This is a genomic window from Actinomyces sp. S6-Spd3 (genome assembly GCF_000758755.1).
GTDB lineage: Bacteria > Actinomycetota > Actinomycetes > Actinomycetales > Actinomycetaceae > Pauljensenia.
Genome location: NZ_JRMV01000196.1, coordinates 57,672 through 145,164, shown reverse-complemented (window position 1 = coordinate 145,164; position 87,493 = coordinate 57,672). Strand labels below are relative to the sequence as shown.

Below are 87,493 nucleotides of genomic sequence, written 5' to 3'. Positions count from 1 at the left end.
CGGGCGACGCGAGACGCTACTTGCTCGCGCCGCCCGCCAAACGGGCCGAATGGGTCTTCTGTTTCCAGCAGTTGCCCTTATGGCGGTGTTCCTCGTAGGTCCCATTGCATATTCGGTGTATGGGTCTTTGACCAATGCCGCCCTCTCGGGCTACAAAGCAGCAAATCCTGAATTTGTCGGCCTCGAGAACTACGCGGATCTGCTGTCCAGTGGAGCATTCTGGAAAGCGGTCCTGCTGACGATCATCTTCGTTGTCGCCTCGGCGGTGATCGGCCAAAATATCTTGGGACTAGCCCTTGCCATGCTCATGAGCAAAGCCCCCAAGATTCTCTCCACCCTGGTTGGCGGCGTCGTTGTCATCGCGTGGGTCATGCCGGAGATCGTCGCAGCCTTCGCGCTCTACGCCTTCTTCTCCACCGACGGAACGCTAAATACGCTGCTGAGCTACATCGGCCTCGGCGGAACAACCTGGCTGTTGACCTTCCCCATGTTCTCCGTGATCATGGCGAATATCTGGCGCGGAACAGCTTTCTCGATGATGGTCTACTCCGCTGCGCTGGCCGAAGTTCCGCCTGAGATTCAAGAAGCCGCGAAGGTTGACGGCGCACGGGGCTGGCAGCGATTCTGCTTCGTGACCCTGCCGATGATCAAGGGCTCTATCTCGACAAACCTCCTGTTGACGACCCTTCAGACCCTGGGCGTCTTCACCCTTCTCTGGGTTATGACAGGCGGTGGCCCGGGCACTCAATCCACGACCCTCCCGGTCATGGCTTACCAAGAAGCCTTTAAGAACTCTCTGATTGGCTACGGAACGGCTATCGCGACCGTGACCATTGTTCTGGGTGCACTCTTTGCGCTGGTCTACATTCGCGCTCTCAAGCCGGAGGTGGACTGATGGCTACCCAGCGCAAAGAAATCCCCTCCGTCGCGAACCCGCGAGAAAAGACCGTCCGTCTGATTTCAAGCACCATCCTTGCCCTGATCGGCATCTCCTTTGTCGTTCCACTGGCATGGGTTCTCTTCGCATCTTTCAATCCGACCGCCACGGTGTCCTTAAGCATCCCCGAGCACTTCACGACCTCGAATTACTCGGATATTGCGACATTTGATCGCACATGGCTGCCGCTGTGGAACTCTGCGATTCTCTCCTTCGGCACGGCAATTTTGACCGTGTTCGTTGGCGCACTCGCGGCCTATCCGCTTTCTCGCTACAAGAGTCGTTTCGCGCGCGGATTCATGTACACGATTCTTTTTGGGACCTGCCTTCCCATCACGGCGCTCATGGTTCCTGTGTATTCGCTCTTCGTCAGCATGGATTTGATCGATTCAATCCCGGGGATTATTTGCTTCATGACCGCAACCTCCCTGCCAATGGCAGTGTGGATGCTCAAAAACTTCATGGACTCCGTCCCCGTATCTCTCGAAGAAGCCGCCTGGGTCGACGGCGCCAGCGCGCTCAAGGCACTGCGCACCATCGTCCTACCGCTGATGAAGCCAGGCCTCTTGGTGGTCTTCATCTTCATCTTCACCGCGACCTGGGGGAACTTCTTCGTCCCCTTCATCCTCACGACTGACCCGGACATTCAGCCCGCAGCCGTTGCCATCTACCAATTCTTTGGGACGCACGGCGCGGTCGTCTACGGAAAACTGGCCGCATTCGCAGTGATCTACTCCAGCCCGGCGTTGATCCTCTACGCGATCATGCAAAAGGTCTCGGGAGGAAGCTTCGCCTTGGCTGGAGCCGTGAAGGGATAGGCCTCCCCTCCAAGGCCTCCCTTCTTCCTCACTCCCGAGGAAGTGTGATGCGCCTGGTTGTCGAATCTTCGGCAACCAGGCCATCGCTGATCAGTGCCTCAATGACCCGAGGTGCCTGCTCGGGATCCGCACCTTCCAAGCGTGCCGCAGCCACCGCCTCGTCAATGGAAAGTCCATCGGGAGAAATGCGTAGCGCCGCCATTACCCGCCCACGCGCTTGCCGGTCCGTTCCCTTCCACCTTTGCCCACGAGGCCGCACTTCGGCGGGCGGGAAACCCGCGTTTGCCCAAGCGCAGTCCTCGCGCAGTGGACAATCCTGGCACTTGGGGGAGCGCTGCGTGCACACGAGCGCCCCAAACTCCATGATCGCCACATTCCAACGAGCGCAATCCGCACCATTTTCGGGCAACCAATCAAGCGCGGCTGCGAACTCGGCGCGAGAAGGTGCACTGCGCCGAGCGAACTCCACCCCGTCACGTACTCGCGCAAAAACTCGGCGAATATTCGTATCCAAGACGGGAATCTGCTCGTGGAATTGGAAGGAAGCAAGAGCACTCGCGGTATAGGGACCGATCCCGGGCAAAGCCAACAAGGCCTCGTAGCTATCGGGAACGGACCCACCGAAGTCGCGCACAATAACCTGCGCACACTCGCGAAGCCGCAGTGCCCGCGAGGGATAACCCAGGTGTGCCCACTCGACCAAAGCCTCGGCAGGGGAAGCGGCAGCGAAATCCGCAGGAGTCGGCCACAGCCTCATCCACCGCTCCCAAATTGGCTGCACGCGCGGGATCGGGGTTTGCTGGCTCATCACCTCAAAGACCAAGGTTCCCCACGGTGAGACGTCGCTCGCGCGCATGGGGAGCTCGCGGCGATGGAGCTCGTACCACGCGAGGATCGGGGCGCGAAGCATCTCGTAATTTGGGGTTGGCACAAGAGGTAGCTTAGCCGTCAGCCAACGCGCCCGCCGAGGCACAATAGGCAGCCGAAACTGTGCGAGAATGGCACCATGCTGCTCAGTGATCGCGATATTTCGGCAAGCCTCGATAGCGGACGAATCCAACTGGATCCGCTGGACCGCTCTCTGATTCAACCCGCAAGTATTGACGTGCGCTTGGATCGGCTTTTTCGGCTTTTTGACAACCATCGCTACTCGGTGATCGACCCCGCGGCCGACCAGTCTGACCTCACCCACAGTGTCGATGTGGGGCCGGATGATCCCTTCGTTCTTCACCCCGGCGAATTCGTGCTGGGCGCGACCTACGAATTGGTCACCCTGGGCGACGATATTGCGGCGCGCTTGGAAGGTAAGTCTTCGCTTGGACGCCTTGGCCTTCTCACCCACTCGACCGCTGGCTTCATTGACCCCGGTTTCTCGGGCCACGTGACCTTGGAGCTGTCGAATACTGCGACCATGCCGATCCTTCTCTACCCGGGAATGAAGATCGGTCAGCTGTGCTTCTTCGACCTGTCTTCTCCCGCCGAGCACCCCTACGGAAGTGAGGGTCTCGGCTCGCACTACCAGGGACAGCGCGGCCCCACGCCCTCGCGCACCCACCTGCGCTTCACTCGTACCCGTATCGAGCGCTAATCGTGGGACAGGAAGCTTCATTGCCGCCTCGTCGCCGGTCATTTCGCGAACGAATGGATGCGGTCCCCGCTGGGGAAGCGCATGATTCCGCGCGTGGCGGTGGAGAATCCGCGCTGAGTCAGACTGCTTCGCATCCTTTGACGCAGACCTCGATGACTTCAGTGGGAGGGCTGCGTGCTTTTGATACCGCCCTGCGAGTGAACGACACCGGCGAGATCCGCATCGATGATCACGTGGCACGCGTATCTATGGGCGCTTCGGCGGGCGAGCGGGAGATTTTGCCGCTGCCTCTTGAGCTTGCTCAGGATCACCACCTTTTCTGCGTGGGTGCTTCCGTCGAGGACGATGAGCTTGAGGCGCTTGCCGTTTCCGCTTGGGACGAGGCCCATTGGGTGGCTCCCGGACGCCTGCACCTGCGCGGGGGAGTGGAATTGTCCGGCCCCTGGTCTCTCCCCGTCAATGTCCGAGGCGAACTTGGCTTGGGTGCGGATCTGACCAGCGCGTGGGTTTTGGAGTGTGAGCCGATGCGAGGCGCGCGTGTTCCCGAGGAATTGCGCGGCAGTGATCGCTGGGCTGAGGCTTTCCCCGAGGGACTGCCCTTCGGTACTGAGTACCAGGTTTTGCTTGTGCTGGAGCGGATGGCTCGTCGCCTTGCGGGTGCGCTGCGCATCGCGGGCAGTGGCCGCATTATTCAACCCGATCCGGATTCCGCGGTGTCCTTGGCGATCTATACTCCGCGCTGGCTGGGTCCTGCTCAGCTTGCCAAGGCCTTGTCCGCTGCCTTCCCCGAGGTCATCGATTCGCGTGAGCTCATTGGCCAGGATGCGCCTCCTCAGACGCGTCGAGAAGCCGCAGCAGAGAGGGAGCTTCGTTCGGTGGCCCCCGAACTTAGTGATGAATTGCGCGAGGCGCTGGCTCGTGACCGTGAGCGTGCGGAGGCCGCGGAGCAGGTAGTTGATGGATATGCGCTGCTGGCTCCCATTGCCAATCAGTCGATGATGATGATCGAGGCGCACCAGGTTGAGCGTGCTCCTCACGTACTGCGATGGGAACAGTGGGCGCAGGGGGCAGTTATTGAGTATCGACTGCGGTGGCTCCCGAAGGGGCAGGTTCAGATTCCTGAGGTGATCGTCACACGCAGTGAGCGCTTGGAACGGATGCGATCGATCCGCGATATTGAATCCGCCGCAACTATTATCCATGCGATTACAGGCGGAGCCGTGGTTGATGAGGATGATTTCTTAGTATCACTTGATGATAGTATTAGTGCTGATCACAGCTAGTTCGTCTGAAAAAAACCTATGAAATTCGTGCTCAGGTGCTGTATTCTTTAAGAGTATTTATTCACTCGTGAATTATGGAGTTTTGACTGTGTCAAACCTACGCACGAAACGCGCTGTGTCAGCGCTTGCAGCACTGACATTAGCGGTTGGTGGAATCGGGGCTGTTGAGGTTCTTTCCGATCACGCCCCCGCCGCGGTTGCAGCAAGCTGCCCCGCGCCCACAACCAATATCACGTCCAACATGACGATCAGTGATCCTGAGCTGACCGATCAAAACGGCACCCCGAAGACAAGTTTCACTGTCGCAGCGACCGTTGGTTTCAAGGTGAAGTGGTCGACCAGCTCGAAGGTTCACGCGGGCGAGTACTTCCAGTACAAGGTTTCGACTCAGTCAGCTAAGCCGATCATGCCCTTCAACTTCGACGTGAAGTCGTCGACGGGCACAGTCATTGGCTGTGGCACCTGGGATCAGGATGGTAACGTCAAGGTCGTCTTCAATGATGCGGCCGAAGGCGCAGCCTCTTGGGACGGTTGGGTGATCACCACCGCACAGCTGACCCTGTCCAAAAATGAGGTTGGTAAGAAGCAGCCTTTCAAGCTGACCGAGACGAAGTCGGTTGACGTCGACATTCAACCGGGCATCGGCGTTGGTGTGGACTTCCGCAAGGACGGCTGGCTCTTCAACGTGTACAACAGGAACCGCACGCTTGCGTGGCGTATCACGGTTCCCGGTGGCGACACCGGTCTGAAAAATGTCAGCGTTGTTGACAACTCCGAAGACACGAAGTGGGACTTCAACTGCGATGACCTTGAACCGCTGTTGAAGAACAACGAAGCCAATCTCAAGCTCGTCGACTCGGTCGCTAACGGCTACGACGGGCCAGATGTGTCCGGCGGAGCAATTCGTCAGAACGCGACCATCAGCTGCTCGGCGAACAAGCTGGAAATCAAGCTTCCCGAGGTTCCCGCAAATAAGTTCGCGATCATTGTTCTGTACGGTCACACCCCCGAGGTTGTTTCCGGCCACTACTGGAACACCGCGACTATCACTGCGAATGACATGGAAACCCGCATGGTCTCTGCTCAGGACGTCGTCCTGGGTGCAGATGCAGGTGCAGCGGCACGTCAGGTCTTCTCCATTGCGAAGAAGGTCGATGATTCTGCCGCAGCGCTGACCGAGAACCCGGACTTCACTTTCGAGGTCACCCTGAAGGGCCCCGGTGTTGACAGGACTGAAACGGTCACTGTTAAGAAGGGACAGACCTACACCTACCCGGACAAGCTGCCTATCGGAACGAAGGTCAGCATCAAGGAAAAGAACCTTCCCGATGCAAGTGTTCTGTGGGATAACGCGACCTCCGGTGTCTTTGACCAGTCCGAGGGCGTGACCTTGGGTGCAGACAAGAAGACTGCAACCCTGACGATTAATCCTGAAAAGGATTACACCGCAACGGTGACGAACGTGACCAAGCCGAAGCCGACGCCTTCGCCGACTCCGTCCACCACGACACCGACGCCTTCGCCGACACCTTCGACAACGACGCCTGCACCGACTCCGTCGACGACTACTCCGGTTCCGACCCCGAGCACCACCACTCCGGTTCCGACCCCGTCTACGACTACCCCGACTCCTGCAGTGAGCACGACGCCCACACCTTCGCCGTCCACTTCGACGACGCCGAGCCCCTCAACGTCGACCACTGCCTCGGTGCCTCCGGCACCCTCAGAGTCGAATCCTCCCGCGGTTCCGCCGAGCACTCCCGATAAGCCGAAGAATCCCAAGTCTCCTCTGGCAAAGACCGGCGCAGACAGTGGAATCCTCCTGGGAGCTGGCCTAGCCGCTCTCCTTGCCGGTGGTGCGGCAGTCGCATCGCGTCGCAGGATGGGCTGACCATCTAGCGAGCTGATGCTCTAAAGCACTGGTCCCGGTGGCGAGAATTCGCCACCGGGACTGTGTTTTATCCGGGTAAAGAGTGTGCTGATGCTCCTTCAAGCCTTTAGAGGCTTATAAGCGCAAGACTTGGCTCCTCCTACCTATGCCACATAGAAGAAAGCCGTCAGAAGGGTATAGCAAACCCGTCTGACGGCGTTTCCGTATGTCTTAAAGCGGAAGAGCTCGGCTACTTTCGCGATTGCGAAGAAGGGGACGTCCAGTAATCTTCGTCATCCCAATGATCATCATCTGCAGACTGGTCATCTTCGGCGTAATCCGCGTAGCGCGCGTACAGATCATCTTCGTCTGTCTGCTGCTCTTCGCTATGCGCCTCGTGCCCGGCTGCAAGCTCCCTTTGGAGTGCATCCAGGTCGGTGTCAGGGCTGAAATACTTCAGCTTTCGTGCGACTTTCGTCTGCTTGGCCTTTTGACGGCCGCGCCCCATGGCGTCGACCCCCTCTACGTCGGTCGGGTCCGCACAAGCGGTGCCCTAGGTGTTCAAAATGTTTCGTGGGAACATCATACCTAAAAACGATGCCCGATCCCCACCTGAAGTGCTAGGTGGAGCCAAAATTACGCGCTCAGCGCTAGAAGTTCGCGCGAGACCTCTTGATGCGCGAAACGACTCGCCACGCGACAAGACCGACAATTGCAGCCGTGGAGCAGGCAACAATTCCCAGAGTCTTGAGAGCTTCAGGATCGCCTTCGCGAGCTTGCTCGGTGATCAAACGGGCGCGGATTTTAAGCTCTTCGACCTTGAGGCGAGCCTTATTCTTGGCCTGCTCGATCTGGTAGGAAGGCTGAAGCTGGCCAACAAGCTGATCGACGGTCTGCGTCAGCTCTTCGCGGGTTGCCCGCAGCTGCGCCTCGATTTCTGCGGCGCTGGGGGCGGGAATCTGTGCCTGCTGATCATTGCTCATCTTTGTGAGCTCCCTTCTTCAAGGCATCCATGCTTTCCTTCAAGCCATCTTGAGGATGGGGAACATGTGCGCGCGACTTCTTGAGCTTTGAAATTCCAACAAACGCAAGGACCAAGACGAAGAAGAAAATTCCGCCACATACGATCAAGGATGCTGCCCATGCGGGAAGAACTAAGGCCAGAGCCAGCTCAATGCTGTGGAAGATCCAGCCCAGACCGTAGAGCGCAAGAACGCCAGCAACGGCCAATGCGCCGATTCCTGCCTTTGTGTAGTTCAGGAACGTCATTGCCTGAGTCTTTGCCAGTGCAATTTCTCCGCGAATCAACGAAGAGATCTGCCCCGTCATGCGGCCAAAAAGCTCGCCAATGCTGGGAGGCTGAGACCCGGAGGGAGCCTGCCCAAATGAGGGATGGTCGTTGCTCATACCTGCATCGCTTCCTATGAAGATGGGCACCGAAGTGCAGTCACCCTCTCATTTTGACACGAATTAGCCGCGAGTAGGACTCAAAGTCGCGAGTTAGTCACCCTCAGCCGTTGAATCCTCGTTATCGGGGATGACCGATCCGGGTAGCTCGCCCAAAATCTTTTGCGCATGCTCAATCAGCGCCCGCTCTTGCGGGCTTGTCTCCGCGGCAGTGGGCAGGTCCTCGTTGAGCTGTTCCTTGAGCTCATCGCCCAGTGAGGCGCGTGCCTGCTCGATGCGATGGAAGCGGCGTGCTTGCTCGATTGCAGCTAACGCGATCTCCGCAGTCTCCGGGTTTTCTTCCCACTGCGAGGGAAGGGGAGTGGGCAAGGGGGAGTCCGCTGTTCGTATGACCCGCGTGGTCAGCGGGTGCCAATTCGGCGTCACCGTGGCCTGGTTGTTCATTACCGAGGTGGAAGCATCGTCTTCCCCGTCCTCCGCGGTGTCGGAAACGGAAGTTTCGTCACCTTCCGAGGCCGCGGGCGTGACATTGCTGGAAGAACTTTCCTCTGCACGTGCTTCGGAATCGTCGTCGGCTTCGTCTTCAGTGGGTGCCTCCGCCTCGTCGGCGAGGGCGTCTTCCTCCGAAGCGGGGACGGGCGAATCAGAAGTAACGGGCTCACCTGCTCGGGGAATGGGGCCGAGATAGGCACTGGGATTCTCGTTAATGGCATCGCAGGCCATGCGAATGAAGTGTGCATCAAGGCCAGCAGCGTCGGCGACGATCGTGCTATTGGCAACGATGAGCACACGCTGAGCCAAGGCCGCGGCCTCGGGGCTGTCGGTGAAGAAGACGACGCATGCGCCACTGGCGCGAAGAAGTTCGCACGCCTCGGAGAAGTCCTCAAAGGAGGGCGCATCTTCGGTCTGGATAGGGAAATCGCTAACGACAACCAAAACGGCACGGTAGATCAGTGCGCGGAGGACCTGGAACTTCAAGAGATCGGTGGCGCTGACATCGCGTGCGACTCGATCAAGATCAACGCCAAGCCGCGCGGCCCGCCGGCGGATTTCACCCGGATCGACGATCTCTCCCATTGCGGCGCAGGGAACAACAAGGTTCTGGGACAGCGTCAGGGAGGGAATCAAAACCTCGTCCGGGGAAATGAGAACGCTGCGGCTGCGCGCTGGCATCCACACCGAGCCCGCGTCGAGTGGGCGAAGCCCGGCCACAGCAAGGGCAATTGAGCGCCTACGCACTGCCTGTGGGTCAAAAACGGCGACCGTCGATCCGGTGCGCAACGCAAGATCCGTGTCTTCCAGGTAGTGCGCCTTGCTGACCGAGTCGATAACGCTGGCGCTGCGAGCGAAGTACATGACTCTTCCGCCGACACTGCCAGATGCCGTGCTCCTGCGTGTTCGCCACCAGCGACGCTTGGGTCGCGAGGCAACAAAGGCAGCGCGTTCTTCATCGGTGGGGGCGTGAGTTGTCATAGTGCAATTGTGCCAATAGCAGTGCTTAGTTGCGGCGTGCGCGCGCCGAAAAATGGCAGTTTACTGCGGAAGAAGAGAGACGAAGATTTCGTCAATGCGTTCTTGGATGAATGGGGTAAGGGTGGCGTGGATTCGTTGGCGCGGCATGCTTGCCAGGGGTTCCAAGGCGATGATGTAGCGCATTGTCACGACTCCGTAGAGCATCGATAAGAGGAGCTCAAGCATTTCCCCGAGGCGGCGCGCATCGGCGGGATCTGCGGCCAAGAAGTGGCTCACTTGCTCAAGGACATCGCTGCGCATGTAGGTGCGGAAACGCTGTGATGTTGAGGTGTCGGTGGTGAGAGCGCGCATGAGGGCGGTGAGCGTTTCTGAGGTCAGTTTGTGCTCATACAGATCGAGGACGTAATCCACGAGGCGTCGCGCCGCATCTTTGGGTCCTGGCATGAGGAGTGCGATGATTTCCGAGGCCGGATCGAGGGGGAGGTCCATGCAGGCGCGGAAGAGCTTTTGCTTGGTGTTGAAGTAGTAGGTGATCAAAGCGGGATCACAGCCCGCACTGCGGGCAACTGAGCGCATCGTCGTGTGGTCATAGCCCTGAGTAACGAACTCGCCGCGCGCCGCTTCGATAATGCGTTTTTTGATTTCTCCGCGGGAGGCTGATGGCCCTCGATGGATTTTAGAAAGAGGAGATGTTTCTTTATTCAATTCAGAAGTTTCAACATCTGATGAAACTTCTGAGGGCTCCTTCAGGGAATCCGAAGGCTCTTTTCGCTGTTTTTCTGCCTTTGTCGCCCGTGATTGAGTCATGCCTTCAGTCTAATTTCAACAGTTTGGAAATTAGAAATCTGCGTCATAGTTTCGCAGTATGGATACGCAGATCATTGAAGGCTCACGTCTACACGCCGAAAGCACGCCCGAACACCCGTGCCAGCTCGGTATTGATGTGGGCTCAACGACGGTCAAAGCCGTTGTCTTGGACGGCAACCGCATCCTCTTCTCCGACTATCGCCGCCACAACGCTGATGTTCGCGCCGAACTCGGACACCTCCTCGAAGACATCGAGGACATCTACCCGGGACTGGTCGTCCAAGCTGCGATCACCGGTTCGGGCGGCCTGACGACAGCCCGAGCAATGGGCATCCCCTTCGTTCAGGAAGTCATCGCCGGAACGGAATCCACCCAGCGGCTCCACCCAGAAGTCGACGTCGTCATCGAATTGGGCGGTGAAGACGCAAAACTCACCTACCTTCACCCCACACCCGAGCAGCGTATGAACGGAACCTGCGCGGGTGGAACCGGAGCATTCATCGACCAGATGGCCACACTGCTCCACACCGACGCCTCGGGACTGAACGCGCTGGCCGAAGCGCACACTCAGCTCTACCCGATCGCCTCGCGATGCGGTGTCTTTGCGAAATCGGATATCCAGCCACTGATCAACCAGGGCGCCGCGCACGAGGACCTCGCGGCCTCGATCTTCAGCGCGGTCGCAACCCAAACCATCGCAGGTCTGGCTTGCGGTCGCCCCATCCGCGGAAATGTCATGTTCCTTGGCGGCCCGCTGCACTTCCTCCCTCAACTCCGCGAGGCCTACAAAACCCTGCTCCCCAAGGCAGAGTCCTTCATCACCCCGGAAAACGCGCAACTTTACGTCGCTATCGGGGCTGCGCTCTTGGCCTCGAAAGAGGCAAAGAAACGAGGTGAAGAACAGGGAAGCCCGCTTGCTGACCTCATCGACCGCCTCGCCACCGCGCACGTCGAAGCGGAATCCGCGCGCATGCGCCCCCTCTTCGCAACCCCGGAAGAAAAAGAAGAATTCGTCCAGCGCCACGCGCAAGAAGTCATCCCCAAGGCCGACCTCTCGCAGGCCCACGGGCGCTGCTGGCTCGGAATTGATGCTGGTTCAACCACCATCAAAGCCGTCGTCATTGACGAAGATGACAGGATCGTCTTCACCCACTATGCCTCGAACGAAGGCGACCCCGTCGCTGCGGCCGTCAACATCGTCCGCCGCGTTCGCTCGGAACTGCCCGAAGGGACCGTGATTGGTCGATCCTGCGCAACCGGATACGGCGAAGGTCTGGTCACCGCGGCCCTGACCATGGACGAGGGCGAAATCGAAACAATGGCGCACTATCGCGCCGCGGAATTCATCCAGCCCGGTGTCACCTCGGTCATCGACATCGGCGGCCAAGACATGAAATACCTGCGGATCAAAGACCACGCAGTCGATTCAATTTCCGTCAACGAGGCCTGCTCCTCAGGTTGCGGGTCCTTCCTGCAAACCTTCGCGCAGACCATGGGAACCGACGTGCGAAACTTCGCGCAGATGGCAATGGAATCGAGCAGCCCCGTCGACTTGGGAACGCGCTGCACGGTCTTCATGAATTCATCGGTCAAGCAGGCGCAAAAAGAAGGCGCGGATGTGCGCGATATCAGCGCCGGTCTGTCCTACTCGGTCGTGCGTAATGCCCTGTACAAGGTCATCAAGCTCAAGGACCCCTCGGATCTGGGCGAACGCGTCGTTGTCCAGGGTGGAACCTTCCTCAACGACTCGGTTCTTCGCGCATTCGAGCTGCTCACCGGCCGCGAGGTTGTTCGCCCCGATATCGCCGGACTCATGGGCGCTTACGGTGCGGCGCTTACGGCCCGCATGCACGATAGTGGCGAAGGTGAGTCGACGCTCGCGCGCGTGGAAGACCTCGAAGACTTCCAAGTCGAGACCACACGCAAGACCTGCCGCCTGTGCCAAAACCACTGCCAGATGACGATCTCGACCTTCTCCAACGGAGAAAGGCATGTATCGGGGAACCGTTGTGAACGCGGGGCAAGTCTCGAAAAGGTTCCACGCAAGTCGGACCTCCCCAACCTCTATGACTGGAAGTACAAGAGGATCTTCGGGTACCGACGCCTCACCGAAGCCAAGGCATTCCGCGGTGACATTGGTATTCCGCGAGTTCTGGGCATGTACGAGAACTACCCCTTCTGGTTCACGATGCTCACCGAGCTCGGTTTCCGCGTCATGATCTCCGGGCGAAGCAACCACGAGCTATTCGAACAGGGAATGGAATCGATCCCTTCCGAAAACGTGTGCTACCCGGCCAAGCTTGTCCACGGACACATTGAATCCCTGCTGGACAAGGGAATCACAACGATTTGGTACCCCTGCGTTGATTTCGAGCAAAAGCTCACCGACGCGGATAACAACTTCAACTGCCCGGTCGTTGCAACCTACCCCGAAGTCATCCGCAACAATATGGAACGCCTGAATGAGCCGGGCGTGAAGTTCATCAGCCCCTTCATCAACTTCGGCAATCGCGACTACCTGCCCGCTCACCTCGTGCGTACCTTCGCGCAGTATGGCTACGACATCAGCGTCGAAGAAATGACCCGCGCGCTGGACAAGGCGTGGGAAGAAGACGCAGCGGTCAAGGCTGAAATTAAGGAAAAGGGTCGTGAAGCGCTCGAGTGGATGCGTGAACACGGAGTGCGTGGAATTGTCTTGGCGGGCCGTCCCTACCACCTCGATCCTGAAATCAACCACGGTATCCCCGAGGTCATCATTGGCCTGGGAATGGCCGTCCTCACCGAGGACTCCATCATCGACCAGCGCTTGGAGCGCCCCCTTCGCGTGCGCGACCAGTGGTCCTACCATTCGCGCCTGTACGAGGCCGCCGCTCGCGTGGGCGATGAGCCTGACCTTGAGATGGTCCAGCTCAACTCCTTCGGCTGCGGCGTTGACGCGATCACCGCCGACCAGGTCCAAGAAATCCTTGAGGGACGCGGCGACGTGCACACGGTCCTCAAGATCGACGAAGTATCGAACCTGGGTGCCGCGAAGATCCGCCTGCGTTCCCTGGAAGCGGCGGTTGCAGAGCGAGGAACCATGGCCTCGGGAACGATCGATACCGCGGTGCACGAGGACCCGGCTTCGGTTGCCGCGCGCGAAGAATCCGAGCAGGTCAAGGCCGGACACATTGAAGCGCGGGCCGTCTTCACCGAGGAAATGCGCGATGCGGGATACGAAATTCTTGCCCCGCAGATGTCGCCTATCCACTTCCGTTTCCTGGAGCCGCTCTTCAGGCGCGCGGGGCTCAATGTTCGAGTCCTTGAGCACACGAGCCGTCAGACCATGGAAACGGGCCTGAAGTACGTCAACAATGACTCCTGCTACCCCGCAATCGTCGTCATCGGTCAGCTCATTGACGAATTCGTGTCGGGGCGCGCGGATCCCGATAAGACCGCAGTCGGCATCACGCAGACGGGCGGAATGTGCCGCGCAACGAACTACGCTGCACTGCTGCGTAAGGGCCTGCGCGATGCGGGATATCCGCAGGTCCCGGTCATTGCGCTTTCCGTTCAGGGATTGGAAGACAACCCCGGTTTCAAGATTGGAATTCGCCATATCCACAAGGCGATTCAGTCCTTCGTCATCGGCGACGCGATCCAGTCCATGCTTCTTCGCGTGCGTCCCTACGAGGCCGTGCCCGGAAGCGCGATGGAGCTGTACCGTCGCTGGGATCAGATCGTGCGCGAGTGGGTCGTCAGTGATCGCTCTGAGACCTTGGGACGCGTCGGTCCGACGGGTCTGCTGACGGGGCGCCTGCGCTATTCGACACTGATCAAGCGCTGCGTTGCAGAGTTTGACGCCCTGGAATTGCGTGATATTCCGCGTAAACCTCGCGTTGGGCTGGTGGGAGAGATCCTCGTGAAGTTCCACCCCGATGCGAATAACCACGCGGTTGACGTCATCGAGGCTGAGGGCTGTGAGGCTGAGCTTCCCGGACTCATGCAGTTCTTCCACAATTCGGTTGCGACCGCGGAGTGGGATTATGAGAATCTGGGTATCGACGGCAAACAGCGCAAGATCTTGCCCATGGCTCTGTGGCTCCTCAAGAAGTATGAGGTTCCGGTCCATCGCGCTTTCGAAGAGACGAATGGGAAGTTCGAACCTCACCGCGACATCGAAGAGATGATCTCGCGCTCGGAGGACATCGCGCGCCTCGGTAACCAGGCAGGTGAAGGCTGGTACCTCACGGCTGAGATGGTCGACATGATCGAACACGGATGCCCGAACATCATCTGCGCGCAGCCATTCGCATGCCTGCCCAACCACATCGTTGGAAAGGGCATGTTCCGCGCACTGCGCAACCGCTACCCGCAAGCCAACATTGTCGCGGTCGACTACGACCCGGGCGCCTCGGAAGTCAATCAGCTCAACCGAATCAAGCTGATGCTGGCAACCGCTGTGCAACAGCACAATGCTGCCGAGCGCGATGGTCAAGACGACGGCGTGCTGCAGCTGGTCGGGATTGATTTCGATTCCGAAGACCTGGGCGGCGAGGTCGTCGCTGGTGCCTCCTGCGGAGGTTGCGGGTGCGGCTCCGGTGGTGGTTCCTCCGATGGTGAGGGACGCCGCGTGGTTGGCTTGGGAATGCCCGCAATTCCGCCGAGGCGAGGTGCCGCTTTCCGCTGAGGTGAGCGTTGAGGTGTTGGCTGGGCTGGCGCTTGTGCGGACAATCGCTCGGCCGGCGCGCTCTTCTCTAGGGGAATATCCTCAGGAATAACCGTGTTTAAGTAGCGGATATTTTGTGAAACGGAAGGGTAACAATGCGCCTCTCAGCCCTGGAACAGGTTCCGCTTTTTGACGGATCCACGCCGCATCAGGCACTGGAAGACATGGTGTCCTTGGCTCGCGGACTGGAAGAATTGGATTTCCATCGCTTCTGGATCGCAGAGCACCACAACACACCGGTCTTTATGTCCTCCGCTCCCGAGCTGGTGATGACCCACCTTTTGGACCGAACCTCGCGTATTCGCATTGGTTCGGGCGGCGTGATGGCCATGCATCAGGGCAGCTTGCAGATGGCAGAAAAGTTCTTCACTCTTGCCACCTTGTTCCCTGGACGCGTCGACATGGGATTGGGACGTGCCCCCGGCGGTGACATGATTTCCGCTCGCGCACTCAACCAGGGGACAACGATCGATCCGCAATCGATCAATGCCCTAATCGATGAAACTTTGGCCTTCATGCGAGGGACTTTGCCGGAGGGGCACCCCTACGCCTCAGTTGGTGTCTACCCGCGCCCCGAGGAGCTTCCCGAACTCTGGCTTCTGGGTTCTTCTGGGCAGAGTGCGGCGTGGGCGGGTACTCGAAACATGAACTATGCCTATGCGCAGTTCTTTAGCGGTCAGCAACAGCCAGAAGTCATGGACCACTACCGCGCACACCTGCCCGAAAATCTGGGTGAGGGCCAAGGACAGACCCTTTCCGCGCTCGCGGTGAGCGCTGCAGAAACTGAAGCGGAAGCCCTAGAACAGGCCCTTCCAGCATTGAGCTTCCGCATGTGTTTGCGACTGGGGCGCCCCGTGCGATTCCAACGACCCGAGCAGATGAGCGCCGAAGATCGGGAAGACGCACTGCGCTGGGCACAACGCGATCGCTCGATCATCATCGGTACCTACGACCAGGTCGCTCAGACGATTGCAAACTTCGCGCGGAATCACCGCGTTGATGAAGTCATGCTGATCAGCTACATCGCTGATGTTCAGCAAAAACTTGCTCAGTATCAAGAACTCCAGACGCGTCTTGGATAACGCCTGTTGTCGCTTCTGAATCTTGTCAGTGGAGAATGCCGTGGCCCCCGCCAAAAGGTGGGGGCCACAAGCTTTGAGGCTAATGAGCAGTGATCACAGGGCCGCTGCGAAACGCTGTGCGACGTTCTCCCAGTTCACAACGTTCCACCAGGCCTTGACGTAGTCGGCCTTGACGTTGAGGTAATCCAGGTAGAAAGCGTGCTCCCACATGTCCAGCATGAGCAGCGGAACGGTTGCAACGGGGATGTTGCCCTGCTGATCGGTCAGCTGGTAGGTCACGAGGCGCTTACCCAGGGTGTCCCATGCGAGGACGGCCCAGCCGGAGCCCTGCAGGCCAAGGGCCGCGGCAGCGAACTGTGCCTGGAACTTCTCGAAGGAGCCGAAGAATTCGTTGATGGCGTCGGCCAGATTGCCTTCGGGGCGAGAATCGCCGTCGCCGGTCATGTTCGTCCAGAAGATCGAGTGATTGGTGTGGCCACCCAGGTTGAAGGCCAGGTTCTTTTCCCACAGGTTGATTGCGGCAAAATCGCCAGCTTCGCGAGCTGCTTCCAGCTTCTCCAGTGCAGTGTTTGCGCCGGCCACGTAGTTGGCGTGGTGCTTGTCGTGGTGCAGCTCCATGATCTTTGCAGAGATGTGGGGCTCCAGTGCCGCGTAATCGTAGGGAAGTTCGGGAAGGGTGTAAACGCTCATCGGGCTCTCCTTACACTTAGGGGTTGATACCCCAAGACTAGTACTTAAGTCCCTATGTGTGAGTGCATAGGTGGGCGAGTTCACTCAGCGCTCAACGCACCACGCAAAAGGGGAGAGGGGAAAGGGTCAGTGGCCTCGGCCTCGGCGGAAAAGATGGGAAACCCCAACAACAACTCCGGTGATCAGCGAGCCGAGCACAATGCCAAACACTGCCGCACACGCGGTCTCAACAAGCCAGCCAAGGAAACCGCCGCCCGAAGCGAGCGTGTGCTCAATCGTCGACACGACGTTGTGGAAGAAGCCGACGCCCACCTTCGCAAGGTTCTCGATGACGAGGTGTCCGCCCACCCACAGCATCGCAATCGTTCCAACGACACCGATTGTGTTGAAAACCTTGGGCATCACGTGCACAATCCCACGGCCGATATTATCCCCGGGACCGGGGCGGTTATCGTCCGGATGCGTCGCGCCCTTGGCCAAGCGAAGCCCGAAATCATCCATGCGCACCAGGACAGCAACGATTCCGTAGACAAAGAAAGTCATGAAGAAAGCGACCGCGATCAAGACCGCGACCCGTATCGACATGGACTCGGCGTTCAGTCCGTCCATGGAGACCAGCATGATCTCCGAGGAAAGAATAAGGTCGGTGCGTGAGGCTGAAGAAACGATGCTTTTTTCGAGGTCTTCCGCGCTTTGAGGAGCCGTGTCTTCGGCTAAGTCTTCGTGTTCGGGGAGCCAGTGCAGGGCCTCGAGAACTTTCTCTCCCCCCTCAAAACACAGGTAAGCGCCGCCCGCAATGAGGAGGAAAGGCAAAACCTGCGGTGCAAACCAGGTCAGCAGCAGCGCGACCGGCAGAATAATAACCAGCTTGTTGATTAACGAGGCCTTGGCGATTTTCCCGATAATCGGCAGCTCGCGCTTGGGGGAAAGTCCGGAGACGTACTGCGGAGTGACGGCAGTGTCGTCGATGACGACGCCAACCGCTTTGGCCGATACCTTCACCGCGCTTGATGCAACGTCATCAATAGACGAAGCCGTTGCTTTTGCCAGAGTCGCAATATCGTCCAAAAGCGCTACCAGTCCGCCAGACATCCACTCATCCTTTTCCTTGGGGACACAGGCATTCTAATGGGCGAGTGGGAGGGCCTGCGCGGTGGGGGAGGACGTGGGAATATGTGCGTGAGAACTTGCATGAATAAGTCGACGCAGATGCAGGTCAGGCGTGAGAAAGTAATGCTATGACGGAATCATTGATTGACACTCTTCCCAGTCCGACGCCGGGATTGGAACCCGGATTGATCGCGCGCTTGGCAGCAGACCTGGGTAGCGCCGGGTGGAGCGTTGACGCGATGGAAACCATGATCAGCCCGACGGCGCGCGCTGCGCTCATGCGCAATCAAAGGGTTCCTGCCGTTCGCGAACTTCAGCGGACAGATTCCCCAGCTGCGGTGTTGACGCGATTCTTTGTCTTGGGCTGCGCGGAAAGTGGGGACGTCCTGGCACAAGCTCTGCCAACTCTTGGAGTGCGTGGCGCGGTCGACTTGGGATTGATTTTTCCCGCACTCGATGTAGATTCGCCCTCGGGTCAGCAACTTTTCAAAGCAAATTACGACCTGCGTCCTCACGCGGCGCAGCTTCAAGGCGGCCTCAAGAACTGGTGGATCCTATCGGACCTTGGTGAAGACGTGACGGGAGAACCCATTCGTCCAGATCATGTTCTGGGAATCGGTGGGGCAACGACCTCGCTCTTGAAGGCGACGCTTCGAACTCCTGTCGAATCCGCCTTGGACCTGGGGTGTGGATGCGGAATCCAGGCCTTGTATTTGGCCACACACGCTACTCGCGTTGTTGCAACAGACCTGTCGTCGCGGGCGTGTGAGATCACGCGCTTCAATGCTGCGCTTAACGGTGTCGAATTGGATGTTCGTCAAGGATCTCTATTTGAACCGGTCGAAGGCGAAGAATTCGATCTCATCGCCTCGAACCCGCCCTTTGTCATCACCCCAGATTCGCTTCGGACCTCGGGGGTTCTGGAATACCGCGATGGCGGAATGAGCCGCGATCATCTGGTGCGCACAGTGATCCGGGAAAGCCCGAACTACCTTAAGCCCGGCGGCGTTACGCAACTCCTTGCGAATTGGGAGATTCCCGGACGCTTGGGGCACCCTGACGACTGGGAAAATGTTGTGCGCTCGTGGGTCGAAGACCTTCCCGTTGACGCCTGGATTGTGCAGCGCGACAGGCTTGATCCCGCGCACTACGTTGAAATGTGGCTTCGTGACTCCGGTCAGCAATTGCATCAGCGCGAAGACTACGAACGCGAATATGCTCAGTGGCTTGATGACTTCGTTCAGGCAGGAGTCGTTGAAATTGGCATGGGCATGGTTGCCCTACGAAAGCTCGATACGCCGCGCCCGGGCGTGTGTGAATGCGATGAACTCGAAGGAGGAGAATCACCATCCGGCGAAGACGTTCAGCGCGCGCTCGCATCCTTGCGGCTTCCAGATGATCTCAGTGACCTTCACCTGTACTTTGCTTCGGATGTTACGGAAGAGCGGCATTTCCTGCCCGGAGCGCAAGATCCTTCTGCCTTGGTTCTTCACCAAGGGGGAGGTCTTGGACAATCGGTTGCCTCGACCACTGCTCTAAGTGCCTTGGTTGGTGCATCAGATGGTGAACTCAGCGTTGGCCAGATTTGCGGGGCTCTTGCAGCCCTACTGGAATGTGACCCCGCGCAGCTTCAGGATGAGCTCTTCCCGCAGGTGCGGACCTTAATTCGCTGGGGATTCCTTCGAGTTGAATCGGATCAGGAGTAACTGCGATGCCACTACCCGCGTCACTGAGCCATCAGCCGCCCCTGTGGGTGTGGTTCCTTGTCGGCACATTTGAATTAGTGATCCGACTGATTGCATTGGGCGTAGTCCCGAAGCGGAGGCGTGCATCTACGTCAACCGCGTGGCTTTTACTCATTTTCTTATGGCCAGTTGTTGGCGTTCCGCTCTATCTGATCTTCGGATCTTGGTGGGCAATGGGAAAGTCTCTGCGCTCTGATCCGAAGGCACACCAATTGGTGAAGGGCATTCTGGGCGCGGCTTCTCACAAAGCTCACAGTGGCGGAAACCCCGAAGGATCCGCAGAAATTGACGAAGGCAGCAGCGCTCTGCCTGAGCGAACGGCCTCGTTAATGCAGCTCAATAGGAAGCAGACTTCCTTCCCTGTTAGCAGCGGAGAAGTGGTTCAACTTCTCAATGACACCGACGAGACCTTCAAGGCAATGGCCCGTGAGGTTGATCGGGCGCAACACCACGTCAATGTCCTGTACTTCCAAACCTCATGGGATCAGTCCACTGATCCGCTCTACAAAGCCCTGGTTCGTGCCTGCGCTCGCGGAGTGAGCGTGCGTTTGCTGGTGGACCATCACGGGGTGCGAACAATTCCGGGCTGGCGCGACTTTTGCCGAGTCTTGGACGAATCCGGTATCCAATGGCACATCATGCTTCCCTTCAATCTATTCAAGGGGCAAATTCGACGGCCAGACCTGCGGAACCACCGTAAACTCCTTCTGATTGACGGTGAATTCGGTTTCATCGGTTCGCACAATATGGTGGCTGCGGACTATGACACTCCCGCCTATCAAAAAGCGGGGATTGAATACCACGACACGTCGGTTGAAGTGCGTGGCGAAATTGTTCGCCAGATGGAGGCAGTGTTCGCGGCGGACTGGTACTACGCCTCGGGCGAAGAGCTGACTGCCGACGATCTTAACCTTGACCAGGCAGATCCAACCCCGGGCAAACCAATGCAGATCATCCCCTCAGGGCCGGCTTACCCGACAGAGCCGAACCTGCGGATGTTCGTTTCGATGATCTCGCAGGCGCATACGCATGTATCTATCGCCAGCCCGTACTTCATTCCGGATGAACCACTCCTGACGGCATTGACAAGTGCGGCGATGTCGGGGGTTGACGTCCATCTCTATGTCTCCGAGCAATTCGATCAGTTCTTGGTGGGGCACGCGCAGCGCAGCTACTACGGTTTTCTCTTGAAAGCCGGGGTAAAGGTTCACCTCTACGCTCTGCCCAATATGCTGCACTCAAAGTACGTCGTGGTTGATGGGGAACTTGCAGCAATCGGATCATCCAACATGGATTACCGTTCCTTCGGCTTGAACTACGAAGTCATGCTGCTGGCCCAAGATTCGCATCTTGTTGATCTTCTCCTGGAAAACGAACAACGCATCATTGCGAGATCTCATTTGCTCACCATCGACGAGTGGGAAGCGCTTCCCTGGTACAAGCACTACATCGATAACATCTGCCGTCTGGGCAGTGCGCTGCTCTAGAACCTTGGGAGCTACTGGCCGTAGTGGTAGCGGCAGGAGATAATCCAGAGGGTTTTACCGTCGTCGCTGATCTGGTAGATCAGGCGGTGACGTGAGTCGATTCGACGTGACCAGTACCCCGAAAACTCGTAGCGGAGGGGTTCAGGTTTGCCAATGCCCTCGTTTCCGTTGTGCTGGATGTCTTTGATAAGTGCGTTGATGCGTTTGAGGGTCTTGCGGTCCTCGAACTGCCACCAGACATAGTCGTTCCAGGCTTCCTCGTCCCATGTGATGTGCATGGTCAGTTTTCGTCTAAGTCAACGAGGTCGTGGACGACACCCTCACCAGCGCGGTGGCGGGCGATCGATTCACGCAGGTGGCGGGCGTTCGCGGGGGACTGCATGAGGTAGACGGTTTCCATGAGGGACTCGTACTCGTCAAGCGCCATGATGACGGCGCTTTCGTGTCCCTGGCGGGTGATGATGATTTCCTCACGGTCGTTGACGACCTGATCGAGGACCTCGGCGTAGCGTGCGCGCGACTCGCTGTAGGTCATGGTCTTCATGGAGGCTCCTCACTTCGTCACGTATGTACAAAATATTGTACATATCCTGTTACTGTGTTCCCAGTCAGTGAGTGACGCGCGAGGGGACAGTGACTCCGTGCGATGTGGGACTGTTCGATGTGGGGGTCCTTGCTTCCCTCACGTCCCGCCGAGTTGATGGATTCTGCCCCACCAGCGGGTGATCAGCCACTCGTCGTGCGTTGAGATAACCAGGGTTCCCTCCCACTCGCGCATCGCCTCTTCGAGGGACTCCAGGGCGTTCAGGTCCAGGTAGTTCGTGGGCTCATCGATCACGAGGATCTGAGCGTCGGCCCGCGCCGCGAACGCCAGCTGTGCCCTGCGTTGGTTTCCTGCGGAGAGCTCACCGAGCGGCCGGTTCCACGCCGCTGGGGGGACGAATCCCTTCCCGGCCTCCCCGATGCCCAGGTACCACGCATTCTCGGGGATTAGGGGGTCGCCGGGCCGCGGGAGCACCTGGGGCACGAGGACGACCCCGGAGGTGGCGTCGATGCATCCTTGCGCCCCGCTGGGCGCCCCGCGTGCGATCCACTCCAGCAGGGTGGTCTTGCCCGACCCGTTGGGCCCCGCGACGAGGAGGTGCTCGCCGTAGCGCACCTCGAAGGAGGTCGGTGCAAGGCGTCCCTTGACCGACGCGCCGCGGACGGCCAGGGCGATGCCCATTGCGTGTGGGTGCGGTGATGTCCCGCCCGTGGTGGTCCTCATCGCGCGGGGGAAAGAGAACCCGCCCTGGTCATAGCGGGGCTTGGGGACTTCGTGTGCCGCGAGAACCGACAGCCTCCGGGAGTCGTCGTTGATGCGCCTCTTCGACACAGTTTGGGCGCGGTCTGCATAGTACTTCTGTGCCATCCGTATCTCGGTGCGGGGTTTGAAGCGCGCATGCCCCACCACCATCGAATCCCGCTGGTGAGATACGAGTCGGCGTTTCTCGGCCTGCTGTTCCGCATGGATCGCTGTGTGTCGCGAGCGTGCGGCGGCCTTGTTGCGCAGGTAGTCCGAGTAGGATCCTCCTACCCTGTACGCCCCGAAGTCCGCGGGCTCTCCCTTGGAGATTGCCAGCGCCCGCCACGGTGTCGGATCCAGGTCGAGCAGCGCCGTCGCCGTGCGCTCAATAAAGGCCCGGTCGTGGCTGGTCATGAGCACCGGCCCCTGCCAGTCGTCGATTGTGTGTGCTAGGTGCTCGCGCCCGTCAGTGTCCAGGTGGTTCGTCGGTTCGTCCAGGACGAGGGCCTCTGGTCGATCGACGAGGGTGAGGGCCAGGCGCAGGCGGGCACGCTGCCCTGGAGAGAGGGAGGAGAGGGGGCGGGAGCGGTCGAGGCCTCCTAGGTCGAGGGCCTCCAGGGTCTGTTCGAGGCGCGTGTCGATGGTCCACGCGTCCCGCGTGATCATCGCCGCTAGGACGCGGTCGTACTCCGCTTCGTCGCGCGGAGAGGGGTCCGTGGCGAGGTGCTCGGTGAGGAAGTCGAAGCGCGCCGCCAGCCCGCGGATGCCTGACGTGGCGGCATCGATGAGCTGTGCGACGGTGCGGGACTCCCTGTCTCCCGCGAGCGGAGGGCGGGACGCCAGAGGGACTCCCGGTGCTGACCGCGTAGCCGCGGGCCGATGAATTGGGGGAACTAGCTGGGTCGCGGAGAGTGTTGGACCGGCGATCGTTCCGGAGTCCGGCTGGAGTCGGCCCGCTGCGAGGGCCAGCAGCGTTGACTTGCCGATCCCGTTCGGGCCGACAACGGCGAGGCGGTCGGCGGGCCCACACGTGAAGGAGACGTTTGTGAGGACGGGCAGCGTGCCGTAGGAAAAGAAGACGTGGGAAAAGACAATCGTGGACATAATGCACCTAGGGGAGGAGGGGCAGGGAGGCATTATGTCAGGAGTCCATGGGGACATTATACCGGCAACGGCGCGCAGGCGCGGCAGTTCTGCACGGAAATGGGGGCGTCCTCCCGGGGCTGTCTGACAAGACTAACGGCTTGCCGACGGACGACATGAGCATGCGGGAGGACGCCTGGACAAAATTCTCCCCCGCGAGCCCTGGTTGGGGCCTGCGGGGGAGGAAACGGCGACTACTGAGAAATCCTCAGAACAGCAGCGGCGCGAAAGTGGCCACCGGGGCGAGGAATGCAGCGCCGCACACGCGCAGGTCATGGGGTTTACGTGCGTGCCGAGAGGTTAATGTGCAGTCCTTAGTGGCCGCGGTGGCGAGCTTTCGCTTTCAGGCGGGCGAGTTGGCGTTTCTCTTCAGCTTTCTCTCGTTTCTCCTTCCTGGTTGCGGAAGCTTGTTCTTGCGCCGTGCGTTCTCGTTCTGCTTGAATCGCTGCCTGCGACGCAGTGGACGGAAGCGCGCGGCGAGCGAGATGGGACGCTTGGCGCTGTGCGCCGTTTGGGGTTGTGATGCGTCGCCTGGCATTGACCGATATCGGAAGCCCAAGCGGCCTCGTCGAGGCGGGATAAGAGCGCATTTGCGTGAGCAAGAAGGAACTCGTAGAGTTCCGCGTCTGAGGGTTGCGCACCGAACACGATTCGAACGGCGCGAACACGATCGGCCTCGTGGCGCTCAATGACACCGACCCAGAACTGGCCATCGAAATATAGTGTGAATTCCGTCTTCATTACTCGTCTCCAGGTACACCACGGTGGACCCGATGACGCTGGATTCTGCTCGACGCAGCGACGGATGCGAGGCATCGTCCAGACTTCCTACTGGACTGTGCGGTTCGCGTATCAGGACTGACGACTCATTCTACGTCCTGTGCGCGGCGGTGTCGTTACTGGACGACCGGCTTGCCGCCGATGGACATGGAGGCGCGGGTGCGCGCGTGGGGGTCGCCACGGCCTCGAAAATTATCCACAAAAGACGCGCGGAAAAGCACATCGGTTCCCGGAAAGCCTCGTAACGCGGTAAGGTCCTACCCAGTGGTACTCCGCCGGCGCTCGCCATCGGAGGACCAGCAAAGGGTGCTACAAATACGAGGTAGCAACGGAAGGGACAAACAATGGCAGCGACCAAGCTGGTGATCGTGGAGTCTCCCGCCAAGGCGGCGACGATCGAAGGATACTTGGGACCCGACTACCATGTGACCGCCTCGATCGGTCACATTCGCGACCTGCCACAGCCCTCGGAGCTGCCCGCCGACATGAAGAAGGGTCCCTACGGGCGCTTCGCCGTCGACGTCGAGGACGGCTTCACCCCTTATTACGTTGTCAATCCCGACAAGAAGAAAAAGGTCACCGAGCTCAAGAAGCTCCTCAAAGAGTCCGACGAACTCTTCCTGGCAACTGATGAGGACCGCGAAGGTGAGGCTATCGCTTGGCACCTTCTCCAAGTCCTCAAGCCCAAGGTTCCCGTGCGCCGCATGGTCTTCCATGAAATCACGAAGGAAGCGATCCAGCGCGCTCTGGAAAATACTCGCGAGCTCGACACCGATCTGGTCGATGCCCAAGAAACTCGCCGAATTCTTGACCGTCTTTACGGTTACGAAGTTTCGCCGCTGCTCTGGCGCAAGATTCGTCCCTCCCTGTCTGCGGGCCGCGTTCAGTCGGTTGCAACGCGCTTGGTTGTTGATCGCGAGCGCGACCGCATGTCGCATGTGAGTGCGGAGTACTGGTCGATCGATACCCAGTTTGCCGCTTCGGGTCAGTCTTTTGGTGCAAAGGTTTCGCACATCGATGATCGTCCCGTCGCAACCGGTTCTGACTTCGATGAAAACGGTCAACTTTCCGCAAAGGCCACCAAGAACGAGGCCTTCCACCTGGATGCCCATTCCGCGCCGCTTTTCGCCGCAGCGCTCGAGGCCGCGCGTGATTCCGCGATCGATTCTGTTCAGCAGAAGCCCTACCGCCGTCGTCCAGCAGCTCCCTTCACTACTTCGACGCTGCAGCAGGAAGCGTCCCGCAAGCTCCACTGGAACGCTTCCTCGACGATGCGGACCGCTCAGTCCCTGTACGAGTCGGGTTTCATCACCTACATGCGTACTGACTCTACGGCCCTGTCTTCGCAGGCCATCAGGGCTGCCCGCCAGCAGGCTAAGGAACTTTATGGGGCCGAGGCCGTGGCTGAGAAGCCGCGCATCTACGGCACCACCTCTAAGGGTGCGCAAGAAGCTCACGAGGCCATTCGCCCCGCTGGGGATCACTTCCGCACTCCCGCGCAAGTCGCCTCGGTTTTGAATCGTCAGCAGCTTGCACTTTATGACTTGATCTGGAAGCGAACCGTCGCTTCGCAGATGGCAGACGCACTCGGCTTTACCGCTACCATCCGCGTGCGGACCGATGTCGAGGTCGAAGGTCAGCCTCACGCAGTGCTGTCCAGCGCCTCGGGAACGGTGATCACGTCCCCCGGGTTCAGGTTGGCCTACCAGGAAGGTCAGGACAAGGGACGCTACGACGCGGAAACAACCGATGCTGAGAAGACCCTTCCTCAGGTGGGCGAAGGGGAACTTGCGCTGCTTGAAGAAGCGCAGGCGCAGGGACACCAGACTCAGCCCCCGGGACGCTACACCGAAGCAACCCTGGTGAAGACCATGGAAGAGCTCGGAATTGGTCGCCCCTCAACCTATGCGGCAACGATTCAAACCATTGGTGATCGCGGCTACGTCACCCACCGAGGCCAGTATTTGGTTCCGACTTGGCTGGCCTTCTCGGTCACGCGACTGATGGAAGAAAACCTGTCGAACTTGGTCGACTACGACTTCACGGCATCGATGGAAAACGATCTGGACCAGATCGCTGCGGGAAGCGAAGATCGCCACGAGTTTTTGAGCACCTTCTACTTCGGTGCAGACGGTAAGGGCGACGCTGACGGCCTGAAGTTCCAGGTTGAATCCCTGGGAGACGATATCGATGCCCGTGCGGTGAACTCTATTGACATGGGAAATGGCGTCACTCTGCGAGTGGGCCGTTACGGACCCTACATGGAAAAGGCCGATGGGACGCGCGCAAATGTGCCGCCCGAGGTCGCACCCGATGAACTGACCGAAGAGAAGATCACGGAACTCTTCGCGCTTGCTGCAGATGATGGACGCGAGTTGGGAATCGATCCCGCAAGCGGACACATGCTGGTTGCAAAGAACGGCCGCTACGGTCCCTACGTGACGGAGATTCTGCCCGAAGAAACCGAGGAAGCGGAAGCTTCTGAAGACGGGAAGCCCGCGAAGAAGACGCGAAAGAAGGCTGCGGCAAAACCGCGCACGGCCTCGTTGTTCAAGTCGATGGATCTCGCGACGATCACGTTGGAGGATGCGCTTGCGCTGCTCTCGCTTCCGCGTGAGGTCGGTGTTGATCCCTCTGACGGTGAGGTCATTACCGCGCAAAACGGTCGCTACGGCCCGTACCTGAAGAAGGGAAGCGATTCGCGCACCCTTCCCAGCGAGGACCAGCTTCTGACGATCACCCTGGACGAGGCGCTGGAGATCTACTCTCAGCCCAAACAACGAGGCCGCGGGGCAGCAAAGCCTCCGCTGCGTGAGTTTGGCGAAGATCCGGTTTCGGGCAAGAAGGTCACCGTCAAGGACGGTCGTTTCGGGCCCTACATCACCGATGGTGAAACTAATGTGACCGTTCCTCGCGCCGAAACCGTCGAGGATCTGACCGCTGAACGTGCGTATGAGCTGCTTGCAGACAAGCGCGCGAAGGGACCGGCTCCCAAGCGCACCCGTAAGACCACTGCGAAGAAGACAACAACTCGACGCACGACGAAGAAGACTTCGACAAAGAAGTAAATGTTCTTTCGCCGACCGGTCCAAAATGGACGTAAATGCCGGTGGGCACTGTCAAGATAGAGACATGAGATCAATGGGTAGTGGTGCACAGGCGGGGCGCGGACTCTTCATCACCTTCGAAGGGGGAGATGGGACCGGCAAAAGTACCCAAATTCAGCGGGTTCGCCAGTGGTTTGAAGAACGTGGACAACAGGTGGTTGTCACGCGGGAACCCGGTGGAACTGAGTTGGGCACCACCTTGCGTCAATTGGTTCAGAACGGGCCAGACGACGTTGATCCCCGCACCGAGGCACTGCTGTACGCCGCTGATCGTGCCTACCATGTCGCGACATTGATTCGTCCGGCTTTGGAGCGCGGCGAAATTGTGCTTGCTGATCGCTACATCGACTCGTCTTTGGCATACCAGGGTGCCGCGCGAAGCCTGGGCGTTGACGAAATTCGCAGCCTGTCCATGTGGGCAACGGAGAGCCTGCTCCCGAACCTCACGCTACTCATTGATGTTCCGCCAGAAGTTGCCGCAAGGCGTCGCGGCGGTGAACCGGACCGAATGGAACGCGAATCCATGGAATTCCATGAGCGCGTTCGTCACCAGTACTTAGCGCTTGCAGACTCTGAAGCAGATCGTATCGTTGTCATCGACGGTGTGGGAACTGAAGATCAGGTCTTCAGCGAAATCCGCGGAGTCCTTGAAGAACGCGTTGATGCCGCCTTCCAGGGACTGCCCGAGGAATCTACAGAAAATGCCAAGCCCGTTGAATCTCAGGCAACGCTCTGGGCTCTTCTGGAAGAGGACGGCATTCTCCTGTGAGTGTCTGGGACGAAGTGGTTGGCCAGGAACACGCCCTGGCGGTATTGCGACAGGCTGCTGACGCCGCCCGCGCAATCGTCGACCGCGCGTCCCAAGGAATTCCCGTTGATGATGCAGCACGCTCCATGACCCACGCGTGGCTCATCACCGGACCTCCCGGCTCAGGTCGATCCGTTGCTGCCATGGCTTTTGCAGCCTCCTTACAGTGCACGGGGGATGTCCCAGGGTGTGGTCAGTGCCCGGGATGCGTCACAACTCTGGCTCGGACAAATGGGGACGTGACAATCCTCAGTACGGAATCAACCCAGATTCGCATCGATGAAGTGCGACAAATCGTCGTGCGCGCGCAGACAGCTCCTTCGCAGGGACGCTGGCGAGTCATTGTCATTGAAGATGCGGACCGCATGATGGAACGCACCGCGAATGTTCTTCTCAAGGCAGTTGAGGAACCTCCCGAACGCACCGTGTGGTTGCTGTGTGCGCCCAGTGCGGAAGACATGATCACAACGATTCGTTCACGATGCCGCCACCTTGGGTTGCGAATCCCAGATCCGCACGCAGTCGCAGATCTCCTCGTTCGTCGTGACGGGGTTGAACCCGCGGATGCACTTTCTGCTGCCCGCGCAGCCCAATCGCATATCGGCTTGGCTCGGGCTCTCGCCAAAGACCCGAAGATGCGTCAACGCCGCCGGTCAATCATTACTGCCCCGGCACAGGTGCGTTCCGTCGGCGAAGCTGTTTTTGCCGCTGAAGACCTGCATTCCATTGCGAAAGCTCAGGCAGAATCTCAATCCGAAGAACGTAATGCCCGCGAAAAAGCTGAACTCATGCGCCAGCTTGGAATGGAGGAAGGCCAGACCCCGGCCTCGCACCAGCGCGCACGCATTCGCGAGCTCGAGGACGAACAGAAACGGCGCTCGAAGCGCGCTATTCAAGACGCGCTTGATCGCGCGCTTGTTGATCTTCTTGGGATTTACCGTGATGTCCTCATGCGTCAACTGGGAAGCGATCAAGAACCTATTAATGATGACTGCACGGACCTCATCGAAGAACTTGCTACGCGCTCAACGCCGCAGCAGACCATGACCCGCGTCCAGGCGATTGAGGAAGCTCGAAAGCGGCTGACAACAAACATGTCAGTCCCTCTGATTTTGGAAGCGATGACACTCTCGCTTCGACCGCAGGTCTAAACATCTAATAGGGTAGGGGCATGAACTCACGCTCTCGCTTGATTGTCGCCGTCCTCGTGGTGCTTGCGCTCGCATCGAATTTCGGTGTTGCGTACTACTTCAAGGGCTCGATCGATAGCTTTGCAGAGGCGGCTGCCGCCGTCAGCCCGAACAATCAGAACAAGGTGACGGTTGCACACAGCGCTGATCCTCTTCCCGGGAAACCGACGAAGGATCAGTTCTACTCTCAGCCCCTCAATTGGCGACAGTGTGAGGTTTCGGAAATCACCAGCAACGGCGTCGCTGCGCCGCGCGACATTGACAAGTATCAGTGCGCGTCGCTGACTGCGCCTCTGGACTGGGAAAACCTTGACGGGAATCAAATCACTCTTGCCTTGGCGATCCACCGCGCCGATCAGAGTGAAGGCAAAGCTCTTTTCTTTAATCTCGGTGGTCCCGGTGGGGCAGCCGTGTCCTCGATTGTCTCCCAAGTCAACAGTTCCTTAGGGAATGGGCTTGTCGGGGCTTTCGACATCGCAGCTCTGGACCCGCGAGGGGTAGGTGCATCTACTCCTGTTCGCTGCCTGAGCGACGAAGACCGCGACAAGCAGGCAGCTGGTACAGGCAGCGATAAAGATCCGAATGCAACTCCTGCTCAACTTATTGAACAGGCAAAGAAAGATTCTGCTGACCTCGCCAAGGGATGCCAGGATCTAAGTGGAAACCTGTATAAGCATGTTGACACGGTCAATGCGGCGAAGGACTTTGACATGGTCCGCGCGCTGCTGGGACAGGACAAGTTCAATTACCTGGGTTACTCCTATGGAACATTCCTCGGTGCAACCTACGCGGGACTTTTCCCAACAAACGTTGGACACATGGTCCTTGATGGTGCGGTTGATCCTGCAGTACAAGGCGATGACCTCGCGGCCATGCAGATGCGCGGTTTCGAGGCCTCTCTCCGCCACTGGGTTGAGGACTGCCAAGCCGGGCGCAACTGCCCGCTCACTGGCGATGCAGACGCGGGAATGCGAAAGATGAAGGCCTTCTTCGATAGCTTGGAGAATTCGCCGCTTCAGACCTCAGATGCGGATCGTCCTCTGACGCGCAATCTGGCGATGAGCGCCGTTATCGGACTGCTGTACTCGACCGAGACCTACTCAATTTTGACGCAGGCCATGACCTCGGCTCTGAATTCAAACGACGGCTCCATGTTGCTCTTCGTGGCGGATCTCCTCAATGAACGAAACAAGGACGGCTCATACGCCTCGAACTCGATGGATGCGATTGTCGCGATCAACTCGCTGGACTACTCGCCTGTCGGGAACGCGGATCAGTGGACAAAGGGCTACGAAACCCTGAAGAGCGAATTACTGGTCTTTGGTGAAGAAGCAGGTTTCACTTCAGCCGGTCTTGAGGGATGGCCCACCTCGCACGCGAAACGCCAGCCGATCAGTGCTGAAGGCGCGCCTCCGATCATGGTCGTTGGAACGACTCATGATCCTGCAACGCCCTACGTCATGTCACAAAACCTGGCTAAGGAACTGTCCTCGGGCGTATTGGTGACGTGGGAAGGATGGAACCACACCGCTTACTCAAAGAGTGGCAGCAAATGCGTGGCGACAGCCGTCGAAGGCTACTTCCTGCGAAACGTCGTTCCCACCACCGATGTTCAGTGTGGCGCTGACTCCTGAGACGCTTCCGGCTGCGGAGCTGGCTCAATACCTCCGCAAAATGTTCCTAGATCTTGGCAGTTGGGCCGCGGCTCGCTAACGTTGAGGTATGGACTTCTTCGGCGATGACGAATCAGAAACCCCAGGCCAGAACACGGACAGCGTTGAAGCTGAGGTGCTCGTTGACACCACCATCGAAGACGCGTGGGCTCTGGTTTCTGAACCGGGCTGGTGGATTAACGATGGTCCTCTGGGTGACCATGAGGTTGAACGCGACGATAACGGCGTGTACCACATCACCGATCCAGAAGCCGGGACGTGGCTCGTCGAGAAGGTTGACGAAGACCCCATGGACGTTGTGACCTTCCGCTGGTACCCACTGGCTAGTGACGAGTTCCCCGAGGAATCCCTGACTACTGTTGAGGTTTCTTTATCCGAAGAAAAGGGCAAGGTCGCGCTTCACGTTGAAGAGTTCGGAATCTCTGCCCTCAGTGATGACGAAGACGAGGCCTATCAGCTTTGGGAAAATGAGGCCGGACTGTGGGATCAGGCTGTCGATAGTGCTAAGGATTACTTAGAGCGACGGTGACGCTCGATATCCTCAGCCGTCAAAGGACCCTGCGTGGATCCAGCGACCTCTTCTCCGGTCTGAGGGTCAGTCCTGACCCATGCGATTTCAAGCCCGTCGCGATACCCGAAGCGGGCTAGGTGAATTCCGACGACGAACTCCAGGTGCTCCACGGCCTCGGGAGAGGTCTTTAGCTCAAGATGCAGATGCTGGTCGGTGCACGAGATTGCGCACTCACCGCTGGGCAAACCCTCGCGAGTAAAGGTCAGGATTCCGCGCGCTGATTCAGCATCCCACTGCGCCTCAATTTTTCGCCCCATGTGCGAGGCAAGTTGATGCCCATAGCGATGTGCGCGCTCGGTGGGAACATTGGCGACGGAAATCATCACTTCACTCATACAAGCCATTTTCCCTCATCTATCCCGGTTGGGCATGCTAGCGTGGAAAACTCAGCTAGAAGAATGGACCAACATGAGCACCAGCGGACATGCTGAGGAGAACAGTGGTGAGGCCTCGGGCCGCCAGCTCCAACGCAACCTGACGAATCGCCACATTCAGCTCATCGCTATTGGCGGCGCAATCGGTACGGGCCTTTTCATGGGCTCGGGAAAAACCATTGCGACAGCGGGTCCCTCGATTCTCTTGGTGTACCTCATCATCGGTAGCGCACTGTTCTTGTTCATGCGCGCTATGGGCGAGATCCTTCTGTCGGACCGCCAATACGGGACCTTCGCCGATATCATCCGCCACTTCCTTGGCCCTTCCATGGGTTTTGTCATGGGCTGGACCTACTGGCTGTGCTGGGTCGTTACCGGTATTGCAGATGTCGTCGCAATCACCGGTTACGTCCATTTCTGGTGGCCTGATCTGCCCTCCTGGATCCCCGTCGTCGCGACCGCCCTCCTGCTTTTCGCCCTCAACGCAATGACAGTTAAGGCCTTTGGTGAAACCGAATTCTGGTTTGCCATGATCAAGATCGTTGCGATCATTGCCCTGATCGTGGTCGGGGTCATTATGGTTGCCATCGGAATGCAAGACTCCAATGGCACGACCGCCGCAGTATCGAACCTGTGGAGCCACGGAGGACTCTTCCCAACAGGATTTACTGGTTTCCTGGGTGGCTTCCAAATTGCGATCTTCGCCTTCGTCGGTATCGAGCTTGTGGGAACAACGGTCGCCGAAACCGCCGATCCCGACACGACTCTCCCCAAGGCAATCAACTCGATTCCTGTCCGAGTGGTCCTGTTCTACATTTGCTCACTGGCCGTCATCATGATGGTGACTCCCTGGGATCAGATCGATAAGACCCAGTCGCCTTTCGTCACGATGTTTTCCTTGACCGGCCTGGGAATGGCGGCATCGCTGGTGAACCTTGTTGTCCTGACCTCTGCTGCTTCCTCGGCAAATTCGGGAATCTACTCCACCTCGAGGATGCTCTTCTCCCTCTCACTTCAAGGCGATGCAGCTCCCTTCTTCAGCCGGCTCTCTAAGCGTCACGTCCCCCAGAACGCCCTGTTCCTCTCCTGCGTTTTCTTGCTCTCGGCCGCGATTCTTCTGGTTTTCGGTGACTCAATCCTGAGTGTTTTCACCGTTGTGACCGCGATGTCAGCGACCCTTTTCATGGTCGTGTGGGTTTTGGTTGTTATCGCCTACCTGTTCTACGTGCGCAAGTATCCCGACAAGCACCAGGACTCCGCTTTTAAGCTGCCCGGTGGTGTCTTCTCTGCCTGGCTGTTCATCATCTTTATCGCGCTTATGGTTGTGGTCCTGGCTCTGGAATCTGAGAGTTTGAAGGGATTGCTGATGTCGGCTGCGTGGATGGTGATTATTACCGTGGTCGGTGTTGTGCGTCGTCATCGCGCTCTTGATCGCCGAGGCCGCGCTCCGATTTCCGCGTAAGCCCAGCGTGCGCCGCTCCCCGTGTGACAGTGGCGTCTTTCTACCCGGAGCTGCACGATCTCTGGGCGCTGCCTTGTCGCGATGCGCTATGCTGACCGGGTAAGACAGGGGAGCCCACAGCGGGCTGAGAGTGCGAATGCAGACCCTTACACCTGATCCGGATTATGCCGGCGTAGGAAGTCGCAATCTCCGGACTGCCCTCATCCCGAGGCGGTCCAGCCCTCCCACCTGAGCGGAGGAAACAATGTCTACTTTTTCGGCGCACCGTCGCGCTCGTCTCATCGCGTCAAGCGCGATTCTTTTCATTGGGGCCACGTCGATTGCAGCTTGCTCATCAAGCGCAAAGGATTCTTCGACAAGCCAAGGAAGCGCGGCCTCGTCAAGCGGTGAACAAACGGTCACGGTTCTTGCCTACGATTCCTTCGATTTCCCGCAGGAACTCCTTGACAAGTTCCGCGAACAGACCGGGATCACCGTCAAGATCCAAGCGATTGGCAACGGTGGCGAGCTCGCCAACCAACTCGTCCTCACGAAGGATGCCCCGCTGGGAGACGCGGTATTCGGCCTCGACAACACGGTATCGACGCGCATTGTCGGCCAAGGCGTCATTGCGGACGCATCGATCACCTCGCCCAACTCTGCAGATAACTTTGCGGGAGAACCGGGACTGGTCCCCATCGATCGCGGTGATGTCTGCGTCAACTACGACAAGACCTGGTTTAAGGAACACCAGCTCACTCCTCCCGCAAGCTTTGAGGATCTGGCGAAGCCTGAATACAAGAACATGCTCGTCGCCATGAATCCGGCTTCTTCGACTCCCGGAATGGCCTTCATGCTGGCCACCATTGCCAAGTACGGTCCCGATGGCTACGCGAACTACTGGAAGTCCCTCAAGGACAATGGCGTGAAGATCACCGAAGGCTGGTCCCAGGCCTTTAACGTTGACTACAGCGCGGGTGAAGGCAAGGGCAGCTTCCCGATGATGGTGTCTTACGGTTCTTCTCCCGCTTACGCGGTCAACGATGCGGGAACCGAGTCTTCGACCGGTGTCATTACCGACACCTGCTTCCGTCAGATCGAATATGCCGGTGTCCTCACTGGCGCAAAGAACGCCGAGGGCGCGAAGAAGTTCATCGAATTCCTCCTCTCCGACGAGGTGCAGAGCGCGATCTCCAAGGCAACCTACATGCACCCCTACGCGGGGAAGGCTCCCGAGGCACTGGAGAAGTTCGGTCCCCTGGCTGAAAACCCCGCACGTGTTGATCCCCAAGAGATTCAGAAGAACTCTGCAAACTGGCTCAAGACCTGGCAAGAAACGGTTCTTGGGTGAAAAACCTGCGACAGCGTGTAGCGAGGGTGGGCGCCGGGGCCGTTGGCCTGGGCGTCCCCCTGGCTTTTCTCACGCTGTTTTTCGCGTGGCCCGCGGCGACGCTCATCGCGAAGGGCTTTGTCGCGCCCGGTGGGGGGCTTGACCTCTCGGGGCTCGGCGAACTGCTTTCCGCGCCGCGCACGTGGCGCGTCATTGCTCGCACTCTCTGGATGGCTCTCCTGGGCACCTGTGTTTCACTGCTTGTGGGCCTACCCGGCGCCTACGCGCTCTACTGTTGTCGCTTCCCCGGTCAGCGCGCTCTGCGTGCGCTCATCTCTGTTCCCTTCGTTCTCCCAACTGTTGTTGTTGGCGTTGCCTTCCGTTCTCTCCTTGCTCCCCAAGGTTGGCTGGGCTTCCTGAATCTCGACGGGACGCCCGCCGCGGTGATCGCGGCCATGGTCTTTTTCAACTACTCGCTGGTCGTACGCAATGTCGGTAGTTTTTGGGCGCAAATCGACGGCCGCCGCGCACAAGTTGCCGCCTGCCTCGGAGCGCGCCCACTGCGAGTATTCACAAGCATTACTTTCCCGACCCTTCTTCCTGCGATCGCCTCGGCAGCTTCCCTGGTCTTCTTGTATTGCGCGACTTCCTTTGGAATCGTGCTGATTTTGGGCGGTTCGAAGCTCACGACCGTCGAGTCCGAAATCTACATGCTCACGACCCAGTACCTGGATCTGCGTAGCGCCTCGGTCTTATCGATCGTTCAACTTGTCGTGATCGCTGTGTCCCTGATTGTCGCCGAGGCCGCGCGCCGCCGTGGTACTCGAGCAGTCGCCTTAAGGTCCTCGCAGCTGGGGCATCGCGTGCGCCGAGGCGATGTGTGGACGCTTGTGATGAGCGCCGGCGTGGTCCTTGTGCTGGTTGTGCTTCCCCTTGCTGCGCTTGTGTGGCGTTCCCTCCATCAACGAGGCCGCTTTACCTTCGAGCACTACCTCAAGTTGGCCGATTCCTCCTTCACTCCCGCACTGCGCGTTTCACCCCTCCAAGCGTTGGGGCACTCGCTTCTTGTCGCTCTGGTTGCAATGGTGATTGCTTTGAGCGTGGGTGTTTGCGTCGTCCTTCTTGTGACTCGTCATCCGCGTTCACGAGCGGGGCGCGTCGCGCTTTCACTCCTTGAGAGCGCCTTCATGCTTCCTCTGGGAGTCTCTGCAGTCACGGTGGGTTTTGGTTTTCTCATCACCATGAATCGCCCGCCTCTGGATCTGCGGAGCTCGTGGATTCTTGTTCCCTGTGCGCAAGCAGTAGTCGCGCTTCCCTTAGTTGTTCGCTTGATCGCGCCCTCATTGCGTGCCATTAACCCGCGTTTGCGCGAAGCTGCGGCAAGCCTCGGCGCAAGTGAGGCGCGCATTCTGGCGACAATTGACGGTCCCGTGCTTCTTCGTAGCCTTGGCATTGCAGCAGGTTTCGCGATCGCAACATCGCTGGGTGAATTTGGCGCGACATCCTTCCTGGCCAAGGGCGATTCGGTGACGCTCCCGGTCGTGATATATCGATTAATTTCGCGTCCCGATGCACTGGATCAAGGGGTTGCAATGGCCTCGTGTGTACTTCTTGCACTCGTGTGTGCGCTGCTCATCACGTGTATGGAGTGGCTGCGTCCCGCTGAGATTGGAGAGACAGTATGAGTGAAAACGTGGCCTTGAGCTGTACGAAGGTCAGCGTCGATTACGGGTCTTTTCGCGCACTCGATGAAGTGTCTTTCGATGTAAAACCCGGCCAGATTACCGCACTCCTTGGCCCCAGCGGCTGCGGAAAATCCACGCTCTTACGTGCAATTGCAGGCCTTGAACGACCCAGCGACGGGGATATCCGCTGGGAAGGCGAGTCAGTTCTTGACACACCCACTTATCAGCGCGGTTTCGGGCTGATGTTCCAGGATGGGCAGCTTTTCCCCCATCGAAATGTTGAGGGAAATATCGCTTACGGCCTGCGTCATCTTCCACGTGATCAGCGTGAGCGCAGAGTCGCCGAAGTCCTTGCAATCGTTGGTCTGGAGGGATTTGCTTCGCGCAACATTGAATCCTTGTCGGGAGGACAGGCGCAACGAGTAGCCCTCGCCCGCGCACTCGCGCCACGGCCTCGTCTTCTCCTTCTTGACGAACCGCTATCCGCACTTGACCGCACCATGCGCGAAAGCCTCTCAGTCGAGTTGCGCGAGATCATTACCGGCGAGGGAATTACGAGTATCTACGTCACTCACGACCAGGACGAGGCCTTCGCAGTCGCCGACCAAATCGGAGTGATGATTCAGGGCAGCCTGCGCCGCATCGACACTCCCGAGGCCCTGTGGGCGAACCCAGGGGATGCAGAAGTCGCGCGTTTCCTGGGTTTTGCGAGCATCGAACTCGAGGGGAGGGCAGACGTAGGCGAGGTTTGGATTGAGATCACCGGAGGGGTATCTCGCCGCGCCCGCGGGTACTACGAAGTGCCCGCGCGCCTCGAAAACGAGGCTGACGGCGAGCCGCGCATTGTGCGTATTCCTTTCGGAAGCCGGGTCCCAGCGGTGGGTGAGCGAGTCAAGGCTCGGGCATCACACGGCATCATCCACTAGGCTTCACTCGTGACCAATCCCTTCCGTCTTGCGACTGACTCCTATGGAGCGGTGCGCCCAAGCTACCCGCGCGCGGCAGTCGAGAAGATCGTGGAAGGGGCCGAGGCCTCGACACTCACGATCGCAGACGTGGGAGCGGGGACGGGCAAACTGACTGCCGCACTCCTTTCTCGCGGAGTGAAGGTCACGGCTATCGAACCAGCCCAGGCAATGCGCGACCAGATGAGGCAGCTTCTAGGAGAGGACGCGAATCTGGAAATTGTCGACGCATGCGGGGAGTCAACGGGGCTTCCTGATTCCAGCGTTGACCGCGCTGTTTTCGCTCAATCGTGGCATTGGATGGATGCGGAAGCAGCAAGCGCGGAGATGCATCGAATCGTGCGTCCTGGCGGGAAGCTCATGATCGTGTGGAATCAGCTCGATGTCACGATTCCTTGGGTGCACAGGCTCACGCGCATCATGCGCTCGGGAGATGTTCATCGTCCTGATCGGCCGCCCCTTTTGAACTCGCAGTGGTCGCAGCCCGTTTTGGAGCGTTTCGATTGGGAAGACGAGAGCACTCCCGAGGAGATTCTCGAGTTGGGAACAACGCGCTCCTCCTATTTGCGCTCGACCTCGGCGGGCAGGGAAAAGATGCAGGCAAACCTGCGTTGGTACCTGTATGAGCATCTGGGATTTGCGCCGCATTCCACTGTGATTCTGCCGTACTTCACTCTTGTATGGACGGCGTATCGGGCACAATAGACACGTAGGACAAGAGGGGGTGACATCATCAATATTTCATTGCTCGGCCTGATCGGCGCGCTGGTCATGTACGGAGTCTCCGTCTCTCCCTCTCTCCTTGCTCGCTCGTGGCAGTGGCACGCGGTAGCATCCGGTGTCCTCACGGCTGCTGGTTACATCCTCGGCCTGACCCTACAACGCCTGTATGCGATCGTTGTCCCCCGATTGGGAGTTCAGATCACTGCTCCACCCACGGTGGCGCTCGCGTTTAGAGTCATTCTCTTCTTTGCTTTCTACCTGTGGCTGATTCGCTGGTTGATCCACTCCTATCGCGAACGTAGGCGAGCCGATGTTCTGGTTGGAATGTCCGGCGAGAACTTGGGCCAGTACCTTCTGGGCACTGCCGGAGCTGTCGTCCTCACCCTTGTCCTTCTTGCCATCGCTTCTGGACTGCAGTGGATTGGGCGCGCTCTTCTTGCTTTCTTCAGTCAGTGGCTGCACTACGTTGTTGCACTGTCCATTACTTTGGCGCTTCTCGTCATCATTGTTTACGGATTGACCTCGCAGGTCATCATCAAGCTGGGAATTAACTTTTTCACCCGTCACGCGCGCCGCATGAACAATCGGACCGCTAAGGGAATCGTGCAGCCCCAAGTCAAGGAACGCTCTGGTTCACCTTCGTCCTACTCGAGCTGGGAGTCTGTCGGCGGTCAGGGACGCGTGTTCCTTGGCCGCGGTCCCAGTCGCGCAGATATCGAGGCCGTCGCCGGATGCGCCGCCCAAGAACCGATCCGCGTCTACGCGGGAATGCCAGCAGAAGGGCATAGCCTCCAGAGTGCAGCTGATCTAGTAGTACGCGAACTTCGCCGAAGTGGGGCATTTGAACGTGCAGTTATTTTGATTGCAACATCGACTGGATCGGGATGGGTTGACGAATGGCAAGTCCAACCCTTGGAATACCTCACCTTGGGAAACTGTGCGACGGCGTCCATGCAGTATTCCTTTGTCCCCTCCTCGATTAACTTCCTGACAGATCTGGACGTCTCAGAGGAAGCCGCGGTCATTCTTTTCGAGACGATTCGCCGCGCGGTTGACGAACTCCCTGAAGAGTCGCGACCCGCACTCTTCGTGTGCGGGGAATCCTTGGGTGCCTACGCCTCGCAACATGTCTTTTCAGGGATCGTCGATGTTTTGACCCGGACCGACGGTGCACTGTGGGTCGGAACCCCCGCCTTCACCCCCATGCATGCCGAGCTCACCCAAGTGCGTCACCGAGGCAGCCCCCAGGTCGCCCCCGTTGTTGCCAACGGTCGTCACGTTCGTTTTGTCAATGTTCCGGAGAACTTGTGGGCGGACGTGTATGGGCGAGAGCTTGGGCGATGGAACTTCCCGCGAATCGTCTACGCGCAGCACCCCTCCGATCCCGTGGTCTGGTGGAATTCGCAGCTTGCCTGGAACAAACCCGACTGGATTTCTGAACATGTCGACGGGGACGTGAGTTCACAGATGGTCTACACGCGTCTGGCCACCTACATTCAGGTCCTCGTCGATATGCCCGTTGCGGGCACGGCTCCCGGCGGGCACGGACACACCTACCACGAGGAACTCATCCCCCTGTGGGAAGCAATCCTGGGCCTGCGAAAGAACAGTGAACATATGGGTTCTCGCTTTGGACTGGATTCAACGTGGATTCAGACCGACACGCTTGAACGCATCGGCCAGGCGATCCGCGACAATCTGGCCAAATCCGAACGTCAATAGGCGCGCGAAAGGACGCGCGCAACCCCGCGAAAGTGCCGCCCGGCCTCGCTGCAAATTTTTAGTGGACCGAATTTTGGTGATACTGTGACCGCGACCGCGTCGATGCGGCCGCAACAACAATCTATGGTTTTAACGATGACGACGTCCCCGCCCGCATGGATGCCTGCGCGGATGTGCGGAAAGAAGACGAACGATGAGTGTTGATATCAATCAGATCATCGATATGAGGGTCAACCACCCCGAGCAAATCGGTTTTGTCATGCGTGATCGCGGAATGGGGATCCGTCCCAACGCGAAATTCCTCATGATCGCTGCCGACGACCCCGCTCGTGGAAACTTGGCGGCGGGAGGTAACCCTCGGGCACTGGAAGACCGCTGGGATCTGCTCGACCGTTTGTGCCAGGCCTTCGCCATTGAAGGGGTCAAGGGATGCGTGGGTGCAGCTGATCTTGTCGAAGATCTGACGATCGCTGGAGTCCTCAAGGAAAAGTTCGTCATCGGCTCAATGAACCGAGGCGGCCTAGCTGACTCTTCCTTCGAATTGGACGACGTCATGAGTGGCTACGACATCGCGGGAATCCATGAGTCTCGCTTGGATGGTGGCAAGATGCTGCTCCGCTTGGACTACAGCGATGAGGGCTCATCCCATACTCTGTCTCGTTGCGCTCGCGGGGTATGCGCGCTCAATGCCTCGGGTCGAATTGCCCTGCTTGAAGCCGTGATTTCAAGCCGCGACGAATCCGGTCGCGTTCGCACCCACCTCGATATGGATTCCATCTGCCTAGCGACTGCGATCGCATCGGGTCTGGGAACAACCTCGGGACTGACATGGCTCATGCTCCCGCTGTGCGAGGACGTGAAGCGTCTTGCCCATGCGACCACTCTTCCCATCGTTTTGCGAGTGGATTTCAGTGCGGGCGTGGACGCAGTTCGTGAACGCGTTCAAGAAGCACTGTCGTACCCGAACATCATTGGAATCATGGCGGATACCTCGCTGGTGTATCCCAGCGAGGGGAGCGTTGAGGACGCGGTGAAGGCGGCTCTGGAGTTGATCGCCTAACTGCGGCTGCGGCCTCGCACCCCTTGCGAGGCCAGCCATTCCATTTCCGTATCGATCCTCTCACGCATCTGGGAGTCATTGAGGGCATCGAGGCCGTGCCAGGCGACCTCTGCGACCGCGAGTAAGCGTGGGAAGAGCTGGTAAAAGAGCTGCTCGCGAGTTGGGACGAATTCGCACCACAGTGCGGCTTGGATTCCAATCGGGGGGTTTTGTGCTTTGTGCACTTCCGCCATGACCTCAGTGAGGATTCGATCCTCGGTGATGATGCCAAACATGGCGGCGGGTTCTTCTTGGGCCGGACCAGCGAGACGATTGAGATAGAGCTGGTCACAGCATCCATAGACCCAGGGCTGTCCAGATTGCGCCGCCCTGCGGGGACCTTCGCCGAATCCGCGCCATGCGATGATGAGAGTGTCATCGAGAACCTCGCAGGGAGCGATTTCCGTCAGTTCGTCCCATCCTGCTGTTCTCTTGCCGAGGCTGTGGAGGAGTGCCAGCGTGCGTCGGGTCATGTGGGCTTGAAGTTCTCGCCCAGAGAGGATTTCTTGCGCCGCAAGGGAATTCATGAGTTCTTGGTCGCTTTCCCATGCCTCGAAACGGCATTCATCACCACCAATGTGAATGATCGGCGATGGGAAGAGCGAAGCGACGTGCGTGAGTGTGGCCTCGATGAAGTCCCAAGCTTCTTCGCTTGGCCACAGCAGGTCATTTCGATGGCTCCACTTCTTGGCGGGCAGTGAAGCAAGTGCCGGATCTCCGAGGTTTGGATAAGAGCGAATTGCGGCGTGCATGTGTCCGGGAAGGTCAATTTCAGGGATGACCTCGATTCCTTCTAAGGAAGCGTGGGCGACAATCTCACGGATGTCCTCATCCGTGTAATACCCCCAAGTGGAATCTTGAGGAGCACGTGCGATCATCTCTGCACGTTTATCGGGATCGATATTGTCGTACCAATCGAAAGCTTCTCGCGGAAGGGTCGCGCCTATGCGTGTGAGCTCGGGGTAGCCGGGAATGTTGATCCGCCATCCCGCATCATCGGTGAGATGCCAGTGGAAACGGTTGAAACCATAACGCGAGAGGAGAGTGAGGATCTCGTGGACTAGCTCGGGGGGCCAGAAAGTTCGCGCAGAATCGAGCATGAAGCCGCGCCATGCGAATGCCGGTGTGCATTCGCGGTCGTGTGGGATTATTGAGGGTGACACGTTAATCCCCTTTGATAAGGTCAACCGACTATAGTGTTACGAATCGTAACATTGCTATTTCGGTATGCCAAGACGTGATGGGAGAGGAAAGTGCTGAGCACCAACAAAGAGCGAGCTATTGCTGCCCTTGTGAGTCAAGGCCCGCAGCATCGCGCTGCGCTCGCTCGCATTCTCTCGGTATCTCGAACAACGGTCACAAACGTAGTTCAAGACCTTATCGCCGAAGGGTATATGGCTGATGATGGGGAATCTCCACTGAAGTCGACTGTCAAGCTCACTGAAAAACTGGGGGTTTTGGTATCGGTTGTCTTTTGGATTGATCGCACTCTTGTCTCAATTGCCACCGTAGATGGACGTATTGTTGCCTCGCGTGAAAATCCTGAAAAGCCAGGAGAAATCGGGAAGATGCGTCTGGCTCATGTCGAGAAGACTATCCGCGCGATGCTCGCTGATCTTGGAGCACCCAGGGTGTGTGCAGGCCATATTGCAGTCAATACCCAAATCAACGTTCGCACGGGTGAGGTGGTTGGTGGCACGGCCTCGTCAATGTGGAAAGATACCAATCCTCTTCAGGCAATGAGTTCCCTTCTTCAGGCCCCTGTCCGTGTGGAAAATACCGCGCGATTGGCGGCGTTTGTTGAGTTTGAGCGGCTGGATCAGCCGGTCGACAATATGGTCTACGTCCATCTTTCGCATGGAATCACTATGGGGAACATCCTCGGCGCAACTCTGGTCCAAGGTGCGCATGGGGGTGCTGGGGAACTGGGACACATCAGCATTGATCCCATGGGATTACCGTGTGAGTGTTCCAATCGAGGATGTCTTCAGCAGTATGTATCAACGCCTGCAATTCTTGCTCGACTCAAGCCAATTCTTGGCGCGGGTGCGACGATTTCAGACTTCGTTGCAGCGGTTCGGAGCGGGGATCATGCGTGCACAAGCGTCATCGAGGAAATTGGTGAGCAGCTGGGCGTGGTGATGGTGAGTGTCACGAACTTACTTGACCCTGAGGTGATTGTCCTTGGCGGTGAGATCGCGCAGGTGGGGGAGAGTCTTCTTGATCCCTTGCGACGGATTGTTCGTCGCCGGGGCCTTCCTCTATCTTCCCGTAACGTACGTTTTGCGTGTGCGGGGCAGCCAGCTTCGGCTCAGGAGATGGCTTCTGCGGCCTTCAGGGTCATTGTGCGGGATGAAGATGTCGTTGAGTCGATTGTAAAACTTGCCGTGTAACAAAAGTGTCACGGTTCTTGACAAACTTTTTTGTGCTGATGATACTTAAGCTCATCTACGCATAGGCGCGTAGCGTTTGAGAGGAAAAAACAATGTCTCAGCACACAACCAGAAGGCGCCTGATCGCACTGGCAACCGCGTCTGCGCTCAGCCTCGGCCTTGCGGCATGTGGAAACTCATCCAGCACGTCCGGTTCCAGCGCTTCTAGCGACACTTCAAGCATCACGGGAAAGACCGTGCGCGTGTGGTTCATGGAGGGGTCGATCTCTGACGATGCGATCGCTTACCTCGAGAAGACCTTCGCCGAACAGAACCCCGGAAACACCCTCAAGGTTGAAATTCAACCTTGGGATGGCATCGTTTCCAAGCTCCAGACATCCCTGGCATCGAAGTCCGAGAGTCCCGACCTAGTCGAAACTGGAAACACTCAGACTGCTGTTTTTGCATCTGTTGGGGCTTTTGCTCCCGTTGACGACCTCTACAACAAGGTCGGCGGCGATAAGCTGATTCAGAGCTTCATTGATGCAGGACGCTGGGATAACCAGCTCTACGCGCTTCCTCTCTACGCCGGTGCACGCGGAATTATTTACCGCAAGGACCTCTTCGAGAAGGCCAACATTGCTGTTCCGAAGACCCTAGATGAATTGGCAGATGCAGCAGTTGCCCTGGGTAAGGCAAACCCCGACGGAGTTGAGGGCTTCTCGGGAATGTACCTGTCTGCTGTTGACATTCACGGTGTTGAGTCACTGATGTTTGCCGGCGATGGCGACTATGCAACCTTGAGCAACGGCAAGTGGCAGGAAAAGCTCACGGATCCCAACACCGTCGCTTCCCTCGAACGCATCCAGAAGATCTTTAAGGATGGCACCGCATACGCGATGGACTCTTCCGCTTCGCAGAAGAACTTCCAGAAGTACTTCAACGAAAACAAGGTTGGTATCCTCGTCGGCACCGGTTCCGTTGCCAAGAAGATCGACAAGGAACTGTGGGATGCCGGCAAGGTCGGCGTCATGCCGATTCCTGGACTCAAGGAAGGCAGCGTTGGTAAGACCTTCGCAGGGGGCTCATCGATTTCCCTCGCTGCAAACGCGCAAAACCCTGAGCTCGCAAAGAAGGCACTCGAAGTGATCTTCTCCGAGGACTTCCAGAAGATGGTCGCAAAATCGGGGTGGACACCTGGAAATACCCAGTACGGTTCAGCCTCGGAAGGCGCATTTGCTGATATCTCGACCACCGTCATCGAGAACTCGAAGCTCACCCCCAATACTCCGCAGTGGGGAGTCGTCGCTGGTGACAACGTCATCCGTGATTTCTTCACCGAGATTGCTCAGGGTAAGGATGTCAAGACAGTCGCAAAGGAAACGGGCACAAAGCTCGATGCGACCTTGAACCAGCAGTAGCCCTTCACAACGCGCCTATCCGCACGAGGCGGCGAGCGGCGCATCAATAGTGGGGGAGTCGTCCGTCCTCAATGTATTCCGGGCGACTCCCCTGCACCATCGCAATACCGGAGAGAAAAATGACCTCCACCCACGTGTCTTCCGTCAAGAGGCGCCCAAAGAAGGGCTTCCTGAAACGGAAAATGGCACCCTTCCTTCTTCTCAGTCCAGCCGTTGTTCTGGTCTTGGTTGTCTTGGGCTACCCCATGCTCCGCCAGTTCATCATGTCTTTCCAAAAGTTTGGCTTGGAACAGCAGTTTGGAAAGCCGCCGAAGTGGGTTGGATTCGACAACTACAAAGCGATTCTCTCCGACTCCTATTTCTGGTCGGTCCTTGCAAAATCACTCGCATTTTGTGCCTGGACAGCTGGAATCACCATGATTGGCGCCATTACTTTGGCACTCATGATGCGCGCAGCCTCCCCAGCGGCGCGAACCTTCATGAACTCCACTCTGATAGTCGTCTGGGCAATGCCTCTCCTTGCCTCGCTCACTGTCTGGCAATGGCTGGTTGACCCGAACTTTGGCCTCATCAATTTCCTCTTGGCGGCTCTTGGCCTTCCCTTCAAGGGTTTTGCTTGGCTCTCAGCGTCCTACTGGACCTTCTTCTTGGTAGCTTCGGCCATTATCATCTGGGCGTCGATGCCCTTGGCTGCAATTTCAATCTATGCGGCCGTCACTCAAATCGATGACTCGCTGATTGAAGCGGCACAAATCGACGGCGCTGGATACCTCTCCCGCCTGCGCTATGTCATCTTCCCGTCGATCTCTCCCGTCATCGCACTGATCGGCGTTCTCCAAGTGATCTGGGACTTGCGTGTCTTCACGCACATCTACGTCCTGCAGCAATCCGGATCGATCTCAACGGAAACAAACCTTTTGGGAACCTATGTTTACCGGCTGGGTATTTCACAGGGCAACTACGGGATGGCTTCGGCCCTGGCAACGGTCATCTTGCTGATCACTGTGGTTATCACGGCGAAATACATCCATATGCTCTTCACGAAGGGGGACGCACGATGAGTGCCACGCAGGTCAGGGAAAACGCGGGCCAAGTGTCGCCTCGTCAATCAAATCGGCGCAAGGTGCGTCCCGGTAAAGTCATCGTGAATGTGCTCTTGGTGATCACGGCACTGATGTGGTTGCTTCCCGTGTACTGGATGGTCAACTCTGCTTTCCAAACAGAACGCAACCTTCTATCGAGTCCTCCCAAGCTTTGGCCGTCACCGCTGACAACCGAGCATTTTGTGGGGGTGCTGACTTCTCCGGCTTTCCGCTCTGCACTGCTTATGTCGCTGAGCGCAGCCATCATCACTGTATGCGCGACTACGCTGTGCTCGCTTCTTGCAGCGCTTGCCTTGGCTCGCTTTAACTTCCGAGGCCGACGCACCCTAATCGTCTCCATCCTCGTGATCCAGATGATCCCCGCCGAGGCACTGTTCATTTCGCAGTACCGCATGCTTGATTCGTGGGCACTGTTGAATTCTGTCGCGGGATTGTCCCTGCTCTACGTCGGTGGTGTACTCCCCTTCGTCACATGGATGATGCGCGGATACGTCGAGGCCGTTCCCGAGGAATTGGAACAGGCCGCAATGATTGATGGATGCACCCGCGTGCAAGCATTCATGCGCGTGACTTTGCCGTTGCTGGCGCCGGGGTTGGTCTCAACTTCAGTCTTTGCTTTCCTGCATTCGTGGAACGAGTACACGCTGGCGCTTATCGTTCTCTCGCGCGATTCTGCGGTGACCTTGCCGCTGTGGCTCCAATCCTTCCAGCAGGGCCTTCAAGGTTCTGACTGGGGAGGCGTGATGGCCGGTTCGACGCTTATTACAATCCCCGTTCTTATCTTGTTTATCTTCGTTCAAAACAGGATGTCAACGGGAATGGTTTCGGGCGCAGTCAAGGGCTAAGCGTGGGGCGCGCAAAGATATCGCTGCGGACCGCTCAGATTAGGTTCCGCTTCTGCATGATCTTCAGTGCAACCCAACCGAAGGGCGCGCGGCCATAGAAGGTCACGAGGCGGTAGATGATTGCGGTTGGCAATGCGATCGACACGCCGATACCTGCCACCTGCAAACCACCGGTGAGCGCGGCCTCGACAGGACCAATACCACCGGGGGAGGGCACAACCGAACCCAAGGAGTTCGATGCCAAGTAGGTAATCGACAGGGTCACAAGATTCAGCGACCCGCCCATGGCCTTGAGCGAAGCCCAGAACGCACCAACGAAGCCGATGTTCATGAGCATGTTCCCCGCAAGAACCGCCAGGAGGCGCTGGGGCTGGCCGGCAACCCACATGAGGCGCGGATAGACCTGCTTCCACGTGGGTTCGATCTTCGACCAAATAAACTTTCGGACCTTCGGGATCGAGATGCAGATAATCACCACAAGGGCGACAACTGCGACACCGGCAATGATCGCGCCATAAGGCAGCGATACAGACAGCGAGGAACCGGAGAAGAACAAAACGGTGACGAGCAGCGAAATAGTCACGAGGAACTGTGAAATCTGCTGAAGAGTCACGGTTGTAACCGCAGCGGCTGTGCTCATCTTCTGCTTGGTGAGGAAGCGCAGGTTGAGTGCGGCGGGCCCAATTCCAGCAGGTGCGACCAGAGTGACAATCGAAGCAGCGACCTGAGCAAGAATCGAGTCTCCGAACTTGACCTTCTCTTGGCTGAAAGCGACCAGAGGAACAGCGCCGCCAACCCATGTTGCAGCTGCGAAAGCGAAAGCAATGGCAATCCAGATTGGGTTGGCCTGCTTGACGGCTGCGACGATATCGGAGAAGTTCAAGGAACCCATCAAGATGATGGCCGCGAGCGCAAGAACTGCGAAGGTGATCATCGTCTTGGGAGCGAAACGTTGCAAATTCGCCGGTTGGACGGACTCTTGAGGAGTATCGGCAACGATCTCTTCGCGGAGTTTGTCAAGGAGATCGCTGCGTCGAAGGCTTGCAGTAACCTCCGAAGGTAGGACAGCCTTTTGCAGTACCGGCGCGCAGCCGACCAAAGCTTCTTCGGAGAGATTTCGTCGCGCCGAGGCCAGCGCCCGGTCCTTTCCGACATAGATCGCAAGCAGGGTGAGCATCTGGGCAACATCGATGCGCTGATTGAGCTCGTTCGTTGCAACCTCGCCCTCATCCCAGTGGATCAGCCATACCTGGGAAGACTCATCCACAACCAGGGAAGAAGGGGCGATGTGGCGGTGACTGATCGCATGGGAGTGCGCGAAGACCAACTGCTTCCAGGCCTCGTCAAGGATCTCATCGGTGAGTGCATCTGCCTCGGCAAGATCCTTCAAAGATGCGGTTGGTGGAAGCACGCGCATGACGGTCATGATGGAGTCGCCCGCCTGCGCAAGCCCCATGGGTTCGGGCAGATGGACGCCCGCGCGCTTTGCGGAAATGGTGGTCAGCATGGAACGCTCGGCAGCAGCCTTCACAGAGGGGGAGACCCAACGGGAAAGGCCGCGAAGACGGACGTTATTCCACACTTCCAAAAGTGTCCCGGTCATTCCGCGCCCCGGGTCGAGCATCGTGATCTCGTAGGGTACACCATAGATATCCCACACCTGGTAGTGGCGATTGCCATCAACGGGGGGACGACGTGGAATCGTGTATTCAGCCGAATCGGATGCGTGGGGTTCCGCGTGGAAATGGCCATGTTCTGTTTCGGTGACCAGCCATGTTTCCAGGTTGACCCCCGCAGGAAGAAGATCTGTGCGAATGATGCGTTGGGGCGTGATCCGAATCGAGAGAAGTGCGCGTACGATCTGCCCGCCCGAAGCGCTACGGTCTTGGAATCCCAAAACAAAGCGCGAGGCCGATCCGAAAGTGCGTCCCAAGAGCACGGAGAATACCGCCGAGGGAAGCGTGAGCTGGCCGCGCAAAACCCAAATGACGATGATGACGGCGAGTGCCCAGTACGACCAGCGAATCGTGCGCATGGCCTCGGCCTCGCCTGCCGCAGTGAAGAGTGCAATGAGCGCGATGGCGACCAAGTTGATTGCAATGTACGAGGCCGTTTGCCCGTTTTCCGAATAGGTGACGCTTAGCGGGGCGGTTGCGGTTTCGGGAAGTTGACGCAGTCCCAGCAAGATTACGTACGAGGCGACACCTGCGATCACGCTTGTTGTCAGTGCTTCGATTGCTGTGGAGACCTGCCGACGGAAGAGCAGCATGCCGATTACGGCGATCGGGGTGACAAGAATGGTCAAGCCTTCGACAACGGACAAGGGCATGAGCAGCAGATCACGAATGACTGTCACGCGTAGGACATCTTCGGCAACACCTTCGGTTGTTGAGGAGGCGACGAAACCCAGCCCCCACGCCAAGGCGATACCGAGGAGGCAGAAAATGGCCTCGACAAGGTCGGAGCGACGGCGGCGACGGTAATGAACCCGATCGGCGAAAAAGACCGCCTCGGGAAGTCTTGACTGGCGTACGGGAGCGTGATCGGGGGTGCTTTCTTCGGCCTGCTCGGACGCGGACGCAGGGGGCTGCGGGGCGTCAGTGGCCTCGGACGTGATCAGTTCCTCGGAATTCTCCATGGATGACATCCTATCTGTCTTCTAAAGACCGGTAGGGTTGACTTCGTAACATGCCGTGCACTCTTAAGTGAACGGTGCCCGAGTTTAAGGAAATCTGCATGCTTGCTGCCGTCATGGTCAATGCCTCAGGTCTGGATACCTTCATCAACTGGTTCAAGGACCCCGAAAGCCTGCTGGTCGCAATGGGACCGTGGGTTTTGTGGGGAACAATGCTCATTGTCCTCATCGAATCCGGTGTTCTCTTCCCGGTCCTTCCCGGCGAATCTCTGCTGTTCACTGCGGGTTTGCTCCACGATCGACTGGGGCTACACCTGCCGACACTGATCATCATGGTTGTTGTTGCGGCCTTCATCGGCGCACAGATCGGTTACTTCCTCGGCGCAAAGTGGGGACGCAAGTTCTTCAAGCCGGATGCTCGAGTCTTGAAGACCGAGCACTTGGAGAAGGCCGAGCGATACTTCCGTGACTACGGCGGGCGTTCGCTGGTCATTGGTCGTTTCATCCCCTTCGTTCGTACCTTCATTCCGCTCGCGGCAGGAATGGCACGCTACCCCTACGTGAAGTTCCTGATCTTCAACACCTTGGGTGCCCTGATCTGGGGCGCGGGATTCATCCTCGTTGGCTCGCTGCTGGGTAATGTTCCCTTCGTGCACGACAACCTGACCTTGATCTTGGGTGTCATCATCCTCGTCTCGGTTCTGCCCGTGATCATTGAGATCGTTGGAAAGAAGCGTTCAGGCGAGCAGACTGAGGCCAGTGAAACTGAAGCCCTCGCGCAGGAGGAGCACGCCGAGTGAGCAAGCTGCGAATCGCATTCCTGGGGCCCTTTGGGACTTTCACAGAGCAGGCTCTGCGTCAGGTTGCCCCGGAGAACGCTGAGCTTATTCCCCTGACTTCTCCTCCGCTGGCAATGAAAGCGGTACGTGAGGGAAAGGCAGATTGGGCGGTCGTTCCGATCGAGAATTCCATCGAGGGCGGGGTCAACGCGACGCTCGATGCGCTCGCGGACTACCCGCAGCTCGTGATCCGCGCGGAAATGCTGGTTCCCATTACCTTCCACTTGGCTGTCCGCCCTGGGACGCGCGCGGAAGACATTCGGAAGATCGGGACGCACCCGCATGCGTGGGCACAGTGTCGAAACTGGGCCGAGGAAACCTTCCCGGGTGTCGTTCACGTTCCCGCGACTTCAACTGCCGCAGCGGCTGAGACTTTGGGTGCGAGTGAGGGAGCATTCGACGCGGTCTTGTGCAATGCGACCTCGGTTGAGCGCTACGGCTTGGAATCGCTCTTCACGGATGTTGCGGATAATCCGGGTGCCATTACGCGTTTCGTCTGCGTGAGAAGGCCGATTGAAGGCTCCTTGACTGCGCCGACAGGACACGACAAGACAACGATTCAAGTCGCGCTGCCGGTGAACCAGGCGGGGTCGCTCATGCGTCTCCTCGAGCAGTTCTCGGTGCACGACGTGGACCTGTCACGAATCGAATCACGCCCGAGCGGTGATGGCCTGGGTGCCTATACCTTCTCGATCGACATGGTTGGGCACATTACTCAGGAGCACATTCAGGCTGCTTTACGAGGCCTGTACCGTGTTTCCCCAGACGTGCGCTTCATGGGGTCCTACCCCAGCTCGACGGTCAATAGCGCGGATGTTCCTCAAGATGACGAGGACTATCGCCGCGCGCGGACGTGGGTTCGTGAACTCATAGCCGGAGTTTCGCAGGACTGAACGACTGCTTTGCGAGGCCGGTTGGCGCTTGAGGCGTCAGCCGGCCTCACAGTTTGGTCAAGCAAGGTACGCATGACGCCTGCTTCGCGCATGAGGCGGGCCAGGCCTCGGCGGGTAAAACAAAAGGACCCAGCTTTCGCTGGGTCCTTACTACGTGCGCGAGGGGGGAGTTGAACCCCCACCCTATCACTAGGACACGGACCTGAACCGTGCGCGTCTGCCTATTCCGCCACTCGCGCGTACGTGGAAACTTTAGGGAATGAGAAACGATAAGTCAAACTGAATGATGAAAGGCGGCGAGCATCACCTTGAGACGCACTGAGACAAGCCTCGCGCAGCTGGTCGCCGGCTGCGCGAGTGGCTTGCTTCTGTTCTATTCACTTCGCGAGGAAGCGTTGGACGAAACTTTCAGGTAGATACAAGTATTTTTCTGCAAGCCCGATGAAGGTCTCGAAGTCGATCTCTGGATTGCTGAAAAGCTCGTGAAGTTGGGGATTGTCACCCTGGGTAATAGGACCGAATTCTCCGGTGGGTAAGCAGTAGAAGATATCGCGACTGATCGCGTAGCCGTTGTTATTGCCGAATTCTTCCATGACCGCGAAGCGCATGTAGTCGGCCATCTGGAGTATCTGTCGTGAGATGTCCTCCGGATCGATGGGCGCATAGAGCAGGACGGAGCGCTGCGGAATGGCGAAGAACAATCCGTGGGGGGCATTAATTTGGAGATTGCTTACCAACGCACCAATGTTTGCCGCCTTGCCGGCGATGAATGGTGATTCTCCCAGCAGTTCGGTAAACGGACCCACCTGTTGCTTCGTATCGATTGGCTCGTTATCGGTGTTGATCTGGCCGTAGTGGAAAAGTTCGTCAACCGAAAGTGGGTATCGAGCAAGACTTTGATCCGTCACCAATGACACGCTGTTCGGGAAATCCAGATAGAGCGCTGTGGCTAATCCGGCGGTGAATGGACGAATGTAGGTGATGGGGAGATCTGAGCTCTGTCCGCCCCGGATGATGCGTGTGCGGATTCGCTTGCGAAGCTCATCGGGATCACTGATCGAGTACTCGGGCATCCGCAGAGTTTCAATCATGAAGGCAACCCAGCGTTCGATTTGCTCTTGGTGCTTGACCGGGTCGATGCGCGACAGATCTGACAGGAGATTTTCGACGTTGAAGTGCATGGTGTCGACGGTCAGAATGTAGCCGTTTGTTTTCGGATCAACCTGGGGAGTGGCATCGATGCCAGCGTCTTCCAAGCGCTTCAAAAGATAGGGAAAAGTGCGTTGAATCAGCTCATTACGGTCCATGTGCGTGAGTTTAGCGTTTTTCAGATTTGAACGAGCTGGATTGAGACTGGATGAGGACTTTGATGCGGGTCTCTTCTGAGGGTAAATTTGTCTGATGAATATGCTGCGTTTTGCAGCTTGACCTGTCAGACTTATAGGTGCGTGTCCCAACGACGGCGACATTCACAGAAGGATGATCACGATGACAATTCCATTCATTATCGGAGCCTATGCCTCGCATCCCGCCCCGGAACTGCAAGAGGACTATTACAAACTTCTCGCGCAGCAGCCGTGGATCAATGGCCTCGAAATGCCCTATCCCGGACAGATCGCCACGGACAACGAATTTCTTGCCGGCCTACTCGCCGCGAACTGGGATTTCAACACCATCACCGCCATCCCCGGCACCATGCAAAACGTCGGTAAAGACGCCACCTTCGGCTTGGCCTCGCCAGAAAGGGAGGGTCGCGAGGCCGCGCTGGCTTTCACCCGCCAGCTGCGCGAGGACCTGGGCAAGTTGTGTGAGCATGCTGATCGTCATGTGGTGACGCGCATTGAAGTGCACTCGGCACCCACTCGGACCGCGGAAGGGGACGCGTTCAGGCGATCTCTGGAAGTTCTGCGCGAATGGGACTGGTACGGTGCGAAGCTCGTGATTGAGCACTGCGACCGCTTTATCGCCGAGCAAAAACCGGAAAAGGGATTCCTCTCGATCGACGAAGAAATCCAGATCGCCGCCGAGTTTGAGGTCGGTGTCCTCATTAACTGGGGACGCTCGGTTCTAGAAGAACGCAGTGCCGATGCTGCCTACGATTACATTGTTGCGGCCGGAAAGCGCGGGGTTCTAGATGGCGTCGTCTTCTCTGGAGCGGGTCCGGAAGAAACTCAGTACGGCTATGCCTGGATTGATGGGCACCTGCCCGGCCAGACCGATGAACCGGCATCGCTCATGAGTAATGCAGAAATTAAGCGCTGCGCACAGGCCGCAATCGAGGGCGGGTGCAACTATTTGGGTGCGAAGATGTGCGTGCCCAAGGACGCGACCTTGGAGGAGCGCCTCGCGATGCTGACCCATGTCTACAAGGCGTGCGAGCTTCACTGACAGTGCTTGCCTAAGCGCTCGTTGAATTATCGGCCCCCCGGAGTATCCGCCCGGAGTATCCGCCTGGAGTATCTCCACCGGGATATCCCCACCGGAGTATCCGCCCGCGGACAAAGTGCGTCAATGTGTGGGCATAGCGCACCTATTTCACGCCTATCCTTCGAGCTATGACGCACTTTGTCCGGTGGAGAGGTCGTCAAAGCAGAAAACGGCGTTCGTCTGCTTCGTGCTGAAGTCGCAGCTGCTGCCTCGCGCTGAGGTCGCAGCCGCGCAGCCGCTCCTACTCCACGGTGACGGACTTGGCGAGGTTTCGAGGCTGATCAACATCCAGCCCCTTCACCGCTGCAAGCTCACACGCAAAAATCTGCAGTGGAACAATTGTCAGCAGCGGCGCATATAGCGTCGGAACGGGAGGAACGCGGAAGACAACTTCAGCGAACTCATCAACCGATGTATCGCCTTCCTCTGCGATGACAATTGTCCTGGCTCCGCGCGCGCGGACCTCTTGGATGTTCGCCAAGACCTTCGCGTGTAGTTCGGGGCGGCGCGGAGTTGGCACAATAACCACAACCGGCTGGCCTTCATCCACCAGGGCAATCGGCCCGTGCTTGAGCTCGCCGGCCGCAAAACCCTCCGCGTGGATGTAGCAGATCTCCTTAAGTTTGAGTGCGCCCTCAAGTGCGACGGGGTAACCCACGTGTCGCCCCAAGTAGATCACCGAGGTCGCATCCTTCATCGTGCGGGCGAATTGGCGAACGCTCTCCCCGCTATCCAAAACCTTCTGAATCGCCTCGGGAAGGCGCGCCAGTTTCTCCATGTAGTCAGCGATTTCGTCGGCGTACTTGTTCCCGCGAACCTGTGCCAAATACAGGCCGAGGATGTAGCACGCTGTCACCTGCGATGTGAAAGCCTTCGTTGAGGCAACCGCAATTTCAGGCCCAGCATGGGTGAGGATGACGGCATCGGATTCGCGCGAAATAGTCGAACCGGGAGTGTTGACGATCGCGACGACCTTCGCCCCCTGTTCGCGGGCGTGGCGGATTGCCTGGATCGTATCCATCGTTTCGCCGCTCTGAGAAATCGCGACAACCAGGGTCTTCTCGCCAACGACCGGATCGCGGTAGCGGAATTCGCTGGAGAGTTCGACCTCGACGGGGATACGGCACCAGTGCTCAATCGCGTAACGTGCGACCTGCCCCGCATAGGAGGCAGTTCCGCAGCCAATCATGATGATCTTGTCGATCCCGCGCAGGACGTGCTCGGGGATGCGGATCTCGTCCAAAGCCAAGTGCTCGTGCGAGTCCATGCGATCGGCAAGAGTATCAGCCACGCCTCGAGGCTGTTCGTGAATTTCCTTCTCCATGAAGGTCGGCCATCCGCCCTTGGTCGCGCGATCCGCGGAAAAATCAACCTCGTATTCCTTTAGGGGAACCGGATGCCCACCCGCGCCGATGACCGTTACAGCGGAAGCGCTCACGACAACGAGTTGATCTTGGCCGATTTCCACCGCACGATTCGTGTGCTCGATAAAAGCAAGGACATCCGAGCCGAGGAAGTTCTCTCCCTCACCCAGGCCAATAACCAGCGGCGAAGACCTGCGCGCTGCAACGATGACATTGGGAGAATCGGTGGACAGCACGAGCAGAGTAAAAGTTCCCTCGAGCTCGGCGGTTACTTCCCGCATTGCAACGACCAACCGTCGCGCGACGGCCTCGTCAGTGCCACTCAGCCCCGCAATTTCTTCCGTGTACGAGGCCGCATCCGCCTGATCGTAGGCGCGCGCAAGCAGGTGCACGACCACTTCCGTATCGGTTTCCGAGGCAAAAACCGCGCCTTGTGCGCGCAGCCGGGTGCGCAGTTTGTCCGCGTTTTCGATGATTCCATTGTGGACAAGTGCGAAGCGTCCGTCGGGGCTGACGTGGGGGTGAGCGTTTGTAACCGTTGGGCGCCCGTGAGTTGCCCAACGGGTGTGCCCGATCCCGGCGTAAGCATCGGCTGGTGCCTCAGAATCTACGGCCTCGCGCAGGTTGACCAGCTTGCCGACGGCCTTAATAACGTCCAGTTCTCCCGGGCGCGCCAAGGCGATTCCTGCAGAGTCATATCCGCGGTATTCCAGGCGTGAGAGGCCGTCGAGGACGACCTGACGGCTTCGCTGAGAGGCTTGACATGCGACGTGTCCAACAATTCCACACATAGTTTCATTGCAGCACAGGAGTCTTGTCGCCGCTTCGTGGGCAGCTATGTAGCGCCTGTGAATCCTACCTAGAATGCACCGTCTTTCCAGTGAATCGGATCGTCCAAAATTCTCTCGAGAATCTGGAACGCCCCGCCGCGCAGGGAAAGGTCCTCGGACGAGGGAAGGATGTCGATAGCGGGTGCATACCAGGGAGCTTGGAGGACGCGAGTTTCCAGTTCCTCGTGCAGCGTTGGCAGTAAGTAGAGGGCAGTCTCGGCGACGAGGCCGCCCAGATACACCTGTGAAATATCGACGGTGTTGACGACGCCGGCTAGAGCCTGCCCCAGAGCATGGCCGGCATTGGCAAGAGCATCTTGGGCTTTCGCGCTGTGTCCGGCAAGCTGAGTGAGCTCGCGGGCGCTTGATTCGTCTTCCAAACCTGCTGCCCGGCACAGTGCCTTGAGGCCAGCAATGGTTTCCAGGCATCCGCGCGCTCCGCAGGAGCAGACGTTTCCTTGGGGTTCAACGCAAATGTGTCCGATTTCGCCGGACCAGCCGTGAGCTCCGCTCAGTGGTTGATGGTTGATGACTAGGCCGCCACCGATGCCAACTTCTCCGGAGACATAGATGAAAGATGCGGGTCCCTCGGGGACGCCGGGGCGGGGGTGGGCGACCGCGAAGGCCGCCAAATCGGCCTCGTTCGCAATGAGGGTGACGTGGAGGTCGTGGAGGGGGTGGGTGAGCTCGTCGAAGGGGATGTTCTTCCAGCCGAGGTTTGGCGCGGTGACTAGGGTGTCGCCAGAGACGAGGCCGGGGAGAGCAAGCGCGCTGCCCAGGAATGTCGTGCCTTCTTCATGTCCCTCGCGTAGTACGCGTCTGCCCATGCGGGCCAGTTTGCGCAGGGTTGCCTGCGGATCGGAGCCTGAAAAATCGCCCTCAAGTGTCTCTCGAGCAAGGACGTTGCCGCTGAGGTCGACAAGGTATGCGCCAAGAACCGAGATATTCACCTGCAGTCCCAGGGCGATGACGGTTCCCGAGGCGGGGGAGAGGACGCTTGTGGGTCGGCCTCGTCCGCCGGTGGAGAGTTTATCGTCGCTTTCTTCGACGAGACCGGTTGCGATGAGTTCATCGACCAGGCGTGACATCGTTGCGCGTGAAATTCCGGTTTGAGCAGCGATCCCCGCGCGGTTGATTGCGCCGGGATTGGCCAGGATGTGGCGCAATGCCAGTGAAAGATTGTGTGCACGCAGATTTTGGTTTGTGGCGCCAGAATGTGGGCTTTGCGTGCGAACTGTGTTGGCCATGTCTTGACTCTATCGCATGATATGGATTATGTTATGAGGCATAACAAAAACGTGCATATTTTTGCACAGCTTAAAACCTGGAAGGTCATGCTATGGCGCATACACCTCGACCCGAAGATCGCTTCTCTTTCGGCCTGTGGACCGTGGGATGGAACGCGGTTGATCCCTTTGGAACCGGTACCCGAGCCGTCCTCGATCCGTGGGAATACACGGCGAAACTCGCAGAAATCGGCGCTTGGGGCATTACATTCCATGACAATGATGTCTTCGACTTCGATGCCTCGGACTCGGAGCGCCATGAGCGAGTCATGCGCGTCAAGGAAGTTGCTGACGCAGCCGGACTCGTCATCGAAATGGTGACGACAAATACCTTCACCCACCCGGTGTTTAAAGATGGCGGATTGACGAATAATGACCGTGAGATCCGCCGCTTCGGCCTGCGAAAGATCTTGCGTAACGTCGACCTCGCAGCAGAACTCGGCGCGACAACCTTCGTCATGTGGGGCGGACGCGAAGGCGCAGAATACGACTCCTCTAAGGATCTCAACGCAGCATTCGACCGCTACCGCGAAGGCCTCGATACCGTCGCCGCCTACATCAAGTCTCGCGGATACGATCTCCGCATCGGCCTGGAACCCAAGCCCAATGAACCCCGAGGCGATATCTTCCTTCCCACCGTTGGTCACGCTTTGGCCCTGATTGCTCAGCTTGACAACGGCGACGTCGTCGGATTGAACCCCGAAACCGGACACGAACAAATGGCCGGCCTGAACTACACGCACGCCTTGGCTCAGGCGCTCAACGCCGGAAAACTCTTCCACATCGACCTCAACGGACAATCCGGTCTGAAGTACGACCAAGACAAGGCATTCGGACACGGCGACCTTGCCAGCGCTTTCTTCACCGTCGATCTGCTTGAGAACGGCTTCCCCGGGGGAGGACCTCGCTACGAAGGGCCTCGTCACTTCGACTACAAGCCCAGCCGAACCGAGGGCATGGAAGGCGTGTGGGAATCCGCGCGTGCAAACATGGAGATGTACCTTCGTTTAGCGGAGAAGGCACGCGAATTCCGCGCCGATCCGCTCACCCAAGAACTCATGGAAGCGGCATCTGTCGCCGAGCTGGCAACTCCCACGCTCGCACCCGGTGAAAGCATTGACGACTTCCTTGCTGACCGCAGTGCCTTCGAGGATTTCGACGCCGAAGCAAAGGGCGCTCGCGAGTACCACTACGTTGAGCTCTACCAGCAGGCCATGCGCCACCTGATCGGCTGAGACCATGAGTGAGAGCAGGCCATTCGTCGCTGGAGTCGACTCCTCCACTCAATCGTGCAAAGTTGTCATCTGCGATCCGGTCACCGGCAGGATCGTCCGCGAAGGTCGCGCCTCGCACCCCGAGGGAAGCGAAGTTGACCCCCAGGCGTGGTGGGATGCTTTCCTCGAGGCCGTGCGCGCGGCTGGCGGCTTGGACGACGTGCGTGCGCTCAGCGTGGGCGGGCAACAACACGGAATGGTCTGCTTGGACGAGCGTGGCGAGGTCATCCGCCCGGCGCTTTTGTGGAACGATACCCGAAGCGCCGGTGCGGCCGAGGACCTCACCTGCGAACGAGGCGATGGCGACCGTGAGCGCGGTGCTCGCTGGTGGGCCCGCGCCACGGGCCTCGTTCCCGTTGCCTCTTTTACGGTCACGAAACTGCGCTGGCTTGCAGACAATGAGCCGGAGAACGCAAGGAAGATCGCGGCAATCTGTCTGCCCCACGACTGGCTGAGTTGGAAAATCCGCGGTGGCTTTGAGGCTGTCGGGTTGGAAGGCCTGTGCACCGACCGTTCCGATGCCTCGGGAACGGGCTACATGGACCGGGCTGATGCAGTCTACAGGCGCGAAATCTTGGCTCAGGCCCTGCGAATCTCTGTGGAAGAAGCAGAGGAAATCATCCTGCCGAAGATCTGCAAGCCCCTTGAGGCCATGGGATGTGGGGATCCAGCGCGAGGATGGGGAGAAATCGCCATCGGTCCAGGGTGTGGAGACAATGCTGGGGCTGCGCTCGGTGTTGGCCTCGGTGTCGGACAGGCGTTGCTCTCGTTGGGAACCTCCGGGGTTGTTGCCGTTGTTAGCGAAACTCCCGTGGAAGATCCCAGTGGTCAAGTCGCCGGCTTTGCTGACGCAAGCGGACATTGGCTTCCCCTCGCGTGCACGCTCAACGCCTCGCGAATCCTCGACGCGGTCGGCGCGATGAGCGGCCTCGGCTATGAGGAACTAGACGAAGCGGCACTGTCGGTTCCCGACGCGGGAGGGCTGCGCCTCGTTCCGTATTTTGAAGGCGAACGCACGCCGAACCTGCCCGATGCCACTGCCCGATTGGAAGGAATGACGCTCAAGAATTCGACGCGCGCGCACCTTGCTCGGGCCGGTGTCGAGGGGCTGCTTGCCCACATGCGTTTCGCGCTCGAATGCGTGCGTGAGCTGGGCGTTCCGATCGAGAAAGTGCTCGTTGTCGGTGGGGGAGCGCGCTCGCGGGCAGTGCAGAGCTTGGCGCCCGAATTCTTGGGGGTACCCGTTGAATTTCCCGAGGCGGCAGAATACGTCGCCCTGGGTGCCGCAAGGCAGGCGGGAATGTTACATTCGCCCACGATATGAACACGCCGCGCGTGGCCCACGCCTGGGCCATAGCATGAGGCTATGTTCCAACGAATGCGTAGCTGACCCACGCGTCAGCTTTTGACCAGACCTACTGATGGCTAGAGATTACTCGCCCGGGTCGTACGTCTTTGCGTTGGAAACTGCCGCAATCGCCGAATCGTGAGCGCAGCGGCTCGACCCCCTCAGCCATCGCCTCTCCTCACGTCACAAGAATCAAAAACGTGAACACAAGGAGAGACAACAATGGCCGCAACTGAAGCAACAGACACTGAATACCAGAACTCTTGGGCATTTGAAACCAAGCAAATTCATGCGGGCTGGGACCGCGATCCCCAAACCGGTGCAACTTCCATCCCGATTCTTCAAACAACCTCATTCGCCTTTGACTCCGCGGAACGAGCCGCAGCCCGCTTCGCCCTGCAAGAGCTTGGCCCCATCTACACTCGCCTGGGCAACCCGACCAATGACTACGTCGAGGCCCGAATCGCTGCCCTCGAAGGCGGCGTCGGCGCGCTCCTGACATCCTCAGGCCAGTCCGCAATTACTCTTGCGGTTCTCAACCTGGCATCCGCGGGGAACAACATTGTTGCTTCGCCTTCCCTCTACGGCGGTTCAACCTCGCTGCTCAACAACACCCTGCGTCGCCTCGGAATCGATGCCCGCTTCGTGAGCGATCCCTACGATGTGGACGAATGGTTGTCTCTGGCCGACGAAAACACCGTTGCCTTCTACGGTGAAACCATCCCCAACCCCAAGGGCGATATCTTCGATATCGAGAAGATTGCACAGGCCGCACACTCTGTCGGTGTTCCGCTGATCGTCGACAACACTGTCGCGACCCCCTACCTGACCAGGCCCATCGAGTGGGGTGCCGATATCGTCATCCACTCAGCAACCAAGTACTTGGGCGGCCATGGCACCGCGATCTCGGGCGTGATCGTCGATGCCGGTAACTTCGACTACACGAAGGACCCCGAGCGTTTCCCCGGTTTCAACGAACCCGAATCCTCCTATGCGGGCCTCGTTTTCGGACATGACCTGGGCGCCGAAAAACTCGGAGCAAACCTCTCCTACATCATTCGCGCACGTGCAATTGGCCTGCGAGATGTCGGCTGTGCCCCCTCGCCCTTCAACTCCTTCCTCATCGAGCAGGGGATCCAGACCCTGTCGCTACGCGTTGAGCGCCACGTTGACAACGCGCTGAAAGTTGCGAAGTTCCTCGAATCGCACCCGCAGGTCGAGTCCGTGAACTACGCGGGCCTCGAGTCCTCGCCCTATTACGAGCTCCACCAGAAGTACAACCCTCGCGGCGCCGGCGGCCTGCTCTCCTTCGTCATCAAAGGCGGACTCGAAGCAGGAACCTCATTTGCAACCTCGCTCAAACTTCTCCCGACCGTCGCCAATATCGGTGACGCGAAATCCCTAGTCATTCACCCCGCATCCACCACGCACTCCCAGCTCAGCGAGTCCCAGCTGCGCGCCGCGGGAATTGAACCCGGAACCGTCCGCCTGTCCATTGGCATTGAGAACGTCAACGACATCATTGCCGACCTTGTCCAAGGATTCGAGGCCGTCGCCCACCTGGCCTGACACTGCCAGCCCGCGCAATCTCGAGGTGAGTAAGGAAGAAACCATGAGCCGACGTGAACTTGGACCGATCCCCGTCAGCGGTGCGTGGACGCCTAATGACCCCGTCGCATTCCGTAAGTTTGCGCACTTGGGGCCCCTCCGCCTCGAAAATGGTTCATTCCTGCCGGAAGTGACGCTGGCCTACGAGACTTTGGGCACGCCCAACGAGGACCGATCGAATGCGATCCTCGTGCTGCACGCACTCACGGGTGACGCCCACATCTCGGGGCCGGCGGCTCCCGGCCAGCTCACCGCGGGCTGGTGGGAAGAGGCCGTCGGACCGGGCAAGCCCCTGGACCCCGAGCGCTACTTCCTTGTCGTTCCCAACGTTCTTGGTGGTTGTCAGGGAAGCACGGGCCCGGCCTCGGCAGCGCCTGACGGGCAGCCGTGGGGTTCGCGTTTCCCCGTCATCTCAACGCGCGACCAGGTTCAGGCCGAGGCGCGGCTGGCGGATTACCTCGGGATCCCCACGTGGAACACGGTCATCGGCGCTTCCCTGGGTGGACATCGCGCGCTCGAGTGGGGAGTGAGCTTCCCGCTGCGCTGCGAGCGCTTGGTTGTTGTCGCCTCGGCGGCATGCACGAACGCGGAACGCGCGGCTTGGGCGCACACGCAAATCCGCGCCATTGAATTGGATCCCAACTGGCGAGGCGGAGACTACTACGACCAGGAAGAGGGTCCCCACGCGGGACTGAACCTCGCGCGACAAATCGCTCACGCCACCTATCGCTCCCCCGAAGAACTGGACGCGCGCTTCGGCCGCGCCCCCCAGGACCGCGAGGACGTGTTGAGCGGCGGGCGTCTGGCTGTCCAGTCCTACTTGGACTACCACGGGGCAAAGCTCGTGCGTCGTTTCGATGCGGGTTCCTACGTCTCCTTGTGCCGCACGATGCTGAGCTACGACATCGGTCGTGATCGCGGGGGGATCACCGAGGCGCTGCGACAGATCACCGCGCGAACCCTGGTGATTTCGGTGGACTCGGACCGGTTGTTCTTCGCGAAGGAAGGACTCAAGGTCGCCGAGGGAATTCCCGGTGCGCAATACGCGTGCCTGTCTTCTCCTCACGGCCATGACGGCTTCCTCATCGAGTACGACCAGCTCAATCGAATCCTCGAGGATTTCCTGGAAAATCAACCTTCTTTCATTGATTCTTCGGCACTGTAAAGGCGTAATTTTCTTTCTTATGTGAGGCCTGAGCTAGGCACAGCTCATTCATAGAGTCGACTGGCTCAATTGGATCATCACGATCCACGAAAGGACCTCACATGAAAACGCCAGCATCGACTCTCGTACGGTTATCAGCCGTAGCCGCGGTCGGCGCGCTCGCACTGAGCGCCTGCTCCTCGACTTCCGGCACCGCATCGGCCTCGTCGGCCGTCAGTGCGAAGGCCGCCTCAAGCTCATCGGTTTCCGCGGAATCCGGGACTGTCATTGCTCCTCCGACCGCTGCCGAGGCCTTGGCTGCGAACGCGAAAGCCTCCTACGTTGAGGACAGCGCGTGGGATGCTTCTTCGGCTCAGACCATTTCTTTGAATGGAAGTAGCGCGAGTACCTCAGCATCCGGAGTCAAGGTCGATGGCTCCGCGGTGACGATCACCCAGGCTGGCGTTTACAAGCTCTCTGGAACGCTCAATGGACAGGTCAAGGTTGAGGCTGGGACGGATGCCCAGGTCGTCTTGATCCTTGACGGTGCGACAATCACGAACTCTTCGGGTAGCGCCATCAATGTGGTCTCTGCAGATGATGTTGTTCTGTCATTGAATGGTTCAAACACCGTCACTGACGGCACTCCCTCGGATACGAATGCTGAGGACAACGCGGCGATTTATTCCGATGCAGATCTCACCATTACGGGTAGCGGTTCACTGACGGTCAATGCCAACTACAACGACGGCATTACCAGCAAGGACGACCTCTACATTCTGTCGGGTAACATCACGGTCACCTCGAAGGATGATGCGCTACGTGGCAAGGACTCGCTGACCGTTGCCGGCGGAACTATCAAGCTCACTTCAGGAGGGGACGGCCTGAAGTCTGACCAAGATAGCGATACCACTAAGGGCTACGTCAATATCACCGGTGGCACCATCGAAATCACCTCGGTGGGTGATGGTATCCAGGGTGAAACTGACGTCATCATCAGCGGCGGAGATACGACGATCATTGCCGGTGGCGGTGCCTCGTCTGGAAAGGACTCCAACAATTCCACTAAGGGAATTAAGGCCGGTGTCTTCCTGATTGAAGACGGTGGCGAGGTCACGATTGACTCCGGTGACGATGGTTTGCACTCCGATGGTGCAATCCGGCTGACCTCGGGAACGATCGTTGCATCAACCGCTGACGATGGTATTCACGCTGAGGGTGCGGCCGTTCTTGACGGCGCGAAGGTTACGGTTGAACAGTCCAATGAAGCCCTTGAGGGCGGCTTGATCACCATCTCCAATGGTGAGGTCAATCTGACCTCCAGTGATGATGGTATCAACGGCTCCGGTTCGACCACCGTTGCGGCAGTTGAAGCGGCGAAGACCGCGACCAAGACGACCACGACCAACAACGGGCCTGGCGGCGGTGGCTCCATGCAGGACACCGGTGAAAAGATCCTGATCTCGGGCGGCACCATCACGGTGAACGCCGGCGGTGACGGAATCGACTCCAATGGCTCGGTGGAGATCTCCGGCGGTAACACGATCGTCTACGGACCGACTGACGGTGGAAACGGTGCCCTCGATGCCAACGGTGAATTCTTGGTCAGCGGTGGAACGCTTCTTGCCATCGGTTCTTCCGGAATGGCTGAATCGCCTTCGACCAACTCTTCACAGGGATGGCTGCAGGCTTCAGCTTCCGGTAACGCGAACTCGACCGTGACCATTAAGGATTTCAGTGGAAAGGTTTTGGCCAACATCAAGGCAGCAAAGACCTTCCAGAATGTGGTCTTCTCCTCTGCGGATGTGTCGAATGGCCAGAGCTACACGGTGAGTGTGGATTCCAATTCGACCTCTGTCACTGCGGGTCAATCGACCGGCAGTCAGGGCGGTCCCGGTGGAGGAGCGCCCGGTGGTCAGGGAGGGGCTCCTGGTGGACAAGGCGGAAACCGTCAGGGCGGCCGCTGAGTGAAAGAGTGGGGGGATGCGACTTCCGTCGCATCCCCCCACTGCTCGTTTGTCTGCGGGTTTTTCCGTCTTGTGGGCCACTCCCGTGGACCCACCCCGTGTGCCCACCCCGCGGATCCACCCCACCCCGCGGACAAAGTGCGTCTGAACGAGAGGCTCGTGTCCGTATATGGCCGGAATCGGTCGAGCAATGACGCACTTTGTCCGGGTACGTGTACGCAAGAAACGATCTTTTCGATCTGTGGATGTCTCAGGGCGCTTCGTCCGGGTGTCCTAGCCTCGAGTATGACCAAGGCGCCCCCAAAGTGCATGGCTGGGTCAAGTCCCGCACATAGCTCATTCATAGACTCCGCTGGCTCAATAGTTCCGTCACGCACGAAACAACCTTGAGGAGCATCAAATGAGCGCACTCACCACAGCGATGGTTCTGCCGATCATCATTGACCTCTTCGCAATGTTGATCCTGGTTGGAGCCCTCTACTACCCCCGCCACCGACGCGCCGATCTCGTCGTCGCATTCTTTGTTGTGAACATCGGCGTCCTTGCAGTCGCAAGCGTCATGGCAAACTCAACGATCTCCGCAGGCCTAGGCCTTGGCCTCTTCGGTGTTCTGTCGATCATCCGACTTCGCTCCGACGAAATCAGCCAGCGCGAAATCGCCTACTACTTTGCTTCCCTTGCCATTGGCCTGCTCCTTGGCATGAGCACCGCGATCTATTCCTATGCAATGGTCTCTCTGGTCCTAGCTACCCTCGCCATCGGTGACTCGACCTTGATCCTAGGACGCTCCGGCTCGCAGCAAGTCCAATTCGACCGCGCAATCGCAGACGAGAAGGAACTTCGCCAAGCACTTGAAGCCCGCATGGGTGTCAAGGTGACCGGAGTCAAGGTCATCAAACTCGATATGGTCAACGATCTCACCTTGGTTGACGTTCGCTACCGGGTCTCGGCCAGGCGCTGAGCCTGCGCGAAAGACCACCCCGGCCTCGGCCTCGTGAAAGAACTGGAGGACACCATGACGCACGAACTACACAACCTGACGAACCTTGAACGAATCAGCCTTGATGACATGAACGCACGCGCCGCGATGCTCACGCGAGTCGACCGCAAGTACGTCGTGCCCACGGATTGCTTGGATGAGTTGCTCGCGCTCATGAACCCCGCAACGCAGATCCTTGAAATCGGGGGGAAGATTGAGCAGCGATATGCCTCGTGCTACTTCGATACTCCCGAGCTGCACTCCTTCATGGACACCGCGCACAAGCGCCGCCGCCGCTACAAGGTCCGCACGCGCTCCTACCTCGATTCGGAGTTGGCCTTCCTTGAGGTCAAGACTCGAGGCCCGCGCGGGCACACCGTCAAGAAGCGCATGGCCTACGACTTCGCTCAGGCAGCGCGGATGGAACTGAGCCGCGAGGGCCGGCTTTGGGTGGCCGAAAGGCTCGAGGCCGCTCAGTGCTTTGACGGCGTTGGTCGGGTTGATTCCCTGCTCCCCGTGCTCTCTGGAACCTACACGCGTTCGACGCTTCTTATGGCCGATGGCCAGGGACGAGCGACGATTGACACCGATCTGAACTGGGACTCGTGGGGACGTGAGCTTCAGGCTCCCCACATTGCGATTATTGAGACCAAGTCTGGCGCGGCTCCGTCTGAGCTGGACCGCTTGCTGTGGGCGAATAGGATTCGGCCCTCGCGTATCTCGAAGTACGCGACTGCGATGGCTCTGCTGACACCGGGCTTGCAGACAAACCGGTGGACTCGCGTGATTGATCGTTTCTTCACGATGAGGCCGACGGTCCAGCAGGCGCTTGCCGCATGAGCCGACCGCGGGATTGATCCCGCACACAAGCTGTCCCGCGAAGTGTGCGTGATGACCCAGAGGTGCTGCGCGGGACTAGGCTGGGGGGTGTGGAAATTCCACGCCCCCCAGTTCTGATGCGATCGTGAGGAAAAAATGACACTGCCTTCGGAGAAACTTGCTGAGCTCGGCCTTGAACTGCCTGAGGTTGCCAAGCCTGTTGCCGCCTACGTCCCAGCCATTGAGGATCGCGGTGTTGTGCGCACCTCCGGCCAGCTTCCCTTGGAAAACGGCGAGTTGGCCTGCATTGGTGCGGTCGGTGAAGATGGTGCGGATCCCGAAGATGCGTACGAGGCCGCGCGGATTTGCGCGTTGAACGCGATGGCGGCTGCGGCTGCAGTTGCGGGCGGTGTGGATCGTCTGGCCTCGGTAGTTAAGGTGACTGCCTTTGTTGCGTCCTTGCCGAATTTCTATGGGCAGGCTGCTGTGGTCAATGGCGCGTCTGAACTACTGGGTGAGGTTTTTGGCTCTCAGCATGCGCGTTCGGCTGTGGGTGTTGCGGCCTTGCCGCTGAATGCCTCGGTCGAGGTTGAGGTGGAGTTCGCACTCCGTTCCGAGTGAGTGGGATCGCTCAGCGCTCTATTTAGCAAGGATTTAAACTGAAATAAAGGTTTGCGTGCGGGCGTTCCTGTGAATACCCGCTGGTAACAGCTTTATTCCAAGGAAGAGGACAAAATGGCAGAGACTTTGCCCGAGGCAGCAGCGCCGGGAACTGGACAGCAATTCAAGCTGGTCGATGTGTCGACCACCCCCTCTGAGGGCGGTTGCGGTTGTGGTTGTGGCGGCCACGGAAAGAAGGAACAGGCTGCTCCTGCAGCAACTGCACCCGAGTCGCACGGAGGCTGTGGCTGCGGTGGGCACGGACATAAGGCTGAGGCCGCACCTGCCCGTGAATCACACGGCGGTTGTGGTTGTGGCGGACATGGACACGGTGCTCAGGAAGCTCCGAAGGCTGAAGCACCTGCTCACGGGGGCTGCGGTTGCGGTGATCACGGCCAGGGAACAGCGCACGTTGTATCGCAGGATCCCGCCGTTCGTGAGGACGAACTTGTTATTCATTCCCTGCCTAAGGTTGTTCGCCATGCTCTGCTCTTTGCTGCGATGGATAACCTGCCGCTTGGTGCATCGCTGATTGTCGTTGCTCCGCATCAGCCGGCTCCGCTCTTCAACTACCTGCAGGAAAGCGAATCGCACTACCGCGTCGAGACAATCGAGACCGGCCCGGTCGACTGGCGCTACCGCATTACGCGTCTGTCCTAATTTTCTGAGGCTCAATGCCCGCGGGCCCCGCGCTCGCGGGCATTTCAGTTTCAATACAAAAGCCCGAGATATCAACGATGTTTTCGTTGATATCTCGGGCTTGTCTGAGCCGCCTGTGGGAATCGAACCCACGACCTATTCATTACGAGTTTGCTAGCTGAGAGCGTTTGAGAGTGTCTCCTCCCAGTCGTTGGAAGGAGGTTCGGATGCCTGTTTCAGGTCGGTTTGATTTTGATTTTGTGGATTTGGTGGAGTTATCTTCTGCTGAGTTCGCGGAGTGTTTGCGCGAGTCTGTGGATGACCCTGATTTTCGGGGGTTGTTTGTTCCTGTGCGCGCGGCTGCGGCGATGTTGGGTATATCGGCTCCTCATATGCATTATTTGTTGCGCGCAAAGTCTCCAGCATTTCCCTACCGTCCACTCTGATTGGATCAACCACCAATGAGCACACACAACCCATATGGTGACCGCGCCCCGAAAGAAGCAAGACACCTCGCGAAGGCCCGCGCCTGGTAGACGGCATGTATGTGGACGAAGTGGGCGTTATCCACGACGCCCCCACCACGGGCGCCTGGCACGACGCCAGTGTGGATGCCGCGCACCTGCAAGCTCAGATTGACGCACTTCCCGCCACGCTCTTATCGCGACGCAAAGGCGCAACCGTGCGAACATCCCCTCCATCACCCAACGTCATTACGACGATTACGTCCGTAACTGCGGACGCGATCGAGCACCATAAGCGCAGATGGAGCCTGTAATGCACTCACCGCATTCTTAACAGCCTTGCCTCGTGCTTGCTTATACTCCTCAGCAGAAAATTTTTTCTTACCCAGGCCAATGCTTGCGATGCTCATACGTACATCGCATGAGGTGGCGATGAGCCCGCACATTTTCTCTGCGGTCTTCTCGCCATCAATCTACCACGCCTCAACCGTATCCAATAGGGCCTGCCGAACAGTCCCTCAGCAAGGGGAATCAACCCAGAACGCAATGCTTCCAAGGTTTTATCGCGCCCATCCTTCGATTCGAAACGTGGCTGCACAGCAGAAACAACGTAAAACTGTTCTACTTTAGGGCGTTCACGAATCGACTCATCCAACAAGATCACCGAGTAGTTGCCTGTTGAAGCGCACACGTAAGTTCTTCCTTGCTGAGCACCTGATACGCAGCCCATATTCTATGGGTTGTATGCCGAACGGCGAGGCACTACACCCGTTCATGTCAGTAAGGGTGGAATTACAGGCCTGCACCGCAGAGTACGGTGAGTTCGGGCGACTGCGAAGCTTGGTGAGACTGGAGCCCCAAGTTAGAATAGCCTTCGTGGCGGGTAACCACACCAGCTGACAAATAAGCACAATCCCACCCCTCACGGGTGGGATTTTTGCTTCAAGGCCGGATGTTATACTTACGCTGGGTGAGCAGCTATTTCGAAGGAGCCTGCCGTGCACAACGATGTTCATACTTTCTCTTTTTCTGCGACTGTGCTGGATCATCTGGGGCGACAGCTTTATCGAAATTTCACTACGGTTCTGGGTGAAGCGATCTCTAATGCCTGGGATGCTGATGCGGAGAACGTGTGGATCAGCGTAAGCAGTGATCGAACCCAGATGCTCATTATTGATGATGGTGTGGGGATGAGTTCTCAGGATTTGAGGGAGCATTTCCTTAAGATTGGTTACTCCAAACGAGGGAAAGGGCACGAGTTAACCCACTCCGCGAAGAATCGCCCATATATTGGGGCAAAAGGTATTGGGAAGCTTGCGCTATTGTCATGTGCTGATGCGGTCTCTGTTCTCTCCCTCAAGAGCGATCACGAGGCGGCGGGATGCGTCATTAACAATAAGGCGCTTGATGAGGCTGTAGCCAACGATTATGACATTAAAGAGGTGGAGCTTTATGACGCGCCTGAATCTTTATACGAGAAATTGAGGGACTGGCAAGAAAGACGAGATTTTCACCACGGAACTTTTCTTCAGCTTGACGGACTCAGGATGAGCAATAGCAGCGACGACTTCTTGCGGCGCTCGATTGCATTGGCTTTTCGCTTTTCTCTTATTGACAATAATTTTCATATCTTTTATAACGACAAGGAAGTTGGAGTAGAGGACTTAGAGGTTTTTGCGAAGAAAACGGAATTTGCCTGGAAGATCGGAGAGTTCGACGATCCCTATCTCGAATTAATCCACAAGGCTTTCACAAAAGTAACCGATTCTGGAGTGAAGAAAACTTTTACTTATGATTTTACAGACGGGGTTAAAGGATTTTTAGCAACCGTTGAAAAACCTCGCGATCTAAAAGTTCTTGGCATGGACGAAAAGGCTGGTGTAGATCTTTTTGTCAATGGTCGTTTGCGTGAGCAAAATATTTTGAGTCACATTCCTTCTGCACGTGTCCCTGAAAACTATCTCTACGGGCAGATCCATATCGACGGCCTTGATCGCCCTGGAACAGATCCCTTCATCAGTAGTCGAGAGGGGATTATCAAAGATGATGACATGTACCAAGATTTTCTTGAATCCCTGAAAGAGGGGCTGAAAAGTCTATACGACACATGGGACGCCTTGCGTCTTCACTATAAGAAAGACGGGGATCCAGACAATCCGAGTGTCCCTGGGACTGAGCGAGCAGCAAAGAAGTTAGTGCAGGAAATAGAGAAAAGCTTAGGGAAGTCAGCGGAAACAGATGAAGAGTCAGATGTTTGGAAGATGCTCTTAAAAAGAGCTTCCGCTGGTGCTGAAGTTTCCGCAGGTCACTATACAACTCTCTACTTAATTGAAAACGCTATGCGCTACAAGCTATGCGACATGGGCTATGCCGACGACGAGGCACTTCCCGGCGGACTAAAAACAGCAATCCAGGATGCTCGGAAGAAAGAAAAGAAGCAGCTAGAGGAAGCTGGGATCAGCAAACATGTTCGCATGCATTCAGAGGGTGTCTGGTATCTTCAGTTCCCAGAACTTACCTCGATGAAAAAACACGATAGAACTTCCTGCTTCAACATTGATTTCAGGGATAGGGAGTTATTGCGTATCTTGCGTAATGTAGTCATGCATACGGCAGACCTGACAGAACCTGGAAGAGGGTATCTGGCTGAGAAGATTTCTGTGCTGGAAAAGGCTGTGCGTGAGGCGGGGATAGACAAATAATCACAGAGCCTGAATGTGCTCAAAAAAGGTGCGCCCCACAGCTCTCCCAAAATGAGGCGGGACAGCGTTGCCGATGAGTTTGCCGACACCGGTGAGAGTGATGCTTTCTTCGGGGGCTGTGAAGACGAATTCTTGTGGGAACCCTTGTAGCAGGGCAGCTTCCCTCAGGGTAAGGCCTCGATCTTGTCTGGGGTGTGTGAAGCGTCCAGCACCGGTGTTGTATGGCTGGGTGGTGATGGTGGGCGAAGGGGTATCTCCTCGCATGCGTCCATAGAAGGAAGCAAAGTTTGCTTCCTTGTCGCGTTTTTGGCACGGTGCAAGAAGTTCTTCAGGCCAATCTCGCCATGTTCCCCCAGGTTTGGAGGCTATTGCGCGCTTCAGGTTTAAGGGCGAAAGTTGCCTCGCGAAGTGCAAAGAATCATAGGGGTCATGTTCTCCGCTGCCAAGGTGCGGCAAGTGTCCGATTACCTCATCGACGGTGACGTAGGTTTCTGGGCTGTGCGTGGGCATAGGCATCTGAATCTCCCCTCTGCGGGAAGCCAGCAAGATGAGACGCCGCCTATTTTGTGCGAGCCCGAAATCAGGCCCAAAGAGCACGCCGTAAGAAACGTGGTAACCGCATTCTTGTAGAGCGTCTGTGAACTCTGTGAACATGGAGTCTCGTTCTAGGCGGGTAACGTTTTCCATCGTCACAAGCTCAGGGAGCGTTTCTCGCACGAGGCGGGCAAAGGAACGCAAAAGCGGCCAGTTCCTATCCAATGAAGGAGAATGCCCGCGGCGCTGGCTAGAAAAAGGCTGACACGGCGCGCATCCTGCCAGAAGACGGATGCCCTTTTTTGGCCACAACTCCATCAGATCTGCACCGGTAATGTCGGTGACCGAGGCGTGGATAAAACGGGCGTGGATATTATACTCGTACGGGTAAGCGCAGCGCTTCTCAAAATCCACACCAGCAACAACGTTAATGCCAGCCTGCTTCAAGCCCAGCGACAAGCCGCCGGTCCCGCAGAACAGGTCAATAGCGTTGATACGTTCCATCACAGTCCTTAAGTATATGATGAAGTAGCGAGTAGGAAAAAGAGAGTAGACAAGATCTGATCCTAGGGCTGCATTGTGCGTCCTCCCGCATTACGACTTGGCGTGTTGGTGCGCCAGAGCTGGATTTGTCCGACGGTCGTGTTCCGTTGTTCGTTGGTGAGGTGTTCGGGCTGGCAGACGCCTTGCATCCAAGGCTGCACTTTGGCGTCTTTTCCTGCTTGGATGAGGATTTCGCGCAAGATTGAGCGCTGGCTGGTGAGGGCGGTGCGCCATTCTTCAGGTAGTGCCCTATCGTGTAGGCCGCTTGTGGGCGCGGTCCATTGGGTGAGGCCGTCTTGTGCTTGGGGGCGGGGGCGTCAGGGCGGCGTCTTTGTGCTTCTGCTAAGAGGGCGCGTTTCATTTCTGCGGCTGTCTCGAATTGGTATTGGGCGCCCCTGGGGTCGCCGCTGCCTGTGATGGGATCGTGCCTGTTGGCGCGTTGGTATTCTTCGCGCGCAAGGTCTCGTCTGTTCATTTGGCGCGCAAGGAATTTTCTTCTTCGAGGCTGTGTACTCGCGCCCGTTCGGCGCAGGCTTATGGGCCTGTAGCTTCGTCGGCTGCTTGGTGGGCGGCGTATAGGGCGTGGGTGAGTTCTTCGCCTGTGAGTTCGCCGGTTTCCCGGCGAACCTCTGAGCCGCCTGTGGGAATCGAACCCACGACCTATTCATTACGAGTGAATCGCTCTGCCGACTGAGCTAAGGCGGCCGGGCAAATCCTCACTTCCGAAGGGAAGTGCAGAAAAGCTACCGGAAGTACTTTAGCGGTATCCGCTTCGGAGAAGCAAACGTTGTGCTTGCGCGACGGTGTGTGATTGCCCGCACCTGACCTTACTTGTGCCTGCCCCTACCTGCGCGTTCCTTGGGTGTTACCCTAAATTGTGTTGACAGAACATGACGAAACGTCAGAAAACCCGGCGGAGACTCCCGTCGTCGTCCTTGTTAATCTAGGGACGCCCGACTCGCCTCATCCGCGTGACATCCGCCGTTTTCTCCGCGAGTTCCTGAGCGATCGCCGAGTGATCGAAATGCATCCCCTCATGTGGAAGCCGATCCTCGAATGCATGATCCTTCCCCTTCGTCCTCATCGCATTGCCGCCAATTACCGCTCGATTTGGACACCCGAGGGTTCCCCCCTCATGGCGCAATCCATCGCGCAGACCAAGGCTCTGACAACTTCGCTCTCGTCCAAGGCTCGCGTTGCGCTCGCAATGCGTTACGGTCAGCCCTCGCTCGAATCCGTCCTCGACGAGCTCTACTCGCAGGGGCACCGCCGCGTGCTCCTCATTCCGACCTATCCCCAGTATGCGGCCTCGACAACGGCGACTGTCACCGACGCTCTTTCTCACTATCTGCTGAGTCGCCGCGACCAGCTTGAAGTGCGGACCATTCGTTCGTTCCCAACCGAACCCGCCTATATCGAAGCCCTCGCTCGCTCCATTGAAGACACCTGGGCCGAGCGTGGGCGTCCGAATTTCGCTGCGGGAGACAGGCTCATTGCATCCTTCCATTCGATCCCTCAGAAGATGCACGACCAGGGCGACCCCTACCGCAGCGAATGCGTGGCAACCGTGGAGGCGTTGCGGGCCCGCCTCGATCTGTCCAACGATGAACTCCTTGTGACTTTCCAATCCGTCTTTGGCCATGCCGAGTGGCTTGGCCCGGCGACGATCGACACGGTCGAGAACTTGGCACGCCAGGGGAGTGGCCGCCTCGACGTCATTTGTCCCGGTTTTATGGCGGACTGCCTCGAGACTGTTGACGAAATTGCCCAACTCAACCGGGAAACTTTCCTGGAGGCGGGCGGCTCAGAGTTCAACTACATCCCGTGGGGAAATGCCTCTCGCGGTGCCATCGAGACTCTGGAGGCCCTCGCCCGGCGCGGGCTTGCGGGTTGGGTTGATTGACGAGGCCGTGGGGAGTTAGGTAACGCCCCGTGCCTCGGTGCTCACCGCCGAGGCGGCGCCAAGAAATCCCCTAGGCTTCGGCTCGGCGCATGCGAAGTTGCGTCCAGAGGCGCGAGGCGCCGACACCCAGTCCGAGCGCGATCGTGGTTGGAACCAAGAGTGTCGCGCCTCGGTGCGTAAATTCAACGACCAAGCACAGCGCGGTTAGAGGGGCACTCATTGATGTGCCGAGGAAAACTACTGCACCGATGAATGCGAAACAAACAATGGCTGTCGTGTCGCCGGGGTAAATGTGCGACCAGATGACACCGAAGACTGCCCCGCAGGAGCCGCCAAGCGCAAGGCCTGGCGTTAGCGTGCCACCCCATGCTCCAGAGCGAATCGTGGCGAGCGTTCCGACGAGCTTCGTCACCCCATCGATAAACAAAGAAACGAGAAGCGCCAGGCCGATTCCAGATGCCGCACGTGCTCCTTGGCCCAGAATCGCGCCGTCAAAAGCTAACTGCGCGGTGGACTGGCCATTCCCAGCAATCGATGGGACCCAGATGGTAATGACCCCGATCAGTGTGAAGGTGGGGATCATCCACGCGAGCAATTTCCACCCGGTAGGTCGCGCGGCAGAACAGGACTTCACCGCGCCCTTGAAAAGGGTGCCCAGAATGCCGAGTAGGGGACCGACGATAACGGCCCACAGGGTGAGGGAAGCAGTTGGGACAAGCTGCGCGGCCTCGGGAAGGGAGTAGAAAGGCTCGGTGCGCACCCAGCCGTGTGCGACCAAAACCGCGCCACCGCTAATGACTAAGGCAGGCCAGACGGTGCTTGCGTTGACTTCAAGAAGAAGAATCTCGAGCGCAAACACGGCACCCGAGAGGGGAAGTGAATAGACAGCGGCGAGGCCTGCGCCGGCTGCGCAGCCGACAATGATCCGGCGTTGTGGGGGAGTCAGTCCGAGGAGGTCAGAAATTTTCCCCCCGAGGGAGGCGCTAATCTCGCGGGGGGCAACTTCTCGTCCGATGGAAGCCCCCATTCCCACAATGAGGATCTGATTCAGTGAGTGCCAGAGCGTGAACCAAAAAGGCATCTTTTGGCCATCGACTGCTTGTGGAAGAGAGACAGGCTTCCCACCCATGCGGGCGTAGAGGTACCAGGACAATGCGCCGAGGATGCCCGCTCCGCTTAAAGCTAGGACGCGGTGCCACCAGGGAACTGAAGAGATCGCCTGAAGAAGCGTGCCATCGAAGTGGCCGAAAACAAGGTGCTCGATGATGTGGAGAAGATGCGAACACCCGGCGCCCACAAGCCCTGCAGCAACTGCGGTAATCGCAACCGCGAGCCCCATTCGAAGGCGGGGAGATTGTGCAGAGATTGGGAAACCGGGTGTACTCACATTTCCTGAGACTAGTGACGTTTCTCTACTTCGTCCAAACGTGTATTCACATCTGAGCCCACGCGAATGATCACGCTAAGGTCTTCGTCGGAAATGTCATCGCTGATGATGTCACGAAGAAGAGCTCGTTCAACGCGCTGCGCCTTGGTGATGAGTTCCTTGCCTGAGTCTGTAATCGTGATTGTTCCGCCGCGACGGTCGAACTCGTAGGGCGTGCGCACAACGAGGTTGCGGCTTGCAAGGCGACGATAGGTGTGGGTCAATCGCGAGGGACTAAAAATGACCGATTGGGCAAGTTCTCCCATCCGGATTCCGATTTCACCGGTTGATGCGACCTCATCAAGGACGCGGTACTCGCCGAGCGACAGTCCGAAATCGCGCTTGAGTGCAACCTCAAGAGCCGCGGAAGCCCTAGTAATAGTAATGAAAAACTGTTCGATCTCGCGAGCACGCTTTTCTTGGTTCATGTCCCTTCTCCGTTTTGCGTTCAGCACCGAGGATTCTCTAACAAAAGGACAGTTTATAGACTTTGGTCAGGCCGTTCAACGCTCAAAAGCGAAATTGAGACAGCAAAATTGGCCCCTCAGCGGATTATTAGTCCCCACATAGAATGTGATAACTTTTGATTAAATGTGCATTGCTTGATTGAAGAGAGCTTATTTCTCTCCCAATCTAATGAGTTTTCGAAAGGTGAAAACTGTGCAGAAAAAAGTTGTTGTATTAGTCGACGACCGTGACGGCTCAGTTGCCGAACAAACCATTTCTTTTGCCTTCAAAGGTGTATCGTACGAGATTGACCTTTCGAACGAAAACGCCGAAGAGTTTGAGCGAGTGATTTCCCCTTGGATCTCAGCAGCGCGTAGGGTTGGTGGGCGATTGAATAGTCGCCGAGTGGGTCAGTCTGCTGCCCCTGAATCAAAGAGTTCACAGGTGCGGCGCTGGGCTCGCGAAAAAGGTATTTCTTTGAGTGAACGCGGACGTATTCCGACGGCAATTATTGAGCAATTCGAAAAAGAGACTCGCTGAGTATTCCTGAGGAAAGTTTCTCTTTATGCGGGGTGTTTTAAAACAAAACACCCCGCATTTACTTGTGTATCCAATACGTTTTGTATTGAGTGGTCAGTTTTTAAAGCTGCTCACGGAGCGTCTGTCGATTGCGCAAATGTGCAGGTCAGCTAGGCAATAGTTGGGAGATTGACCTCTCCGGCGATAGACCGGTTCATCCACTGCGCGAACTGATCGCTACGAATTTCCTGCGAAAGCAAGAAGATTGTCTTCGAGTACAGAGCTTCCAAGGTCATGTCATGAGCGCTGATGGCCCCTAAACGCGCCAAGGCGCTACCAGCCTCGTAATGGCCCAGAACCACTTCGGATTGATAACACTGGGAAGCCACGATCAGCGGAACATCCTGCGCGCGAAGCCCTGCAAGAACATCGACAATTCCCGGGTCAGAGGCCGGGATATTGCCCACGCCATACGCGCGAATAATGACGGCCTCGGGTGCGGGAGTCAGCATTGCGCGCAGACGCTCGGCAGACAGCCCGGGAACAATGTCGATCACCGCGACATCGTGACGGGTATAGGGAGCGGGCTTCGCCCAGCCCTCACCCGCCTCGATGCCGTGGTACCACTGCCACGGGGCGCCGGTTCGCGCGACTGGCAAAGTCGAAGGGGAATCAAAGCCGGCAAACGCCCATGACGAAGTTTTTGTCGCGCGATTGCCTGCCAAAAGCGTGTGGCCAAAGAATAGGGTGACACCTCGAACCTGCGGGCTTCCCGCAGCGCGCAAAGCACCGGTAACATTCGCCGATGCGTCTGTACCGACTACCCCCAGTGGATACTGCGAGCCCGTGAAAACAATCGGCTTGTCAAAATCGGCCAGAGCATAGGACAGTGCTGCTGAGGTGTAAGCCATCGTGTCTGTGCCATGCAAAACGATAAAAGCATCCGCACTATCGGCGTGAGAACGAACGTCGTCGATAATCATCTGCCAGTGGATAGGCGTTGTCTCAGAAGAATCAACTAAAGGAGAGAGCTGAGAAAGAGAAACCTGTCCCGAGAGTTCAATACCGTCCAATTGCGCATTGAGCCACGAGGCCAAGTCAGCGCCCGGTCGTAAACCATCCGGAGAATCAACCATTCCGATGGTGCCCCCGGCGTAGGTTACGTGGATCCTCATGATGGTCCTCTTCTGTTGCGTGGACGATTGGTGGTGAAGCGAGATTCTGGGCGCAAGCGGATGGTCGGCGCGGCCTCGTCAATCGAAGAAAATCTATCGCGAATGGACAGCTGCATGCACGCCATCATGCGGGAGGCCCCTCAACGAAAGCGGACGCCCGCGCGTGCGAAGAGGGGCCAGGACGCTAAACGCATCCCGGCCCCTCTGTGAGCTAAAGAAAGTCAGCCCTTGGAGACCGAGTTGTCGGCACCTGTATCGGCAACATTCGGGTTGCCCGAGGAGTAGGTGACCGTGTTGCTCGAGCCGCTGATGCTTACGCGGTTCACGGAAGCGAGGGTGACAGTGTTGTCGCTGCCGCCGATCGTGATGGACTCGATTGCGTGGGTCGAGGTCAGCTTGACGTCCGAACCGAAGATCACCACGTGGGCAACGCCCTCGGGAACGGTGACAACAACGTCAGAATCTACGATAGTCTGAGTGCTTCCGGTGACGCCCTGTGCCGTTTCCTTTGCGCTATTGGCAGCAGACGAAGCGGTTGCCTGCGCTGCGGAGACGGTCGCAGACGCGCTGGCCAGGCCGGCCGATGCGGCGGTCGAGGCCTCGGCAGCGGCGCTCTGGAGCGTTGCCTTCGCGGAGGCCAGCTGCTCGGCGCCCTGATTGTTGGTCTGGCTGCAAGCGCTGATGCCCATAGCGAGGGCCACGGTCGTGGTGACCGCGAAAGCGGCCAGAGAGCGAGGTGAACGAATAGTCATTGTGAATCCTTGAAAGTAATCAGAAAGCGGGAATGAAGATTTCAACTCGGCGGTTCGCTTGGCGGCCTGCCGGGTTGTCGGAGCCATCAGCGTTCGTGTTCGGAGCAACAGGCTTGCTCTCGCCGAAGCCCTGTGAATCCAGGGTTGCTGTGACGCCATCCTTCTTCAGCTCGCTCACGACAGCGGCTGCGCGCTCCTCGGAGAGGGTCTGGTTCGATGCGTCATCACCGATTGAATCGGTGTGGCCGTAGATGTGTGCAAGCGGAACCTTCGCGTTGGTCAGAACCTCAGCGAGATTCTTCAGGGTTGCCGCTGCCTCGGGGCGAATATCGGACTTGCCGAAGTCGAAGAGGACGCCGTCCTCAAGGGTGATGGTGGTACCGCAGCTCTCGACGGGCTTGAGGCTGTCGACTTTGGGGAACTTGCCGACCTTGCCGGCAGTCGGGGCCTTGTCGGCCTTGACTTGCTGTCCGTTGACCTGCGCGGTGCCATCGCCATTGTTGATGATGTTGAGGTTCGGGTCGGTGTAGACGCCGGCACCCTTGCCATCAAGGTTGTAGTTTACGGAGGTCTTGGTGTTGCTGTAGGTGCCCGAGCCGTCGGCGCTAATGACGATGCTTTCGCCCGTCTCGGAGTTGTTGTAGGTGCCCGAGCCATCGGGGCTGATAACAATGTTCAGGGTGTTGGAGTTGTAGGTGCCCGAGCCGTCGGCGCTGATGACGATGTTCAGACCGGTGGATGAATCGTTGTAGACACCGCCGCCCGTACCGTCGACAACGATGCTCACGGGGCCCTCGTTGATGACGCCGGAGCCGTCACCGTTGTTCACAACCTGCTTGTCACCGTTGTTCGAGACGCCGGAGCCGTCGCCGCCAAGGACTGTGTTTCCACCGTTGGTAACGAGACCGGAGCCGTCACACACGGCGGGAGCAACTGTCACGCCGGGAACGGAGGAAATCTTTGAGGTAGCGTCGATAACGGCCTTGTCCGCGTTGGAAGCGAAGACGCCGATCGGGGGAACCTTGAAGAGAGGAATCGGCGGGATCTCGCCGGGCTTGTAACCTGCGACAGCCGGTACTGCAGTGGTCGTCGTGGCGGAGGCCTCGGGAGCCTGCGTCGCCTCGGTCGTCGTTGAAGTGGAAGGCGTGCTCTGGGAGCATGCACTCAGAGAAAAGAGTGCGGCCATTGCGGTCAATGCGGTCGCCGTATGGAAAAAGTGGCGCTTTGAAGTTGTGTCACTCATGCGGAGAGTTTAAAGGAATGTCGCTGAATGGTCGCTGGGCGGGCACTCGATATGGACTGATCATGGTTGATTTGGTTGCAAGTGCATGTGAAATAGATGATGCATGACACACGTCCTGACACATATGGAAAAAGGATGAAAGAATAGGAGCATGACCTACAAACTGGTGCTGCTCCGCCACGGCGAGAGCGAATGGAATGCAAAGAACCTCTTCACCGGTTGGGTGGATGTTCCGCTGTCGGACAAGGGCCGCGCGGAAGCAACCCACGGTGGTGAGCTCCTCAAGGAGTCCGGTGTTCTTCCGGATCTCCTGTTCACGTCGATGCTGCGTCGCGCGATTATGACCGCGAACCTGGCTCTCGACGCCGCTGACCGTCACTGGATCCCCGTTGAGCGCAACTGGCGCCTCAACGAGCGTCACTACGGTGCGCTCCAGGGTAAGAACAAGAAGGAAATCCGCGACGAATACGGCGAAGAGCAGTTCATGCTGTGGCGCCGTTCCTTCGACGTGGCTCCGCCCGCCATTGAGGCAGGTTCTGAGTTCTCGCAGGATCAGGATCCCCGCTACGCTGGGGAGCCCGTTCCCATGAGCGAATGCCTCAAGGACGTCATCGCACGTCTGCTGCCCTACTGGGATGAGACCATCGTTCCCGCGATCAAGACCGGCAAGACCGTCATGATTGCAGCGCACGGCAACTCCCTGCGCGCCATCGTCAAGCACCTGGATGAGATCTCCGACGAGGACATCGCCGGCGTGAACATCCCCACCGGTATTCCGCTGGTGTACGAGCTTGATGAAGAGACCCTCAAGCCCGTTAAGAAGGGCGGCACCTACCTGGATCCTGAGGCCGAGGCGAAGATCGCCGCGGTCGCTAACCAGGGCAAGTGATCTGAACGGAGTCCCGGCGTCGCCTTTTCGGGCGACGCCGGGGCTTCGCTATATCTACTGTCTGGTTCTGTGCGTGAAGGCGCTTATGGTTCCTGCGCCGATGCTGTTATGGCGCTTCAGCCCGGACAAAGTGCGTCATAGCCTCAACTGATTCACAGTATTTGTACCTTTGTCTCCGCATTCAGACGCACTTTGTCCGGGTGAATGGAGATTTGGGCTCGCTAGGGTAGCGATCGCAAGGGTGGGGCATTTGAGTAGCTTCGATGCGAGGGTTTTGGTTTGGTTTCTAGCCTGAAGTAGCGCAACCGCCGATCCACAGTGTTGTGTTTGAGCCGAGTTATCCACAGATTGCATAACTGTTCTGCCAGTTGAAGTCGCAGCACGCATCCTTACTTATAGACGGTCAGTGTTCATCGAGTGTGGATCCGAAAGAGGAGGGCGCGGTGAAAATCGTTATTGAGCCACGTTTCATCTCTTCGATTATTCGGAGTGTGTCCCAAGCGATGCTCTACTCGTCTACAAGTAACCGACGAGTTCTCGCCAATCGCTGTCGATCCGGTGAAATTGTTCGGATCATCAGAGGAAGTTATCTTCCCTCATCTGCCCTTCGATCAGCTTGTCATCAAGGCTTGGTGAATGCCCAATTCATGGTCCTGATCGCACGAGCTCTGGCGGCGATCCACCGACGCCCCTATCTCGTGCTTGATTCTCGTCTGTCACTCTTTATCTACGGCTACACGCACGACTTTGACCTAGCCCCGGACTTGTGTCACGGCAAAGATCACAGCCTTCGTCCTCTGCATTTCCCAGCAGTAGTTCTCGATCAGCGCGTAGTCGCGGCTGCGATCAGTGTCGGTCCGCGTCATTGCGATGGCCGTGCGGGTCTTAAGCGCGTTGAAGGACTGCGTTTCTTGGATCAAGAGTCTCTCCTCATTCGTTGCGTCACTCGTGCCCCTCGCCGCATGCGGTTGGCTGATCTTTTCCCTCAAATCAACATGATTTTTGCCGCCATCGTGAACTTTGATCGTTTCAGGCAAGGGGCCTCTCGCTTCCGGGAACGTTCAGCTCGAGAGAGTCTTCAACTCACTCACGCGCGCCTTGCCCGCAATATTCGTAACAACGCCAAGCTTCGATCCTTGATCCCCAGGCTTGACGCGGGGTGTGAGTCTCCAGGCGAATCTCGTCTTCTATTTATTCTTCAATCTGCCAGGGCTCCCCAAATGCAGACCCAATATGAAGTCAATGCCGTCGGTCGTCAATGTTTCGTCGATATTGCTTTTCCGATGCACAAAATTGCGTACGAATTTGATGGCCGCCAGAAATATGGGGATACCGTCGATCAGGTTCATTCGGTGATTGAAGATGAGCAAGATCGCCAGCGTCGTCTCGAGGCCGAGGGCTGGAAAGTCGTTCGTCTGCGGTGGAGTGCGCTGGCCGACCCTTCCCTGGTCCTTCGACAGCTTTCCGAGATTCTTCTGTGGGGAGCGAAACGAGGGAAACGACTCAGAGCTTGATCTAAGGGCAGGGGTGTACTTGTGCGTGGAGGGATCGATTCTCCTTCCGGTAGATGGAAGTGGACCCAGGGGTGAGTTGCGCGGCAAGGAAACCAAGATCTACGGGGACCGCACTGAGGTTGAGACCCGGGGGCCACTTGTGCTCGGAGGGAAACGGGAACGAAGAGCGCGTCCGACTTTGAAGTTTCGGTAACTGCAGGGCTGGAGTGGAAACTACCACCTTCCCGCGTGAAGACTTCAGGCTGCAAAGCTCTGTGAATCCTCAGGAAAAAGCGAGTTCTCGTCCCGGGCACACAAAGGGCACAAACTGATAGAATATAAACCGCAGTTCAGCTGGAGTGCAGGAGTTTCTTCTATGTCATTTGAGATCGGTCAGACCGTTGTTTACCCTCACCACGGCGCCGCCAAGATCGAGGAAATCTCCACCCGCATGATTCGCGGAGAAGAGAAGACCTACCTGACTCTTCGCGTAAGCCAAGGAGATCTCACCATCCAAGTTCCCGCTGAAAACGTTGACCTTGTTGGGGTTCGTGACGTTGTCGACGAAGACGGGCTTGAAACTGTTCTCTCGGTCCTTCGCGCTCCCTATATCGAGGAACCGACGAACTGGTCTCGTCGTTTCAAGGCGAACCAAGAGAAAATTGCGACCGGTGACATTGTGAAGGTCGCCGAGGTTGTTCGTGATCTCACTCGCCGCGATGATCAGAAGAAGCTCTCAACGGGTGAGAAGCGCATGCTGACGAAGGCGCGCCAGATCCTCAGTTCAGAACTTGCTCTTGCCCGCGGCATCGATAAGTCCGCAGCGGCTGCTCGACTCGATGAGGTCCTTGCCGAGGGATATGACTCCTCCCTTGCTATCGCGGACGACCTTCCGGAAGACGACTCGGAAGAGTGACACAGACTCATTCCGATCGAGTTTTTGCGGTTATCACTGCTGCAGGATCGGGTACTCGGCTGGGCTCGGATCGCCCTAAAGCCTTAGTTGATCTTGAGGGTATGTCTCTTGTTGAGCGTGCTCTGCGTAATCTCCACGTGGGTGGCGTTGATTTTTCGATCATCACCGCACCTCCCGATCACCTTGACGAATTCAACGAGGCGCTTTCCTCGCCGGAATTACGTGCAATTTCGCGCGTTGTCCCAGGTTCTCCTCTATCGCGTCAAGCTTCTGTTGCGGCAGGTTTGGATGCACTTGCAGAAATCTTGGGGGAAGAGGACGCTGCCCGAAAGGGTGCTCTTTCTGTACCGGAAACCACGGCCTCGGCAGTGGGGGAGGATACACCGGTGCTGATTCACGATGCTGCGCGCCCCCTAGTGTCCGCGCAGCTGGTTCAGCGAGTCATCGAGGCGCTCCAATCCGGTGAGAAGGCTGTAATTCCCGGGCTTCCAGTTGCCGATACCTTGAAGAGTTTCCGCCTGATTGACGAGGCCCCGGCTGGGGAGCCCTCAAGTGCGCGCTATGTCGATGCGACCGTTGATCGCAGTGGATTGGTTGCGGTCCAAACTCCTCAGGGATTCCCGTGGTCGGTGATTCGGGAACTGCACAGGAAGGCCGCGTCCACGGGAAACAGTGAGGAAACAGCGCTTACTGACGATGCCGGGTTAGCTCAGAGCGCGGGGATTCCCGTTCGGATCGTCCAGGGGGAGGGGCGCGCGCTTAAGATCACGACCCCAATTGATCTGGTTTTTGCTCGCGCGATCTTGGCTGAGGGCGCTCAAGCTTGACGACCATCACATCTATTTTTTCTTTTTCTGAACTGTGCCGTGCTAGGTTCACATGTAGGCCTAAGGTCGTAGGCGCATAAGGAGTGAGTATGAGTGAAACGGCGACCCCCCAGTCGATGAATACTTCGTCGAAGAAGAAATCATCGATCCTGACGAAGCCCGTCATTGAGTGGGCAATGTGGGACTGGGGATCGGCAGCGTTCAACGCAGTTGCAACGACTTTCGTCTTTTCGGTGTACCTGACACACGATGGCACATTCACCGACAAGGGAACTGCCAGTGATTACCTCTCGTGGGGTCTTTTCGCTGCGGGAATCGTCATCGCACTCCTGGCCCCGATTACCGGACAGAGGGCAGACCGCCGTGGAAAAGGTGGCGTCGCGCTTTCAGTCTTCACGGTTCTTGTGGTGATCTGCCTGGCGCTGATGTTCTTCGTTGCGCCGCAGGGCCCCTTGGGACCGCGTGGGGGATTGCTCTTAGGTATCAGTCTGCTCGGTGTGGGAAATATTTTCTTCGAATTCGCCTCGGTGAACTACAACGCGATGTTGAACCACCTGTCAACGAAGGACAATATGGGTCGTATTTCTGGCCTTGGATGGGGTTCGGGTTACGTCGGTGGAATTGTTCTGCTCCTTATTCTGTTCGTTGGATTGATTAACCCCGAGGTCGGTTGGTTCGGAATCACCCATGAGAATGGGCTGAATATTCGAGTCTCGATGGTCATTGCCGCGCTGTGGATGCTGCTGTCCTCTCTGCCGTTGATGCTCCACCCGGTTAAGCCCAAGCACATTGACGAAAAGCACGGCGAGCACGAGACCCTGTGGGATTCCTACCGCAAGCTGGGAAGCACGGTGAAGTCCCTGGCTAAGGACACTCCGCACACCCTGTTCTTCCTGATCGCTTCAGCGGTCTTCCGTGACGGGCTCGCTGGTGTTTTCACCTTCGGCGCGATCTTGGCGGGTACTGCTTTCGGCTTCACCTCGGGTGAAGTGATTATCTTTGCGATCGCTGCAAATATCGTTGCAGGAATTGCCACAATTGCGATGGGCACCTTGGATGACGTCATTGGCCCGAAGCAGCTCATTGTGCTGTCACTGAGCTGCATGGTGGTCGCGGGAATGAGCGTTTTCTTCCTCCACAACGGTGGAAAGATTATTTTCTGGACTTTTGGTTTGGTGCTGTGCGTTTTCGTCGGGCCGACTCAATCTGCATCTCGGTCTTTCCTGGGACGCATGATTCCCGAAGGCCGTGAAGGCGAGGTCTTCGGACTCTACGCGACGACAGGACGAGCAGTGTCCTTCTTGGCCCCCGCGATGTACGCGGTGTTCTTGAACCTTGGTCGCAGGTGGACGCCGGCTGGCCACGACTACACCTACTGGGGAATTCTGGGCATCATTTTGATCTTGGCTCTGGGCTTGATCTTGACGCTCTTCGTTCACCCGGCGAAGGCGCGGCTCGATAGCTTGCAGTAGCCTAGCCCTTACGCGCGGAAAATCAGTGCTGTTGCGCTTGCTGCGATTCCTTCCCCCCTTCCGGTGAAACCGAGGCCGTCAGTTGTTGTAGCTGAGACAGAGACGGGAGCTCCCAGAATCTGGCTCATCTTTTCTGAGGCTTCGGGTAGTCGCTTCATCATTCGGGGTCGTTTTGCGATTACTTGGACGGTCACGTTTCCAATCGCCCATCCGGCGTCGGAAAGCATGCGTCGTACTTCCGTGAGGAACGCTTGCCCAGAGGCACCTGACCACTCGGGGCGGTCGGTTCCAAAGTTTGTCCCCAGATCTCCGAGGCCGGCTGCGGCGAGAAGCGCATCGCAGGTCGCGTGGGCAGCGGCATCCCCATCAGAGTGTCCTTCAAGCGGGGTTTCCCCCGGCCATTCCAGGCAGGCAAGCATCAGCGTTTTCCCGTCATGGGGCGAAACGGATGAAGCGAAGGCGTGGACATCGATTGCGTGTCCGACACGAAAAGGGGAAGGCATTTCACTCATGCCAGTAGCCTAAATGCCCTCGCCGGCATTTGCGTACAGTTTTTCCCATCTCAGGCAAAGCGTCTCAGATGAATCGATTCACCCCGCCGCCTGCCTGCGCTCACGGTAGGGTGAGACCGTGCGTTACATTTCGACCAGAGACACCCAGGCCACTTCCGCGTCCTTCTGCGACATTCTGCTCGCAGGACTCGCGCCTGATGGTGGCCTGTACCTGCCCGAAAGCTACCCCTCGCTCAGCAACGATCAGCTGAGTGAATGGGCGAGCGTACTTAAGGAACGCGGTTATGCGGCCCTTGCAGCGCGAGTTCTTGAGCTGTTTATCGACGATATTCCCCGTCCAGATATTGAAGCCATCTGCGCTCGCGCCTACCGCACTCCGGTCTTTTCCGACCCTGAGATTGTCCCCGTGACTTGCCTGAGCAAGGAAGAAAACCTCTGGCTCGCACACCTGTCCAACGGCCCCACAGCCGCATTCAAGGACATGGCCATGCAGCTGCTCGGCGAGCTTTTCGAGTATGAACTTGAGCGCCGCGGAGATTGGCTCACCATCGTCGGTGCCACCTCGGGTGATACGGGAAGCGCCGCCGAGTACGCCCTCCGTGGGCGCAAGGGCCTGAGCGTTGTCATGTTGACGCCCGCCGGTCGTATGACGCCTTTCCAACGCGCACAAATGTTCTCTCTCCTCGATGAGAACATCGTTAACGTGGCTGTTGACGGCGTTTTCGATGACTGTCAAGACCTCGTCAAAGCCGTTAACATCGACGCGCAATTCAAGCAGCAGTGGCACGTCGGTGCCGTCAACTCCATCAACTGGGCGCGCCTGTTGGCCCAAGTTGTCTACTACATCGCGACATGGTTGCGCCTGAGTGAGCGCCTTGGTGGAGACGCGCGAGTGAACGTGTGTGTTCCCTCCGGCAACTTCGGCAATATCTGCGCTGCGCATATTGCCCGCCAAATGGGACTTCCCTTGGGTGCTTTGGTGGTTGCGACCAATGAAAATAATGTCCTTGAAGAGTTCTTCAGGACTGGCGTGTACCGAGTCCGCGGAAGTGAAGATACGCTGGCAACCTCATCACCCTCGATGGATATTTCAAAGGCCTCGAATTTTGAACGATTCATCTTCGATCTCGTGGGCCGAGATGCCACGCGCACGCGTGAGCTCTTCACCCAGGTCGCGGCCAAGGGATACTTTGATCTCTCGCAAACCGAAGAATTCGCAGGACTTCGCGAGCGCTTTGGCTTCTGCGCGGCCTCGTCAACGCATAGTGATCGACTGGCCCAAATCCGCCGCACCTGGGAGGAATCGCACTACCTCCTCGATCCCCACACTGCTGACGGCGTGCAGGTTGCCCGCCAGGTCGCTGGGCAGCTGGAGGGCCCCGTCGTCGTGATGGAGACCGCGCTTCCCGTGAAGTTTGAAGAAACGATTGCCGAGGCCGTGGGCTTTGTTCCTCCGGTCCCGCTGCGTTTTGCGGATATCGAGGGGCACGAACAGAAGGTCGTTGCATTGCCTCGCGATGTTGATGCTCTCAAGGAACTGATCCGCACGCGGGTGCAGCCAGGAAGGTAATTTCTCTGCGTTTACACGGTCCCGGGAACTGAACTGGTCTCCAGATGCAGGTGGCACCGTTTACCATGAGAGCATGAGCCTTCATCTGTACGATTCGAAAACTGCACGCCTCCAGCCGCTGGAACCGGTGATTCCCGGACACGTGGGAATCTACCTGTGTGGTGCGACTGTTCAGGGGTCCCCCCACGTCGGCCATTTGCGCTCGGCGGTTGCTTTCGATTCACTGATCCGCTGGCTCAAGCGCGCAGGTCTGGAAGTGACCTACATTCGCAATGTCACTGATATCGACGACAAAATCCTGAATAAGTCTGCTCAGGCCGGGGTTCCGTGGTGGGCGTGGGCTCAGCGCTTCGAACGCGAGTTCACCGCCGCATACCAGAAGCTTGGCGTTCTGGAACCTACCTATGAGCCTCGCGCAACGGGTCATATTCCCGAACAAATCGCACTCGTGCAGCGGCTCATTGACCGCGGCCACGCATACAGCGATGGCGCGGGAAACGTGTACTTCAGCGTGAGTTCTCAGGAAGATTACGGTTCCCTCACTCACCAGCGACTGGAAGATATGCGAACGACGGAAGACGAATCGCAGATTGATTCGGCAACCGAGGCGGGGAAGAAGGATCCGCGCGACTTCGCGCTCTGGAAGGCCGCAAAGCCCGAAGAACCAGCCACGGCCTCGTGGGATTCTCCTTGGGGGAAGGGGCGCCCGGGCTGGCACCTCGAGTGCTCGGCAATGTCGTACCGCTACTTGG

At 58.0% G+C, this 87,493-nt stretch carries 75 protein-coding genes, 2 tRNA genes, 1 pseudogene and 1 riboswitch (1 of these 79 running past the window's edge); of the genes and pseudogenes, 48 read left to right on the top strand and 30 right to left on the bottom strand.

From position 1 onward, the window contains the following. A partial coding sequence (locus tag HMPREF1627_RS01705) for a carbohydrate ABC transporter permease (protein WP_034500561.1) occupies positions 1–895 on the top strand: 895 nt, incomplete at its 5' end. Next, on the top strand, positions 895–1,755 hold the full coding sequence (locus HMPREF1627_RS01700; protein ID WP_034500515.1) for a carbohydrate ABC transporter permease: 861 nt from the start codon (positions 895–897) through the stop codon (positions 1,753–1,755). The genes HMPREF1627_RS01705 and HMPREF1627_RS01700, both read left to right, overlap by 1 nt. A gap of 28 nt (positions 1,756–1,783) precedes the next feature. Here HMPREF1627_RS01700 and HMPREF1627_RS01695 read toward each other — a convergent pair whose 3' ends face one another. Next, positions 1,784–2,611 carry an A/G-specific adenine glycosylase gene (locus HMPREF1627_RS01695; protein ID WP_199805862.1) on the bottom strand — a complete coding sequence of 276 codons (828 nt, stop codon included), beginning with the start codon at positions 2,609–2,611 and terminating at the stop codon, positions 1,784–1,786. Positions 2,612–2,761: 150 nt separating this feature from the next. Here HMPREF1627_RS01695 and dcd point away from each other — a divergent pair, with 150 nt between their 5' ends. From dcd to HMPREF1627_RS01680, 3 genes are all read left to right on the top strand, one after another. Continuing rightward, positions 2,762–3,343: a dCTP deaminase gene (dcd, locus tag HMPREF1627_RS01690; protein WP_034500512.1), complete on the top strand. Its 582-nt coding sequence runs from the start codon at positions 2,762–2,764 to the stop codon at positions 3,341–3,343. Between the two features lie 2 nt (positions 3,344–3,345). Next, the gene (locus HMPREF1627_RS01685; protein WP_234305196.1) at positions 3,346–4,626 is read left to right on the top strand and encodes a hypothetical protein; all 1,281 of its coding nucleotides are present in this window, start codon (positions 3,346–3,348) and stop codon (positions 4,624–4,626) included. An 88-nt stretch (positions 4,627–4,714) separates the two neighbouring features. Next, entirely contained in the window at positions 4,715–6,517 is a 1,803-nt protein-coding gene (locus HMPREF1627_RS01680; protein WP_034500510.1) for an Ig-like domain-containing protein, read from the top strand. 229 nt (positions 6,518–6,746) lie between these two features. Here HMPREF1627_RS01680 and HMPREF1627_RS01675 read toward each other — a convergent pair whose 3' ends face one another. From HMPREF1627_RS01675 to HMPREF1627_RS01655, 5 genes are all read right to left on the bottom strand, one after another. After that, on the bottom strand, positions 6,747–7,004 hold the full coding sequence (locus HMPREF1627_RS01675; protein ID WP_034500508.1) for a DUF3073 domain-containing protein: 258 nt from the start codon (positions 7,002–7,004) through the stop codon (positions 6,747–6,749). Positions 7,005–7,146: 142 nt separating this feature from the next. Next, positions 7,147–7,479 carry a DUF3618 domain-containing protein gene (locus HMPREF1627_RS01670; RefSeq protein WP_034500507.1) on the bottom strand — a complete coding sequence of 111 codons (333 nt, stop codon included), beginning with the start codon at positions 7,477–7,479 and terminating at the stop codon, positions 7,147–7,149. Continuing rightward, positions 7,469–7,903: a phage holin family protein gene (locus tag HMPREF1627_RS01665; protein WP_034500506.1), complete on the bottom strand. Its 435-nt coding sequence runs from the start codon at positions 7,901–7,903 to the stop codon at positions 7,469–7,471. Before HMPREF1627_RS01665 ends, HMPREF1627_RS01670 begins: the two co-directional genes overlap by 11 nt. Positions 7,904–7,996: 93 nt before the next feature. Beyond that, a complete protein-coding gene (locus HMPREF1627_RS01660; protein ID WP_034500505.1) occupies positions 7,997–9,376 on the bottom strand; it encodes a hypothetical protein in 1,380 nt (459 codons plus the stop codon). A gap of 60 nt (positions 9,377–9,436) precedes the next feature. Next, on the bottom strand, positions 9,437–10,183 hold the full coding sequence (locus tag HMPREF1627_RS01655; protein ID WP_034500503.1) for a TetR/AcrR family transcriptional regulator: 747 nt from the start codon (positions 10,181–10,183) through the stop codon (positions 9,437–9,439). Positions 10,184–10,241: 58 nt separating this feature from the next. On the opposite strand from HMPREF1627_RS01655, the gene HMPREF1627_RS01650 reads away from it, so the two are divergent. Together HMPREF1627_RS01650 and HMPREF1627_RS01645 are read left to right on the top strand one after the other, a co-directional pair. Next, complete coding sequence (locus HMPREF1627_RS01650; RefSeq protein WP_034500501.1) at positions 10,242–14,852, top strand: acyl-CoA dehydratase activase-related protein; 4,611 nt, start codon at positions 10,242–10,244, stop codon at positions 14,850–14,852. A 134-nt stretch (positions 14,853–14,986) separates the two neighbouring features. Then, the gene (locus HMPREF1627_RS01645; RefSeq protein WP_034500500.1) at positions 14,987–15,973 is read left to right on the top strand and encodes an MsnO8 family LLM class oxidoreductase; all 987 of its coding nucleotides are present in this window, start codon (positions 14,987–14,989) and stop codon (positions 15,971–15,973) included. Positions 15,974–16,066: 93 nt separating this feature from the next. Here HMPREF1627_RS01645 and HMPREF1627_RS01640 read toward each other — a convergent pair whose 3' ends face one another. Together HMPREF1627_RS01640 and HMPREF1627_RS01635 are read right to left on the bottom strand one after the other, a co-directional pair. After that, complete coding sequence (locus HMPREF1627_RS01640; RefSeq protein ID WP_034500498.1) at positions 16,067–16,663, bottom strand: superoxide dismutase; 597 nt, start codon at positions 16,661–16,663, stop codon at positions 16,067–16,069. A 126-nt stretch (positions 16,664–16,789) separates the two neighbouring features. Then, positions 16,790–17,755: a DUF808 domain-containing protein gene (locus tag HMPREF1627_RS01635; protein ID WP_034500497.1), complete on the bottom strand. Its 966-nt coding sequence runs from the start codon at positions 17,753–17,755 to the stop codon at positions 16,790–16,792. A gap of 146 nt (positions 17,756–17,901) precedes the next feature. Here HMPREF1627_RS01635 and HMPREF1627_RS01630 point away from each other — a divergent pair, with 146 nt between their 5' ends. Both HMPREF1627_RS01630 and cls read left to right on the top strand, forming a co-directional pair. Continuing rightward, positions 17,902–19,479: a DUF7059 domain-containing protein gene (locus HMPREF1627_RS01630; RefSeq protein ID WP_034500496.1), complete on the top strand. Its 1,578-nt coding sequence runs from the start codon at positions 17,902–17,904 to the stop codon at positions 19,477–19,479. 5 nt (positions 19,480–19,484) lie between these two features. Then, positions 19,485–21,005 (top strand): cardiolipin synthase, encoded by a 1,521-nt coding sequence (gene cls / locus HMPREF1627_RS01625; protein WP_034500495.1) that lies wholly within the window; start codon positions 19,485–19,487, stop codon positions 21,003–21,005. A gap of 11 nt (positions 21,006–21,016) precedes the next feature. Here the strand turns inward: cls and HMPREF1627_RS01620 are convergent, their stop codons facing one another. From HMPREF1627_RS01620 to HMPREF1627_RS10850, 5 genes and pseudogenes are all read right to left on the bottom strand, one after another. After that, positions 21,017–21,283 (bottom strand): Txe/YoeB family addiction module toxin, encoded by a 267-nt coding sequence (locus HMPREF1627_RS01620; protein ID WP_034500493.1) that lies wholly within the window; start codon positions 21,281–21,283, stop codon positions 21,017–21,019. 2 nt (positions 21,284–21,285) lie between these two features. Next, a complete protein-coding gene (locus HMPREF1627_RS01615; RefSeq protein ID WP_034500492.1) occupies positions 21,286–21,549 on the bottom strand; it encodes a type II toxin-antitoxin system Phd/YefM family antitoxin in 264 nt (87 codons plus the stop codon). A gap of 138 nt (positions 21,550–21,687) precedes the next feature. Then, positions 21,688–23,394: an ATP-binding cassette domain-containing protein gene (locus tag HMPREF1627_RS01610; RefSeq protein WP_034500490.1), complete on the bottom strand. Its 1,707-nt coding sequence runs from the start codon at positions 23,392–23,394 to the stop codon at positions 21,688–21,690. A gap of 353 nt (positions 23,395–23,747) precedes the next feature. After that, on the bottom strand, positions 23,748–24,023 hold the full coding sequence (locus HMPREF1627_RS10855; RefSeq protein WP_267958466.1) for a DUF2992 family protein: 276 nt from the start codon (positions 24,021–24,023) through the stop codon (positions 23,748–23,750). Next, positions 24,022–24,174, bottom strand: a pseudogene (locus tag HMPREF1627_RS10850) (DUF2992 family protein); the annotation flags it as partial. The pseudogene HMPREF1627_RS10850 and the gene HMPREF1627_RS10855, both read right to left, overlap by 2 nt. Before the next feature lie 383 nt (positions 24,175–24,557). Here HMPREF1627_RS10850 and topA point away from each other — a divergent pair. From topA to HMPREF1627_RS01580, 5 genes are all read left to right on the top strand, one after another. Then, complete coding sequence (topA, locus tag HMPREF1627_RS01600) at positions 24,558–27,281, top strand: type I DNA topoisomerase (protein WP_034500488.1); 2,724 nt, start codon at positions 24,558–24,560, stop codon at positions 27,279–27,281. Positions 27,282–27,354: 73 nt separating this feature from the next. Further along, complete coding sequence (tmk, locus tag HMPREF1627_RS01595) at positions 27,355–28,089, top strand: dTMP kinase (RefSeq protein WP_034500486.1); 735 nt, start codon at positions 27,355–27,357, stop codon at positions 28,087–28,089. Beyond that, positions 28,086–29,279 (top strand): DNA polymerase III subunit delta', encoded by a 1,194-nt coding sequence (locus HMPREF1627_RS01590; protein WP_034500484.1) that lies wholly within the window; start codon positions 28,086–28,088, stop codon positions 29,277–29,279. Before tmk ends, HMPREF1627_RS01590 begins: the two co-directional genes overlap by 4 nt. Positions 29,280–29,299: 20 nt before the next feature. Further along, entirely contained in the window at positions 29,300–30,952 is a 1,653-nt protein-coding gene (locus HMPREF1627_RS01585; RefSeq protein WP_034500483.1) for an alpha/beta hydrolase, read from the top strand. A gap of 88 nt (positions 30,953–31,040) precedes the next feature. Beyond that, positions 31,041–31,520: a toxin gene (locus HMPREF1627_RS01580; RefSeq protein WP_034500481.1), complete on the top strand. Its 480-nt coding sequence runs from the start codon at positions 31,041–31,043 to the stop codon at positions 31,518–31,520. On the opposite strand, the gene HMPREF1627_RS01575 is transcribed toward HMPREF1627_RS01580, so the two are convergent. Further along, positions 31,502–31,897, bottom strand: a complete 396-nt coding sequence (locus tag HMPREF1627_RS01575; protein ID WP_034500558.1) for a DUF2218 domain-containing protein — start codon at positions 31,895–31,897, stop codon at positions 31,502–31,504. The genes HMPREF1627_RS01580 and HMPREF1627_RS01575 overlap by 19 nt on opposite strands. Positions 31,898–31,970: 73 nt before the next feature. Between HMPREF1627_RS01575 and HMPREF1627_RS01570 the strand changes: the two genes are divergently transcribed. The 7 genes from HMPREF1627_RS01570 (at position 31,971) to HMPREF1627_RS01540 (ending at position 40,862) form a co-directional block, all read left to right on the top strand. Beyond that, a complete protein-coding gene (locus HMPREF1627_RS01570; RefSeq protein WP_034500480.1) occupies positions 31,971–33,398 on the top strand; it encodes an amino acid permease in 1,428 nt (475 codons plus the stop codon). Between the two features lie 96 nt (positions 33,399–33,494). After that, a riboswitch (TPP riboswitch) is annotated at positions 33,495–33,594 on the top strand. Positions 33,595–33,642: 48 nt separating this feature from the next. Next, positions 33,643–34,728, top strand: a complete 1,086-nt coding sequence (locus HMPREF1627_RS01565) for a thiamine ABC transporter substrate-binding protein (protein WP_034500479.1) — start codon at positions 33,643–33,645, stop codon at positions 34,726–34,728. Then, positions 34,725–36,392 carry an ABC transporter permease gene (locus tag HMPREF1627_RS01560; protein ID WP_034500478.1) on the top strand — a complete coding sequence of 556 codons (1,668 nt, stop codon included), beginning with the start codon at positions 34,725–34,727 and terminating at the stop codon, positions 36,390–36,392. The genes HMPREF1627_RS01565 and HMPREF1627_RS01560 overlap by 4 nt, the downstream gene beginning before the upstream one ends. Further along, entirely contained in the window at positions 36,389–37,318 is a 930-nt protein-coding gene (locus tag HMPREF1627_RS01555; protein WP_034500477.1) for an ABC transporter ATP-binding protein, read from the top strand. The genes HMPREF1627_RS01560 and HMPREF1627_RS01555 overlap by 4 nt, the downstream gene beginning before the upstream one ends. 9 nt (positions 37,319–37,327) lie before the next feature. After that, positions 37,328–38,062 carry a class I SAM-dependent methyltransferase gene (locus HMPREF1627_RS01550; RefSeq protein ID WP_034500475.1) on the top strand — a complete coding sequence of 245 codons (735 nt, stop codon included), beginning with the start codon at positions 37,328–37,330 and terminating at the stop codon, positions 38,060–38,062. A gap of 27 nt (positions 38,063–38,089) precedes the next feature. Next, entirely contained in the window at positions 38,090–39,802 is a 1,713-nt protein-coding gene (locus tag HMPREF1627_RS01545) for an alpha/beta-hydrolase family protein (protein WP_034500473.1), read from the top strand. A gap of 193 nt (positions 39,803–39,995) precedes the next feature. Continuing rightward, on the top strand, positions 39,996–40,862 hold the full coding sequence (locus HMPREF1627_RS01540) for a Cgl0159 family (beta/alpha)8-fold protein (protein WP_034500470.1): 867 nt from the start codon (positions 39,996–39,998) through the stop codon (positions 40,860–40,862). Here HMPREF1627_RS01540 and HMPREF1627_RS01535 read toward each other — a convergent pair. Continuing rightward, a complete protein-coding gene (locus HMPREF1627_RS01535; RefSeq protein ID WP_158705797.1) occupies positions 40,859–42,064 on the bottom strand; it encodes a family 20 glycosylhydrolase in 1,206 nt (401 codons plus the stop codon). The genes HMPREF1627_RS01540 and HMPREF1627_RS01535 overlap by 4 nt on opposite strands. Positions 42,065–42,154: 90 nt before the next feature. Between HMPREF1627_RS01535 and HMPREF1627_RS01530 the strand changes: the two genes are divergently transcribed. The 4 genes from HMPREF1627_RS01530 to HMPREF1627_RS01515 all read left to right on the top strand — a co-directional run bounded on the left by HMPREF1627_RS01530 (position 42,155) and on the right by HMPREF1627_RS01515 (position 46,642). Continuing rightward, the gene (locus HMPREF1627_RS01530; protein WP_034500469.1) at positions 42,155–43,294 is read left to right on the top strand and encodes an ROK family protein; all 1,140 of its coding nucleotides are present in this window, start codon (positions 42,155–42,157) and stop codon (positions 43,292–43,294) included. A gap of 92 nt (positions 43,295–43,386) precedes the next feature. Next, positions 43,387–44,694 carry an extracellular solute-binding protein gene (locus tag HMPREF1627_RS01525; RefSeq protein WP_234305194.1) on the top strand — a complete coding sequence of 436 codons (1,308 nt, stop codon included), beginning with the start codon at positions 43,387–43,389 and terminating at the stop codon, positions 44,692–44,694. A gap of 119 nt (positions 44,695–44,813) precedes the next feature. Next, positions 44,814–45,755, top strand: a complete 942-nt coding sequence (locus HMPREF1627_RS01520) for a carbohydrate ABC transporter permease (RefSeq protein WP_034500467.1) — start codon at positions 44,814–44,816, stop codon at positions 45,753–45,755. After that, positions 45,752–46,642 carry a carbohydrate ABC transporter permease gene (locus HMPREF1627_RS01515; protein ID WP_034500466.1) on the top strand — a complete coding sequence of 297 codons (891 nt, stop codon included), beginning with the start codon at positions 45,752–45,754 and terminating at the stop codon, positions 46,640–46,642. The genes HMPREF1627_RS01520 and HMPREF1627_RS01515 overlap by 4 nt, the downstream gene beginning before the upstream one ends. A gap of 34 nt (positions 46,643–46,676) precedes the next feature. On the opposite strand, the gene HMPREF1627_RS01510 is transcribed toward HMPREF1627_RS01515, so the two are convergent. After that, positions 46,677–49,280 (bottom strand): lysylphosphatidylglycerol synthase transmembrane domain-containing protein, encoded by a 2,604-nt coding sequence (locus HMPREF1627_RS01510; RefSeq protein ID WP_034500464.1) that lies wholly within the window; start codon positions 49,278–49,280, stop codon positions 46,677–46,679. Between the two features lie 98 nt (positions 49,281–49,378). Between HMPREF1627_RS01510 and HMPREF1627_RS01505 the strand changes: the two genes are divergently transcribed. After that, a complete protein-coding gene (locus HMPREF1627_RS01505; protein ID WP_034500463.1) occupies positions 49,379–50,077 on the top strand; it encodes a DedA family protein in 699 nt (232 codons plus the stop codon). Then, on the top strand, positions 50,074–51,009 hold the full coding sequence (gene pheA, locus HMPREF1627_RS01500; protein ID WP_034500462.1) for a prephenate dehydratase: 936 nt from the start codon (positions 50,074–50,076) through the stop codon (positions 51,007–51,009). The genes HMPREF1627_RS01505 and pheA overlap by 4 nt, the downstream gene beginning before the upstream one ends. 155 nt (positions 51,010–51,164) lie before the next feature. Here pheA and HMPREF1627_RS01495 read toward each other — a convergent pair. Together HMPREF1627_RS01495 and HMPREF1627_RS01490 are read right to left on the bottom strand one after the other, a co-directional pair. Further along, positions 51,165–51,248 (bottom strand) — tRNA-Leu (locus HMPREF1627_RS01495). A gap of 138 nt (positions 51,249–51,386) precedes the next feature. Next, positions 51,387–52,316, bottom strand: coding sequence for a hypothetical protein (locus HMPREF1627_RS01490; protein WP_034500461.1), 930 nt, complete (start codon positions 52,314–52,316; stop codon positions 51,387–51,389). A gap of 181 nt (positions 52,317–52,497) precedes the next feature. Here HMPREF1627_RS01490 and HMPREF1627_RS01485 point away from each other — a divergent pair, with 181 nt between their 5' ends. Then, positions 52,498–53,397 carry a DUF4862 family protein gene (locus HMPREF1627_RS01485; RefSeq protein ID WP_034500552.1) on the top strand — a complete coding sequence of 300 codons (900 nt, stop codon included), beginning with the start codon at positions 52,498–52,500 and terminating at the stop codon, positions 53,395–53,397. 280 nt (positions 53,398–53,677) lie between these two features. Here the strand turns inward: HMPREF1627_RS01485 and glmS are convergent, their stop codons facing one another. Together glmS and HMPREF1627_RS01475 are read right to left on the bottom strand one after the other, a co-directional pair. Beyond that, entirely contained in the window at positions 53,678–55,591 is a 1,914-nt protein-coding gene (gene glmS / locus HMPREF1627_RS01480; protein WP_034500460.1) for a glutamine--fructose-6-phosphate transaminase (isomerizing), read from the bottom strand. A 68-nt stretch (positions 55,592–55,659) separates the two neighbouring features. Further along, positions 55,660–56,877, bottom strand: a complete 1,218-nt coding sequence (locus tag HMPREF1627_RS01475; protein WP_034500459.1) for an ROK family transcriptional regulator — start codon at positions 56,875–56,877, stop codon at positions 55,660–55,662. 92 nt (positions 56,878–56,969) lie between these two features. Here HMPREF1627_RS01475 and xylA point away from each other — a divergent pair, with 92 nt between their 5' ends. The 10 genes from xylA to HMPREF1627_RS01425 all read left to right on the top strand — a co-directional run bounded on the left by xylA (position 56,970) and on the right by HMPREF1627_RS01425 (position 67,800). After that, complete coding sequence (gene xylA, locus HMPREF1627_RS01470; protein WP_034500458.1) at positions 56,970–58,151, top strand: xylose isomerase; 1,182 nt, start codon at positions 56,970–56,972, stop codon at positions 58,149–58,151. Between the two features lie 4 nt (positions 58,152–58,155). After that, positions 58,156–59,514, top strand: coding sequence for a xylulokinase (locus HMPREF1627_RS01465; RefSeq protein WP_034500457.1), 1,359 nt, complete (start codon positions 58,156–58,158; stop codon positions 59,512–59,514). A 246-nt stretch (positions 59,515–59,760) separates the two neighbouring features. Further along, positions 59,761–61,107, top strand: coding sequence for an O-acetylhomoserine aminocarboxypropyltransferase/cysteine synthase family protein (locus tag HMPREF1627_RS01460; protein ID WP_034500456.1), 1,347 nt, complete (start codon positions 59,761–59,763; stop codon positions 61,105–61,107). A gap of 43 nt (positions 61,108–61,150) precedes the next feature. Continuing rightward, a complete protein-coding gene (metX, locus tag HMPREF1627_RS01455) occupies positions 61,151–62,311 on the top strand; it encodes a homoserine O-acetyltransferase MetX (protein WP_034500455.1) in 1,161 nt (386 codons plus the stop codon). Positions 62,312–62,412: 101 nt separating this feature from the next. Further along, positions 62,413–64,257, top strand: coding sequence for a carbohydrate-binding domain-containing protein (locus HMPREF1627_RS01450; protein WP_034500454.1), 1,845 nt, complete (start codon positions 62,413–62,415; stop codon positions 64,255–64,257). Between the two features lie 400 nt (positions 64,258–64,657). Further along, the gene (locus HMPREF1627_RS01445) at positions 64,658–65,218 is read left to right on the top strand and encodes a DUF4956 domain-containing protein (RefSeq protein ID WP_034500453.1); all 561 of its coding nucleotides are present in this window, start codon (positions 64,658–64,660) and stop codon (positions 65,216–65,218) included. Positions 65,219–65,272: 54 nt separating this feature from the next. Next, entirely contained in the window at positions 65,273–66,076 is an 804-nt protein-coding gene (locus tag HMPREF1627_RS01440; protein ID WP_034500452.1) for a polyphosphate polymerase domain-containing protein, read from the top strand. 135 nt (positions 66,077–66,211) lie between these two features. Beyond that, positions 66,212–66,676 carry a RidA family protein gene (locus HMPREF1627_RS01435; RefSeq protein WP_034500451.1) on the top strand — a complete coding sequence of 155 codons (465 nt, stop codon included), beginning with the start codon at positions 66,212–66,214 and terminating at the stop codon, positions 66,674–66,676. A 114-nt stretch (positions 66,677–66,790) separates the two neighbouring features. Further along, on the top strand, positions 66,791–67,375 hold the full coding sequence (locus HMPREF1627_RS01430) for a DUF2249 domain-containing protein (RefSeq protein WP_034500450.1): 585 nt from the start codon (positions 66,791–66,793) through the stop codon (positions 67,373–67,375). Positions 67,376–67,581: 206 nt separating this feature from the next. Continuing rightward, a complete protein-coding gene (locus tag HMPREF1627_RS01425; protein WP_034500449.1) occupies positions 67,582–67,800 on the top strand; it encodes a hypothetical protein in 219 nt (72 codons plus the stop codon). A gap of 254 nt (positions 67,801–68,054) precedes the next feature. On the opposite strand, the gene HMPREF1627_RS10690 is transcribed toward HMPREF1627_RS01425, so the two are convergent. Beyond that, positions 68,055–68,228, bottom strand: coding sequence for a hypothetical protein (locus HMPREF1627_RS10690; protein ID WP_234305193.1), 174 nt, complete (start codon positions 68,226–68,228; stop codon positions 68,055–68,057). A gap of 588 nt (positions 68,229–68,816) precedes the next feature. Between HMPREF1627_RS10690 and HMPREF1627_RS01415 the strand changes: the two genes are divergently transcribed. Further along, positions 68,817–70,520 (top strand): ATP-binding protein, encoded by a 1,704-nt coding sequence (locus tag HMPREF1627_RS01415; protein ID WP_052040786.1) that lies wholly within the window; start codon positions 68,817–68,819, stop codon positions 70,518–70,520. Here HMPREF1627_RS01415 and HMPREF1627_RS01410 read toward each other — a convergent pair whose 3' ends face one another. From HMPREF1627_RS01410 to HMPREF1627_RS01405, 3 genes are all read right to left on the bottom strand, one after another. Continuing rightward, positions 70,521–71,558 (bottom strand): DNA cytosine methyltransferase, encoded by a 1,038-nt coding sequence (locus tag HMPREF1627_RS01410; protein ID WP_034500447.1) that lies wholly within the window; start codon positions 71,556–71,558, stop codon positions 70,521–70,523. 573 nt (positions 71,559–72,131) lie between these two features. Then, positions 72,132–72,254 carry a hypothetical protein gene (locus HMPREF1627_RS10845; RefSeq protein ID WP_267958465.1) on the bottom strand — a complete coding sequence of 41 codons (123 nt, stop codon included), beginning with the start codon at positions 72,252–72,254 and terminating at the stop codon, positions 72,132–72,134. Then, positions 72,230–72,302: transfer RNA gene (locus HMPREF1627_RS01405), tRNA-Thr, on the bottom strand. Before HMPREF1627_RS01405 ends, HMPREF1627_RS10845 begins: the two co-directional genes overlap by 25 nt. Before the next feature lie 172 nt (positions 72,303–72,474). Between HMPREF1627_RS01405 and hemH the strand changes: the two genes are divergently transcribed. Beyond that, on the top strand, positions 72,475–73,500 hold the full coding sequence (hemH, locus tag HMPREF1627_RS01400) for a ferrochelatase (RefSeq protein WP_034500446.1): 1,026 nt from the start codon (positions 72,475–72,477) through the stop codon (positions 73,498–73,500). A 70-nt stretch (positions 73,501–73,570) separates the two neighbouring features. On the opposite strand, the gene HMPREF1627_RS01395 is transcribed toward hemH, so the two are convergent. Then, positions 73,571–74,887: a chloride channel protein gene (locus HMPREF1627_RS01395; RefSeq protein ID WP_234305192.1), complete on the bottom strand. Its 1,317-nt coding sequence runs from the start codon at positions 74,885–74,887 to the stop codon at positions 73,571–73,573. Positions 74,888–74,898: 11 nt separating this feature from the next. After that, entirely contained in the window at positions 74,899–75,354 is a 456-nt protein-coding gene (locus HMPREF1627_RS01390) for a MarR family winged helix-turn-helix transcriptional regulator (protein ID WP_034500445.1), read from the bottom strand. 232 nt (positions 75,355–75,586) lie between these two features. On the opposite strand from HMPREF1627_RS01390, the gene HMPREF1627_RS01385 reads away from it, so the two are divergent. Next, positions 75,587–75,913, top strand: coding sequence for a histone-like nucleoid-structuring protein Lsr2 (locus tag HMPREF1627_RS01385; RefSeq protein ID WP_234305191.1), 327 nt, complete (start codon positions 75,587–75,589; stop codon positions 75,911–75,913). A 149-nt stretch (positions 75,914–76,062) separates the two neighbouring features. Here HMPREF1627_RS01385 and HMPREF1627_RS01380 read toward each other — a convergent pair whose 3' ends face one another. The 3 genes from HMPREF1627_RS01380 to HMPREF1627_RS01370 all read right to left on the bottom strand — a co-directional run bounded on the left by HMPREF1627_RS01380 (position 76,063) and on the right by HMPREF1627_RS01370 (position 79,062). Next, entirely contained in the window at positions 76,063–77,067 is a 1,005-nt protein-coding gene (locus tag HMPREF1627_RS01380; RefSeq protein WP_034500443.1) for an asparaginase, read from the bottom strand. 221 nt (positions 77,068–77,288) lie between these two features. Then, a complete protein-coding gene (locus HMPREF1627_RS09955; RefSeq protein WP_052040784.1) occupies positions 77,289–77,819 on the bottom strand; it encodes a DUF3060 domain-containing protein in 531 nt (176 codons plus the stop codon). Between the two features lie 19 nt (positions 77,820–77,838). Next, positions 77,839–79,062: an OmpA family protein gene (locus HMPREF1627_RS01370; protein WP_034500442.1), complete on the bottom strand. Its 1,224-nt coding sequence runs from the start codon at positions 79,060–79,062 to the stop codon at positions 77,839–77,841. 151 nt (positions 79,063–79,213) lie between these two features. Between HMPREF1627_RS01370 and HMPREF1627_RS01365 the strand changes: the two genes are divergently transcribed. From HMPREF1627_RS01365 to HMPREF1627_RS01345, 5 genes are all read left to right on the top strand, one after another. Next, positions 79,214–79,951 (top strand): phosphoglyceromutase, encoded by a 738-nt coding sequence (locus tag HMPREF1627_RS01365; protein ID WP_009408451.1) that lies wholly within the window; start codon positions 79,214–79,216, stop codon positions 79,949–79,951. Positions 79,952–80,583: 632 nt separating this feature from the next. Beyond that, positions 80,584–81,465 (top strand): hypothetical protein, encoded by an 882-nt coding sequence (locus HMPREF1627_RS09950; protein WP_158705796.1) that lies wholly within the window; start codon positions 80,584–80,586, stop codon positions 81,463–81,465. Between the two features lie 355 nt (positions 81,466–81,820). Continuing rightward, positions 81,821–82,360: a CarD family transcriptional regulator gene (locus HMPREF1627_RS01355; RefSeq protein ID WP_034500441.1), complete on the top strand. Its 540-nt coding sequence runs from the start codon at positions 81,821–81,823 to the stop codon at positions 82,358–82,360. Further along, positions 82,357–83,187 carry an IspD/TarI family cytidylyltransferase gene (locus tag HMPREF1627_RS01350; protein WP_034500440.1) on the top strand — a complete coding sequence of 277 codons (831 nt, stop codon included), beginning with the start codon at positions 82,357–82,359 and terminating at the stop codon, positions 83,185–83,187. Before HMPREF1627_RS01355 ends, HMPREF1627_RS01350 begins: the two co-directional genes overlap by 4 nt. An 89-nt stretch (positions 83,188–83,276) precedes the next feature. Then, a complete protein-coding gene (locus HMPREF1627_RS01345; RefSeq protein WP_107066746.1) occupies positions 83,277–84,659 on the top strand; it encodes an MFS transporter in 1,383 nt (460 codons plus the stop codon). An 8-nt stretch (positions 84,660–84,667) separates the two neighbouring features. On the opposite strand, the gene ispF is transcribed toward HMPREF1627_RS01345, so the two are convergent. Further along, complete coding sequence (gene ispF / locus HMPREF1627_RS01340; RefSeq protein ID WP_034500439.1) at positions 84,668–85,171, bottom strand: 2-C-methyl-D-erythritol 2,4-cyclodiphosphate synthase; 504 nt, start codon at positions 85,169–85,171, stop codon at positions 84,668–84,670. A 118-nt stretch (positions 85,172–85,289) separates the two neighbouring features. On the opposite strand from ispF, the gene thrC reads away from it, so the two are divergent. After that, a complete protein-coding gene (thrC, locus tag HMPREF1627_RS01335; protein WP_034500438.1) occupies positions 85,290–86,741 on the top strand; it encodes a threonine synthase in 1,452 nt (483 codons plus the stop codon). A gap of 73 nt (positions 86,742–86,814) precedes the next feature. Next, on the top strand, positions 86,815–87,493 hold the 5' end (the start) of the coding sequence (gene cysS, locus HMPREF1627_RS01330; RefSeq protein WP_034500437.1) for a cysteine--tRNA ligase. The gene runs 785 nt beyond the window's last position; only the first 679 of its 1,464 coding nucleotides appear in the window; the start codon lies at positions 86,815–86,817; its stop codon lies off the right edge, out of view.

Excerpts from the sequence above, each read along its gene's own strand:
- cls (WP_034500495.1), top strand. The coding sequence starts at position 19,485 with ATGCCACTACCCGCGTCACTGAGCCATCAGCCGCCCCTGTGGGTGTGG.
- HMPREF1627_RS01655 (WP_034500503.1), bottom strand. The coding sequence starts at position 10,183 with ATGACTCAATCACGGGCGACAAAGGCAGAAAAACAGCGAAAAGAGCCT.
- tmk (WP_034500486.1), top strand. The coding sequence starts at position 27,355 with ATGGGTAGTGGTGCACAGGCGGGGCGCGGACTCTTCATCACCTTCGAA.
- HMPREF1627_RS01695 (WP_199805862.1), bottom strand. The coding sequence starts at position 2,611 with ATGCGCGCGAGCGACGTCTCACCGTGGGGAACCTTGGTCTTTGAGGTG.
- dcd (WP_034500512.1), top strand. The coding sequence starts at position 2,762 with ATGCTGCTCAGTGATCGCGATATTTCGGCAAGCCTCGATAGCGGACGA.
- HMPREF1627_RS01425 (WP_034500449.1), top strand. The coding sequence starts at position 67,582 with ATGCCTGTTTCAGGTCGGTTTGATTTTGATTTTGTGGATTTGGTGGAG.
- HMPREF1627_RS01610 (WP_034500490.1), bottom strand. The coding sequence starts at position 23,394 with ATGTCCACGATTGTCTTTTCCCACGTCTTCTTTTCCTACGGCACGCTG.
- HMPREF1627_RS01515 (WP_034500466.1), top strand. The coding sequence starts at position 45,752 with ATGAGTGCCACGCAGGTCAGGGAAAACGCGGGCCAAGTGTCGCCTCGT.
- HMPREF1627_RS01370 (WP_034500442.1), bottom strand. The coding sequence starts at position 79,062 with ATGAGTGACACAACTTCAAAGCGCCACTTTTTCCATACGGCGACCGCA.
- HMPREF1627_RS01700 (WP_034500515.1), top strand. The coding sequence starts at position 895 with ATGGCTACCCAGCGCAAAGAAATCCCCTCCGTCGCGAACCCGCGAGAA.
- HMPREF1627_RS01445 (WP_034500453.1), top strand. The coding sequence starts at position 64,658 with ATGAGCGCACTCACCACAGCGATGGTTCTGCCGATCATCATTGACCTC.
- HMPREF1627_RS01640 (WP_034500498.1), bottom strand. The coding sequence starts at position 16,663 with ATGAGCGTTTACACCCTTCCCGAACTTCCCTACGATTACGCGGCACTG.
- HMPREF1627_RS01505 (WP_034500463.1), top strand. The coding sequence starts at position 49,379 with ATGCTTGCTGCCGTCATGGTCAATGCCTCAGGTCTGGATACCTTCATC.
- HMPREF1627_RS10690 (WP_234305193.1), bottom strand. The coding sequence starts at position 68,228 with ATGAGCATCGCAAGCATTGGCCTGGGTAAGAAAAAATTTTCTGCTGAG.
- HMPREF1627_RS01510 (WP_034500464.1), bottom strand. The coding sequence starts at position 49,280 with ATGGAGAATTCCGAGGAACTGATCACGTCCGAGGCCACTGACGCCCCG.
- ispF (WP_034500439.1), bottom strand. The coding sequence starts at position 85,171 with ATGAGTGAAATGCCTTCCCCTTTTCGTGTCGGACACGCAATCGATGTC.
- HMPREF1627_RS01575 (WP_034500558.1), bottom strand. The coding sequence starts at position 31,897 with ATGAGTGAAGTGATGATTTCCGTCGCCAATGTTCCCACCGAGCGCGCA.
- HMPREF1627_RS01620 (WP_034500493.1), bottom strand. The coding sequence starts at position 21,283 with ATGCACATCACATGGGACGAGGAAGCCTGGAACGACTATGTCTGGTGG.
- HMPREF1627_RS01540 (WP_034500470.1), top strand. The coding sequence starts at position 39,996 with ATGAGTGTTGATATCAATCAGATCATCGATATGAGGGTCAACCACCCC.
- HMPREF1627_RS01525 (WP_234305194.1), top strand. The coding sequence starts at position 43,387 with ATGTCTCAGCACACAACCAGAAGGCGCCTGATCGCACTGGCAACCGCG.
- HMPREF1627_RS01615 (WP_034500492.1), bottom strand. The coding sequence starts at position 21,549 with ATGAAGACCATGACCTACAGCGAGTCGCGCGCACGCTACGCCGAGGTC.
- HMPREF1627_RS01435 (WP_034500451.1), top strand. The coding sequence starts at position 66,212 with ATGACACTGCCTTCGGAGAAACTTGCTGAGCTCGGCCTTGAACTGCCT.
- metX (WP_034500455.1), top strand. The coding sequence starts at position 61,151 with ATGAGCCGACGTGAACTTGGACCGATCCCCGTCAGCGGTGCGTGGACG.
- HMPREF1627_RS01365 (WP_009408451.1), top strand. The coding sequence starts at position 79,214 with ATGACCTACAAACTGGTGCTGCTCCGCCACGGCGAGAGCGAATGGAAT.
- HMPREF1627_RS01650 (WP_034500501.1), top strand. The coding sequence starts at position 10,242 with ATGGATACGCAGATCATTGAAGGCTCACGTCTACACGCCGAAAGCACG.
- HMPREF1627_RS01675 (WP_034500508.1), bottom strand. The coding sequence starts at position 7,004 with ATGGGGCGCGGCCGTCAAAAGGCCAAGCAGACGAAAGTCGCACGAAAG.
- HMPREF1627_RS01410 (WP_034500447.1), bottom strand. The coding sequence starts at position 71,558 with ATGGAACGTATCAACGCTATTGACCTGTTCTGCGGGACCGGCGGCTTG.
- HMPREF1627_RS01440 (WP_034500452.1), top strand. The coding sequence starts at position 65,273 with ATGACGCACGAACTACACAACCTGACGAACCTTGAACGAATCAGCCTT.
- HMPREF1627_RS01630 (WP_034500496.1), top strand. The coding sequence starts at position 17,902 with ATGACGGAATCATTGATTGACACTCTTCCCAGTCCGACGCCGGGATTG.
- HMPREF1627_RS01670 (WP_034500507.1), bottom strand. The coding sequence starts at position 7,479 with ATGAGCAATGATCAGCAGGCACAGATTCCCGCCCCCAGCGCCGCAGAA.
- HMPREF1627_RS01485 (WP_034500552.1), top strand. The coding sequence starts at position 52,498 with ATGACAATTCCATTCATTATCGGAGCCTATGCCTCGCATCCCGCCCCG.
- HMPREF1627_RS01665 (WP_034500506.1), bottom strand. The coding sequence starts at position 7,903 with ATGAGCAACGACCATCCCTCATTTGGGCAGGCTCCCTCCGGGTCTCAG.
- HMPREF1627_RS01345 (WP_107066746.1), top strand. The coding sequence starts at position 83,277 with ATGAGTGAAACGGCGACCCCCCAGTCGATGAATACTTCGTCGAAGAAG.
- HMPREF1627_RS01460 (WP_034500456.1), top strand. The coding sequence starts at position 59,761 with ATGGCCGCAACTGAAGCAACAGACACTGAATACCAGAACTCTTGGGCA.
- HMPREF1627_RS01660 (WP_034500505.1), bottom strand. The coding sequence starts at position 9,376 with ATGACAACTCACGCCCCCACCGATGAAGAACGCGCTGCCTTTGTTGCC.
- HMPREF1627_RS01555 (WP_034500477.1), top strand. The coding sequence starts at position 36,389 with ATGAGTGAAAACGTGGCCTTGAGCTGTACGAAGGTCAGCGTCGATTAC.
- HMPREF1627_RS01490 (WP_034500461.1), bottom strand. The coding sequence starts at position 52,316 with ATGGACCGTAATGAGCTGATTCAACGCACTTTTCCCTATCTTTTGAAG.
- HMPREF1627_RS01570 (WP_034500480.1), top strand. The coding sequence starts at position 31,971 with ATGAGCACCAGCGGACATGCTGAGGAGAACAGTGGTGAGGCCTCGGGC.
- glmS (WP_034500460.1), bottom strand. The coding sequence starts at position 55,591 with ATGTGTGGAATTGTTGGACACGTCGCATGTCAAGCCTCTCAGCGAAGC.
- HMPREF1627_RS01475 (WP_034500459.1), bottom strand. The coding sequence starts at position 56,877 with ATGGCCAACACAGTTCGCACGCAAAGCCCACATTCTGGCGCCACAAAC.
- HMPREF1627_RS01390 (WP_034500445.1), bottom strand. The coding sequence starts at position 75,354 with ATGAACCAAGAAAAGCGTGCTCGCGAGATCGAACAGTTTTTCATTACT.
- HMPREF1627_RS01520 (WP_034500467.1), top strand. The coding sequence starts at position 44,814 with ATGACCTCCACCCACGTGTCTTCCGTCAAGAGGCGCCCAAAGAAGGGC.
- HMPREF1627_RS01585 (WP_034500483.1), top strand. The coding sequence starts at position 29,300 with ATGAACTCACGCTCTCGCTTGATTGTCGCCGTCCTCGTGGTGCTTGCG.
- HMPREF1627_RS01430 (WP_034500450.1), top strand. The coding sequence starts at position 66,791 with ATGGCAGAGACTTTGCCCGAGGCAGCAGCGCCGGGAACTGGACAGCAA.
- HMPREF1627_RS01450 (WP_034500454.1), top strand. The coding sequence starts at position 62,413 with ATGAAAACGCCAGCATCGACTCTCGTACGGTTATCAGCCGTAGCCGCG.
- HMPREF1627_RS01380 (WP_034500443.1), bottom strand. The coding sequence starts at position 77,067 with ATGAGGATCCACGTAACCTACGCCGGGGGCACCATCGGAATGGTTGAT.
- HMPREF1627_RS01565 (WP_034500479.1), top strand. The coding sequence starts at position 33,643 with ATGTCTACTTTTTCGGCGCACCGTCGCGCTCGTCTCATCGCGTCAAGC.
- HMPREF1627_RS10855 (WP_267958466.1), bottom strand. The coding sequence starts at position 24,023 with ATGCGCTCTTATCCCGCCTCGACGAGGCCGCTTGGGCTTCCGATATCG.
- HMPREF1627_RS01465 (WP_034500457.1), top strand. The coding sequence starts at position 58,156 with ATGAGTGAGAGCAGGCCATTCGTCGCTGGAGTCGACTCCTCCACTCAA.
- HMPREF1627_RS01355 (WP_034500441.1), top strand. The coding sequence starts at position 81,821 with ATGTCATTTGAGATCGGTCAGACCGTTGTTTACCCTCACCACGGCGCC.
- HMPREF1627_RS09955 (WP_052040784.1), bottom strand. The coding sequence starts at position 77,819 with ATGACTATTCGTTCACCTCGCTCTCTGGCCGCTTTCGCGGTCACCACG.
- topA (WP_034500488.1), top strand. The coding sequence starts at position 24,558 with ATGGCAGCGACCAAGCTGGTGATCGTGGAGTCTCCCGCCAAGGCGGCG.
- xylA (WP_034500458.1), top strand. The coding sequence starts at position 56,970 with ATGGCGCATACACCTCGACCCGAAGATCGCTTCTCTTTCGGCCTGTGG.
- HMPREF1627_RS01645 (WP_034500500.1), top strand. The coding sequence starts at position 14,987 with ATGCGCCTCTCAGCCCTGGAACAGGTTCCGCTTTTTGACGGATCCACG.
- HMPREF1627_RS01580 (WP_034500481.1), top strand. The coding sequence starts at position 31,041 with ATGGACTTCTTCGGCGATGACGAATCAGAAACCCCAGGCCAGAACACG.
- HMPREF1627_RS01635 (WP_034500497.1), bottom strand. The coding sequence starts at position 17,755 with ATGTCTGGCGGACTGGTAGCGCTTTTGGACGATATTGCGACTCTGGCA.